The organism is Flavobacterium sp. 2755 (assembly GCF_031455715.1).
In the GTDB taxonomy this organism is placed as follows: Bacteria; Bacteroidota; Bacteroidia; order Flavobacteriales; family Flavobacteriaceae; genus Flavobacterium.
Map to the genome: position 1 here is coordinate 461,374 of NZ_JAVDTG010000002.1, position 115,343 is coordinate 576,716.

The following is a 115,343-nucleotide window of genomic DNA, read 5'->3' on the forward strand; positions in this document are numbered from 1 at the left end:
TCTAATATTTAACACAAACATATTAAAATGTTATAAATATAACAAATATAATTTCAAAAATGATAATTATTTAATTCGTAAATCGAACAAAAAAGTCATTTTTAAGACTGAAATATTTCAAAAACTAAAATGAATATTGAATAGGATGAAGTATTTTTGTTTCAAATTAAAAATCTGGAAAATATGAAAAGAAGAATAGTTTTAACTGGAGCCTTTATAGGAATGTTAGCCATTATTTTTGGTGCTTTTGGAGCCCATTTACTAAAGAAATATCTGGCTGTCGAAGAGTTAAACACTTTTGAAGTTGGGGTTCGTTACCAAATGTACCACGCTCTCTTTTTACTTTTTCTTTCAACCCGAAAAGACATCGCCGAAAAAACGGTAAAAACAATCTATAATCTGGTTGTTGCCGGTGTTGTTCTCTTTAGCGGATCTATTTATTTATTAGCTACTAAAAGTCTTACAATTTTTGATTCTAAGATTATCGTATTCGCAACACCTTTGGGCGGATTCTTATTAATTATTGGCTGGGCGGTATTATTTCTTACTATTTTGAAGAAAAAATCATAAAATCCAGAAAAAAAAATTCTGTGTAAAAATTAATCTTTAATTTTGTCTCATAATTAACATATAACGTTACTTATGTGAATTTTTATTGCTTTTTGTCTGCTTTGATAAAAAATATAACAATTTGCAAACTTGGGCTTTACGCTTAAGAAGAAGTAAAATTATATTTTGTTGCACCAAAAAATAACATACAACACAACATTAAATTTATGGACAATAACACACTTTTCGCGCAATCGATTTCGTTAAAAGAATTAGGAATAGAAAATGCAACGGTTCGTTACCAGTTATCAGCAGATGAACTGCATGCAATAACTGTGCAGTCAGGACAAGGTGTTGAGGCCTCTACAGGTGCTTTGGCAATTAATACAGGTGAATTTACAGGACGTTCTCCACAAGATCGTTTTATTGTAAAAGACAGCATTACAGAAGATAAAGTATGGTGGGGAAATGTAAATATTCCGTTTTCACCAGAAGCTTTTGAGAAATTATATAATAAGGTAACCAAGTTTTTATCAGACAAAGAAGTTTTTGTTCGTGATGCTTACGTGTGTTCAGATCCAAATTACAGATTAAACGTTCGTGTTGTTACCGAAACAGCCTGGTCAAATTTGTTTTGCTACAATATGTTCTTAAGACCAGAAGAGTCTGAACTGGCAAACTTTACTCCAGAATGGACTGTAGTTTGTGCTCCAAGTTTTATGGCAGATCCTGCTGTAGATGGAACACGTCAGTCAAACTTTGCTATTTTAGATTTTACTAAAAAAGTAGCTTTAATTGGCGGGACTGGTTATACAGGAGAAATGAAAAAAGGAATTTTCTCTGCTTTAAACTTCATTTTACCGGTTTTTGAAAATACATTACCAATGCATTGCAGTGCCAATGTTGGTAAAAATGGTGATACAGCCATTTTCTTCGGATTATCCGGAACAGGAAAAACAACTTTATCTGCAGATCCGGAACGTAAATTAATCGGTGACGATGAACACGGATGGACTGGCGAAAATACTGTTTTCAATTTCGAAGGCGGATGTTACGCTAAAGTAATCAACTTAACAGAAGAAAATGAACCGGACATTTACAGAGCAATCAAAAAAGGTGCGCTTTTAGAAAATGTGGTTTTTAAAGCGGGAACTAAAGAAGTGGATTATGATGATGTTTCGATCACTCAAAACACTCGTGTAAGTTACCCAATAACACATATTGACAATATTCAGCCGGGTTCTATTGGTCATAATCCAAAAAACATATTTTTCCTTACAGCAGATTCTTTCGGAATCCTGCCTCCAATTTCAAGATTAACTCCCGGGCAGGCTGCTTACCATTTTATCTCTGGATATACAGCAAAAGTTGCCGGAACTGAGGCTGGAGTTACAGAACCACAACCTAATTTTTCTGCTTGTTTTGGAGCGCCTTTTATGCCTTTACATCCAACAAAATATGCTGAAATGTTAAGCAAAAAAATGAAAGATGCCGATGTAAAAGTTTGGTTAATCAACACTGGTTGGACTGGCGGTGCATACGGAACAGGAAGCCGTATGAAACTAAAATATACTCGTGCGATGATTACAGCTGCATTAAACGGAGAACTGGATAATGTAGAATATAAAAATCACGCCGTATTTGGAATTGCAAAACCACAATCTTGTCCTAACGTTCCAGAGGAAATTTTAAATCCTAGAAATACTTGGGAAGACAAAGATTTATACGATAAAAAAGCGCTGGAATTAGCTCAGAAATTCAAAGCTAATTTTGCCAAATTTGAAGAGTTTGCAAATGCTGAAATCTTAGCAGGCGCACCGATTACAGAATAAAAGGAATTATTTAATTCAAATTAAAAAAGCTGTTCAGTTATGAACAGCTTTTTTTTGTTTCAAGTTTTAAGTTTCAGGTTTCAGGTTTGTGGTTGAGCGAAACGATTGTCAGGCTGAGCGAAGTCGAAGCCCCACAAAGCACTTCGACTTCGCTCAGTGTGACACCGAATTTTAGTCTCGATAAAACCTGAAACTTGAAACCTGAAACAAAAAGAACTATTTTTTCCCTTCATCAATACGTTTCTGGATCAAATCCCATGCATAATAATGAAACGTCATTCCGTTACTCATGGCTACGAAAAGTCCGGTTTTGTATTTTGGACCTAAGTTTACGCTTGTAACATCGGCACCATCGCATTCAATTGTTGACGTTGGAACTTCTGCCAATAAAGTGTGCTTATTTGGATTTCCTTTTGCGCCTTCTCTCGGATAAACCATAAAAGAATTTGCCTGTTGGTTTGAAACTAAAATATATCCTGTAGAATCTGTTTTTTTGTAAATCGCAATTCCTTCGTGGTCTGCTTTGAAATCTTTTTGACCAAAGAAAGCCAATTCTTTATTGTCATTTAAAGCTGGATCAGCTTTGTATTTTCTAATGCCAACTTGTTCGTCGCAATAGTAAACAAAACCTAATTCGTTATCTACTGCAATTGCTTCAATTTCTTTTTTACCGCTGTAAGTTCCAAATTTGCGAACCACTTTTGCAGCAGCAAATTTTCCGTTTCCAGAAAGTTCATACTGCCATAAATAACTTCCTGTTGGCCCCGTTTTTCTTCCCACAATGGCAAAAATCTTCTGATCACTTGGACGTGTGTATAAAGAAACTCCCATCGGATCTCTTTCTGTATCACCTTCAAAAACGGGAATTCCGCCGTTATCAATTGGCTCTAAATCAGGTAAACTGAAAATTCTTATTTTGTTAGTTTCACGTTCTGTCGTAACCGCAATATCTACTTTTTTTCCGTCGATGATTAATCCGTAAGCGATATCAACATTATTTGGACGTTGTAAAACAATTGATTTTTTAAGGATTTTTCCATTCAAATCAAAAGCATACAAACCGCCGTCTGTATCTTTATCTGTTCCCACAATAATACTTTTTGTAGCATCAGCAGGATTAATCCATATTGAAGGATCATCTGTATCGTGAGGCAAAGCCTCGGTAACCGTTGTTGGTTTTACCGCATTTGGTTGAATTGGCGCTAATTTATCGTCTTTACAAGCTGTAAATGAAAGGCTTAAAAATAAAAAAGCAAGTATAGATTTGTTTTTCATTAGGTGTTTTTATTTTAAATGAAATTAGACAGAACGGTAAAGTCCTGTCTAATTTAAGAAATTTATAAATGGATTATTACAAGTCTAATTTCAATCCGAAATTGTAACGGGCCTGGTAATATTCTACTTGTTTCGTATGTGTTTCAATTCCTTGATAGTAACGCAAAGGCTGATTTGTTAAGTTATTAGCTTCTGCAAAAAGACGAAGTTTTGGCGTAATCTTGAAAGCAGCATTGGCATCTAAGAAAAACTGTTTGTCATAATAACTGTCTTTATAAGATTCTGAACCTAATTCATCTAAATAATCAGAGGTGAAATTGGTTGAAATTCTGGCAGAAAAACGTTTGTTTTCCCAAGATAAAGATCCGTTAAACATATGCGGCGTTGTTCCCGGAAGAGTGATATCCTTTCTTTCGTTTCCATCTTCATCGGAAATACCTTTTGCTTTAGATTTTGTGTACGTATAGTTTAAATAAACAGCAAAACCTTTTAAGAATTGACCCGGAAGGAAATCTAACTGACGTTGAAAAGCAACTTCAAATCCGTAAACATCAACGGTATCGCCATTTCGTGATTGCAAAAATGACCAGTTTTCACCTACCGGAATTGGGTTTGTCTGATTAGGGAAATCATTTGCAAATTTTACACTGTCGTACTCATTATCACTATAATTGTAAATGAAATCATTTAATCTTTTGTAGAAAACACCTCCGGAAATTAAACCAACCGATTTGAAATAATTCTCGGCCATGAAATCATAATTGTATGAGTATGTTGCATCAAGATCTGGATTTCCGGCTGTAATTTCTTTATCTGAAGCGATATTGTTTACATAAGGCGCTAATGCATAATAGTTTGGTCTTGCTAAAGCAGTTGTTGCTGCAGCTCTTAAAACTAAATCTTTTGTAGCATTATATTGAAAGGATATGCTCGGCATTAAATTAGTATAAGAGTTTGTAGTGTTGATTTTACTCTCTAATTCTTCTTCATCTAAAACTCGGTTTCCTGTATAATCGATATGAGTGTTCTCTAAACGAAAACCTAAAACCATCGAAAGTTTATCGTTAAAATCCTGATCCCATCTTACATACGCTGCATAAATACTTTCTTTTGCATTATAGTTTACTGCTAAAAATTCTGAAGGATCTGATTCTTTATCAAATAAAGCTGGATTGTTCAGGTCAAGATTTCCTAAGAAATTAGCCGAAGCAAAAGTTCCCGGTATATATTTAGTTCCCGGATTGAAATTTTTTCCATCAAAAGTAGTTGTCGAAATTTCAGATAATAAATCCATTCCGTCATTAACTGGTTCGTAAGTAAAGAAAGTATTATTTCTTTCTTTTTCTTTCAAACGAAGTCTAAGACCAGTTCTTAATCTTCCTTTTTGAGCTGGAATAATAGTAAAAGGAAAACGGATATTAACTTTTGCCCCAAATTCGCTTTCGCTTGTTTCATCTGTATTTTCAGAAACCGAATCAAATTCGAATTGATCCAAAGCTTCACCAGTTGTTGTAACCAATGGGAATTTTAAATCAGAAAAATTTTGAGTCATTTCTAAACCTGTCTGACGGTATTCGATATAACGTTCTCCCGGACGGTATTCTCTTGCTTTTGCATAATTTGCAGACCAGTCTAAATCTAATTTTGAATTTATTAAATGCTCTCCGCGAATAGAATAATTTTGAACTCTTTGATCTTCTAATCTTCTGCTTTTGTTGCGGCTGTTGTCAAGTCCGCCTTTAGTTTCACGTTTTACACGACCTTCAAATCCTGTAATTTGTTCGCCATTATAAATAGGTTCAATATCATCATAAGTCGTTCTAAAACGGTTTTCTCTATCGTCTCTCCAGTTGTAAATCGCATTAGCAAAAATGGTATTGTTTTCGTCAAATTTATAATCTAAAGCAACAGATCCGCTGCGGCGAATACGCTGTACATTATATTTTCTGATTTCTGAAGCCTGTAAATATTCATTTCCAAAATCATCTTTTACCCATTCGTTTTCTACGTTATCAGACCCGTAATCAACATTGTTATACGAACCGCTAAAAACAGCCCCTAATTTATTATCGAAAAAACGATTTCCGTATACAAAACCTGCTGTGTAACTTGCGTGTTCACGTATTGGTAAATAACCTCCCGCAAGAGTTGCAGAAATTCTTTCGCCATTAGGAGTTGCTCTTGTAATTAAGTTTACAGAACCTCCAATAGCATCTGCATCCATATCAGAAGTTAAAGTTTTATTTACTTCAATAGTCGAAATCATATCAGACGGAATTAAGTCCATTTGCACGTTTCTGTTATCTCCTTCTGCAGAAGGAATTCTGTCGCCATTTAAAGTCACAGAATTTAAAGACGGAGCCAAACCTCTAATAATAATATTACGGGCTTCACCTTGGTCATTTTGCATTGTAATACCCGGAACACGTTTTAAAGCGTCTCCAACGTTAGCATCTGGAAAACGGCCCATTTGGTCTGACGAAATTACGTTTCCGATGTTTTTATTGTTTTTTTGCTGATTCAGCGCTTTTGCCTGACCTTTTAAGATATCTCCAACTACAACTTCATTCAGCTCCGTTCCAGAAGTTTTAAGCGCAAAATCTAAAACATTGTTTTTGCCTTGTTCAACAGTAATTTCATGCGTTATAGAAGTATATCCAATATATTTTACTTCAACTTTATAAGTCCCTGCATTAATGTTTAATAATTCAAAACGGCCGTTGTAGTCAGAAATCGTGTATTTGTTTTCTCCAACAATCTGGACCATAGCTCCCGGTAATGGAAGTTTGTCGTCTGCATCCAGCACTTTTCCGGAAATTATCGCTTTTTGTGCATAACCCGAAACGGCTAAAAATAAGAACATTAATAATAAATTGATTTTTTTCATTGTGTGTTTAGTTTGATTCATTGCGAAACTATACTCTTAGTATTACTAAAACCCTTTAAAAAAATTAACATAGTGTTATGATTAGTCAGTTATTCCTTATTCTTATTAATGTTTAACTAACATTTATGTCTCAAATAATTGATTTGCAGCTAAAAACAAATCGATATTTTGAACGTAATTGAAAATTTGGCGTTAAATTTGCTGTATCAATCACAATCAAAAATCATCAATCATGTTAAAACAATTTTTTATCCTTTGTTCCGGTGCCGACCGAGATTTATTAGAAGGATGTTCAGAAGGCGAACAAACCAAATATGTTGGTATTGGTGCCACCGTATTCTTTACCGCAGTAATGGCGTTTTTAGCCAGTGCCTATGCGCTTTTCACCGTTTTTGATTCTATTTATCCCGCTTTAATTTTTGGATTTGTATGGAGTTTATTGATTTTTAATTTAGACCGATTTATCGTTTCTACAATTAAAAAGAGAGACCGCTTTATGGATGAATTTCTGCAGGCGACCCCGCGTATTATGCTGGCGATTATTATTGCTATTGTAATTTCGAAACCATTGGAAATTAAAATTTTCGAAAAAGAAATCAATACCGTTTTATTGAAAGAGAAAAACGAAATGGAATTGGCCAATAAAAAGCAAATTGGAACGTATTTCAAAACAGATTTAGATAAAAATAAGGCTGAAATTGCAGCTTTAAAAGCAGATATAGTAAAGAAAGAAAAAGAAGTAAATGCTCTTTATTCTACTTATATTACAGAAGCTGAAGGAACTGCCGGAACAAAAAAACTAGGAAAAGGCCCGGTTTATAAAGAAAAACGCGAAAAACATGATGCGGCTTTAAAAGAATTTGAAACGCTGAAAAAGACAAACGAAGCTAAAATTGCCGAGAAAGAAAAAGCAGGCAAACAACTTCAAGCAGATTTGGATAAAAAAGTTTCACAGACACAGCCTATTATCGAAGGTTTCGACGGATTAATGGCGCGTATAAATGCGTTAAATAAATTACCGTGGCTTCCGTCATTTTTTATAATGTTGTTGTTTCTGGCAATCGAAACGTCTCCAATTATTGCAAAATTATTAGCTCCAAAAGGGGAATTCGACTTTAAACAAGAAGAAGCCGAAACAGCAATGAAAGCTACTTTGGAACAAAATAAATACCAACGTGAATTATTAATGAAAACGAGTGCAGAAATGCATGATAGAGTTTACGCTGATATTGCCGAAGATAAAGGCTTGTATGATTTACAGCGAAAAAATGCAAAGGAGTTATTAGAATTACAATCGCATAACTTTTTAGACAAACAGAAGGCGACTTTATAAGTCGAAAGTTGGAAAGTCTAAAGTCATAAAGTCAAAGTACAGACTTAAAAAAATAAAGCCAGAAATAGAATTTTTCTATTTCTGGCTTTTTATTATTTAGGAGGAAAAGACTTTATGACTTTGGACTTTCCAACTTTAAGACTTATTACATGTAACTTAAAATCTCTTTTTTGTAAGCATCATATTCTCCTTGCATGATTAAACCATTGTCAAGAAGTTTTTTGTAATTCTGTAATTTATCAAAAAGTTCTTCTTTAGATAATTCGCTTAATTTGCGATCTCCGGTTGAAGGCTGTGCTGGTTGAATTGGTTCAAAAGTTTCAGTATATACTGGCGCTGCTGGTAAAATTTCAGCAAAGTTTGTTACTTCTTCAGTTTCAACTTCTTCAACTTCTTCTGTTTCCTCTTCAAAAACAGGTTCAACAACTTCCTGAACTGGCGTTCCTGCAGAAACTGGATTTTTCAATAAATCCAATTGTTCTTTAGCGTAAGTATAAATTTTTCTAGCCTGAATTTTCGGAATATAATCAATAGAAACAGCTAAATCTGTTTTTGTACCAAATGAAAATTCAGAACCTAAGATATTTTCTTTTACAAAAGTACTTGCAATATCATCCCAAGTATAATCTGTAAAATCCATTGAAAGACCTAAATTTTTAGGTTTACAGATAATGATACGTTTGTTTGTTAATACAATACTATCAGGAAAAACAGTAATTGCAGGCTTTTTTTGCACTGCGATGTATCCAACTTCTTCACCTTTCATCAATAAATCGTTGAGTTTTGAAGTGATTTTTTCAATCGCTTTTGGATCTTGTTCTTCGTTTAGGAATTTTTTAAATTGTTCTTTCATGGTTGTATAAGTTGTAACTAAGTTGCTAAGTTTTTTTTCTTACCGTGCAAATGTAATGCCTAATTTTCTAATTCGATAATTTCATTCTGAATTTTCTTTGTCAAACTTTTGAAAACCAATTCATACGAATGATCTATCAATTCTTTGACAAATTTATCCGGAAGATTTCCATTTAATGCAACCGTATTCCAATGCACTTTACTCATATGAAATCCCGGTTTTATCTCGTCATATTCGGCTCTGAGTTCCTGCGCGCGGTCTGGATCACATTTTAAATTGACCGAAGCCTCATTTTTTTCCCATTGTGATAAGGAAGATAAAGCAAACATTTTGCCGCCTACTTTAAAAACCAAAGTATCTTCATCAAAAGGGAAATGTTCGCTTACGCCTTTTTTTGAAAGACAATATTCGTAAAACGTTTCTAAATTCATATCATTTATTATTTACCAATTTCACCTAAATGTGTGTATTTAAAACCCTTTTCATATTTTAATCCGTAACCAAAAACACGATCCATTGCCGAATGTGAAAATAAAATAATTCCCGCTAATTGAATACTTTCAATACTTAAATAATATCCTAAAGCATAAATTAAAAGTGCAATTCCTTTATGGTGAAAAAGGTTATAAAGAAATGCACCCGTTTTATTTCCAAAAACATATCCAATCATAGATAAATCCGGAGCCAATATTAAAACTAAAAACCACCACCAATCGTAATTTAAACGGTTGAAAAGAAATATTCCCAGAATAAATAAAGCCGTTTCTTCGAGTTTAATAATTGTGTTCATCATACTATTTTTTCCATCATTTTTTCTGGATGATTCAGTTTTGTAAATCCAAATTTCTCGTATAAAAAGTGAGCGTCACTTGTCGCCAATCGCCAAATTTTCACATCTTTTAGAATTGGTTCATTCATCATCGTTTCAATTAAAATCGACGAATATCCTTTTCCGCGATGTTCTTCGGTTATAAAAACATCCATTAAATAAGCAAAAACAACATAATCGGTAATCACGCGCGCAAAGCCAATTTGTTTGTCATTTAAATAAATTCCAAAGCAAATCGAAGCATCAATTGTGGTTTGTACTTCTTCAATAGTTCGTCCCGCTGCCCAATAAATATCTTTTAAAAAATTTTGTATAAACGGAACGTCGAGTTTGGTTTTATCTGTAGAAACGGTTATCATTTTAATTTTAGATTTTAGGTTTTTTGCCACGAATTTCACGAATTTCCACGAATTAATTTTTCACTTCAAGCATATAAAAATTAGTGTAAATTAGTGAAATTCGTGGCAAACTTTTAAATTTTATATAAAATCGGTTTGCTCGGACTTGCATCGTTTTCAAATGAAGCAATTTGCAGGTTTAGTATATAATTTCCATCTTCAATTTCGTCTGGAACATAAATCATTTCGGTAATTGTTGCGTTTAATCTGGCATCAGCATTTAGATTATGCGTGTCTTTTACATTCCAAAACGCTTTATGTGCCAATAATTTACCTTCGTCATGTTCTTTATCAACACTTGGTAAATCAATCAGTAAATGCTGAATTTCGCTTTCGCGGATGAAAATCGCAGCTTCCTCAGACAAATAAGGCGGATTTGTATTCGAATATTTCCTTGATTTTTTTTCCTTTTGATTTGGTATTGTCCTAATAATTAAAGCCTCGTTTGTCACACTGAGCGAAGTCGAAGTGCTCATTGCTTTTTGAACTTGATTTTTAGTTATCACAAAATCATCTCCAATTTTTTCAGGCTCAACCGTAATCAATTTAGCACAAAAGAAAAACTGCTTAAGCGATTGATTAATGCTATAAAAATCATTTGTAATATGCCCTAAACACTCCGTATGTGTTCCATGCCCATGCGGATTGAAGAAGATATTATTAAAATTCGTAGATGATTTTCCTTCCGAAACTTTCCCAATCCAATCTCCAAAAACTACTGGTTCAATAACCGGTTTTTCTATGTACCAGGCAATAGGGTTTTCGTCTGTATTTGTTAAAGGAATAGAGATATCAATAGGTTTTGATAAGTCGATTTCGAAGTTGTTGATTTTGGCTAACACAAGTTTAGGTTTTATGCCGCAAAGACGCTAAGTCACAAAGTTTAATTGATTTGCGCCTTTGTACCTTCGTGGCTAATTTTAGTCTTCCAAATTTAGATAAAATAAATCTGAAGCAATTCCATCCGTTAAAAATTTTCCTTTTGGAGTTGGTTTTAGAATGTTATTTTCGATTGAAAGCAAATCGTCGTTTAAAAATTTCTGAGATTGTTTTTTCAGATAATTCAAATATTCTAGTCCAAATTCATTTTCAATTCTTTCTAGAGAAACGCCCCAAATCGTTCGTAAACCTGTCATAATATATTCATTATAACGATCTGAAGTAGTCAGGATTTCCGTTTCAATAGGAAGTTCATCATTCTGAATCGATTTTAAATACAATGAATTATTAGCAATATTCCAGCCTCTTTTTATGCCGTCATAACTATGCGCCGAAGGCCCAATTCCGATATATTTTTTTCCCAGCCAATAAGCCGAATTGTTTTTGGAGAAATAATTCTCTTTCCCAAAATTGGATAATTCGTAATGAATAAAACCATTTTTTTGAAGCGTTTCAACTAAAATCATAAAATGGTTTGAAGCCGCTTCGTCTTGTGGTTCAGCAATTTTTCCGGTTTGAATTAATTTGCTCAAAGCTGTTTTTGGTTCAACAGTCAAAGCATAACTCGAAATATGCGGAATACCAAAACTCAAAGCCGTTTCGATATTCTGTTTCCACATTTCGTCACTCATTCCCGGAATTCCGTAAATCAAATCAAGCGAAATGTTATCAAAATATTTGGTCGCTTCTTGTAAACACTTTATGGCTTCCGCCGAGTTATGAGCGCGATTCATCATCTTCAAATCTTCTTCATAAAAAGACTGAATACCAATGCTTAATCTATTTATCGGACTTTTAGATAATTCCAAAATTCGTTCGGCAGATAAATCATCGGGATTTGCTTCAAGTGTAATTTCTGGGTTTTCTGAAACGGTATAATTTTTATAAACTTCTGCAATTAAAAAATTGATTTCGTCATTTGATAATACAGAAGGAGTTCCGCCTCCAAAATAAATGGTTTCAATTTCGTTGTCACTTCGAGCGGAGTCGAGAAGCTCAAATTCATTTTTGCGCATGGCAATTTCTTTCGCCAAAGCCAAAACCATTTCGTCTTTCTTTTTCATCGAAGTCGAAAAATGAAAGTCGCAATAATGGCAAGCCTGCTTGCAAAAAGGAATATGGATGTAGATACCGCTCATTTTTTAGTGTTTAGTCTCAGTTTTCGGTCTCAGTTTTCGGTCTCAGTTTGTAGTCTCAGATAAAACTGAAAACTGAGACTGCGACTGCAAACTATTTTTTAACCCGTTCCTCATTTTGTTTTACAAAAGCGTCCCAGCCAGTATAACTTTTTCCAGCCACAATTTTTCCTGAATTAAAGAAATGACAAACCGCAGCCGCCAAACCATCAGTTGAATCCAGGTTTTTTGGTAATTCTTTTAAGCCTAAAAGCTGTTGCAACATTTTGGCAACCTGTTCTTTGCTGGCATTTCCGTTTCCGGTAATCGCCATTTTTATCTTTTTGGGTTCGTATTCTGTAATCGGAATATCTCTTGAAAGTCCCGCGGCCATCGCAACACCTTGTGCGCGACCAAGTTTTAACATCGATTGTACGTTTTTACCAAAGAAAGGCGCTTCAATTGCAATTTCATCTGGATGATGCGTTTCGATTAATTCGATAGTTCTTTCAAAAATGATTTTTAGTTTCTGGTAATGATTGTCGTATTTGGACAATTGCAATTCGTTTAACTGCAAAAATTCCATTTTTTTATTGATAACTTTTATCAATCCAAAACCCATAATTGTGGTTCCGGGGTCAATACCTAATATGATGCGTTCTTTTGTCATTATTTGTTGGGTTACACAAAGTCTCGCTAAGTTACCGCAGAGATTCACCAAGTTTTTATATCTCTGTGTGTCTTTGTGATTTCTTCGTGAATCTTTGTGAAATAGCATTTTCGCAATACTTTTGCTTACTTTTGCGGCATGATTTCAATTCCTCACAAAGCTAAGCAATTCCTTGTTCTTCTAATCAAACTTTTGATTGTAGGTGGCGCATTTTATTTTATTTACCATCAGCTGGCAAATAACGACAAACTAGACTGGCAGAAGTTTATTACTTTGTTTCGAAAAAATCAGTCGGTTTTAGGAATTTCTTTTATTCTGCTTTTAAGTGTTTTGAACCGTTATTTTGAGATTTTAAAATGGCAGAATCTTGCCAAAGTAATTCATGAAATCTCAGGTTATGAAGCGACAAAACAGGTTTTAGCAGCCTTAACCGCCGGAATTTTTACGCCAAACGGAGTAGGAGAGTATGCCGGAAAAGCGTTGTATTATCCAAAAAGTGAAGCCAAAAAAGTAGTTTTCCTGAACTTAATCTGTAACGGAATCCAGATGATTTTGACAGTTATTTTCGGAATATTTGGGTTGATGTATTTCAATGCACAATACAATGTTATTACATCAAAAACGGTTGCGATCTTGTTTGGAGGATTTATTGTGATTTTGATCGTTTTATTTTCTCTTAAAAAGATAAAAATCAAAGGATATTCCATTGAAAAACTGATCCATAAAATCAATGAGATTCCGAAATCAATTCATCAAAAAAATATTCTTTTAGGAGTTTTACGATATTTAGTTTTCTCGCATCAATATTACTTTTTGTTTTTAGCTTTTGATGTCGATTTGCCTTATTTAACTTTAATGGCAGCAGTTACATCGGTATATTTTTTAGCTTCCTCTTTGCCAACATTTCAATTTTTAGATTTTGCAGTAAAAGGAAGCGTAGCCATTTATTTCTTCGGAATTCTAGGAGTAAACGAATGGATTGTAGTTTTTATAAGTACCTTAATGTGGTTTCTTAATGTGGTTTTACCAGTTATTTTAGGAAGTTATTTTGTACTGAATTTCAAAACCAAAAGCGCAGCATGATTTTCGGTTTATTTGAAATATTGATCCTTTATATAATAAGTATCGGTTCGCTTATTTACGGTTTTTTCAAAGTGAAAAACTATCAAAATAAAGGTTTAACTCCAATTACAAGTTTTACAATTATAGTTCCGTTTCGAAATGAAGAAGAAAATCTTCCAAAGCTTTTAAATAGCTTTTCAAACTTAAATTATCCAACAGATTTATTTGAAGTAATTTTAGTTGATGATAGTTCTAAAGAGAAATTTCAAGTTTCAGGTTTCGGGTTTCAGGTTTCAGTAATTGACAATATTCGGGTATCAAATTCTCCAAAAAAAGATGCCATTACAACTGCAATGCAGCACGTAAAAACCAATTGGGTAATTACAACAGATGCTGATTGTATTGTTCCTAAAAACTGGCTTTTGACTTTTGATAACTATATTCAGGAAAATAAAGTTTCAATGCTTGCCGGTGCAGTTTCGTATGAATGCGAGAATTCTTTTCTGCATCATTTTCAGCAATTAGATTTAACCAGTTTGCAAGGCGCAACAATTGGCAGTTTTGGTCTAGGAAAAGGTTTTATGTGCAACGGAGCAAATTTTGCCTACACAAAAACATTGTTTGAAAACTTAAATGGTTTTGATGGAAATGATAAGATTGCCAGCGGAGATGATGTTTTTTTACTGCAAAAAGCCATTGAAAAATTCCCAAATGTAGTTCATTATTTAAAAGCAGAAGAAGCAATCGTAATCACAAAACCAACCGAAAACTGGAAATCTTTATTCTATCAAAGAGTTCGCTGGGCTGCAAAAACAAGTTCCTATAAAAGTACGTTCGGAAAATTTTTAGGGATAATTGTTTTCTTCGGAAATCTAAGTTTTGTGATCGCGTTTTTCTTATTTCTTTTAAGAATTTGGAATTATCCGTTTTTTGTTTTATTTGCTTTTTTAAAGTTCACAACCGACTTTATTCTGCTCTATAAAACCAATCAATTTTTGACCAAAACCAGAATCAAAAGCCTTTTATTAAGTAGTTTGCTTTATCCTTTTTTCAGCTCAATTGTAGCTTTATACAGCTTATTTGGTTCTTACGAATGGAAAGACCGACGCTTTGTAAAATAGTTTAAACCATATAAGTTATTTAAGAGATTTAAGCTAAATCAAATCGAAGTGTTTTGTTTACTCAAAATTTTACACCAAGTTTTTAAATGAACTTATATCACTTATATGGTGAAAAAAAAGCTATTCTTTTGCTTTAATAATCACAGGAAGTGTAAATTGTGTTTTTACAGGAAGACCACGTTTTATAGCCGGATTTACTTTAGGAAAATCAACTAAACGCGCATGCAGAATACTGTCAATTCTAATAGTGTCGTAAGCAACAGAATCTTTTCGAAATTCAGGTTCGAACTTCATTTTTGAGTTAGGAAAAACAGTCACTTTTACTTGTATAGTATCAAGATCAGGATATAAAATGGATAAACTATCAACGTCTAATTTTTCCTGAATAAGTTGTGACATCATATCAAAAAAACACTTTTGACGCAGTTTTTTATCATTAATTGTTTCGCACTCAGCAACAGTAGGATATTCGTCAACCTCTTTCCAATTTATAGATTTTAGTTCCTTTTGCAATAATTCTTTCTCAGAGGGAACCTTCTTCTCAAAATATTGACAAGAATTTAAAAATAGGAAAAGAATAAAAATAGAAAAATGCTTCAAGGCTTTGATGTTGAATTGGATAAAATAAACTGAAGTATAAAAATACGATTATTTTTTTTGAGAACCTTTGTATTCTAAATAATCTTCATACCTTTCTGAAAGCCAATGTTCTTTGTTTTGCGCAGCAACTTCCTTTTGGTCAGGATATAATTTTGCAAGGCGGTCAGAAAAGGTTGCAATTTGAACCGTATAATTGTAAAACTCGGTTTTTGTTAAAAGAATATCCGGATCATTTTTACGAGTAAAAAATTCAAAGAAAAGAGTATCAAATTCTTTCATAGAAAAGTTTAAGATCTTCTTCTTGTTGCTTCTATAAATACTGTCTTGCAGTAATTGGTCGTCGACAGAAAGTTTTTTAGTTTGCGCGCATGTCATATTGATCGAAAAAATCAATGACAACAAAAGGATAAATTGCAAATAAGGGCGCATTTTTAATTTTTATAAAAGTTTGTAAGGGCAAAATTACAAAAATATATGGATTTACTATTATTTACGTTAGGTTTTATATGCATGATTGTGGGTATTTTAGGTAGTTTTTTACCTGTTTTGCCCGGCCTTTCAAGCTGCTGGGTAGGCTTACTGCTGTTGAATTTAACAAAAGCAGTCGAAAATAATTACTGGCTTTTAGGAATCACACTTGTACTCACTATAATCATAACGGTTTTAGATTATATAATTCCGGCAAAAGGCACCAAAAAGTTTGGAGGAAGCTCCTACGGAGTATGGGGAACAAACATTGGATTAATAGTTGGAATCCTGGCTCCAATCCCTTTTGGAGTTATAATTGGGCCATTTGTTGGGGCATTAGTGGGAGAATTAATTTACGACTCAACAAATCATAAACGTGCCTTTAAGGCCGCCACAGGTTCTCTTCTTGGCTTCCTTGCATCGAGTTTTATTAACTTCTTATTCTGCATCATTTATTTCGGAATTTTTCTACATACCACATGGGAATATCGAAACATATTGTTTTAATTATGTAACAAATACTTAGCTTTTTTCTTATTTTTTATTTTTTTTAAGAAAAATTTGAAATTTTTTAAGAAAATATTTCAGTTTGCTTTGATTACGAAAGGGTTATATTTACTGGTATTCAGCGTTTTTTCTGTTAAAGCCGTAACAATCTAACGTGTAAATTCTTCACTTATTTTTTGGATATGTTAAAATATTTTATATTTTTATCCTGATAAACGATAAAAAGCCCCACTTTATCGATTATTTTGAATGAGTATAAATTATTATCTAATAAGTTATGAGTATGACCCCAAACCTACAAATTGAGCTTAGACGTTTTATTTCTTCTAACGTTGTTTCAAAACTAAACAAATTTTATTTTGAAAATGATGCACTCCTGATAAAGGGAATTGATGTTTCGATTGGTACAGTTTTAATGGGTCTCTACAATAAGGCTGAAGAATCAGGTTTTTATAAAGAAGTTGTCTCACTAATTGAAGATAATTCCGGATTTTACCAGGAAGTCGATTTTACTTCAGGCAGAATTTTATCAGTCGACGATTGTTATCGTTTAGAAGGAAATCCACTCTTAAAAGAAATCTTCGCCAATAAAAAAGGCAGAATTTCTGAAATGATTTCAAACGAAGTCGGCATCAAAAGCGAAACTGCCCGCGAAATACTTAACTTCTCAGCACTACTTGTAGTCTCTTATCTTAAAAATAATATACAGTTACTTGACAGTTTAAAATTACTTTTAGAAGAACAAAAAAGAGACATTTTAAACAGCATTCAGCCAGGAATCAAAATTATCTTAGGATTTTCATGTTACGAAACTGTTGAAGACAAAAACCAAAACATCGGAAGATCAATCTTTACACTTTTCGGACATAACTTTTTTAGTTTCTGAATAAAAAAAATCCCATTTTACAAAGTAAAACAGGATTCTAATGTATTTGATATTTAATTTGAAAGTTTAGTTTCTTACGAATTTTTCAAATTAATAACTTCTTGATCTGTCAAAAAGCGCCAGTTTCCTCTAGGAAGATTCTTCTTAGTTAAGCCAGCAAAAGCAACGCGGTCAATACGCAAAACATCATAATCAAAGTGTTCGAAAATAGCACGAACCACTTTTACATTAGATGATTTTAGTTTAAGGCCAACTTCACTTTTTGCTTCTTTTTCAATATAGCTAACTTCTTCAACAAACACACGATGTCCGTCAAGAACTAAGCCTTTACTGATTTTTTCTAAATCCTCAAATTTCAAATTTTTATCTAAAGAAACCTGATAAATTTTAGAAGATTTCTGATTCGGTAACGTAAACTTACGAATCATATCAGTATCATTCGTAAACAATAACAAACCAGTAGTATTCTTGTCCATTCTCCCCACTGCAGCAATTTTTGCATTGGTAGAACCGCGTACTAGTTCCAGAACGTTACGGTATTCCTGACCTTCGTCAAGTGCAGTTGTAAAGTTTTTAGGCTTGTTTAGTAAGATATATTCTTTCTTTTCAGGAGTTAAAACAACGCCGTCAAAGTTTACAACATCATTCAATTTTACTAAATAACCCATTTCAGTAACCGGAACGCCATTTACTTTCACGTTTCCAGACTGAATATATATATCAGCATCACGACGAGAACAAACCCCAGAATTTGAGATGTATTTGTTCAAACGAATTTCGTCAGAAGCCTTTTGTCTCTTTGCCGGCTGATTTTGTTTTCTAATTTTTTCAGCTGCTGCTTCCTGCGCTGCCTTAACTTCAGGTTTCACTTTTTTAGGCCCTTGCGCACGCTTAGCCATAGGAGGTTTTGGCTTGCTTGAGTTTGATCTTGAGCTATTTGGTCTCGATCCGCCTCTTTTATTATTGCCTTCCTTATTGTTCATAAATTCTGTAATTTGTGCAAAGATAGTTTTTTCCTGCTAATAAATCTTAAGTTCAATGTTCTTAGATTGATAGCTTTCAATTTTAAGATGATTTGAAGCAGCACAATAGGCTTTTTTCAAACATGGTTTCCCGCTTTCCGTTTCAATCTTTTATTTTTTAAAGAAAAAAATAAAAGGATTTCCACTTCAATCGGGGCTAGAATTTAAACAATTAGCTTCTTTTAAACATTTGGTTATTACACAAAGCTTCGCAAAGACAGCGGAGATTCACAAAGAGAAAATGCGTGAAATAAAATAACCAGCGAAAACCCGTTCAAGCCGTAAAATCAGTGGGCCATCTAAAATCTAGAAATCAATTGACGTCCATGCCACAAAACACTCGGATTAATTAAAACAATGCAGAAAACTCCCGAAACAATCAAAAATTTCAATACGTTATGCAGTAATAAAAATTGCTCTTTAGAATTCGATCTCCATAAATAAAGCAGGAAAAAAAGCAAAACGAGAAAACACACATAAAAGTAAATATCCATATAACCAACATCATACATATTCACCAAGATATAAACCGGAATTACCGTTAAAAACGTCAAAACCGTAATAATTTGTTTAGAAACCTTTTCGTTATATGTAATTGGAATAGTGTGATAATTATTAGCTAAATCGCCTTTCAGGTTCTCCAAATCCTTTATCATTTCCCGAATCAAAAGCAATAAAAACAAAAACATGGCGTGTGCCGAAATTACCGCAAAATGACTTCTGTGATTTTCGATTTCTTCAAACGAAATAGAATTATAGAAATACAATAAAATCGCAAAAAACGGAATTACAGCCATAAATGCCGCAGTTAAATTCCCTACAATTGGATACTTTTTTATTTTATGTGAGTAAAACCAAATCAGGAAAATATAGGCCGAAAAGAATAAAAAAGCACGCCAGGAAACAATCGAAGCCATTAAAACCGCTAAGAAATTCAAACTGAAATAAACCGTCAGTTTTGTTTTCTGACTCACCAATCGATCCAGCATAGATTTATTAGGTCGATTGATTAAATCTTTCTGACTATCGTAAAAATTATTGATAATATAACCCGAAGCAATCGTAACCGCCGAAGCAAATACAATCAAAAACAAATAAAAGTCCAACAAGATGTCCAGCGCTCTTTTTTCTGGAGCCAAAATAAAAATTGCTGATAAATATTGCGCTAAAACAATAATAGGAATATTGTAACCGCGTACCACAGAAAACAAACTAACAATTTTCATTACTAAAAGTTTGTGCTGTCTGCTTAACATAAATTATTGTGGTGTTGGATTAGATTAAGGGAAGTTAAAGGATATTTTTGAAACCTGAAATTTAGAGTTTGTTTTTTAACAATTCTTTAGAGTCAAAACCTAATTTTCGAATGCAGGCCAAGGCTTCTTTTTGTGTCATGTCAATTTCTTTAATGTCTTTCTTTTCTACAAAACAAACAGAACCACTCCACGGATTTGGTGCATCCGGAATAAAAACAGTAAAGTTGTTCTCATTTATTTGTTCTATCAAAAAGGCAAATTGCCAGCCGGCATCTGTAGGAACTAAAATTACTTTTAAATCTTGTTTCGATTCAAGTCCCATAATATTTTCATTCATGTTTTTCATAAATGAATATCCGGGAACAAAACTTAAAATTCCGTTTTCTAATTTATGAATCAGCTTTTTTGCGCCGGCAGTTCTGGCCAGTAAACCCGCTGTAAAACAAATAAGAATTAAGATTATGGTTCCAACAAGTTCCTGAATTGCAATTCCTAAAACGTGTACTCTCGGCAGGAAATTTACAAGCGGAAGTGTGACTTTTTGAATTATGCCATATCCTTTTTCAAGAATAATAAGCAATACAACTAAAGGTGCTAAAAACAGAATTCCTCCTAAAAAAGTTGCTTTAATTATTTTTAAAATGCTTTTCATAATAAATAACTTTTTAGGATGAATACTTATGAAAATCTACTCAAATAATTTCGGCTTTTAAGAGTTAAAACTGATAAACTACTTCTAATTTATAATCTTTTAAAGAGGCTTTTGCGCGTTCAAGATCTTCAGTGAAGCCAAGAATATAACCGCCTCCGCCAGAACCGCAAAGTTTTAAGTAATAATCGTTCGTGTCAATTCCATTTTGCCAGATTCCGTGAAATTGCTCCGGGATCATTGGTTTGAAATTGTTTAAAACAACTTTTGAAAGTTTTTTAGTATTGGTAAACAAAGACTTCATGTCGCCATGTAAAAAGTTTTCTACACAAGCGTCAGTATATTTTACGAATTGATTTTTAAGCATAGTACGGAAACCTTTATCTTTTAGGTTTTCCATAAAAATGTTAACCATTGGAGCCGTTTCTCCAACAATTCCAGAGTCTAATAAAAATACAGCACCTTTTCCGTCAAAACTTTGAGTCGGAATTCCGGTTGCTTCGATATTATCTTTAGAATTAATTAAAATCGGAATACTCAAATAGCTGTTTAACGGATCTAAACCTGAACTTTTTCCGTGGAAAAAGCTCTCCATTTGAGAAAATATATTTTTTAACTGTAATAGTTTTTCGCGAGTTAAATTCTCTAAAACCGTGATTTTGTTTGTAGCATATTTATCATAAATCGCCGCTACAAGCGCACCGCTGCTTCCAACACCGTATCCTTGCGGAATACTTGAATCGAAATACATTCCGGTTTCAACATCATTTTTAAGAGCAGCTAAATCGAAAGTAACCAATTCCGGCTGTTGTGTCTGCAAAACTTCAAGATAAGCTGCAAAACTTTGTAAACTTTTATTTGATGCAATTGCTTCTGCCGAAGGTTCTTCAGACTTCTTCAACGCACCATTATAAAAATTATAAGGAATAGAAAGTCCTTTAGAGTCGCGGATGATTCCGTATTCTCCAAAGAGTAATATTTTTGAGTAAAATAATGGTCCTTTCATGATTTATTTTATGTCTTTTTTTATTTTATTTGGGTCTTGTCTGGTGTCGAAAACAGTATGAATTCTAACTTCATTTGAACCAAAACTATACAAGAGACTTGATTGCTTTGTTATAACACATTTTCGATATTTTTTATTTATTGATGATTTAGGAAAAACTTCAGGATTCATACTAATTATTGAAATTGCTTTTTCAAATTTCACTAAATATATTTCTTTCGATTTTTTCGACCATCTGGTTTCAATAAAATTTAAAACAGCATCTAAATTCTTTTCAGCTGTTTTTGAAAAATGTACTTTAATATCCACTATTTGTACTTTTTCATCACATCTTCAAAGCTTGTAAATTCTCCTCTTTCAAATTCTAATTCACTTTGAGCAACATCTTCTTTTTGCTCCTTGCTCAAATCATCCCACCAATCTTTTTTCATTTCCGTCAGCATTTTTCCAACTGCTTTAATGATTAATGGATCATTTGTTTCTTCCAGTATTTTTATCACTTTAAGCTTTTCTAATTGAATGTCCATATCAAAAAATTTAACTAAAGATACGGAAAATTATAATGCAATTGATCCGCTCCCAATTTTGTCGCAAATATACTGACGATTCTGACAAAACACAACTAATTTGTCCTGAATAAATTGTAATACTTTTTCGCTAACGTTTTCGGGATAAAGAACATGCACATTTGCACCGGCATCAAGCGTAAAACAAACCGGAATCTGGGTTTCTTGTCTAAATTTCCAGATCGCATTTATGATTTCAAGCGTGTTTGGTTTCATCAAAATAAAATACGGCATCGAAGTCATCATCATTGCATGTAAAGACAACGCTTCACTTTCGACAACTTTAATGAATTCGTCTAAATTTCCGTTTTCAAAAATGGCAATTAATTTATCCAGATTTTCGTGTGCTTGGGCAAAACGTCTTTCGGCATAAGGATGATTGTGCATTAAATCATGTCCAACGGTGCTAGAAACTTGTTTTTCGCCTTTATCAACCAATAAAATTGTGTCCTGATAATTATTGAAATTCTCATGAATCCTGTACGGAAATTCAACTCCAAATAAATCAGTGCTTCCTTCAATATTTGCCTGATTTCCCCAAACCACAACATTTCCTTTTACACTTCGGCAGGCACTTCCTGAACCTAAACGAGCTAAAAACGAAGCTTTTTGGTAAAAGTATTCATCTGTCATTTCCGGATTTAGCAATTTCTCCAAACTCATAAAATTCATTGCCAAAGCCGCCATCCCAGAAGCCGAAGATGCAATTCCTGAACTATGCGGAAATGTATTCTGCGTATCAATCGTAAAATGATAGTCTTTTAAAAATGGCAGATAAACTTCAACTCGTTCTAAAAACTTCTGAATTTTTGGTTTGAAATCTTCTTTCGGTTTTCCTTCAAAAAGTAAATCAAAAGAAAAACCATCATTTGTCACATTGAGCGAAGTCGAAATGCTTTTCTTCGAAAACCCTAATTTTGTAATCGTTTTACAATTATTCAAAGTAAAACTTACCGAAGGGTTTGCCGGAATCTGATTGTCTTTTTTCCCCCAATATTTAACTAATGCAATATTGCTGGGAGCGCTCCATTCAAAGTTTCCGTTTTCGATTATTGAAGTATATGGATTTGGAATAAAATCAGCTGCTGTAAACATGAAATATAAATTTTGGCAAAGATAGTTTTTTCACCATAATAGATAATTTTTTCACCATATAAGTTATGTAAGATATTATAAGCGGACTTCACTAAAATGAACTTATGTCACTTATATGGTTTCCAAATATCTTTTGACTATTTTTGGATACAAAATTTGATAAAATGAACAAGACTGTCAAGATCATAATAGCCTTAATTATTTGTTTAGCAATAGGATATTCTGCAAGTGTGGTAACAAGACCGAGTGTAGAAAGCTGGTATCCAACAATTGCGAAACCCATTTTTAATCCGCCTAATTGGATTTTTATGCCAGTTTGGACTACGCTTTATATTTTTATGGCAATTGCAGCTGCACTTGTTTGGGATAAAATAAAGGAACAAACCGAAAAGGTAAAAACAGCGCTTCTGTTCTTTTTGATCCAATTAACGCTCAATGCAATTTGGTCTTATTTATTCTTCGGATTAAAAAATCCGCTTTTAGCTTTAATAGAAATAATTCTTTTATGGCTGATGATTTACGAAACCTATTTAAAATTCACCAAAATCAATAAAATCTCAGGTTATTTGTTGATTCCGTATTTAGTGTGGGTTGCATTTGCAACGGTTTTAAATGCTAGTATTTGGTGGTTGAATAAATAGAGTTTTGTTTCAGGGTTTCAAGGTTTCAATTTCTTAAATTCTTCATTTTTGGCATACAAAAAATCCATTGTAGCCAAAACATTAGGATGTTCTAAAAGGGTTTTAGATTTTGGATCTGCATCACAAAATTCAAGGAAAAGTTCTTTTTGATCAGGATTAAGTTTTAAATTTTTAGTAAAGAAATCCGGAGGACAATATGCAGTGGCATGTTTTTTAAAACGATCGTCCACTTCATGTTTTTCTTTTGAATATGAACCTCTTAAAGGTATATTCATTTTTGCAGCATATCTTATTCTGCCATCATTTACTCCAGTGTAACGAGTAAGATCGTTTGCAGTTTTGTTGTTGTTTATCTCATTTACTTTTTCAGCATCAAACTCTACTTTTTGGAATTTTATTGCTGTAACTACTACTTCATTAAGCTCTTCGGCTTTAATAATCATATTAACTACAAGATTATTATTCTTTAAATTTTCGGATGTAAGTTTCAACCGTGTAAAGAAATAATCTTTAGAGAAAAAAAGTAAACTATCTTGTTCTTTTGCCAGTATAGAGAATTCTCCCAGCTCATTTGTTCGTGTACTGGTTTTAGCTGTTTTATTTATAACTTCAACTTTATTAAGAGGAGCTTTGTTGGAGAGAACTTTTCCGTGAAGTAATTTTTCTGTTTGAGAAATAGAGAGCTGGTATGTGAAAAAAGAAATCGTGGTAAGTAATTTTACTTTCATCTAGTGGTATTTAGTTGAAAGTAAAATTATTAGAATAGTCTTAATGAAAACTTGTCAAATCTGTAAATTCTTGTTAATAATATTGTTTGATATTTTTAGTGAAAACTTCAAATTCGCCGTTATTAAATAAAACGGGACCATGTCCAAAACAAAGTATTTTTGGTTTTAACGAAGCGAGTTTCTGAATAGATTTTCTATTCATTTCCCGATCTGTTGTAAATAAACCTGGTGGTTCATGAAGCCCAATTTTTGTGGTCAATAAATTCATATTGGTCATAACATCACCAACAATTAAAACGCCGTCTTTTTCCCTAAAAAAAGACAAATGTCCGCTGGAATGACCTGGAGTTTCAATAACGATAAATCCGCCAATTTGATCTCCTTCTTTTAATGTTCTAGAAACAGAATGTCCTTTTCCTGCCCAAAATCGTTTTTGAAATCTCGAAATAATATGATTGGGATTTGGATATTCGAAAATTACATTGCCGTTTTCCGCAGCTGTTTTTTCAGATTCACTGCAAAAAAGTGGAATGTTCAAAGTCTCACAGATTATTTTGCTGCTTCCCTGATGATCAGCGTGTGCATGGGTCAGTGCGTGTTTCGTTATTGATTTGTTCTTTAAAGCTTTTAGAATTGTTCCGCTTGAACTGCGGATTCCGGCATCGATTAAAACATCTTCAATTACATAACAATTAATAGCATTTCTTGGAAACAGAGGGATTTGGTAAACATCTTTAGCAATAGATTTCATTTTCTTGAATTTTATATTGGCAAAGATTTGAATTCAGTTACTCAATTCACTTGATAAATGTTAAGAAATGCTTTGACGAATTCGGCTTAAAGATTCAGGCGTTATTCCAAGAAATGAAGCAATATAAATTAAAGGTGTTCGCTGAATTATTTTGGCTGGAGCCGATTCCAGAAAAGTGAGGTATTTCTCTTTTGCCGGAATCATCTGCAATTTCAAAACACGATCTGCCATACATAAGTAATTTTGTTCAGCAAGAATTCTTCCAACACGTTCCCAATTTGGAATTTCGGAATATAAATACTGCATCTTTTCAAAACTAATAGAAAGGACTTCACAATCTTCAATGCATTGAATATCTTCAAAAGAAACCGCTTGATTTATAAAACTAGAATATGAAGCAATAAAACCTTCATCACAGCTTAAATATGTCGTAATTTCTTTTCCATCTTTTAAGTAATAAACACGAGCCAAACCTTCAACAATAAAAAAGATTTTACTGCTGATTTTTTCCATTTTGGAAAGAAATTCTTTGGCATTAAATTTTTCATATTCAAAACAAGAATCGATCTTTTCGATTTCATTTTCAGAAAAAGAAGCAATTGATAGTATTTGTTTTTTTAATGAAAAATTCATGTCTTTATAAAATTTCAATTAATTCCAAAGCATCGTTAATAACCACTTTTGCACCACTTGTTTTCAATTCTTCTTCAGTTCTGTAGCCCCATGAAACACCAACCGGAAACATATTAGCATTTACAGCCGTCTGCATATCAATATCTGAATCGCCTACAAAAAGAATTTCTTCTGGTTTTAAATTCCAGCTTTTGCTTATTTCCACCGCTTCAAACGGATTTGGTTTTTTAAGTTCTTCTGTGCTTAAACCAACTGCGGTATCAAAATAATCGGGAAATATTTCTGATGCAATTTTTTTAGTCAGTTCATCGGCTTTGTTGGAGAAAACTGCTAGTTTGATATTCTGTGAAGTTAAATTATCTAATAATTTTATAATTCCTTCGTATGGTTTTGTTTTTAGCGTGCAGATTTTTCGGTATTCATTTACCATGCATTCGAAACAAATCTCAATTTGCTCATCTGAATTATTTGTTGCAGGAAGAGCTTTGCTGACCAAATTTCTCAATCCGCTTCCAATAAAATATTGATAGGTCTCGTAAGTATGAGTTGGATAATTTAGACCTTTAAGAACAATGTTCATCGCATCTGAGATGTCTTCTAATGAGTTTACTAAGGTTCCGTCTAAATCAAAAATAATTCCTTTAAATTTCATTCTATTATATATTATTGGCTAAAATAAATCCGCTTGTCCAGGCATTTTGAAAATTAAAACCTCCTGTAATAGCGTCGATATTTACAATTTCTCCAGCAAAATATAGGTTTTCATGAATTTTACTTTCCATGGTTTTAAAGTTGATTTCTTTTAAATCGATTCCACCAGCGGTTACAAATTCTTCTTTAAAAGTGCTTTTTCCATTTACTTTAAATTTAGCTTTTGTAAGCTGCAGTGTTAAATTCTGTAATTGAATTTTAGATAAATCTGCCCATTTGGTTTCTGCATCAATTCCAGAAGCCAAAACCAAACTTTCCCATAAACGGTTCGGAAAGTCAAAAGGAGATTTTTTAGAAACGGCTTTCTTAGCGTGTTCCTGTTTTAAATCTTTCAGGATTTTTTCAGCATCTTCGTAATCCACATCATTTAACCAATTCACAAAAATGGTAAACTGATAATTTTTATCGAATAAAATTCGAGCGCCCCAAGCCGAAAGTTTTAAAATCGCCGGACCGCTCATTCCCCAATGTGTGATTAACAAAGGCCCTGTCGATTCTAGTTTGGTGTCTTTTACGTTTACGGTAACTTTTGCGGCAACGCCTGGCAATTCCTTAATTCGAGAATCTTTAATGTTGAAAGTAAATAGGGAAGGAACGGGGCTTACAATGGCGTGCCCGTGTTGTTGAAGCATTTCCCATATTTTTGGATTGCTTCCGGTTGCCAGAATTAATTTTTCGGCAGCGAAATTGTCGCTTTGCGTATCAATTTTCCAGTGATTTTCTTTTTTGAAAATAGATTGTACGCTTTGACCTGTCAATACTTTTATGCCTAATTTTTCAGTTGCTTTTAGGAAACAATCTATAATAGTTTGAGAAGAATTAGAAACTGGAAACATTCTGCCGTCTTCTTCAATTTTTAATTCTACGCCATGTTTTTCGAACCATTCAATAGTATCTCCGGAACAAAACTGATGAAACGGACCACGAAGTTCTTTTTCTCCGCGTGGATAAAATTTAACCAGCTCGTTGGGTTCGAAACAAGCGTGCGTAACGTTGCAGCGTCCGCCGCCAGAAACGCGGACTTTAGAAAGTACTTCTTTTCCTCTTTCTAAAATGGCTATTTTTAGTTTCGGATTTTTCTCTGCAATATTAATCGCGGTAAAAAAGCCTGCTGCGCCTCCGCCAACGATGATTATGTCGAAATTTTTGATCATATTTTTTTGGGTTGCCACTAATTTCAAGAATTGGCACTAATTTTTTTTATTTGCCACAGATTAAAATGATTTACACAGATTTAAGTATGAATAAATTAATTCGTGAAAATTCGTGGCGAAAGAAAAAATCCTTTTAATCCTAATAATCTGTGGCTAAAAATTTTAAACTTTATATTTTGTCTGGATTATCAGAGATAATTCCATCGACTTTATAACTTTTTACTTTTTGAATATCTTCTTTACTATTTACTGTCCATGGGAAAACTAAGAATCCTTTTTCCTGAATTTGCCGAACATTTTCTTCATTCAATAATTGAAAATCAGGATTAATGGCTTTTGCTTTAATTTTTTCGGCGAAAGCCAGAGCCGCATCAAGATTTTCTTCTGTTAAAACACCAATTGCAATTTTTGGATTTAACTTTGATGTTTCCTCTAGCATATTCCAATCGAAACTTGAAACTATAAAATGATTGTAATTCCAGTTTTTCTCTGAAATATATTCTTCGATAAGAGATACAACTTTACTCGGAGTTCCTAAACCTTTTAATTCTATATTGATGAGACATTTTTTATCAACCAAATCAAAAACTTCGTTTAAAGTTGGGATTTGATATTTTCCGTCAATCAGAAAAGATTTTAATTCAGATATAGAAAAAGTATTTACCAAACCTTTTCTATTAGTGGTTCTGTCTATCGTTTCGTCATGAATTACTATAATATACTCGTCAGAGCTTAAGTGAACGTCGAGTTCAATACCGTCTGAATTTAGGTCTAAGGCTTTTTGGAAAGCTTGTAAAGTATTTTCAGGTTCGTAGGCTTTGGCGCCTCGATGTGCAATTTTGAGCATTTTGCAGTGTTTTTTTCTAACCGCAAAGGTCGCAAAGTTTTAAATCTCTTCTAATAAAACAATATCAAAATCACTGTCAATAATTACTTTACCGTCAATAACTTCAATATTTTGATTCGAGTAAGTGTCTTTTAGTTTCGTTCCGTTTGGGAAGACATCACCAACAGGAAGTTCTTTTCTGCCTTTTGGTAAATCTACTCCCATAACTACTTTGTCTGTATAAACACCCTTTGTGTAGATTCTGGAAAATGTATAAGGCCACGGATTAATTAGTTTGTGAACGCCTGCTCCAACGGCTGGATGATTCCTTCTAAATTGCCCTAATTTCTGCCAATGCAAAAGTGTTTTCTGTGTTTCAGGATTGTTCTGAATATCATCCCAATTCATATTTGAACGTAAAGTTGCATCACCTTGAGTTCCTTCAACAACTAAAGAACGATTAGATTCGTCACCATAATAAACCTGAGACATTCCCGGAGAAAGCAATAATTTGGTTCCCGTCTCAATACCTTTTATTCGGTTAGCATCAAAAGGCTGTCCGTCGTCGTGTGAAGACATATAATTCAAAACCGAATATCCTTTTAAGTCATTGTTCAAAGCATTCGAATATTTAGAAAATAAACCTTCATAATCGTTTTGAGCAGCATTCCATTTAAACTCAAAATTGATCATGCTGTTAAAGCCGTTTTGGAAATAATTTACTTTTCTGTCTCCAAAATCATAATCTTGTCCGCCGCTTATTCCGTAACCGTAAACTTCAGCAATCGTGTAAAATGGATTTTGATCTAAAACTTCAAGCGGATGATGTTTTTTCCAGGTTTCGAATGAATAATCACATTGTGTTTTAAAATCGGCCCAAACGCCTTCTTCGGTATGTTTTACGGTATCGGCGCGATAACCGTCAATTCCGAATTCTGTGATATAATCGGTAAGCCATTTTATGATATAATATTTTGGACTTCTTGGATATCCTGTTCTTTTGAAGAATTCATCCAATGAAGCAATTTCTTTTTCGTAACGACCTTCTTTTTTCCATTTTTCGATTAAAAAAGGAGGCAGTTCTACGTTTTGAGTGCTTTCGGTTTTTACGTCTGGAAGATTTTCTACCAAAGTACACATCGTTGTGTTTTCAAAAGATTTATAATCGCAGACAACGCCGGTTCTTACCCAGTCAGAAGGCCAAACGGGATCTTCGGGAGTTACGGGTCCGGTATGATTAATTACGCCGTCAAGAATTATTCTGATGCCTTTTTCGTGTGCTTTTTTTACCAGTTTTGCCAAATCTTCTTTGGTTCCAAAGTTGGGATCGAGAGCCGTCCAGTCTTTTGCCCAATAACCATGAAAGCCATAACTAAGTCCAGTCCCTTCATCAACACCATCGTGAATCTGTTCTACAATCGGCGTAAGCCAAATGGCATTTATTCCTAGTTTTTCAAAATATCCTGATTCGATTTTTTTGGTAATTCCGATAATGTCGCCTCCTTCAAATCCGCGTAATTTTCCCGGAGTTTTGGTTCGGTTGAAGTTGATATCGTTTGAAGGATTTCCATTGTAAAAACGATCTGTAAGTAAAAAATAAACATTTGCTCCTTCCCAAACGAAAGGTGTTTTCGAAGTATTTTCGTTATTCATTGAAACTGATTTTGAGCCAGAACAACTCATTATTAAGTATACTAAAGATAGAGAAAGGAAAGCGTATTTTTTCATTATTTTAGAATATTTTAGGATGCATTATGGTGAAAAAAATAGCCACAGATTAAAGGATTTAAAAGGATTTTTTTTCGTTTGCCACGAATTGCACAAATTTCCACGAATTATTATATACAAAATAAATTAGTGAAAATTCGGGAAATTCGTGGCGAATAAAATCTGTGTTAATCCATATTATCTGTGGCTAAAATCCTTTGCGTAGACGCACTGCAGTGCGTCTCTACATTATATACTGTGTGTTTAAAATTATTCCAATTCTAAGACCAAAGCTGATTTTGGTTCTAAAGTAATTTCAGAAGCTAAATCAAATGTTTTTCCTGTGATAACATCTTTTCCTGATTTAAAGTTTTTGATGTTTTCTTTAAAACGATTTGTTTTTACAACTTGCTCTTTTGCATTGTTATTGAAAACTACCATTACCGTTTTAGCATCAGTATATCTGAAATAAACATAAGTATTGTTTTCAGGAATGTAATGTGTCATTTTTCCGAAATGAACCGCTTCATTTGATTTTCTCCAAGTGAATAATTTTGAAGTAAAATCAAAATAAGCCGTTTGTTCTGCTGTTCTTCCTTCTTTTGTGAACGCGTTGTTTTTGTCGCCAGCCCATCCGCCTGGGAAATCCTGACGAATATCGGCATCTCCGCCTTTACTTTTATCACCGCCCATTCCAATTTCTGAACCATAATAAACCTGTGGAATTCCGCGAATTGTTGCCAATAAGGTCATTGCTAGTTTGTATTTTGGTAAATCATATTTGAACTTATCGTTCATACGGTCTGTATCATGATTTTCGGCAAAAACCAAAATATTATTGGTGTTTGGATATAAAAAATCCATTGCAAAATTGTTGTAGAATTTAATCAGTCCACTATCCCAGTTTGGTGTATCTTCACTAAAAGCAGAAGTAATCTGGCTTTGAAGCGTAAAATCCATTACACTTGGAAGGTTTGAATTGTAATTTTCGATAGCACCAATTTTACTGTCTTTTTGCCAATAAGCTAAATTCGCCTGATTGTGCATCCAGATTTCGCCCACAATATTAAAATTAGGGTATTCATTTGTAATTGATTTTGCCCAATTTGCCATCGCAGTTTGGTCAGAGTAATTATAAGTATCAACTCTAAATCCGTCAAGATTGGCAAATTCAATCCACCAAATGGCATTTTGAGTTAAGTATTTTGCTACTAGAGGATTTCTTAAATTTAAGTCCGGCATTGAAGGAACAAACCAGCCGTCAACACAAACTTCCTGATCTATTTTTGAAGCGTGAATATCTGTAATTACTTCACGACGGTGATGTGTTTGTGTGAAAGTTTCGAATTGATTGAACCAAGTTTTGGTTGGAATGTCTTTCATCATCCAGTGGGTAATTCCCCAGTGATTGGTGACATAATCCATAACCAGTTTTAGGTTCTTTTTGTGCATTTCTGCCGATAAACGTGCGTAATCGTCGTTTGTTCCGTAACGTGGATCAATTTTATAAACATCAGATTGTCCGTAAGTATGATACGAATGCTGTTTGTCGTTGTCTTCGCATAAAGGCGTACTCCAGATTGTAGTTGCACCAAGAGACGAAATATAATCTAAGTTTTTGATGATTCCTTCGATATCGCCGCCGTGACGTCCGCTTGGATCTTGACGATTTCCTTTTTCAGTTAAAGAAGCATTACTATCGTTTTTCGGATTTCCATTTGCAAAACGATCCGGCATGATTAAGTAAATCAAATCAGAGGCATCGTAACTTTTTCTGTCAGCCGAATTTGCTCTTCTTTCTTTAAGCGAATATTTCTGCGTGAAAGCAACTTTATTGTTGTTCTTGAAAGAGAAAACTAATTCAGAAGCTTTTAGGTTTTCTGTATCAATTGTAACGAAAAGGTAATTTGGGTTTTCTGTTTTTTCTACATTTTTAATTGTCACATTATTTGAAACAGAAGCTTCGTATTGTGCAATATTTTTTCCGTAGAACATAATCTGCAGTTCCGGATTTTTCATTCCTGCGTACCAAAATGGTGGTTCTACTTTTTGGATTTGCGCTTTCGCGGAAGCAGAAAATAATAGAACAAATAGAATTATTTTATAAATCGAATGGTTTGTTTTGAAAGATGTTTTCTTGGTATTCATAGCTTTAAATGTAATTATTCTCATTGTCAGTTCGAGCGGAGTCGAGAACCTTCACAGCATCTCGACTTCGCTCGATGTGACAAAAGATGTTAATTAAAAAAAAGACAAGCAATTTTGGGGAGAATTACTTGTCTTTTCAGGGTGTTATTTGGTTTCAATAACGCTTATTGCATATCCTCCGCCTGGAGCAGATAACTGCGATAATTTTGATTTGCTTGTTACAGCAATTTTCTTAATTGTATAAGCCTGCGGATTAGTTTTGTAATGCGCATCTTTTGCATCAGCATAAATTGTTGCTGTATATTTTTTACCTTTTTCAAGGAAACTGAAATCGATGTTTGAAGTACGTGGAGTTTCTCCGTTTACGTTTCCAATGAACCAGTTGTTTGTTCCTTTTGCTTTACGTGCAACTGTAATAAAATCTCCTGGTTCAGCTTCAATATATTTACTTTCAGACCAATCTACAGCAACATCTTTAATGAATTGGAATGCATCTGGAAAACGGTTGTAGTTATCCGGAGTATCAGCTGCCATTTGTAATGGGCTGTACATCGTAACGTATAAAGCCAATTGATTTGCTAATGTACTGTTTACATGTGATTTGTTGTCAGGATTCATTTTGCTGATATCCATTTCGAAGATTCCCGGAGTGTAATCCATTGGACCACCAATTAAACGTGTAAAAGGCAATACTGTAACGTGATTTGGTTTTGAACCTCCAAAAGCTTGGTATTCTGTTCCTCTTGCTGCTTCATTTCCAATTAAGTTAGGATACGTTCTGCAAATTCCCGTTGGACGAACTGCTTCGTGAGCGTTTACCATAATTTTATAATCTGCCGCTTTTTCGATTGCATATTGATAATGGTTTACAATCCATTGATCGTAATGATTTTCACCGCGAGGTAAAATATCTCCAACGTAACCGCTTTTTACAGCATCATATCCGTTGTCTTTCATGAATTGGTACGCTTTGTCCATATGGCGCTCGTAATTACGAACAGAACCTGAAGTTTCGTGGTGCATGATGATTTTAATTCCTTTAGATTTTGCATATTCGTGCAAACCTTTTACATCAAAATCCGGATAAGGCGTTACGAAATCAAAAACATAATCTTTTGAATGTCCAAACCAGTCTTCCCAGCCTTCGTTCCAACCTTCAACTAAAACAGCATCGAAACCATTTGCAGCAGCAAAATCAATGTATTTTTTTACGTTAGCATTGTTTGCACCGTGCGTTCCGCTTGGTTTTGCTTTTGAGAAATCAGAAACTCCTAATTGAACTGTTGGAAAATCGTTTGTGTATGACCAAGAGCTTTTTCCTGTAATCATTTCCCACCAAACACCAACATATTTTACTGGTTTAATCCAAGAAGTATCATCAATTTTTGATGGATCATTCAAGTTTAATGTCATTTTTGAAGACAAGATTTCAGTCGCATTATCACTTACCATAATCGTTCTCCAAGGCGAATGACTTGGTGCCTGCATATAACCTTTATCTCCTTTTGCATCTGGCGTTAACCAAGATTCGAAAACTAAGTTTTTATCATCTAAATTCAAGTGCATACAAGAATAGTTGATCAAAGCCGCTTCGTGTAAGTTGATATAGATTCCGTCGTTTGTTTTTAACATCAAAGAAGTCTGAACTCCTGTTGGTGAAAAAGATTTTTGAGAAACGTTTGCTGTATATGCTTTTTCAGATAAACCTCTAATTTCAGATAATTTCGATTTTGTATAATCGTATTCCTGAGTATCATAATCTCCCGGAATCCAGAATGCTGTGTGATCTCCGGTCATAGCAAATTGAGATCTTTCTTCTTTAATTACAAAATAAGTAAGATTCTTTTGTGCCGGGAATTCATATCTAAATCCAAGTCCGTCATCAAATAAACGGAAACGAATTACGATTTGTCTGTCTGTTCCTTTTTGATTTAAAGTGACAGCCAATTCATTATAATGATTTCTAATGTTGTCAACTTCTCCCCAAACTGGTTTCCAGGTCTCATCAAAAGTCGAAGTTTTAGTATCAACAACTGTAAAGTCATTCAATAAAGATTTTTTGTCATCTTTAAGTTCAAGACCTAGTTTACTTGTTTTTACAACTTCTTTGTTTTTGTACTTTAAATTGTAAGTTGGAGTTCCGTCGTTTTGAAGAGAAAATTCCATTACGAACTTGCCTTCGGGTGATTTTAATTGCTGTGCTTTTGCAACGGTGCTAAACGCAAACAAAATTAAACTTGCGAAAAATAAGTTTTTCATGTTTTTTAGTTTTTAAGTGTATTGTAATTTAATTTATTTGTACAAATTTACTTGCAATTACAGGATTTCCGTTAACTACAATTGTTAAATCTTGATCGCCGTCTACAGTAAATGTTGTTTCGTTATGATTTACAGCTACTTTTAAAATTTGGTTTCTGAAATTAATTTTAAAAGAATAACCTTTCCATTCTTTTGGAATTTTTGGAGAGAAATGCAATTGATCATTTTTCACTCTCATTCCGCCAAAACCTTCTACAATACTCATCCATGTTCCGGCCATTGACGTGATGTGACAGCCTTCTTCAACTTCTTTATTATAATCGTCCAAATCCAGACGAGAAGTTCTTAAGTAGAAAGTATAAGCCATATCCATTTTGTCTAAAACAGCAGCCTGAATTGAGTGTACGCAAGGCGAAAGTGAACTTTCATGAACGGTAAATGATTCATAAAATTCGAAATTACGTTGTAATTCTTCTCTTGAAAAATGATCTTCGAAGAAATAGAAACATTGTAAAACATCAGCTTGTTTAATATAAGGTGAACGTAAAACGCGATCCCAAGACCATTTTTGGTTTATCGGACGTTGTGAACGATCTAAATCTTTTACCGGAACTAAATCTTTGTCTAAGAAACCGTCTTGCTGCAAATAGATTCCTAACTCTTGCGAAGTTGGGAAATACATATCATTAGCTACTTTTTTCCATTCGTGAATTTCATTTGAAGAAAGGTTTACTTTTTCTAAAACACGTTTGTGATCTGCTGGATATTCCAACGCCACTTTATTGATTTGATCTGCCGCAAAATCAATACACCATTTTGCAATATAATTGGTGTAGAAATTATTGTTGATATTGTTTTCGTATTCGTTTGGCCCTGTAACTCCAAGAATTACATATTGGTTTTTCTCTTTTGAAAAAGATGCTCTTTGGTGCCAGAAACGTGCGATACCAATTAAAACTTCTAAACCTTTTTCTGGTATATAAGAGTAATCGCCAGTGTAACGGTAATAATTGTAAATGGCAAAAGCAATCGCACCATTTCGGTGGATTTCTTCGTGTGTGATTTCCCATTCATTGTGACATTCTTCACCATTCATGGTAACCATTGGGTACAATGCAGCACCGTTTTTGAAACCTAAATTATCTTTAGCATTTTCAATGGCTTTGTCTAATTGGTTGTAACGGTATGTCAATAAATTACGTGCAACTTGCTGATCTTTTGTCGCCATGTAAAAAGGAATACAATAAGCCTCAGTATCCCAATAAGTCGATCCGCCGTATTTTTCTCCAGTAAATCCTTTTGGGCCAATGTTTAAACGAGAATCTTTTCCTGAATAAGTTTGATTTAATTGGAAGATGTTGAAACGAATTCCTTGCTGTGCTTTTACATCGCCTTCAATAGTAATATCTGACATTTCCCAGATTTTTGCCCAAGCTTCAATTTGATTTTGAAGCAAAGCATTATATCCTGAATTTACTGCCGATTTTATTACTTTTTCGGCTGCAGCCAAAGTATTTTCGTGGTTTAAAGAAACCGTATATCCACCAATTTTTTGGATTGATGAGGTTTGTCCTTTTGCAATAATAGTTCCGTAAGTATACTGAACTTTATCTGTTGTTGAATCGATTGTGGATGGCGAAACATGAATATCTTCTCCATTTGCCAAAATCGTATTGTGCATGAAAGTCGTAACTTTAAAATGCGTTTTAAACGTTTGAGCAGTTACAAAAGCCTCGTTTGTTCCTTTTTTTACTTCAAGCGGTTCCCAAAATTTTTCTTCCCAGTTGGCATCTTCATTGGTTACACCTGCGTCAATATAAGGTTTGTAAACGATTTTTGCATCTTTATTTAAAGGTGTAATATCGTATTTAATGATTCCCGCTTCGTCTAAATCTAACGAAAGAAAGCGACGAACGTTAACGGCAATTTCAGTTCCGTTTTTTAGAACAGCTTCAAAAGAACGATTGTACCATCCTTCTTTCATATTCAATTCTCTGCGGAAGTTTCTAACTTCGGTACAATTATTTAAATCAAGATTTTCTTCGTTGATTTCAATGTCAATTCCTATCCAGTTTGGAGCATTAAGTACTTTGGCAAAATATTTCGGATATCCGTTTTTCCACCAGCCCACTTTTGTTTTGTCCGGATAATAAATTCCAGCGATGTAACTTCCCTGAAAAGTTTCTGCTGAATATGTTTCTTCAAAATTGGCACGTTGTCCCATAGCACCGTTCCCGATACTAAAAAGACTTTCAGACGATTTTACTCTCTCGGCATCAAATCCTTCTTCTATAATTGACCAATTGTCAGGTTTTATATAATCTTGGTTCATTTGTTTTTAAAGTGTTTTTCGTGATTGATTGATTTATGATTGATTTATGATTGATTTTACTTTGTGATTAATGATTCGATAAAGTTTTCATCTATTACAGTGAAATCTTTAAAAATGAAATCAGCCTCATGCAAAATTGTTTCCTCACCAATTCCCACACTTACCATTTCTGCAATATTTGCTGCCTGAATTCCGGCAACAGAATCTTCAAATACAATTGAATTTTTTGGATCAATATTTAATAATTGAGCCGCTTTTAAGAAAACTTCAGGATCTGGTTTTGCATTGGTAACGTTATTTCCGTCCACAATAACATCGAAGTAAGAGATGATCCCTGTTTTTTCTAGAATTGGTCTTGCATTTTTACTGGCTGAGCCTAATGCAATTCCTTGGTTTTTATCTTTTAATAATTGCAGCGTTTTAAAAACACCAGGAAGAATCTCGTTTTCATCCATGTCAACTAAATAAGATAGATAATCTTCGTTTTTTTGAATTAACCATTTGTCTTTGTCTTCCTGTGAAGCCTCAACATTTCCTAATCCAAGTATAATATCCAACGAACGAACTCGGCTCACGCCTTTTAAAAGTTCGTTGTCTTCATGCGTAAAATTTATGTTTAGAGATTGTGCAATTTTTTGCCAGGCTAAAAAGTGGTATTTAGCGGTATCAACGATCACTCCATCAAGATCGAAGATGAAAGCTTTTTTATTATTCATGAATTTCAATTTTAGTTCTGCTATTTACTCTAAGTGTAAGTAATCCGGCAAATATCATCGATACACCTCCAATTATTAAGGCGTAAATAGGTTCGTTATGAAAGAATTGTTTAATTACAAATCCTAAGATTGTAGCGGCTACAATTTGTGGTATTACGACAAAAAAGTTGAAAACTCCCATGTAATAACCCATTTTTGCAGCAGGCAAAGCTCCGGAAAGCATAGCGTAAGGCATTGATAAAATACTTGCCCATGCAATACCAACTCCTAACATTGGCAGGATCAGCATTTGTTTATCACCAATAAAATAAATCGAAATTAAACCAACACCTCCAGCGCATAAGGCCAATAAATGTGTTGCTCTAACGCCTACTTTTTTTGCAATAACCGGTAATAAGAAAGCTACGGCCGCAGCGACTCCGTTATAAACCGTAAATAAAACAGAAACCCAGTCGGCAGCATCGTTATATACTTTTGAAGTGGTATCTGTTGTACCAAAAATATGCTGGGTAACGGCTTGAGTTGTGTAAATCCACATGGAGAAAAGCGCAAACCAAGAGAAAAACTGAACCCAGGCTAATTTTTGCATTGTTCTTGGCATATTCAATAAATCGGTCATAATTATGGTAAAACCATTCTGAACTTTTTTAGTTCGTAATTGTGAAGCAATTACAAATAAAGCACCCATAAAAATCAATCCAATAAATAAAATATATAACTCTTTTGCAAGGCTGTTTTCGAAAATTAAAAATGAAATTAATCCTCCGATGGCAGCAAACAAAACGCCTAAAAGGAATTGTTTTTTAGTCGTAACGCCTGATTCAGTTTCAGAATTAGATATATCTTCTGTGTTTTTTTTGCTGTTAGCTTCAAATGCTAGAAGTTCTTCAGGAGTATATTCGGTTGTTTTAAAAACAGTCCATAAAACAGAAAGAAGAAAAATAATTCCACCAATATAGAACGACCATTTTACTGTGTCCGGAATAATTCCTTTAGGAGCAACATTGTTTAAATCAGATAAATTTGCGAAAAGATAAGGTAAAATAGAACCTACAACAGCTCCGGTGCCAATAAAGAAACTCTGCATGACAAAACCTAATGCTCGTTGCTCGTCAGGCAAATTATCGCCTACAAAAGCACGAAAAGGTTCCATTGAAACATTTATCGAAGCATCCATTATCCATAAAGTTCCAGCCGCAATCCATAAAGTAGGAGAGTTTGGCATAACGAATAATGCGATTGAAGATAAAATGGCTCCAATTAAAAAATAAGGTCGACGTCTTCCTAAACGCGTCCAGGTTCTGTCACTGAAATAACCAATAACGGGCTGAATTATTAAACCTGAAACAGGCGCAGCAATCCACAAAATTGGGATGTCATCTATTTTAGCACCAAGGGTTTCAAAAATTCTTGAAGTATTTGCGTTTTGCAGTGCAAAACCAAACTGTATTCCTAAGAAACCGAAACTCATGTTCCAAATTTCCCAGAAACTTAATTTACGCTTTTCCATTATCGTAATTTGTGAAAAATTATACGATAAGCGCTTTGCTTATCAAAACTTACTGTTTTTTCGAAGTAAAAGTAAAAGCTTTGACGGCCGTAAAAGTATAAATTATTTTTAGATATATGCTAACAAAAAAGCCATAAATATTTTTTATGGCTTTAGAAAGTGTTGATTTTAAGAATTTTAGTCAGTAGATTCTCTTTTTATTAAATGTGTTTCTATAACTTCTGTTGTGTAGTTTTCGTTTTCTTCTTCGTCATCATCATGCTCGGCTTCCAGTCTTTCAATAAGCATTTTAGCCGCTTTATTTCCCATTTTTTCTCCACTTTGACTTACGGTTGTGATACTTGGCGTTGAATATTTTGAGATAATCCCGTCAGTAAAAGCAATCACGGCTAAATCTTCGGGAACTTTTAATCCCATTTTAGATGCCGTTTTGATAATTGTTACTGCAAAAAGTTCATTTACAGCAAAAACAGCATCAAAAGCTCTGTCATGTAAAAGCTGACTAATCGTGATTTCGCAGGTATCTACGTCTTCGATTTTTATGATTAAATCTTCGTTGAAGGGGATTCCGTTGTCTAAAAGCGCTTTTTCGTAACCGTCTGTTCTCAATTTTCCAACACTAACATAATCGACTGTAGTTACTAAAGCAATTTTTTTTCTGCCATTATCTATCAAACTTTGAACGGCTTCATAAGCTGCAGCTTTATCATCAATAATAACTTTATCGCATAAAATATCGTTGGTCACGCGGTCGAACATTACAACGGGCATTCCTTGATTGATAACTTCGGTAATGTGGTGAAAGTCGCCTTTAAACTGGGTTTCTTTAGAAAGAGACATGATAAAACCATCGATACTTCCGTTGGCTAACATTTCCATATTCAGGACTTCTTTATCAAAAGAATCATCAGATAAACAAATCACAACGCTGTATCCATTTTCGTTAGCAACCTGCTCAATTCCGTTGATTACAGTAGAGAAAAAATAATGTACAATTTCCGGAATGATAATACCAATACTTTTGGTTTTTCGGTTTTTTAAACTAAGGGCAATATTGTTGGGCTTATAGTTGTAAAACTTTGCAAAAGCCTGCACTTTTAAGCGTGTTTCTTCTCCAATTTCAAGGCTGTTTCTGAGTGATTTTGAGACAGTTGAAATAGAGACGTCGAGTTCCTTTGCAATCTGTTTTAAGGTTATTTTGCGTTTCATGGCGTGAATTGAAAAAAATCTAATTAATAATAAAGGTATCTGAAATTTTTATAATTGGCAATTTTTGACTTAAAAGATTACAAAAAATAGAAAGTTTTCAACACTACCACGTTTTCGTAAACCAATTAAAAATGCCTCTCGTCGACGGTGTTAATAAATTCATAATTTTGAAATTCGAAGTAAAATTAAAAACTTAACTAACAATCACAAACTCAAACTAATTTAAACAAAAAGTATGAAAACAATTTACAAAAAGTTGTTATTTTTATTCCTATTGTTGCCGTTTACAGTGTTAGCTCAAAACACTCTAAGCGGGACTGTTGTCGATAAAGCAACAGGTCAGCCAATACCAGGGGTAAATGTAAATGTACAAGGTGCTCCAAGCGGTGCATCAACAGGATTTGATGGTAATTACCAGCTGTCGAATGTTAAAAGCGGAAACAAAATTGTAGTTTCTTTTATTGGTTACAAAACGCAAACGATTGATTATGCCGGACAAAAAACTCTAAATGTTTCTTTAGAAGAAGATACGAACCAACTTAAAGAAGTTGTAGTACAAGTAGGTTATGGAACTGTTAAGAAAAAAGACGCAACAGGTTCAGTATCTCAAATTTCTGCTAAAGAATTTAACAAAGGTATTAACGTAACTCCAGAAAGTTTAATCAGCGGTCGTATCTCTGGTGTAAACGTAGTGGGGGGCGGAGCTCCTGGAGCGAAAGCTGATATCAGAATTCGTGGAGGATCTTCTTTAAGTGCTTCAAATGAGCCTTTAATTGTTTTAGACGGACTTCCTTTAAGTAATGATGTGCCAAGTGGAGCTACAAGTATTTTATCTACTATTGATCCTAATGATATTGAATCATTTACAGTATTAAAAGATGCATCTGCTGCGGCTATTTATGGATCTCGTGCAGCAAGTGGTGTAATCGTTATTACAACTAAAAAAGGAGCAAAAGGTGGTGTAAAAGTTAATTTTAGTTCTCAGGTTGGTATTAATACAGTTGCAAATCAAGTTGATGTCTTAGATGCTGATCAATTTCGTGCGTTAGTTAACGAAAAAGGTTCTGCTGCTCAAAAATCTTTACTTGGAACAGCAAATACAAATTGGCAGGACGAAATTTTTCATACTGCTTTAACAACAAACAACAATATCTCTGTAAGTGGTGCTTTGTTTAATAAACTGCCTGTTAGATTATCTGTTGGTAATGTTGATAATCCTGGAATCCTAAGAAACACTTCTTTTGAAAGAACTACGACATCGATATCGTTAAATCCTGTTTTATTTGATAATCACTTAAAAATTGACATTAACGGAAACTTATCTTTTGGTAAAAACCAATTTCAAGATGAAGGAGCTGTAATTGGAAGTGCAATAGGATATGATCCAACACAACCAGTTTATGAAGCAGGTTCTCGTTATGGAGGTTACTTTGAATGGTTAGAGCCTACCGGAAATGTGCCGTTATTACCAGCAAGAAATCCTGTGGCAAGATTAAATCAAGATCAAAGAAGAGCTACTTCAACAAGAAAATGGGGTAATGTTAGATTAGACTACAAATTCCATTTCTTCGAAGATTTAAGAGCAGTTGTTGAAGCTGGTATCGACAGATTTGATAGTAACGGAAATACTACAGTAAGTACAGAAAGTATTTTAGGATATCAGCCAAAACCATTTAATGGTCCTGATTATGTAAATTTTGGAAACTATTCTAAATATACAGATATGCTTCAAAATAAAAACTTAAATGCTTACTTTAATTATACTAAGGATTTAGGAAAATTTAAAATTGATGCTACTGGTGGTTATAACTATCAATTATTTCAAAGAGAAAGATATCAATCTGGAGAGTTGAGACAACCAAATCCTAATACAGATGTTAATACAAGTCCTGATATTAATTTACAGTCTTATTTTGGTCGTGTGAATTTAGGATATGATAGTAGATATTTAGTAACTGTAAATTATAGAAGAGACGGTAGTTCTCGTTTTTCTGAGAAATACAGATGGGGCGATTTTGGTGGTGTTGCTTTAGCATGGAATGTTGCAGAAGAATCTTTCTTAAGAGATAACCAAACATTATCAAGTCTTAAATTAAGATTTGGTTATGGAACAACTGGACAGCAAGATATTCTTGCGGCATACGATTACTTAAAAAGAGTAACGCTGGGAACAATTAATACACAGTATATTTTTGGTGGTCAGGTTTATTCTACTGCAAGACCTGAAGGTTACAACGAAAATATAAAATGGGAGGAATTGGCAGAGATGAACTTAGGTGTTGATTTCGGATTCCTTAATGACAGAATTACAGGAACAGTAAACTATTTTGATAAAAAATCTAGTGATTTATTAGCTGATGTAGTAGTGCCTGACGGAGCAAATATTAGAAACTCTGGAACATATAATATTGGTAGTGTAAGAACTAAAGGTATTGAGTTTAATATTCAGTCTGACATTATTAAAAGTGATAACCTGACTTGGAATCTTGCTTTTAATACTACTTATATTGACCAAAAAATTGATAACTTAGGTACAACGGTTCCTGGTTTTCAAGGTTATTTAACAGGAGATAATATCGCAGGTGGATCAGGAAATCAAATACAAGTTAACTCTGTAGGTTATGCTCCAAGATCATTCTTAGTATACGAACAATTATATGATGCAAACAAAAAACCAATCGCAGGTGCTTATGTAGATAGAAATGGTGATGGAAAGATTGATAGTGCAGATCGTTATAGATTCCATAAACCAGCACCAGATTATACTTTTGGTTTGTTCTCTACTTTAAACTACAAAAAGTTTGATTTTACAATGAACTGGAGAGCAAGTTTAGGAAATTATATTTTTGATAACGTAAGTTCTAACTTAGGATATTCTGATGCAGCTTTAAGAAGAGATTCAGATTTATCTAATGTTAGTGCTGATTATCTAAACACAGGTTTTAGATATGAAGATAATGGTACACAACGTTATTTGTCTAACTACTACATAAAAGATGCCTCTTTTATCAAATTAGATAATATTACGCTTGGGTATACTTTCGACAAATCATTAATTAAAACGGCTTCTTTAAGATTTACAGCCGGAGTTCAAAATGTTTTTGTACTTACGAAATATAATGGTTTAGATCCTGAAAGATTTAACGGAATTGACAATAATGTGTATCCAAGAGCTAGAACTTTCTTATTTGGAGTAAATGCAAGTTTCTAGTAGAATATTGAAAAACAAATTTTAAAAACACACAAAATGAAAATATCATTTAAATATATATCTTATTTTTTCCTACTTGTTTTAGGATTGAATATGACGCTTACTTCATGTACGAGCGACTTGGATGTTACTCCGGGAGATGATGATGAATTTTTATCAGAACAATTCTTTCAGGATCCGGCATCATATAAACAAGTTTTAGCAAAATTATATGCAGGCTTGTATGTTGGAGGTAATGATGGTGATGGTCAGCCAGATATTTCTGGAATTGGAGGAGACTTTAGCAGTTACTTGCGTTTGCTTTTCGTAACACAGGAGTTTACAACAGATGAAGCAATTATTGCCTGGGCTGATGGAACTTTACCTACATTAAATTCTCAGACTTGGTCTCCGGCAAATGAATTTTTAGCAGGAACTTATTCAAGAGCATTCTATGAAATCAGTGTTGCCAACGAATTTTTAAGACAAACAACGGAAGAAAAATTAACAGCAAGAGGTGTTGATGCAAATCTAAAAACGCAAATCGCAACATTCAGAGCAGAGGCTCGTTTTTTAAGAGCTTTTTCTTATGTTAATTTAATGGATTTGTTTGGTAATGTGCCAATTACAACAGAGGCTGATCCAGTTGGATTCTTTTACCCAGTACAAAAATCAAGAGCAGAAGTTTTTGCTTTTGTTGAGGCAGAATTAAAAGATTTAGATAATAGTCTTGCTGCTTCTAAAGCAAATGAATACGGAAGAATTGATAAAACAGCGGCTAAATTTTTATTGGCTCAAATTTATTTAAATTCAAAAGTTTATACTGGAGTTGATAAGTTTAATGAAGCAGGTACATTATGTGCTGATATCATCAATAATTCAGGATATACATTTGCAAATGTTCCTTATAGTTATTTGTTTTCTGCAGATAATGATGTAAATGGTGCTCAGTCTGAGGTTATTTTCCCAGTAATCAGTGATGGTAATGCTATTAGAGCTACTGGTGGAGGAATGAGTTTTATTCTTCATGCTTCTATCGGAGGTAGTATGGATGCTTCTTCAAGAGGTATGGATGGTGGATGGCAGGGAATCAGAACCCGTAGAGAGTTTGTAAATCTTTTCCCTGATGAAAGTGCGACTGGAGATAAAAGAGGAACGTTTTATACAAACGGACAATCAAAAGATATTAAAAATGTTGGAACTTTTACAGATGGTTATGCTGTAACAAAATACATTAATAAAAAATCTGATGGTTCTGCAGCTCAAAGAAATGACATTCCTGATACAGATTTTCCAATGTTCAGATTGTCTGATGTGTATTTAATGTATGCTGAGGTTGCTGTGAGAGGAGCTGCATCTGCAAATACAGGAACTGCAGTTGGTTACATTAATCAACTTCGTACAAGAGCGAATGCTGCAAATATTAATGCATCTCAATTAACTCTTGATTTTATTTTGGATGAAAGAGGAAGAGAATTGTTTTGGGAATGTCACAGAAGAACCGATTTAATTCGTTTTGGAAAATTCACAGGCGGATCTAAAATCTGGCAATGGAAAGGCGGTTCTGTTAATGGAATTGCTACCGAGTCTTATAGAGATTTAATGCCAATTCCTTCTAGAGTTATACAAGCTAACCCAACTTTAAAACAAAATCCAGGATACTAACTAACCTTATAAAAATATTAAAAATGAAAAATATACATAAAATTTTAATCGCTTTCATCAGTGTTTTGGCAGTTTCTTGTAACGCAGATGATGTTGAAGACAGACCAGTAATTGAAGCAGCAACAGCGCCAGTTTTATTGACTCCTAAATCTGATTTTACTATTGTGCTTTCTAAAGAAACAGAAAATGAAGTTGCTACAACAGTTGTGTGGAATGATGCAGCATACAGCGGATCATCAACAGTTGTGAACTATACAGTAGAAGTTGCAAAAGCAGGAACAAGCTTTGCAGCACCTGTAACAGTTACAAATACTACTGAAAGATTTGTAGCTTTAACGGTATCTGAATTAAATTCAGCATTAGTTAACGGAGGATTTGTAGAAAAAGAAGCAAACAAAGTTGATATTCGTATTAAAGCTGTTGTAGGAGCTTCTGGACTTCCTCAATATTCTAATGTTTATACTTTTACTGCTACTCCATATCACGTACCATTAGCTAGTTCTCACTGGTTAGTTGGAGCTGCAACTCCAGGAGGATGGACATGGGCTGGTGATGCTGAAACTGAATTCCCATTAGTAGTTGGTACAACAAATGTTTATAAAGTAACTATCGTTCTTAAAAGCGGAGAAGCATTTAGAGAATTCTTAGGAAATAACTTTACAAGCGATGGAAACTGGGATCAAAGTCATAACTACACTTACTATTCAGGCCAAGGATTTACTATCGATCCAGAATTAGTAAATGCAAACGACGGAGACAGTAACTTTAAATATACTGGACCAACAGGATCAAGAGTTCTAACAATTGATAATGGTGCAAAAACTATAACATTAGACTAATTCCTAATGTAGATAAATAAAAGGGCTATCTTCAGATAGCCCTTTTTTAATCATTTACCTAACCGAATTATTATGAAAAAAACTTTACTCTTATTTTTCCTTCTATTGTCTGTGTTTTCATTTGCGCAGATACAGCAGGCGACTTATTCTGTTAGCCCCGCAGCTTTTGAAGAAACTACTTCCATAACTATTACAGTTAACGGGGCAAGTATTAATGAAACTACATGGGGAGTTGCAGATCATTCTCTTTATATGTGGGCATGGGCTTTTGATACAAACGACACCACGCAAAAAGGTACCCCAAACAATGGTTCTTGGGAAGCTTCAAGCGATGCCAGTAAATTTACTTATAATGCAGGGACAGATACTTATACAAAAACAATTGTTCCAACTACATATTACAGCACTACAGGAATTGGAAAAATTGGTTTTTTAATTAAAGCCAAAAACGGAACTGGTGATAAAAAATCACAGGATATTTTAGTTGAAGTAGGATCTTTTCAGGTAAATCTAGCTGCACCAGTTGAAAATAGTTCAACAATTATTGCATCAGGATCTAACTTTACTATTACAGCGACAAACACAAACGGAAACGCAAGCTATTCTTTAAAAGCAAATGGAACCGTTATCAATACAAATACAAGTACAGCGAGCTATTCGTATTCTCACACAAATATTACAGGCAATCAAAGCTATGAATTAAGTGCAACTCAAGGAGCCGTTACAATAATAAAAAAGTTTTCGGTTGTAGTGAATCCTAATACCGTTTCAGCAGCGATGCCGGCAGGATTGGTTGACGGAATTAATTACAATAGTGCAGATGCTACAAAAGCAACTTTGGTTTTAGATGCACCTTTAAAAGATTTTGTTTATGTAGCGGGAAGTTTCAATAACTGGCAGCCAACTTCGGCGTATGCCATGAAAAAAGATCCAACTTCTGGTAAATTTTGGTTAGAATTAACGGGTTTAGTTTCAGGTGTAAATAATACGTACCAATATTGGGTTGTAGATGCTACGCCGCTTGCGAATTCACCTGCAATGGTAAAGACTGCCGATCCATATTCTACTCTGGTTTTATCTCCATATGATGATTCGGGAATTCCTGCATCTTCTTACCCAAATATGCCTGCTTATCCTGCAGGACAGCAATTTGAAGTTACGGTTCTTAAAACAGGACAAACTCCTTATAATTGGCAAGTAACAAACTTTACAAAACCGGCAAAAGAAAAATTAGTAGTTTATGAAGTTTTGGTTCGTGATTTTGATGCGGCTAAAAATTATCAAAGTTTAATAGATAGGATAGATTATTTTAAAAACCTTAAAATAAATGCTATCGAATTAATGCCGGTAATGGAATTTGAAGGCAATGAAAGCTGGGGTTATAATACTTCATTTCATATGGCTTTGGATAAATTTTATGGATCGTCTGATAAACTAAAAGAGTTAATCGATGTATTCCACCAAAACGGAATTGCAGTTATTCTTGACGTAGCGCTAAATCACGCTTTTGGAAGAAATCCAATGGTGAGAATGTGGATGAACGATCCTGATGGAGACGGTTTTGGATCTCCAACGGCTGAAAATCCTTATTTTAATATGGTTGCAAAACATACTTATAGCGTTGGAGAAGATTTTAATCATCAATCGCTTAAAACACAGTATTATGTTAACCGAGTTATCAAGCAATGGATTGAAGAATATAAAATTGACGGTTTCCGTTGGGATTTAACAAAAGGATTTACGCAGGCTTGTACAGCTTCAGATGAATCTTGTACTAATGGTTATCAGCAAGATAGAGTTGATATTCTTAAAAAATATGCTGATTATTCATGGAGTTTAGATGCAACACATTATACCATTTTTGAGCATTTAGGAACTGATACAGAGGAGCAGCAATGGGCAAATTATAGAATTGCAGAAACTCCGAGTAAAGGTATTATGATGTGGGGAAAAATGACAGATCAGTACAATGAATTGTCAATGGGATACACAAGTAATATCACAAGAATGTCAAGTGCAAGTCGTGGTTTTACAGCAAATCGTTTAATGGGTTATGCCGAAAGTCATGATGAAGAAAGACTGATGTATAAGAATATACAATACGGAGCTTCAAATGGCTCATACAATGTAAAAACATTAAATACAGCTTTGTCTAGAATGTCTGCAATTGGAGCGGTTTCATTACTGGTTCCGGGACCAAAAATGATTTGGCATTTTGGAGAATTAGGATGGGAAAAATCTATTTTTACTTGTAATGATGGAACTGTAAACGATGCTTCAGGAACAATAGCTGGAGATTGTAAATTAGATACAAAACCACAGCCGCAATGGGTAAACAATTGGTTAGGAGATACTAATCGTAATAAAATTTACAACGATTGGGCAAAAATGATTACTTTAAAAACTGTAGAGCCGGTATTTTTAGGAACTTCTACAATAACAAATGCTAATTCATCAACAGTAAATATCAAAATTACAAATGCAAGTTTAGCTTCGACACAATTAAAAGATGTTGTGATTTTAGCCAATTTTGCTACTTCTGCGCAAAATGTTGCAACAGGTTTTCCATACACAGGAACGTGGTACAATTTAATGGACAATACTACAATAAATGTTACAGATGTAAATGCTGCAATAAACTTACCAGCAGGAGAATACAGAATTTATGGTAATAAAACGGCAAATCTTGCTATTGAAGATTTTGAAAAAGGAAATGCAGTGAGTTTATATCCAAATCCGGTTTCAAATTACTTTACCTTAAATACTGCTTTTACAAAAGTTCAGGTTTATTCAATTTCGGGACAATTAGTAAAAAGTTTTGCTTCAAATGGAAATGCTGATTTTCAATTTGGCGTAAGTGAATTGCAAACAGGATTATATGTCGTAAAAGCTTCAGATGAAAATAATAAAGTTCAGGTAATGAAGTTTATCAAAAAATAAACACTGAAAATATATCTCTAACAGATTAAAAATTTGGTTTGGTTAGTAATGAGAAAGGGCTGTTCTATTGAAAAATAGACAGCCCTTTTCTGGTTTAGTTGTTTATTGTTTTCGTTTATTTCTTTTTATCGTTGTATTCTCCAATTACGGCAAAATAACCAAAAGTCCCTAAGCCCAAAACAATAAGAGGCGTTAGAATAAAAAGAATAATGATACCAAAAACTAAATCATCTTGCTGGTCTGATAATAATTTAGGTAAGCCAAATTCAAACACGCAAAAGTAAGTGGCTGCAACTGCCAAAATAACCCATAAAACGCCTAAAGTTTGTTTGATTTTGTCCATGTTCTTAAAAATGTTAAAGATGATTAATTTTGTTTTTGTTGTCTATGTAAATCATTCCAATCACAAAGCAGATTGAAGCTATAATAATAGGATACCAAAGTCCGTCAAGATAAAAATCAGTTTTTCCGGCTGCTTTTGCATGCGTTACAAAATAAGTTGAAATTGCCGGCAGCAAACCTCCAAAAATTCCATTCCCTACATGATAAGGAAGTGACATTGAAGTATACCTGATTTTAGTTGGAAACATTTCAACCAAAAACGCAGCAATTGGCCCATAAACCATTGTAACAAATATAACCTGAATGAAAACTAAAAAAATTAATGTCCATTCATCACCAGAATTAATATTTATAGTAACACTACTTTGAGATTTCTGCTTATTACCAAAATCTGTCTTCTTCTCCATATACGTAGTTCCATCAGTATAGGTTTTTGAAAATGTGGTAATTACATCATTATTTTTTGCTGTTTCAGTATTTTGGATTGTTCTTTCTACGATTTCAGTTTTGTAATTAACATCAGTCGTGTTGTACATCATCTTATATATAGGTCTGTAAAACAAAATAGCAAGCAGCATTCCAGACATCATAATATATTTTCGGCCTACTTTATCACTAAGCCATCCAAAAACAATAAAAAACGGAGTGCCTAATAATAATGCAATTCCCAGTAAACTGTCAACCTGTGAAGACTCTACATTCATAACCGTTTTCATGAAACTCATAGCGTAGAATTGCCCAGTGTACCAAACAACACCTTGTCCCATTGTGGCTCCAAACAAAGCCAGCAAAACGAATTTTAGATTATATCTATTACCGAAACTTTCCTTTAACGGATTTGTACTTGTGGTTCCTTCCTTTTTTGCTTTTGCAAAAACAGGCGATTCATCCATATTTTTTCGAATCAAATAAGAAACGCCTACCATAACAATAGAAACCCAAAAAGGAACACGCCATCCCCAGGAATCAAAAGCTTCGCTTGAAAGTATATTTTTAGTAGCCAGAATTACCATTAGAGAAATAAACAGTCCAACGGTTGCTGTGGTTTGAATCCACGAAGTCCAATATCCTTTTTGCCCAACCGGAGCATGCTCTGCAACATAAGTAGCTGCACCGCCATATTCTCCTCCAAGAGCTAAACCTTGTAATAAACGTAAAATCAAAACTAATAAAGGTGCAAGAAAACCAATCGTTTCATAACTCGGAATACATCCTATTAAAAAAGTAGAGCCGCCCATTAATAATAAAGTAGCCATGAAAGTATATTTTCGACCAATAATATCGCCTAATCTTCCAAAGAACAAAGCTCCAAAAGGTCTAACAACAAATCCGGCAGCAAAAGTGGCTAAAGTAGATAAAAACGCAGCGGTGGGATTATCACTCGGGAAAAATTTGGTTGAAATTACAACGGCCAAACTTCCAAAAATATAGAAATCATACCATTCAATCATTGTTCCCATAGAAGAGGCAGAAATTACTTTCCAAATGCCTTTAGTAGAAGTTTTACCCATAAAAAACGCTCTGTGTTTTTAATAATAAATAAAAAGCTAAAATACGATTTCACGAATATAATGGATATTTTTTTATTTAGTTAGTACTTTTTTAACAAAAACAACTTAAAATTTGACTTATAAGATTTAACTGTTTAATTTATATTTGGAATTAATTAAATGAGAGTAAAAGTTTAAAAATTATTATGAAAAAGGAAATAGGGCTGTTAATCGTTTTTTTAATTTTAAGTGCATGTACAACTCGCAAAGAGATAGTTTCTACTAAAAGTGAATGCAGTGTTTCAATTGTTCCTCCAGAAGATTTGGCCTCAAATTATAAAGCATTTTATTCTTCTTCGTATTTCAATATCAATCAGTTTGCAGATTTTGATAAAATAAAAAATGGAATCCTTATGTGTCGTTGGAATGAAGGTTTTAAGGATTCTACTTTTTTGATAGTTGATTTTGATAAAGAATTTAATACTGTCAAAAAAACAAAAAATTCAACGGAGGCGGTAATTCTTTCTTTAGAAGAAAAAAAGAACCTCAAAAATATCTTAGGAATATTGAAAAAAGAGAGTTACTACCAAAATTGTGTAAGTGATCATGGACATGCATCATTATACATATTAGAAATAAGACATAATAATGAAAAGATAGTTCAGTATTATTCTCCTATGAATCATCCCTATGAAATAGTAACAGCAAATGCTAATATTAAATTAGTTCAAGATGTATTTAGTATAATGGATCACTGTTATTATAGAAGATGATCGATGTTTTTTAACCGCAAAGCACACAAAAAAAAACGCAAAGGTTCGCAAAATTTAATTTAAAACTTTGTGAACCTTTGCGTAAATCTTAGCGCACTTTGCGGTTAAACTAAAAACAAAAAACCCGAATATTGCTATTCGGGTTTTGGTGGTACCTCCAGGGATCGAACCAGGGACACATGGATTTTCAGTCCATTGCTCTACCATCTGAGCTAAGGTACCGTGTGGTGCTTATTGCGGGTGCAAAGATAGAATCATTTTTCGTTTATCCAAAACATTTTTTTAAAAAAATCAATTCGTATCTTCGCAAGGGTAAAAAAATAAATATGACTTTAGCGGTTGACGTTGGAAACACTCGAATTAAAGCAGCTGTCTTTGAGGGAAGTACTGTTCTTGAGAATTTTGTTTTTGAGAAAAACGAACTTGAAAAAAAAATTACAAAAATTTTAGAAAAATTTCAAAACTGCTCAGATTTGGTTGTTGCTTCAGTTGGAAATGTCGAAAAACAATCATTTTTAACTTTCGAAAATCAACTCAATATTCACTTTTTTACTCATGAAGATATTTTTCCTTTCACAAATAAATATGCAACGCCAAAAACGTTAGGAATCGACAGAATGATTTTGGCCGCCGGAGCAACTTTACAATTTCCCAAGCAAAATAGATTAGTAATTGATGCCGGAACCTGCATAACCTACGATTTTATCGACGAAAATGATAATTATCTGGGCGGCGCGATTTCTCCCGGACTTCGTTTGCGTTATGAATCTTTGCACAATTTCACGGCCAGACTGCCGTTACTGACTTTAGAAGCGCCAGATTCCTATATAGGAAACTCGACTGCACAAGCCATACATTCGGGAGTTGTCAATGGGTTCGTCTATGAAATTGATGGTTTTATCGATGAATATCGGTCGAACTTTTCAAATTTTATAATAATTTTAACGGGAGGTGATGCAGAATTTTTGGCTAAACGATTAAAAAATACCATATTTGCCAATTCAAATTTCCTTCTGGAAAGTTTGAACCAAACATTTCAATATAAAATCGACAATGATTAAAAAAATTATAATAAGCGCTTGTCTGCTTATCTCGTTCGTTTCATTTGCTCAGCAAGGTACTTCGTCGCCATATTCTTTCTACGGAATTGGAGATACAAGATTTAAAGGAACTCTTGAAAACAGAAGCATGGCAGGAGTTGCGGTTGAACAGGATAGTATTCACCTGAATATTGAAAATCCGGCAAGTTATGCCAGTCTGGGTCAAACTACTTTTTCAGTTGGAGGAACTTTTGGAACTAATACTATAAAAAGCAGCACAGAATCTTCAAAAGCACAAAGATCAACTTTTGATTATTTGGCATTAGGAATTCCTATGGGGAAATTTGGAGCTGGTTTCGGTTTGATTCCATTATCATCAGTTGGTTATAAAATTACAGATTTTAACACCGGAGCAAATGAAGTTAGCAGCCAGCTTGAAGGAAAAGGTGGTGTTAACAGAGTATTCTTTGGTTTAGGATATAAAATTACACCAAAGTGGAATATTGGAGCAGATTTACAGTACAACTTCGGTAAGATCACAACGACAACAATTGAGGCTGTGACTGATGTGCAAAATGCAACCAGAGAAACAAACACATCAGAATTATCGGGTGTGAATTTTAATATTGGTACAATGTATCAAACTAAAATTACAAAAAAGTTAAACGTTTACACTAGTTTAAACTATACTTTTGGAAGTACATTAAATTCAGTTAGTACAAGATTAATTGAGGTTGATGGAGATCCGGATGCAGTAACTGCAGATCCAGTAGATACAAAATTAAAACTTCCAAATAAATTAACTTTCGGAGCGGGTATAGGAGAGGCTAGAAAATGGTTAGTAGGAACTACACTTGCTTTTCAGGGAACAGGACAGCTTGTTAATTATTACAACTCAAGTCCAAATGTTAAATATGAAAAGTATACCAAATACGCAGTAGGAGGTTACTATATTCCAAACTATAGTTCGTTTACAAATTACTTTAGCAGAATTACTTATAGAGCAGGTTTGAAATATGAAAAACTTGGTTTAATAGTGAACAATGAATCAATCAACGATGTTGGTATGTCATTAGGAGCAGGATTCCCAATAACAGGAACTTTTTCAAATGTAAATGTTGGAATTGAGTTTGGAAAAAGAGGAACAACTTCTGCCGGATTGGTTCAGGAAAATTATATGAACTTCAGCGTAGGCTTCTCGTTTAACGACAGATGGTTTGTGAAGAGTAAATTTAACTAAACCTAAATTTACGTGGTTTTTTAACCTCGTCACAATTTATTACATTTGGCAGATGAATTTACCAAAGAGATATATTATAAACGTTGTCACAGTTTTTGCTGTGACACTGTTTTTTGGATGCGAAAGTAATTTTAAAGACGTCCAGAAAATTAACTTCTCAGAATTCGTTCCAGGAAGTGATGCAGATACCGTAAACATTAAATATACAGATTCAGGAAGAATAACAGGCGTTTTGATAAGTCCAAAAATGCTGGATTATTCTAATCTTGACTTTCCTTTTACAGAATTTCCTAAAGGGCTTGATGTTACTTTATACGATAAAAAACAAAAGCGTACTTTTATACGATCAAATTATGCCGTTTCATACAAAACTACCGGTATAATTGATTTGCAGGGAAAAGTTAAAATCACATCAGAAGCAGGTCAGGTTTTGGAAACGGAACAATTGTATTTTGACCAGAAAAATGAGTGGTTTTATACCGAAAGAAAATTTAAGCTTACAGATGCAAAAGGAGTTTCTTACGGACAGGGAATTGATTTTAGCAAAGATTTTAAAGTGATCAATTCACAGCGAATAAGCGGTGAAATTGAATCAAACGATGATAAAATATAAATTATGGGTTACTTAAAATATACACAATACGTTTACATAGCATTTGCAGTTTTCTTTATTTACGATGGTGTAACAAAGCTAAACGAAGGAAATGTAAATTATCCGTTAAGCTTTCTAATTGCCGGAATGGCGGTTTTTATGTTTTTCTTTAGAAGAAGGTTTACCAAGAGGTTTGACGATCGTAACAAAAAACAGTAAAAATGGAGATTAGTATTATAATATTATGTTTAATACTATCAGCTTTTTTCTCAGGAATGGAAATAGCTTTTATTTCCTCAAACAAAATTTATCTTGAAATTGAAAAAAAACAAGATAATTTTCTGTCTCAAATTTTAACCAAACTTACCCAAAATCCTTCAAAATTTATTGCTTCAATGCTTATTGGAAACAATGTGGCACTTGTAGTTTATGGGTTTTATATGGGAGATGTTGTACTTCATTGGATAATTGGTTTTGGATTTCAATTCTCTTATTTGACAACAATTCTGGTTCAGACTTTAATTTCAACTTTTATAGTTTTAATTACGGCTGAATTTTTCCCAAAAGTATTTTTTCAAATTTATGCCAATTCATTAATTAAGGTTTTTGCAGTTCCGGCCTATCTTTTCTATAGACTTTTTTATTATATCTCAACCTTTTTTATCTGGATTTCAGATTTTGTCTTGAAGAAATTTTTCAAGACAGAAGGTGATCAGGTACAATTGTATTTCAGCAAAATAGAATTGGGAAATTATATCACAGAGCAAATGAATTCTGTAGAAGATGATGATGAAGTCGATTCAGAAATACAGATTTTTCAGAATGCATTAGAGTTTTCCGGTGTAAAAGCGCGCGATATTATGACACCGCGTACAGAAATTGTTTCGATAGATTTATTTGAGACAGTTTCAGACCTAAAAGAGCTTTTTATTGAAACAGGATATTCTAAGATCGTTGTAAGTCAAAACTCTCTCGATGATATTGTGGGATATGTGCATTCATTTGATTTATTTAAAAAGCCAAAAACTATAAAATCGGTTTTAATGACCGTTGAATTTGTGCCGCAAACCATTTTAATTAAAGATGCTCTAGATCTTTTAATTAAAAAGCGAAAAAATGTAGCCGTAGTTTTAGATGAATACGGCGGAACTTCGGGAATTATAACTATTGAAGATATAGTTGAAGAACTTTTTGGTGAAATCGAAGATGAACACGATTTAGACGAAGAATTGATTGAACAGGAATTAGGAGAAGGTAAGTATTTGTTTTCGACACGATTAGATGTAGAGTATTTAAACGAAACCTATAAATTGATGATTCCTGAGGAAGATTCTTACGGGACATTAGGAGGATTTATTGTAAATTCGACCAAAGAAATTCCGCAAAAGGGCGAAAAGATTGTTATTGACAGGTATCATTTCGTGATAGAACAGGCGTCAAACAACAAAATTGAATTGGTCAGATTGACAATAAAAGAGTGAATTTTTAAAGAATTAAAAAAAATTGTGTAAAATAAAACGCTAGTTGTATTGTTATTAACTAGATAATTGTATTTTCGCAAACTGAATATAAAATTAACGATAATTAAAATGGCAGTTTTAGCAAAAATTAGACAGCGTTCAGCTCTATTGATAGGTGTTATTGCACTTGCATTATTTGCATTTATAATACAAGATTTATTTACTAGAGGAACATTTGGTCAAAGTTCAAAAGATGTAGGAAGCATCGATGGAAAAGATATTTCATTTGAAGACTTTAGAGTTAAAGTTAGTAATCTTGAAAAAAGTGGTCAAGGAATTACTTCCACTGAAGCTGCAAACAGAGTTTGGGATCAAGAAGTTTCAATCGCGTTATTGTCAACTCAGTTTGATAAATTAGGATTGAGAGTTGGTGAAAAACACTTAATTGAAGTTTTAAAAGCAGATCCGAACATTGGAAAAGCTCCTATGTTTTTAAATGCAGCAGGAATGTTTGATGTTACAAAGTTCAAAGACTATATCAAAACAAACCCTGAAGCGGCTCAATTTATTACTGCAAAAGAAAAAGATGCTGAATTAAACGCAAAATTTCAAATTTACAATACTTTAATAAAATCTGGACTTTATACAACTGCTAGTGAAGGAAAGTTGAAGTATGAAATGGAAGCTAACAAAGTAAACTTTGCTTATGCCGGAGCTTTATATTCTTCTATTAAAGATAGTGAAGTAAAAATTTCTGATTCAGATATCGTAGATTATATGAAGAAAAACGAGAAAAAATTCAAAGCGGATGCAACTCGTGAAATTCAATACGTTTTAGTTGAAGATAAAGCTTCTAAACAAGATGAAGCTGATATTAAAGCTAAGATTACTGCTTTATTAAATGGTAGAGTAGAATACAATGCAAAAACTGGTAAAAACGATACATTGCCAGGTTTTAAAAATGCAACTAATATTGCTGAATTCGTAAACGCAAATTCTGACGTTCCTTACGATTCTACATATGTTCCTAAAAATGCTTTACCAGCAGTAGATGCTGATAAATTATTCAGCTTACCGGCTGGAGCAATTTACGGACCTTATGTTTACGGAAAATATTATGCTATTTCTAAATCTTTAGGATTTAAAGCTGGAGTTAACGCAAAAGCAAGTCATATTCTAATTGCTTACGAAGGATCTCAAACTCCATCTCCAAAAGAAAAAAGAACTAAAGAAGAAGCTAAAGCTAAAGCTGAAGAAATTTTAGCACAAGTTCAGGCTAATCCAGATAGTTTCATGATGCTTGCTTTCACAGCTTCTGATGATTCATCTGCACAACAAGGCGGTGATTTAGGATACTTTGGTCAAGGTCAAATGGTAAAACCATTCAATGATTTTGTATTCAATAATGGTATTGGAAAAATTGGTTTAGTAGAAACTCCTTTTGGTTTCCACATTATTAAAGTTACTGATAAACAAGACGGAATTCGTTTAGCTACAATCGCTCAAAAAATCGAGCCTTCTGAAGCTACTTCTGATAAAGTATTTACATTAGCTACTAAATTCGAAATGGAAGCTGCAGATAAAGATTTTGCTGCTACTGCAAAAGAATTAGGTTTAAAAGTTGCTGCGCCAATTTCTGCAAAAGCTATGGATGAGCAATTTGGACCACTAGGAAACCAAAGAAACATCATTAGATGGGCTTTTGATAAAGAAACAAGTACTGGAGACGTAAAACGTTTTGAAATCGCTAACGTTGGACACGTAATTGCTCAATACAAAAGCGAAAACAAATCAGGTTTAGTTTCTGTTACAATGGCAAGGCCTTACGTAGAGCCAATCTTGAAAAACAAGAAAAAAGCTGAAATCTTAAAAGCTAAATTGACAGGTTCAACTATCGAAGCTATTGCAAAAAGCGCTGGTGTAGCAGTACAACAAGCAACAAACGTAACTCTTGAAAATCCGGTTTTACCTGGTGGAGTTGGTCAAGAGCCAAAAGTAGTAGGAAATGCATTTGCTTTAGCTGCTAACAAAATCTCTGCTCCAATTGAAGGAAACACTGGAGTGTATGTTGTGAAAAACATTAGCACAGTAAAAGCTCCTGCAATTGCAAATCATGCTGAATATGTTGCTAAAGTAAAAGCTCAAAGCGCATCAGATGCAAACAGAATTTTACCAGCGTTGAAAAACAATGCTAAAATTGAAGACAATAGATTACAATTCAATTACTAGTTTCTAGTAAAACAATTCATACAAGAAAACCCGAAATATTCAAATGAATATTTCGGGTTTTCTTTTTATACTATTTTTTCATAACTGTTTTGTAGTAAATACTTTATGTGTTTTTCTTAACTATATGGGAATAATCGAAATATAACTTAAAAAATTTGTGATATTCAAAATATTACAGTTAATTTGTCGGAATTTTTGTTGTAACGAGGTATACTTTATTTACCGAATTGTAAATAAAAACTGAAAGAGAATGATAAACAAATACTTTAAAAATTGGGGCGTTTAATGTTTATGTTTAATCTACTGAGAAGAAAACCTAAAGTTTATTCCAAAATTGAGAATCATATTTTTGGAATAATTACGGAACTTCTAAAAGTGAGCAGTACCGACATCAATGTTGATGAATTAGGAGGTAAGTATTATTTGAGCAATGAAGAACAGCATTTTAAAGTTACTATACTAAGTAACGATTATGTGATCAGGCTTACTAATACTCGCGATTCTGTGGCTGAAAAGTACGATAAGGTTTTTGTTGAAGATGTTTTAAAAGCTGTAAAAGAAGAAAAACATCGCAGAATGGAATTGGTTTATGATTCTATTACGAATAGTATAGAAAAAATGGCCGAACGTCTGCACAACACGCTTATCGAATCGAATGAACAGGAAAACGAAAAAGTTCGACGTCTGGAAGCAGAACATATTAGTGATCAAAAAGTAAATTTTTAATTTAGTTCTTTGATCAAACCATTACTCCTGTAAAATCATTTCATCATACGTTAGTATTGTGTCATAACCTTTTGACGCAAAATATTCTCTTGGATTTTCTTTAGAAATTACCATTACAAAATCACCGCCCCAAGCACCAAGACTCTTAACCGTACCATTAAAATCAGGAAAAGCAATTTCTTTGATCGTTTTTATTTCCATGATATTACTTAAATGAATTTCATGTTTTTCCACCGCATGTGCAAATTCCTTTAGAGATTTAGCATTTAAAATGGCATGTGTTATTTTATTGTTTTCAATAACACTTTTAGCTAAATTTTGCTGTTTGTGCTTATTGTAAGCATGTATTGCTGCTTTGCTGTTTTGTTTTTTATTCAGGTAAACAAAGAAAATGTTTGTTGTAAAGTCTGGATTGAAAGTAACAGGTTCAACAAAATTATTTTCTACTCTGTATAAAATAGGAGTGTTATTTTGTGCGCAGGCAATATCATAACCACTTCCTCCAAAACTGTTTCTAAGCAGCGCAAAAGCATTAATATTCGTCCACTGAGCAATATTGTTAATTAAAGTAGATGACGTCCCTAAACCCCAATTTCTTGGAAAAGTAAGATTCGTTGTTACTTTATATCCTTTTGACTGCTGAATAAATTCTGGATTTAAAACGTATGCTTCGTGAAGTATATTAATTAAGGTTGTTTTTACAGTTTCAATTTCAGAAACAATATTATTTATGACTTCTTCAAATGAAATAGTAGTTTCAAACCAAAGCTTGTTGTCGTAGTCGTAACTTTTCCATTCTATTATTTGGTTTTCGTCATCTTCTACAACTAAATTTTGACCAAATTTTGTTGGTAATGCAAAGGCATCTGCGCCATCTAAAACTAAATATTCTCCAGAGATGAATAGTTTTCCGTTACTATAAAAGGTTGTTGACATACGTATTTTTTAGCCCCGATGGAAACGGCATCCTTTTGTGTCTCGTTTCTTTAACGAGACATAAAAGATATAGTGAACAGCGGGATCAGCTTCTAATTATTTTCTTAAACTTTCAATAAATTCAACTACAGCACTGTGTGAAACTGTGTTTTTCTTAAAATGTGCTTTAATTAAATGACGTTCTGCATCAGTAGCTTCAAATTGATTGATGATATTATTTAGGTGCATTTTCATGTGTCCTTCCTGAATTCCGGTTGTAGTTAAAGAACGTAGTGCAGCAAAGTTTTGCGCTAAACCGGCAACCGCAGTAATTTCCATTAATTCTCTTGCAGAAGGTTTTTCAAGTATCTCTAAACATAATTTTACGAGAGGATGTAAGGAAGTTAATCCGCCCACAGTTCCTAAAGCCAAAGGAATTTCAAGCCAGAAAGTAAAAATCCCGTTTTCGATTTTTGCATGAGATAAACTTGCATATTGTCCGTTTTTTGAAGCATAAGCATGAACTCCGGCCTCTACGGCTCTAAAATCATTTCCTGTTGCTAAAACTACGGCATCAATACCATTCATGATACCTTTATTGTGTGTTACAGCTCTAAAAGGTTCCACTTCGGCAATTTGAACTGCCTGAACAAAACGTTCTGCAAATTCATGAGGATTTGTAATATGTTTTTCAGCTAATTCTTCAATTGGACAGGAAACCTCGGCTCTTACAAGACAATTCGGAACATAATTAGATAAAATACTCATAATTACAGTCAGCGTATCTTCTTCAGAAAATAAATCAGAACTTTGAAATTCTTCTTTTAAAGTCGTTGCAAATTGCTCTAAACACGAATTGATAAAATTCGCTCCCATGCTGTCTTTAGTTTCAAAAGTGGCATGTAGCTGATAGTAATTCTCCAGTAAATTTCGTTTATCCTTTAAGTGAATATCTAAAATTCCGCCGCCGCGTTCCTGCATATTTTTAGTAATGCTTTGCGTTTCAGAAAAGAATTTAGATTTTATTTGCTCAAAAAAGGACTGCAGTTTTTCGGCATCACCATTAAAAGTAAAATGAACCTGGCCAATTTTTTCAGTATCAATTATTGTGGCTTTAAAACCTCCGCGTGTAGCCCAGAATTTTGCGGCCTTTGATGCTGCGGCAACTACAGAACTTTCTTCGATTGCCATTGGGATCGTTTTATACTTTCCGTTAATTAAAAAATTGGGAGCAACCCCAAGCGGAATATATAAATTGGTGATTGTATTTTCAATAAATTCATCATGAAGCTGTTGGAGCTTTTCATCTGAATTCCAGTAATTTCTTATAATACTCAAGGCTTCATCAGGAGCCGAAAAATATTCGTTGGCAATCCAGTTAATTTTTTCTTTTTTGGATAATTTCGAAAATCCGGCAACAGCGTTGTTCATTCTCAATATATTAAATAATAATGTTGCTGCAAAGATACTATTTTAAGAGTTTTGATTGTAATCTATTTCAAACATGGAAGTACGCAATCGTTATTTTTTTTAACATTTAACACTTAAAATGTGTATTATGTTTATTTTTTTCACTAAAATTGGGCTCTTTTTATATTTAAAATAATTCTAATGAATACAAGTAAAATTACTGTAGTACTTTTATTTATAGTTGCATCGGTTTTTGGGCAGCAAAAAATAACGGTCGAAAATATTTATGGTGGTGCATTTCGGGCAAAAGGAATGGACGAATTGCAATCTTTAAAGAATACAAATCAATATACGGTTCTAAATGTTGATCAGGCAAGCCGGACAATGCAGATTGATTTATATGATTTTGCAACACTAAAAAAAGTATCGAACCTTATTGATACTAAAAACCACAAAGAACTCTCAGACGGAATTGACAGCTACACCTTCGATGCCTCAGAAAAAAAGATTTTAATTGCTTGTAATTCAAATCAAATCTTCCGTCACTCTTTTACAGCAGATTATTTTTTATACGATATCGCTTCAAAATCTCTAACCAAACTTGTTGATTTTCAAATTCAGGAGCCAACTTTTTCTCCAGATGGAACTAAGATTGCTTATGCTAGAGAAAACAATTTATATGTTTACGATGTAGCTTCAAAAAAATCAACAGCTGTTACTACTGACGGAAAGAAAAACGCCGTTATTAATGGTATTACGGACTGGGTTTATGAAGAAGAATTTGCTTTTGTTCGTGCATTTGACTGGAGTAAAGACAGTAAAAAATTAGCTTATATTCGTTTTGACGAAAGCCAGGTTCCTGAGTTTTCAATGTCAATCTTCAAAAAAGATTTATATCCAACAATCGAAACGTTTAAATATCCTAAAGCCGGAGAAAAAAATTCTGTAGTTTCATTACACATTTATGATGCAGCAGGAAATGCTTCTAAAAAAGTAGATTTAGGAAATTATAATGATTTCTACATTGCAAGAATGCAATGGACAAACGATAACAATACATTGTCTGCACAGGTTTTAAACCGTCACCAGGATAATCTTGATTTATTATTTATTGACGGAACAACAGCTGCTGCAAAAGTAGTTTTGAATGAAAAAGACAAAGCTTATGTAGATGTTACAGATAATTTAACTTTCTTAAAAGATAACAGTTTTATCTGGACAAGCGAAAAAGACGGTTTCAATCATATTTATGTTTATGATAAAACCGGAAAACTTAAAAATCAGGTTACAAAAGGAAACTGGGAAGTGGTATCTTACTACGGTTTCGACGAAAAAACAAAAACTATTTTCTACCAGTCTACAGAAAATGGTTCTATCAACAGAGATATTTACAGAATTGGTTTAGACGGAAAAAACAAAACCCGTTTAACTACAAAGGTTGGAACAAGCGCTGCAACTTTCAGCCCGAATTTCCAATATTTTATTACCACTTTCTCAAGTAATTTAGTGCCTACAACGTATACTTTAAACGAGGCAAAAACAGGAAAAGAAATTCAGGTTATTGAAAACAATCAGGCTCTTGCTGATAAATTAAAAGCGTATAACCTTCCTGCAAAAGAATTCTTTGTTTTAAAAACAGCAAAAGGAAACGAATTAAACGCATGGATTTTAAAACCAAAAGATTTTGATCCATCTAAAAAATATCCTGTTTTCATGTACCAGTATTCTGGTCCGGGATCTCAGCAGGTAAACAACGATTGGAACAACAGCGATGATTACTGGTTTTTATCTCTTACGCAGCAAGGTTACATTGTAGCTTGTGTTGACGGAAGAGGAACTGGTTTTAAAGGTGCTGATTTCAAAAAAGTAACACAAAAAGAATTAGGGAAATACGAGGTTGAAGATCAAATCGATGCTGCAAAAGTAATTGGAGCATATCCATATGTTGATGCTTCAAGAATTGGAATTTTCGGATGGAGTTATGGAGGTTTCATGTCTTCTAACTGTATTTTTCAAGGAAATGATGTATTTAAAATGGCAATCGCTGTTGCACCGGTTACAAACTGGAGATTTTATGACAGCGTTTACACAGAAAGATACATGCAGACGCCTGAGGAAAATGCAAGCGGATACGATCAAAACTCTCCTATAAACCATGTTGATAAATTAAAAGGTAAGTTTTTATTGATTCACGGTTCTGGTGATGACAACGTTCATGTGCAAAATTCAATGCAAATGATGGAAGCATTAATTCAGGCTAATAAGCAGTTTGAATCTCAAATATATCCAGATAAAAACCACGGTATTTATGGCGGAAAAACGAGAATTCAGTTGTATAACAAAATGACTAATTTTATCAAAGAAAACTTATAATAGAACTTTATCAATTTAAATAAATAGTGAATAGTATGAAAGAAACTCAAGTAAAAACTGCGCATCCAAAAGGGCTTTGGGTATTGTTTGGGACGGAGATGTGGGAGAGATTCAATTTTTATGGAATGCGAGCTTTATTAACTTTATTTCTTGTGAATTCATTATTAATGAAGGAAGAAGAAGCGTCTTTAATTTATGGAGGTTTCCTTGGACTTTGTTACTTAACTCCAATGTTAGGAGGTTTTATTGCCGATCGTTTTTTAGGAAACAGAAATTGTATCCTTTTAGGCGGATTATTAATGGCAATTGGTCAAATGTTATTATTTACCAGTGGAAGTGTTTTTGAATCTAATCTGGAAATGGCAAAAGCTATTATGTACTGCGGATTAGGTGTAATTGTTTTTGGTAACGGATTCTTCAAGCCAAACATTTCTAGTATGGTGGGAAGTTTGTATCCAAAACAAGAAAAAACTAAACTGGATACAGCTTTTACAATTTTCTATATGGGAATTAATATTGGTGCTTTTTTAGGCCAGTCAATTTGCCCTTTATTAGGAGATGTTAAAGATGCTGGAGGAATTAGAGATATTCATGCTTTTAGATGGGGATTCATGGCAGCTTCTGGCGCAATGCTTATCGGAACTATTCTTTTCTATTTCCTGAAAAATAAATATGTGGTTTCTCCGGAAGGAAGACCATTAGGAGGTTTACCTTCTAAAAATGTTGCAGAAGATTTTGAAGAAGGTGAAGCGCAAAAAGCTAATTTTTCTACTAATGCATTGATAATGGCAGGTGTTGCATTTATCGCTTTAGGTTTCTTTTTTCACTATGCGGTAGGTCAAAACTTAATTTACACCTTGATTTATTCAAGTGGATTGGCTTTAGCCGGATTAATTATTTCAGATACATCTTTAACAAAAATTGAAAGAGACAGAATTATTGTAATTTATATCGTTTCGTTTTTTATTATTTTCTTCTGGGCAGCGTTTGAGCAAGCAGGTTCTTCATTGACTTTTATTGCAGATAATCAAACCGACAGACATTTCTTTGGTTACTTAATGCCGCCGTCAATGGTTCAAATTTTCAACGGACTTTTTGTGGTTGTAATGGCGGTTCCTTTCAGTATTCTTTGGGATACTTTAAGAGCAAAAGACAAAGAACCAATTTCACCAGTAAAATTAGCAGCCGGATTAGTAATTATTTCAATTAGTTTCTTCATGATTGCTACTCAGGTTTCATTCATTGGAACTTCAGGATTATTACTTGTAAAATGGTTAATCTTATTATATTTCTTAAATACGTGTGCAGAGTTATGTTTATCTCCAATTGGGTTGTCATTAGTTGGTAAATTATCTCCAAAACGTTTTGCATCACTATTATACGGAGTGTTTTTCTTATCAAACGCATCAGGTTATGCATTAGGAGGAACTTTAGGTTCTATCCTTCCTGCAACTGGTGATAAATTTGCAAAAGCAAAAGAATTAGGAATTGATCTTCAAGCCGTTTTAGACAAAAAAATTACGCCAACTGCAGAGCAATTAGCATTATTAGATAAACATCAAATAAGTGATCACAATCCTATTTTTGCAGGATTTGAAATTCATAATTTATATGAGTTCTTTATGGTATTTGTTGTTCTTACGGGTATCGCTGCAATTGTATTATTTGCTTTGACTCCATTGTTGAAAAAAATGATGCACGGTGTTAGATAAGATGGAAAAAGAAATTACTTTAGAACAGATTCAAAATTTTAAAGGCAAGTACCCAAAACAATTGTGGTACTTGTTTTTAGTTGAAATGTGGGAACGTTTTTGTTTCTACGGAATGAGAGGGGTTTTAGCTTTTTTTATGGTAGACCAATTAGGTTTACTTGAAGGGAAAGCTAATTTACAATACGGAGCCATTCAGGCTTTTGTTTATGCGTTTACTTTTATTGGAGGTATTTTTGCAGATAAAATTCTAGGATTTAAAAAATCACTTCTTTTTGGAGGAATCGTAATGATTTTGGGGAATTTGCTGATTGCAGCTTCTCCGCATGATTTCTTTTATTACGGAATAACACTTTCTATTATCGGAACAGGTTTCTTTAAACCAAACGTTTCTTCAATGGTTGGTGAATTATATCATGAAAATGACGGACGTCGTGACGCAGGTTACGGATTGTTTTACGCGGGAATTAATATTGGCGGAATGCTTGGTGGTGCAATTCCTATTTACTTAGGGAAAAACTATTCATGGAGCCTTTGTTTTCTTTCGGCAGCAATCGTTATGATTATTGGTGTAATTACTTTTCTTTTAACAAAAAAGCATTTAGCACCAATTGGAAATTCTCCATTAGAAAATCAACCGCAAAAAAAACGTAATTTATATGAAATTGCAGTTTACGTTGGTTCTTTTGTTGTTATTCCATTAGTATATATAATGGTTATCAACTCTGACTTTACAGAGTATTTTATGTATACTATGGGAATAGTTGCATTAGGATATTTCACATATGAGTTGATAATGTTAAAGGATGGAAAGCAGCAGCGCAAACTTTTAGCAGCATTTGTATTTATTTTTGGATACTTCATGTTTATGGCAATTTCTGAGCAATCAGGGGGATCATTGTCTTTATTTGCAAAAGATAATCTATCTAACAAGATGTTGTTTTTTCATATTGATCCAAATGTGGTAAATAATAGTATCAACTCATTGTATGTTGTTATTTTTAGTCCATTGCTAGGGTTTTTATGGATGTTTATGGCCAAGCGAAGAATTGAACCAAATACGGTTATTAAGTTTGGTTTGTCATTTGTTTTGCTGGCTGCAGGATTCTTTATTTTTTACTGTGCCAGATTTTTTCTAGCTGCAGACGGATTAAGTTCTCTGGATGTATTTGCTTTAGGATATCTTTTATATACACTTGGAGAATTATGTATTGGCCCAATTGGAATGTCTGTAATTACGAAATTATCGCCTAAACGTTTGTTTGGAATGATGATGGGACTGTGGTTTCTTTCAAGCGCATTTGGACAATTTGCTGCTGGAAAATTAGGAGCTGAAATGTCTGATGCAAATACAGGAACAACATTAATGTCTAAGCTTATCGCTTATACAGATGGATATTATCAACTTGCATTGTATTCGCTTATTGCGGGTATTGCATTAATTGTTTTGACTCCGTTAATTAGAAGGTTAATGCAAGAAGTAAAATAAATAGATTTTTCAATTCATTTTTTATTTAAATTTGCAAAAAAATAACATGTTATGAAAAGAATATTACTAATAGCCTTTTTTATAGTTGGAGCATTTGCAACTCAGGCTCAGGAACTAAAATGGTATACTGATGTTAAAGAAGCAATCACAGTAAGTAATAAGGAACAAAAACCTATGTTGTTGTTCTTTACAGGAAGCGACTGGTGCGGATGGTGTATTCGTTTGCAAAACGAAGTTTTAAAAACTCCGGAATTTAAAAAATGGGCTGCTGATAATGTTGTTTTAGTTGAATTGGATTATCCAAGAGCTGTACCTCAAACGCCAGAGCTTAAAAGCCAAAATAATGAGCTGCAGCAGGCTTTTGGAATCCAGGGATTTCCAACTGTATTTTTTACAAGCGCTCAAACAAAGGACGGAAAAGTTAATTTTACAGGTCTTGGCAGAACAGGATATGTTGCCGGAGGTCCATCGGCTTGGTTAACAGTTGCAGATGGAATTGTTCATCCTAAAAAATCGTAAAGAATTTAAATTTTAAATCAAGATTATATATAAAACTCCTTACAGTAATGTAAGGAGTTTTTTTGTTTAGTAGGAAAAGATTTTCATTTGTTAAGCCTGAATTATTATTTCAATATTTATTTATAAATAAAAAAACATATAATGTAATTTTTGATGTAATTAAATTTGGATAATTAAAATATTGTGTTAATTTCGTCATGCTATACTAACCAAAACCAATATCTAATATGACTAAAAAATTACTTATCCTACTGTTTTTTTTAGGTTCATTTTTCATGCACGCACAAACGCTTGCATGGCGAACAAACATGACTGATGCAATTGCAATTAGTAATGAAGAAAGAAAACCCATGTTAATTTTATTCACTGCCTCAGGTGTACCAGAAAATCTTCAGAACGAAGTATTTAAAACCCCAGACTTTGCCGTTTGGTCGCGTGACAATGTAATTCTTGTAAAATTAGATTTATCAGACGCAACAGCTTCAGATGGAGATAAAGAACAAAACATTAAGTTAAAAAACGCCTTTGGAGTTGATGATCTTCCGCAAGTATGTTATGCGATGGCTTCGATAAGAAAAAACAAAACGACTTTTAGCGCCCTTGGTAAAATTGCATACAAACCGGGTGGTGCAAAAGCATGGATTGCAGAATCAAATAATATTCTGCATCCGAGTGAGTAATAATTTAAATTAAGTTTCTTAGTTTAATTTGTAGAATCCCTTTTCAATTATGTTGAAAAGGGATATTTTTTTTAAACAAGCTAAAATGTAAATTGTACATTTAATATTTTAAGACTATAAATTTTTCGTTTTTTTCAAATAAAGAATCTTAAATAATTAAATTCATTTTAATGCACTTTTTTTGTAACTATTTGTTTTAATGGAGATTGTTGGCAACAGGTTTTGTGTTAATTTAGTTTTATTAACCAGCCAAAAACCAATAAACTATGACCCGAAAACTACTTATCCTGCTATTTTTTTTAGTAACATGTTTTGCTGAATCGCAAAATTTAGAATGGAAAACGAGTGTGGTTGATGCCATTACCTTAAGTAATGAAGAAAGGAAACCACTATTGATTTTTTTTACTGCTGCTAATGCTCCGGAGAATTTACAAAATGAAGTTTTTAAAACCTTAGAATTTGAAAAATGGTCTCGCAGGAACGTTATTTTATTAAAGTTAGACTTATCTGATGCAGCAGTGTCAAATGAAGTTAAAGAGCAGAACATTAAATTAAAAAATGCATTTGGCATTGCCAATCTTCCGGAGGTTTGTTATACAACCGGTTCAATTAGAAATGGTAAAACAGCTTTTAATTTATTAGGGAGACTTCCGTATAATTCAAATGGAGTGAAAGCTTTTATTTCAGACTCTAATTTGATTTTAAATCCAGAATAAAAAAGATCAGTTTAATCTATAAAATCCCTTTTCGGCAGTGGCATGAAAAGGGATATTTTTTTTCTCGCAACTTGATTTCCATATTTTTTGAATTGCATACGCATTTGTTCCATCTGCAATAATAATTTTGGGATGTAATTCGGTTAAAACTCTTTCCATATTTATTTTAGGAGATTGCGTTAAAATCACAATATCAGGCTGGCTTTTATTTTCATAAACTCCGGTGCTGTCAATTATGGAGATTTTCTTCCCATTAAAAAACAAGACATTCCCGATTTGCTGTGATTTATTTAAAACACTAAAATTGCCAACTAAATAAGAATTGAAAGCATTATTTTTTGAGCTTTTGTTTCTGGTTGTATCACTTGTAAAAAGTATAATATTATTGCCGAATCTTTTTGAGATTAAGGTATTCTTCTTTACATTATAAACAATTAACTCTTTTTGATCTGCGGTTTCTTTTTTAGTATAAATGAAAGAAAGCTGTAACAGAATTACTGATACAAATACAACAATAAGTTTGCTGTAACTAGTTTTCTTTGAGCAGATTATTGCACTGATTATTACGAAGTAAAGTGTAACCAAATAATAAAAATTAAAACTGATATCCTGAATAACAAAAGATTCAAATGATGCTACATAATGAATCATTTGGTTTAAAATGAAAATGCTTTTTTCGAAAATGTAAACCAAAATTTCGGGTGGACTTTTAAAGATTGCAAAAATCATAACGATTATTCCGGCAATCATGATGAAAGATAAAACGGGAAGAATTATAATATTGGTAACAAAAAATAATCCCGGAAATTGATGAAAATAATAAAGGCATAAAGGTAAAGTTCCAATTTGTGCAGCAAATGAAACCGTTAAAGAATCCCAGATATAAATTGCGATTTTGTTTTTTGGCGACCAGATTTTCTTTAATATCGGCTGAAGCCAAACAATAAAAAACAACGCTAAATAACTTAACTGAAAACCAACATCAAATAAGAAATAAGGTTCGAAAAGTAATATCAATAAAATAGAAACTAATAGCGTATGATAAATATTTCCGCTTCTGCGAAGATGATTCCCAATGGCTACAAAAGAAAACATTACAACCGAACGTAAAACAGAAGGAGATAAACCAGATATAACCGCAAAGCCAGCCAGCGAAATTAAAATAGAAAATAATTTAATGGCAGAACCTTTTCGGGTATTGGGAATTGGTTTTAGAACAAACATGATAAAAAGCATTATAAAGCCAACATGCAGCCCTGAAACCGAAAGAACATGCGTTGCTCCGGAATATTGATAATCTTTTATAATATCAGCTGAAATTTCCTGCTGTTGTCCCAAAATAAGAGCCAGCGCCACATTCATTTCGTCTTTGCTAAAATGAGCACTTTCCAAATTTTTTAAAATAGTGGCGTGAAGTCGGCCGGAGTAAAACCAAATATCTTTTTTGATGGTTTGGCTGATTTTGATTTCTGATTTTTTGCAATAAACCTGTGCGTAAATCTGTTTGTCGGCTAAGTATTTAGCATAATCAAATTGATTTGGATTTTTACTCGAAGATGTTCTTTGTAAAGTAGTTTTTACTTTAATTATATTTCCAATTATCAACGGATTTTGAGTACTGTCTTTTTGAATATTGACAATAATTTTTCCTGAATAAGTTTTATTTTCAATCGTATTTATAAGGCCAATGTAGCGATCATTATAATCATTGCTTTTTAGTTTTTCGCGTAATGTAAAAGTTATAAATTGAGGTTCTTCAAAAGCTGTTTTGGAATGTGTGTAATTCGATTTATCAAAAGTATCAGTATGGATAAGCAAAACGCAGATTCCTGTGCAAAAAGAAATAAGAGCACTGCTTATTCCGTAGAATTGATTTGTCTTTTTGTTTTTCTTCGAAAGAAAAAAACTAATGCAAAATAAAGCAGAACAAATTCCAAGAGAAATAAATGAAACTTGAATGGAAGGCAGGCAATAATAAGATACCAAAATGCCAAAAAGGAAGCTAATTGTAATTTTAGCTAAAGGAAAATCTAATACTTTCATGGCTTAAAAGTATTAAAAATTTGTAAGAAAATAAATATATTTTTATTTATTCAATCACACGATTTATTTGTTCGAATGAATTTTTATAATAAGCTTCTTTTGTAGATGAAATGATTACACCTTTTGAAGTAGAAGAATGTATAAATTTAATTTCATCTGAATTTACTTCTGTAATAAGACCAACATGATTGATTTGCTTGCTTTTATTCGTTTTAAAGAAAATCAAATCGCCTTTTTTTGCATCATTAAGCGGAATTATTTTTCCAATTTTTGCCTGTTCAAAAGAACTTCTTGGCAGTTTTATATTTTCAGATTCGAAAGTGGTGTAAACCAAACCAGAACAGTCAAAACCACTTTTTGTAGTTCCGCCCGCTTTATATTTAACGCCAATATTATCTGTCGCAGTTTCAATTAAATTTTTTACAACAGATCTATTTTCTTTTTTCGGTTCGTTTTTGCTCACAGCAGTCGAAGTCGATTTACAAGAAACCAACACGATTGATAAAAGAAAGAAAACGAGTATTTTTTTCAAAACAAAAATGTTTAAGATTTTAAATCGGCAACAATAAGTTTGGCTGTTTTTTTGCTTGCGCCAACGCCGCCTAGTTTTTGCTCTAAAATATCATAATTTTTCAGCAGTTTTTCGCGGTGAGAAGGTTCCAATAATTTATTCAATTCTTCTTTGATTCGTTTTGTATTACATTCACTTTGAATCAATTCAGTTACAACTTCCTGATCCATAATTAAATTGACAAGCGAAATATATTTCAAAGTAATAATTCGTTTTGCAATTTGATACGAGATTGCACTTCCTTTATAACAAACTACTTCGGGAACTTTAAAAAGAGCCGTTTCTAAAGTTGCTGTTCCGGATGTAACCAAGGCTGCAGTTGAAGAACGCAATAAATCATACGTTTTATTCGAAACAAAGGCAATGTTTTTATTTTTAATAAATTGCTGATAGAATTCATAATCCTGACTTGGCGCACCGGCAATAACAAATTCATAATCCTGAAAATCATCAACAACACTCAGCATAACACTCAGCATTTTGGTAATTTCCTGTTTACGGCTTCCTGGTAAAACAGCAATAATTGGTTTTTCTCCCAATTTATATTCTTCTCTAAAAGCAGTTTCATTAAAAGCAGGCTGATTTTGAATAGCATCAATTAAAGGATGCCCAACAAAATCTACCGGAAAATGATGTTTATCTTCGTAAAAACTTTTTTCAAAAGGTAAAATCACAAACATTCTGTCAACGTCTTGTTTAATAGCGTTGATTCTGTTTTCTTTCCAAGCCCAAATTTGCGGAGAAATATAATAATGTGTTTTGTAATTCAGTTCTTTAGCCCATTTTGCAATACGCATATTAAAGCCCGGATAATCAATAAAAATTACAACATCGGGTTTGAATTCAGAGATATCTTTTTTGCAGAATTTGATGTTATTTAAAATAGTTTTTAAGTTAAAAATTACTTCAACAAATCCCATAAAAGCCAATTCGCGATAATGTTTTACCAATGTTCCGCCGGCTTTTTGCATTAAATCACCGCCCCAAAATCTGATGTCAGCCTGAGGATCTTCCTCATATAATGCTTTCATTAAATTAGAACCATGTAAATCTCCAGAAGCTTCGCCAGCTATTATGTAATATTTCATATCAACGAATTTTTATTGCAGCACAAAGATAGGATTTAAATAATTATGGTCGAAATTGCTAAAACAATCACGGCTAAAATCACGCCGCGCGCCATCATTTCCTTATTTCTTTTTAGGAGAATTAAAAAAACAGGAAGATCTAAAACAGCGCCAATTGTAATTACTTTTCCTAAATATCCCATTTCTCTAATAGTTTGAATTCCGGCTGGAAGATCGAATTTTGTAAAAAATTTGATAAACAAATAACTTCCAAGAAGCGAAGTAAAAATTCCAACAATAAATCCGATTACGAGTTCTTTTTTATCCATTTAATTTCCAAGTATTAAGTTGCTGCATTGTATGATGTGCCGTTAGATCGAATTGAACAGGAACTACCGAAATATATCCGTTTTCAAGCGCCCATTCGTCAGTATCTTCGCCATTGTCTTCATTGGTAAATTTGCCTGTTAACCAGTAATAATCTTTACCGTAAGGCGTTTGTCTTTTGTCAAATTTCTGGGCGTAATAAGCTTTCGCCTGACGACAGATTTTTATTCCTTTGATTTCTTTTTCGCTCAATTTCGGAAAATTTACATTTAAAACCACTCCGGCCGGAAGTTTATTTTTTAAGGTCTCTAAAGCTATTTTTTTTACGAATGCTTTAGCGGGTTCAAAATCGGCATTCCAGTCAAAATCCAAAAGAGAAAAACCAATCGCCTGAATTCCTTCAATTCCGGCTTCGACAGCGGCGCTCATTGTTCCCGAATAAATCACATTTATAGAAGAATTTGATCCGTGATTAATTCCCGAAACACACAAGTCCGGTTTTCGTTTTAAAATTTCATTAACTGCCAGTTTTACACAGTCTACAGGTGTTCCGGAACAGCTGTATTCTGTAATGGAATCGCCATCTTTAGAAATTTTATCCAGAAATAAAGTATTGTTTATCGTAATGGCGTGTCCCATAGCACTTTGAGGCTTGTCTGGGGCAACCACAATTACATCGCCAATAGTTTCCATAACACTTATTAAAGCTCTGATTCCAGGAGCCAGAATTCCGTCATCATTCGTAACTAATATTAAAGGTTTTTCGTCTTTCATGCTGCATTTTCCATTTTTGATTTATCAAAATAAAAGCTTGTTAGGGCAAATGTAGTAACAGATTTTGGTAGAATACTAACAAATAAATAAAAATTGTAAACTAAATTCCAGAAGACTTTTAAGCATCAAACATTTTTATATCTTTAACAAAAAATTATACTGATCTTGGCATGTTGGCATAGTTTTTACCGTAACTTAGATTAAAAAATTTGATGAATGCTATTATTAAGTTTATGAAAAGAAATTATAAAATACTTATAGCCGTATTATGCTTGTCTTTAACCCTGTTTGCTTTTAAAATAAATGCTGACAAGAATGATGATCCGGACCCAAATAAAGACAAGACATTATTAGAATTACTGGCTTTTGTTATTGAAAAAGGACACTATAGTCCAGCTGAAATAAATGACGAATTTTCGAAAGGTATTTTTAAAGATTATATCGAAGCATTAGACCCTTCGAAGCGATTTTTCCTGCAGTCTGATATTGATGAATTTAAACAATATGAGTTAATGCTGGACGATCAGTTTTTGAATAAAGATTTGACATTTTTCAACTTGACTTATACAAGGCTGATGAAGAGAATGGAAGAAAGCAAAAAACGTTACAAAACAATTTTAGCTCAGCCATTTAACTACACAACAGATGAGACTTTTAATGCAGATTATGAGAAACTTCCGTATGCAAAAAACTTAACGGAAATCAATGAAAGATGGAGAAAACAAATTAAATTATCTACACTTTCATCGCTTGTAACAAAGCAAAAAATTGAAGAAGAGAAAAAGAAAAAAGATCCTTCTTATCAGGAAAAATCTTTTGATGCTTTAGAAAAAGACACACGCGAAAGTTCATTAAAATCTTTAGATGATAATTTTAGCGTAATTAAAGATTTGAATAAAGATTACTGGTTTTCAGTGTATTTGAATTCAATCATGGCTCGTTTTGACCCTCATACAAGTTATTTTGCTCCAGAAGAAAAAGATCGTTTTGATGTAAATATCAGCGGAAAATTAGAAGGAATCGGAGCAAGATTAACAAAGAAAAATGATTTCACTCAAATTGATGAATTAATTTCTGGCGGACCAGCATGGAAAGGAAAACAACTTGAGGCTGGAGATTTAATCCTGAAAGTTGCTCAAGGAAACGAAGAACCTGTTGATGTGGTTGGAATGCGTCTTGATGATGTTGTGAAAAAAATCAAAGGTCATAAAGGAACTGAAGTTAAACTTACCGTTAAAAAAGTGGACGGAAGTATTAAAGTAATTTCAATTATCAGAGATGTTGTTGAAATCGAAGAAACGTACGCAAAATCAAGTATTGTTGAGAAAAACGGATTGAAATACGGTGTTATTTATCTGCCTAAATTTTATATCGATTTTGAAAACAAAGACGGTCGCGATGCCGGAAAAGATATTGCTCTTGAGGTAGAAAGACTGAAAAAAGAAAACATAAACGGTATTGTTCTTGACGTTCGTGATGACGGTGGAGGATCTCTTTCTACAGTGGTTGATATCGCAGGTTTATTTATTGAAGAAGGACCAATTGTTCAGGTAAAATCTGCTGGTAAAAAGAAAGAAGTTTTATACGATAAAGATAAAAAAATAGAGTGGGACGGACCATTAGTAATTATGGTGAACAGTTTCTCTGCTTCGGCTTCTGAAATTTTAGCAGCTGCAATTCAGGATTACAAACGTGGTGTTATCATTGGAAGTAAACAAACTTACGGTAAAGGAACAGTACAAAATGTATTGGATTTGAACCAATTTGTTCGTAATGCAAATTATGGAGATTTAGGAGCTTTAAAAATTACTGGTCAAAAATTCTATAGAATTAACGGAGGTTCAACTCAGCTAGAAGGTGTTCATAGTGACGTGGTTATGCCAGATCGTTATGCTTACTTAAAAATGGGAGAACGCGATATTGACAATGCAATGCCATGGGATAAAATTGACCCGGCAGATTACAGCACTTGGACTTCTAACGAAAACTTTACAAAAGCAATCGAGAAAAGTAAAAACAGAATTTTACAAAATCCTCAATTTAAATTAATTGAAGATAATGCAAAATGGATCGATATTAAGAATAAAGAAAACATATACAGCTTGAACATTAACAGTTTTAAACAAACTCAGGAGCAAGTTGAAAATGAAGGAAAAAAATACAAACCAATTTCTGATTATAAAAACAGTTTAGTGTTTAGATCATTGCCTTATGAAGAGGTTGAAATGAATAATGATGCTACATTAAAAGAAAAAAGAGAAGCTTGGCACCAGGCATTATCTAAAGACGTTTATGTTGAAGAAGCATTAAATGTTTTAGATGATTTACAATCTAAATCTTTAGTAAAAGCTGGTGTTTCTCCTAAAATGAAAAAAGATAAATTGGTAAAATCTTAAAGATTTTAAATGTTTAATTTGTTATTAAAAAACGCTTCTTAAAGTAATTTATGAAGCGTTTTTTAGTTTTAAAAATAAAATAATATTTATGAAAAGTATTTTAGTTTGCGGATTGATTGGTTTAGCATTGCTTTCCTGTAAAAAGGAAAATGAAACTGTTGTTGAAACAGAAATAGCAAAAGCAGAAAATTCATTTGTTTCTGATCAAAGTAATACGGGTTCTTTATATTCGATTGCTTATCAGCCAACTTCGACCACAAATCAAATTGTAACGCATAAATATTATACGCTTTCATACAATGAAAAGTTTGAGCAGGCCGAATGGGTGGCGTATGAATTGAAGAAAGAATACCTGAAAAATGGAAATTACAAACGTCCCTATTTTATAGAAGATCCAAAAGTAACAACAGGTTCTGCAGACTGGAGAAATTATAAAAAATCTGGTTATGATAAAGGCCATCTTTGCCCTGCCGGAGATATGGAATTTAGCGAAGACGCTTATAATGATACTTTTTATACTTCGAATATTTCGCCTCAAAAACATGATTTTAATAGCGGAATCTGGAACAGAATTGAGCAGAAAACACGTTATTGGGCTGGAAAATACAATGATATTTATGTAGTTACCGGTGGAATCCTGAAAGATTCAGATAAAAAAATAGGAACAGAGAAAGTTTCTGTTCCTAAATATTTTTATAAAATTGTTTTAGCTAAATCAGGAAAGGAACATAAAGCCATCGCTTTTTTGGTTCCGAATGAAGACAGCGATAAGCCAATTTATGATTTCGTTGTTCCTATTGAAACTTTAGAAAAAATGACCGGAATTGATTTCTTCCCGAATTTAAAAAACTTAAAAAGCAGTAAGGACTTTTAAATCTGCAATTGTTTCGGTTGGATTTTCGGCTTTAAAAACAAAGCTTCCGGCAACTAAAACATCAGCTCCGGCTTCTACTAATTGTTTTGCATTTTTGTTGGTTACACCGCCGTCAATTTCGATAAGCGTTGATGCATTTTTGCGTGTAATTAAAGCTTTTAGTTTTTTTACTTTATCATAAGTGTTTTCAATAAACGACTGTCCACCAAAACCCGGATTCACACTCATGATACAAACTAAATCAATATCATTAATAACATCTTCTAACAAGTCAATATTAGTATGCGGATTAATAGCAACTCCAGCTTTCATTCCTTCGGCTTTAATAGCTTGTAATGTTCTGTGTAAATGTGTACAAGCTTCGTAATGTACCGTTAAACCATTAGCGCCTAAATCAGCGAAGGTTTTAATATAACGATCCGGATCAATAATCATTAAATGTACATCAATATATTTTTTAGCATGTTTAGAAATCGCTTCTAAAACAGGCATCCCAAAAGAAATATTCGGAACAAAAACTCCATCCATAATATCAATATGAAACCAATCGGCTTCGCTGATGTTAATCATTTCGATATCACGCTGCAGGTTCGCAAAATCGGCAGCAAGAACTGAAGGAGCAATAAGAGTATTTTTCATTGTGTAGTGGTGTGTTTTTTTACAAAGATAAAATTTTTTAACCGTAATCCCGATAGCTGTCAAGAGCAAGGTTTTATGGAAAGTTCTTATAGGTTTAAGATGTTTATATTTTGCTAAATTTATTTTTAATATCGTAAGATTTTGTCATTATTTTAATTAAAATAATAAGAAAGAAATATAGTAAATCTAAAAAAGGAAATAAATAATTCGTATGGGTTTTTTTGTAAATTGCGGCAAATAATCCTACTTGATGAAAATAACTCTACTTTCAATTATTACCTTTTTTTTATCTGCAAATATGCTCTTTAGCCAAAAGGCATTAGACCCTACAGCAGAAGATATTCAACTAGCAAAATCACTTAGAGAAAAATATTCTAAAGATGACGTCGCCGTTTTAGAAAGCAAAGAAAACATTACGTTTGAACTTAACAAAAGCGATGCTAAAGTTGTGGTTAAAAATTCTGTGAGGGAAGTTTTAATGAACATTAATCATAGAGCTGATATTAATAAATATGAGTTTTATGACAGCGAATCTTCGATTGAAAGTTTTATTCTGAAATATAGAAATCAAAAAAATACCGGTTTTGAGGTAAAAGATCAGTTTTACAAAGACAAAGATTTATTTTACAATGATGCCCGTGTAAAGTATATGGACGTAGATTTTCCTGTTCAGGGGTATACTTATATTTATGAGCTTGAAAAAAAGTATAATGATATTAAGTATTTTACGTCTTTGTATTTTAATGATGAGTTTCCGGTTATTAAAAAAGAGATTACCGTTACGGTTCCGGACTGGTTAAATTTAGAATTGAAAGAATTTAATTTTGAGGGAAATACTGTTTCTAAAACTAAAACACGCGATGATAGAAATGGGACTACAATTTATACCTATGTAATGGAAAATGTTGATGCTCTTTATAAAGAGAAAAAAGCACCGGGAAGAAGTTATATTTATCCGCATGTCCTGGTTATAGCCAAATCATTTAAACATAAAGATAAGGAAACTGCGCTTTTTAGTTCGACAGCAGATCTATATAAATGGAATAAAGCCTTGATAGATTCAATGAAAGATGATACAAGCCTGCTTGCCGGTAAAGTAAAAGAATTGACATCTTCGGCAAAAACGGATGAAGAAAAAATCAAAAATATTTATTACTGGGTTCAGGATAATATTAGATATATAGCATTTGAAGACGGAATTGCCGGTTTTAAACCAGATGAAGCGCAAAACGTTTTTGAAAAAAGATATGGGGATTGTAAAGGAATGGCAAACCTTAGTAAACAAATGCTGAAATTGGCAGGATTTGATGCCAGACTTACCTGGATTGGAACTAAACATATTTCGTACGATTATACAACACCTTCTTTAGCGATTAACAATCACATGATCTGCACGTTGTTTTATAAAGGCAAAACCTATTTTATTGACGGTACAGAGAAGTATAATTCTTTTGGAGAAGATGCAGAAAGAATTCAAAATAAGGAAGTAATGATTGAAGATGGAGATAAATTCATCATTAAAAAAGTTCCGGCTTCGGGAAGTGAAGTAAATAAAGAAATTTACAATGCCAAATTAATTGTTGACAATGATAAATTGAGCGGAAGCTGCTCAAAAACCTATTCAGGTGAAAGCAAAACGGAATTTTTAAATATTTTTAATTCTTTTGAAAATAATAAAAAAGGAGAAACTTTAGAAAAATACCTTTCTGGAAATGATAAGAATATTACGGCCAGCAACATTAAAACCTCAGATTTAAAAAACAGAGATTTGAAACTTTCTTTGAATTATGATTTAAACGTTCAAAATAAAGTTTCAAAATTTGATAATGATATTTTTATAGACTTAGCCTACATGGATGAGTATAAAAATTTTGAGTTTAAAGACAGAAAAACAAATTACGAACTAAATTATAAAACAGATTATGAATCGAATGTAGTTTTGGCAATTCCTGATGGATATAAACTGAGTAAATTACCCGAAAATCTAAATGTAAATGAAGAAGATTTCAGTATTCTGATTTCGTTTAAACAAGTTGGTAAAGAGATTGTTTACAAAAAGCAATTTGTGTTTAAAAATGCCGTGGTTAAAACAGCTGATATGGCAAAATGGAATGACTTTAATAAAAACCTTAAAACAATTTATAACCAACAAATAATTTTTACAAAATCATAAAACAGTATGAATAAAACATTACTCATTTTCTTTATTACAATTTGTTTCTCTTCTTATTCACAGGATAAAACCGAAGTAAAAGATTTCTTTTGGGGAAAATCAGATACTTTTAAAACGGTGACCAAAACACCGGATAAATGGAAAAATGAATCGGCAGTTATTATTTATAAATACGAACATTACGACTATCATAATTCTGGTGTAAAAGTAGTGCTTACCAGTGCTTACAGACAAAGAATAAAACTTCAGGATGAGAACTCTGTTAAAGAATTTTCGGAATTCTCGTTTAAAAACAAGTTCTATTCATCAAGAGGATACAGCTATAAACAAGGAACAACATTTTTAGGGGTTAAAATTGTTAAGCCAGACGGAAAAGAAATAGAGGTTGATGTAGATAAAGATGCAAAGGCGGTTGACGACCAGAAAAAAATAGCTATAAATGGCCTTGAAATAGGAGATATTATAGATTATTATTACTATTCTTATGAACCATTTGCCAGTCAAATTCAGAATTTTGACCCTGTTGAAAATACATTAGGAGACGTATATCCTATTATGAGCAGGAAAATGAAATTTTTAGTTGAAGAAGATTTTTATGTTGCTTTTAATACTTATCACGGTGCGCCTGAGTTAAAAGAAGTTGCTTCTGGAAAAAAACATACAAAAGCATATGAATTAACGGCTCATGATATTGAAAAAGAGGAGTTTCCAAGATGGTTTTATCCGTTAGTCGAACTGCCTTGTTATAAATTTCAGGTCTTTTTTGCAAAAAAATCGGGGGATGCTAAACCGTATTATTCCCAAATATTTTTACCTAAACAGAATGAGGCTTTTAAAAAAACAGTCAATAAGGATGATATTTTTGACAATTATGAAAAGGAATTCCGTGCAGTTTTTGATTTAGGAGAAACACTAAAGTTTTTAAAAGGAAAAACTTTTGAAAGTGAGGAAGAAAAAATAAAAGCAGTTTACTTATTTGCCAGACATCAGTATTACACACAATATATTGAATCGGCAGTAATTAAAGAAGCTGATATTTTTAATTCGTATGCGATGTACAAGAACCCTGATTTCTTTTCAAACGAATGGTCTTTTATATACTATTTTATGGCTTATATGAAAGAGTTTAAAATCGATTATAATATTGTATTGGCGACAGCCCGAAATAATGGTTCTCTGGATGAATTGCTGATTAAAAAAAACCTGACTCCGTTATTACGAATCAATACACCAACTCCGTTATATCTTGAATATTGCAACCCTTTTACCACGCCTGGAACAATTGATTATAACCTGGAAAACACAAAAGGTTATATAATGGATTTTGTAAGCAACAGGACGATTGCCAATGTAAAGGAAGTAGATTTGCCGTCGACTACAGTTAAAGATAATGTTACAAAAGTAGTTACGAATGTTTCTATGGATGCTGATTTGTCTAGTTTGAATGTTAAAAGGGCTTCAGAGTTTTATGGACATTTTAAAAGCGACGAACAAAAGGATAAATTGAAGTTTTATGATTATGTAGACGAAGATTATCAAAAATATGGAACGGAAAGAGTTATAGATAAAGTAGGGAGTAAAGGTAAGCGTGAACAATACAACAAAGAGTTTGATGCTTTGAAAAACAAACTAAGAGATATTCAAAAAGAAAACGAGAAAAAATCGCTTTCGGGAGAATTTGATTTTGAGATTGAAAATCCAACAATTAAAATTACAAATACCGGAAGATATGGCGATAATTCTCCAGTTTCATATGAGGAAGAATTTGTCATAAAGAATAATTTTATCAAAAAAGCAGGCGAAAATTATATTGTTGAAATTGGAAAAATGCTGACCAACCAGCTTGAAATTGATAAAAAAGAAGCTGACCGAAAAAACAATGTGTATATGCCATTTCCGAGGGCTTTTGAAAATGAAATTATATTTGAAATTCCTGCAGGATATAAAATTTCAGGGATTGAAAAATTAAATAAAAATGTTCAAAATTCAACTGGAGAATTTAGTAGTACAGCTGTTTTAAAAGGCAATAAACTAATAATTAAAACAGTAAAGAAATATAATAATTACTACGAGCCTAATGCAAATTGGAACAAAATAGTAGACTTTTTAGAAGCGGCTTACCAATTTACTCAGGAAAAAGTCTTGCTTAAAAAATAATAGAATTAACTTTTAGAGTCTTAAAAGTATTTGATGTTGTAAATAAAAAACTCCGGTAATCAGCCGGAGTTTCAATCATCAATCAAAAAACGAACAGTCAATCAAACTGTTGTTTGCGTTACAAAGGTTTCAAGTTTTATGTTTCAAGTTACGTAAAAGTAACCTGAAACTTTAAACCTGAAACAAATATTATTTATCCTAAATAAGTTTTAAGGATTTTACTTCTTGAAGTGTGTTTTAATCTACGGATTGCTTTTTCTTTAATCTGACGAACACGCTCACGAGTTAAGTCGAAAGTTTCTCCAATTTCTTCTAAAGTCATTGGGTGCTGATCGCCAAGACCAAAATACAAACGTACAACATCTGCCTCTCTTGGAGTCAATGTTTCTAACGAACGCTCAATTTCAGTACGTAATGATTCGTGAATTAATTCTCTGTCTGGGTTTGGAGATTCTCCAGAACGTAAAACGTCATAAAGGTTAGAATCTTCACCTTCAACAAGAGGTGCATCCATTGATAAGTGACGACCAGAGTTTTTCATAGACTCTTTTACGTCATTTACGGTCATGTCAAGTTCTTTTGCAATTTCTTCAGCAGAAGGCGGACGCTCATTAGACTGCTCTAATAATGCATACATTTTGTTGATTTTATTGATAGAACCAATTTTGTTTAATGGTAAACGAACAATACGTGATTGTTCTGCAAGAGCCTGAAGGATAGATTGACGAATCCACCATACGGCATAAGAAATGAATTTGAAACCACGAGTTTCATCAAAACGCTGTGCAGCTTTAATAAGACCTAAGTTTCCTTCATTAATTAAATCAGGAAGAGTTAATCCTTGATTTTGATATTGTTTAGCAACCGATACAACGAAACGTAGGTTGGCTTTTGTTAATTTTTCTAAAGCTCTTTGATCACCAGCCTTTATTCTTTGTGCTAATTCTACCTCTTCATCAGCGGTAATTAGGTCAACTTTTCCGATTTCTTGTAGATATTTATCTAACGATGCAGTTTCACGATTGGTTACCTGCTTGGTGATTTTAAGTTGTCTCATGTTATTTGTCTCCTCAATTTTTAAGTGTACAAGTGGTTATACGTATGAAGTATCAAAAAAGTTACAACTATTTAAAAAATATTTTTAAAATTTATAAGAAAGGCCGGTTTGAAGCGATAAACTATAGGGTTTAGACTCTTTATTTTCGTTAAAAGTACTTAAGTAATATTTAAATAATGGATTTAGATCTAATCCCCATTTTTCGGTTAGTTTATAACTTATTCCAATTCCTAAATTATAGGAAATATTAATTCCAGAAATGTTTTTGGCTTTGCCAATATCCTGTTGCGAAACGTTTTCTGATTTTAAGTACAGCTGATTTTTATCTAAAACCAGAAAACTGAATCCGGTAAAAATATCTGCTCCAATCTTAGTGTCATCTTTTTTTACTGCATAAACAAACTCAATTGGAAGTTCATAATAAGATAGTTTTTGTATCAAATCAACTTCATTAGAATTAGCGAAGGTTTCTTTTATATTTATTGAAGATTTTAGTTCAATGTTTTTATAATCGGGAATTAAATTTTCATCTAATCGAGTTGATGTTTTTAAGTTTATTTTTGAAAAACCAGCTCTAAAACCAACTTTGTTGTACATTGTTTTGACATAAATACCATAATGAGACGTAATAGGATGATTTAAGGATAAATCGTTCATTGCCGGGCTTATCATTGAATTGCTGTTTAAAGATCCAAAAATAGCAGGGCCATAGAAAGCAGAAATGGTAATGTCTGGTTCTGTTTCGTTAGTTTGTGTTTGATGCTCTCTTTCTTTATATTCCCTTTTTGGAGTTGTTTTTTTCTTCAAACTAATGCTGTCTTTTTTTATGACGGTATCAATTTTAGTTTCTGTTTTTATTTCAATAACACGTTCGGGAGTTTTTTCAATATCGTTAGAGTTAAGAGTATCTTTTACTGTAACTGTATTTTTAGAAGTTTTGCCCGGATTTGATTTTTTATGACTTTTTTTATTGTCATGTAAAACATGTGGTTTTGCAGCTTTTTTTAAGTGGCCCTTTACCGTTTTATCTTTTTTAATTGCTGCAATAGGCTGTTTTTTAACAGCTGGACGAATAGATTTAGTAGCTTTTGTTTTAATTGGGCTGGAAGTGATTTTTTCTCTTTTAAGAACCACTTTGTATTTTTTTACCACTTCATATTCTTCATATTCAGTTGTTGAACTAACAAGCTTTGTAGACTGCTTAATAAGTTTAACACTTTTGCTTTTAGAAATGGTCGTAATTTCGTCTGTTCCTTTCTTTTGTAGTTTTGGCTCTGCAATTTGTTTTGGGCCTGATTTTACAGTAGAAATTTCTTTATTGGATAAATTTTCTTGTTTGGGCAGTTTTTCCTGAAAATCAAAAGTCAAATAGAATATTGTAGAAAAAAATGCTGCAACGAAAATGCCTGCAACAGACCAGAATAAAACTCTTTTATGTCTCCTGTCGTCAAGATCTTTTTCTATTTTTGACCATACAAAATCACTTGGATTTTTGTCCAAAGCATCTAGTTTGCTTTTGATCGCTTTACCTATTTCAGTTTTATTTTCCATTTTGGTGCTTTGAATAATAAAATGTATTTTTTGATTTAATTTTCTCTTTCAAGATTTGTTTTGCTCTGTGCAAATTTGATTTTGATGTACTTTCGGATATGGACAACATTGATGCTATTTCATGATGCGAATAATCATCCAATTCATATAAATTGAAAACCAATCGGTATTGATGAGGAAGTTCCTGAACAAATGATAAAATCATATCTAACGAAAAGTCGATTTCAATTTCGTTTATAGTGTCATCTTGAGGAAAGTCGTCTTTGATAGCGGTAAGAGAGTAAGACTGTTTATATCTGGTAATCGCCTTATTGATTGTGATTCTTTTAATCCAGCCCTCAAAACTTCCGCTGCCTTTGTAATTTTTGATACAAGTAAAAATTTCAATAAAAGCGTCATGAAGATTATCTTCAGCTTCTGTTTCATTAGGGCAATATTTAAGGCTTAACACAAAAAGAATTTTTTTATATCTATGATATAATTCTTCCTGAGCTTTTCGGTTTTGCTTAATGCAGCCCTTAATGAGTTGGTCTATATTCAACTTTAAATTAGTATTTTGAAATTTTCGATTCTATTGGATTCTAATCTAGAGTATAAAAACAATTAAAAGGTTGCGTGAAAAAATAAAAAAATAAACCCTTGTTTCTAAATTTTGAAACAAGGGCTTTTTATTAAATGAAATCGCTTTTTAATTTAAGTTTGAATCTTTTACTTCAAAAGTCTCTTTTAGAGATACCGGAGTTCCATCTTTTGTAAATCCTTCAAGGTTTATTTCATAAGTACCCGATACATCAGATGTGTAAAAGGAAATTGTTTTTTCAGAACCATTTAGTGACAATTCAGGCTCCCAAAGTAATTGATATCTATAGTCTGGAATCCTGTCATATTTAGTTCTGTCTGTGTAATCTTGATTGAAATAAACAGTCTGGTTTAATGGTCTTTCAATTTGGGTTTTTAAAATATAAGCCCCATTTTCTTTACTGATATAATCATTATTTTTTGTTGTAAAATTTATGATTCCGTTAAAAGCTTTTGGCCCATAAACATATACTCCAGGCACCAAACTGATTTTGTAAACATTGTCCATTTTATAATCAATCAGTTCTTTAACGTTTTGAATTAATAAACCGTCGACCATTACTAAAGCTGGTTCCGAAAAGAATTTCAAATCATAATTAATATCTCTTACATTCAGCGTAAAATCATTATTATCTTCACGATAATAAACTTCCTTCACCACCTCAGTAATAGTTTCTTTTAAAGATGGAAATTTTGTATAATCGCTTAAAACATAATCTTTTTCTAATGGGTGATAGAATGGCTCATTACGACTGCTTTTTTGTACACTGTCTTTTTTAATTGAATAGTAAGCGTTTTCGATTTGATTTGCAACAGATCTTTCTTCAATAGCATTTTTATAATCAGAAGTTAGATTTAGTTCCTTTTTTGATTTTATTTCTGATAAATTATATCCGTTATTCTTATCAATTTCAATTTTAAAATCATTTCTGTTTGTTTCTGCAACCTGAATGACAGCACCAGAATTATTAGGATTTTTGTCTAAAATAAAATTGAACTTACCATTTTGGTCAGTTTTAACAATTTTAAATGCAAAATCTTTACCTGGTATTGAAAGCGCAATATTTTTATCGGCGATTTCCTTTGAATCTTTATTATTTGTAATTGTTCCGGAAATTATTTCGCCCCTAAGTTCAGGTAAAAATAGAATGTTGTCATTTATTTGATTTCTATATTTTGAATTAGATTTTACAAATTCATCGGAACTCATTTGTTTTTGAGAAGGTAAATTGTCAATTCTTTTTATTGAAACAGAAAAACTTCCTTCATTATTAACTTCCTTTAATGGTTTTACTTTAAGTAAAATTTGCTCTCTTTTTTCCGTTATTTTTTTATTTAATTCTAAAGAGAAAGTTTTGTCCTGAGCAGGATTTTCTACTTTTATTTCAGTTTCTGCAACTGGGGTATTGGTTGCCGCAGTTTTAGAATCTTTGATATTGTTAGGATTTTTACCATTTATATATGGGTTTATAATAACAAGGTCGATTTCAGAAATTTTTGAATCGATCTTGTTCTGCATCCAATTGGTATAAGAGATTAATTTATAATTACCCGATTTTATTGTTGTGGGGATAAAAAAATCACCTTGGCCTGTACCATTATCCAGATAGATTTTATTGATAAAGATAATTTTGTTTTCATCATCAATAAGCTCAACATGGGCAATTTTGCTAATGCTGCTTAAATGGTTGTTTACTGGATTTAGACAATAAAACTTACAGTGGAGTGTTTCTCCGGTTATTAACGTCGTATTGCTTAAATGAACAAAAATACTTTCAGAAGTTGATTTACTGATTGTTTCATTTTTGTTAGATGGACTATACTGTGCCATAACTGTATTTACAGCTATTAACATAATTATGCGCGTTATTTTTTTTAATCTATCCAAAATAAAGGTTTAATGTTAGAAGAAAAACTAGTGCAGTCACCACAAGCGGAAGGAACAAATATTATAATTTCCATATTATCACCTAGCTTACCATAATATACTTTTTCTGGTACTTTAGAGTTAACTAAAGCTAATATAGTTGCGCCTGCGCAGCCTTTGGCATCCCAGCAATTTGACAATTCTACTGGTTGACAGTCTGTATAAAATGGCGGGTAAGGATCGGCTATAAATAAATCCCTAAAATTGAAAAAGATTCTTTTTGATGAAACAGAGGATACTTCAAAATAACCAACTATTTTCTCATCCGGATCGTCATTTGATTTTAGATTACCATAATTAAATCCGGGTTGTACCTGTGATAAGAGACTAGTAGAAGTAGAAAGTTTTTTTAATGTACTATAATAAGTATAAGATTCTAAATTTTGGATATATTGACGAACTATAATACTATAACGTTCATTTAAAATTGGGCTTGCAGCATCAATAAAGCGTATTGGCAGGTTAATGCGGTCTTCACTCGAATCAGTTGTACTTAGTAAAATTAAATTATCTGATTTTTTTGTTGTAAAACAAACCCTTGTCTCGCGTTCTCTGGGAACAATAAGATAACTAGGATGAGGCCCCGGACCATTTGGATCTACCATAAGTTTATTAGGTTTCCAGTCAGGAGATACTATTTTATATGTTTCGTCGTATTCATATCTGTAGAATCGTGATTTGCCACTAGGATCAAAATTTGTGACCATTATCTGCACTCCCTTAACGTTGTCTACAGTTACAACCTTTGGTTCGACTTGAATTTCGTTAACAGGAGTTAAAGTTTCAGTTTTAGACGAATATGATTTTCCGTCCTGTGTTGTAATATTTAACTGGTATGATTTTCCCGGAACAGCCTGAAAATCATTTTTTGAAACATATAATCCAGATATATCTTCGTATTCGAATTCGTAACTGTTGTTATCGCTGTCAGTTACGTAAACATTGGCTCCTTTTTCAAAAGAAGGCCCGTTCTCTTCAAGACGATATGATCTCGTGATTTTTATTTCATGCTTTTTTAACTCATTTGTAATATTTGCCTGTACTACCAGTATACTTTCGAATGTGTTAGATTGAAATACGTACTGTTCAGTACAGCTGCTTATAGAAATACAAAAAAGAATTAAAAGTATTTTTTTGTATAAGGGTGCTATATGTCGGATTGTAAATTCCATTTATTTTAAAATTTAATATTATAAGTTATGGTCGGAATAGGCACAGAAAAGATAGAAGTTTTATATGCCTTGATTTCGCCATTTTTAGTAATAAAGAAGATAGAATATGGATTGTTTCTTCCTAAAACATTGTAAATTGAGATATTCCAAAAGCTATGTGATAATTTTTTTATTTTATGATTGCCTTCAATGTTAAATCCAAGATCTAATCGATAATAATCTGGTATTCTAAATTTATTTCTATCGCTGTAGAGTGTATATTCTAAACCATTGTAAACATAAGATCCAATAGGGAAAGTAATAGGTCTTCCTGACTGATAAACAAAATTACTGGATAAACTATATCTTTTTGTGAATTTGTAATTTAAAACAGCACTTACTTCATGTGGTTTGTCAAAGTTTGTTGGAAAATATTTTCCGTTATTTACTATTTCATCACTAAACTGAGAATCCAGTTTTATAAAAGTACGAGAATAAGTGTATCCCAGCCAACCATTAAGTTTTCCGGCATTTTTTTTAAGCAGTAATTCTACCCCATAAGCTTTTCCTTCACCTTGTAAAAGCTGAGTTTCAGTATTTTCATTTAACATCAATTCAGCTCCAACCTTATAATCCAAAAGGTTATTTGATTTTTTGTAATATCCTTCAAGGCTCAGCTCTATATCGTCGTTATCAAGATTTTTATAAAAACCTAATGAATATTGCTGGGCTTTTTGCGGAGCTATATTTAAATCAGATAACTTCCATGCGTCTGTTGGCGATTGTGTAGTATTGCTGGTAAGCAAATGAATATATTGATAAGTTTGGTCGAAACTGGCTTTTACTGAGAAATCATCAGTAAACAAATAACGCATTGCAATTCTTGGTTCAAAACCGCCATAAGTTTTAACTACCTCATTTTTTTTGAAATGCTTCGTTTCTACAACTGTATTATCATTAACCGGTGCATTGTCCTGATAGATTCTTTGTGAAGATTCTCCAAGGGCCGAATAAGATGAATAACGTAAGCCGAAACTAAGTAATATTTTTTCGTTTAAGGTGTAATTGTCAGATATATAAGCGGCAGATTCTAAAGCTTTTTCATCTTCTATTTTTACAGGAATTATTTTTGACTGAGGATCTTTCGGGTTAAGATATCCTGGCGCTACATTGTAAAGTTTGCTTGTAATACCATAATTAAAAGCATGTTTAGAATTAAGAGAATAATTGCCATTAAAAATAAATTGAGATTCATTTAATTTATATCCATAGTCAAAAGAATTTAAGCTGCCATTATCATAATCAATATTAAACTTATATTCACTATTCGTGAATATAAAGTCGGCTTTACTTTTGCTGTTAAAGGCATGATTCCATTTTAATGAAACTAAAGCATTGCTGTATTTATAAACAGAATCAGAAGAAATACTAAAACGGTCTTTGCTATAATACAATGTTGTTTCAATATTATTATTAGTGCTTATTTTGTGATTGTATTTAATAATTCCATCAAAAAAAGCGGCTTCACTATTTTTTAAAGATTCATCTTTGAGCTTTTTTAATATCCATTCAGAGTAAGTTGTTCTTACACCAACCAATAAACTGGCTTTATTTTTAATTATTGGAGCAGAAATACTAAGATTACTTGTTACAGCTCCAATTCCGGCTTCCCCTGAAAGCTTTTCCGGGTTTCCATTTTTTGATGTAATATCAAATACAGAAGACAGCCTGCCTCCAAATCTCGCAGGGATACTTCCTTTATAAATATCTACTTTGCTTGTTGTATAAGGATTGACAGTAGAGAAAAAACCTAAGAAATGTGATGTGTTATATAATACCGCATTATCTAAAAGTATTAAATTTTGATCGTCTTTTCCTCCTCTAACATTAAACCCTGCCGAACCTTCTCCAGTAGTTTTAATTCCGGGTAAAGTTGTAGCAACTCTAAAAATATCTCTTTCACCAAGTACAAGAGGTATATTTTTTATTTTTTCAACATCAATAGTAGATACTCCTGCAATTGCATCTTTAACGTTTTTGTTTGCATTCTTTTTTATGACTACTTCATCCAGTTCATTAACACTTTCATAAAGCTGTATGTCAAGTTTTCCGTCATCATAAACCATGACAGTTTCAGTGTCTTTTCTGTGATTTACTAATTCTACGTCAATATAATTTAAACCAAAGGGTACCGTAATTTTGTAATATCCCTGATCATTAGCAACTGTGCTAATGTTTTTATCACGCACTCTGACAGTAGCATTAGAGAGTGTGTTTTTTGTCTTTTTATTTTTTATGAATCCAGAAAGAGTATATGTTTTTGATTCTCCTCCTTTTTTCTCTTTTCCAATATAAATTATCCCAGAGAAATCATTTTTCTGTTTTATTGTATCATATTGTTGATGAAATATAGGAGCCGCCGACGCTACTGCACCAGTTTGAGATGCGGGTGAAGCCCCAAAATAATTATCGGGAAGCGAACCATGAATGATACTGTTGTTTGTTAGAATTATTTTTTTGCCTGTAATAAAATAATTAAAAGTAGTTTTTTCAAAAAGACTGTCTAATAAATCTTCAACAGTAATGTCGATATAATTTTTGTTAATTATAACAGTTTCGGTAAACCACGCCTCATTGAAATAGAATTTATAACCGGTGGTATTTTCAATTTTTACTAATGCTGTTTTTAAATCATTATTAGCAAATTCAATGGATATTTTTTTGCTTTTTTCCTGACCAAATGATACTGTGTAAAAAGCTAATAAAAATATTGTAAGTATAATTTTTCTCATTTTTTAGTTAGATTCATTAGGAAGAAGACTGTTTATCTCTTTTATTAAATTTTCAATAAAAAGCTTATTATCAGATTCCTCTAACGCAATGTGGGTATTATAATAATTTTTTATCTGGCTCTTAAACTCTGGGAAAATTTTAATGATCTCATTTTTTGAATTTATTTTATAGTAATTGTTTTTAAACTTTAATATAAATTCATTGTTCTCTTTAAATCTATCAGTTGTATTTTGATTAACGCCATCAGAAATTGATTGGGTGTCAATAACCTTTGTTCTGTTTTTATGATGTTTAATATAAAGAATGGTCGATTTTGAAAAAACAATTTCCTGATAATAACCCGTCATATAAAGAGGGCAGGTGGGGTTATTATAATTAATGTTTACAAACCTTTTGTTATAAAGATTAAAAGAGGCTGTTTTTTCTTTGATGACATTAATTCCCAAGTAATCAAATTTACCTACGGGCTTAAAAACTAAAATATCATTGTTTACATCATATTTTAGATCGACATCATAATAAGGCTGGTCCTCAAATACAATGCTTCCGGTGGTATAATTTCCAGATTGATAATAACTATGACTGCCGTCAAGAGTTCTATAATAATTTACATGTCGGGAGCCATTGTAAAAAGGTAAATTGTTCTTTCCGGTGGCATTATCAAACAAGTTGTAAATAGAAGTGTCATTGTTATTTGTTTGGCTATGAATAACATAAATGTTTGATAATAATCCAAATAACACAAGGAAAACGATTTTTTCTTGATAATTTCTCAAAAGATTTTATGGTTTTTAGTGATTTGTTTTGGGGGTATTCAAATTTATTAAAAAAAGGTTATAAACAAAACGTATATCTGTTAAATTGTGATAATTTCTTATTTTTTTAATAACAAAAACCCTAAATCATAATAACGATTTAGGGTTTTTAACGAATAATTTGATCGAATTAGAATTGTGTATTTAAGTTTCAATCGTAGAAATCATCAGTGTTATCAAGGATTTCGTCGAATATTTTTTTTAATGATCTTATATAAATTGGAAATGCAATGGTCAGTAAGATATATTCTAATCTTAAAACGGTAACATCATCTAAAATTCTATACAAGCAGGGAATAATTATGGCTAATGAAACAACAACCCCAACCCACGGATTGTTTTTTATTTTTTTTATAATTGGTAAAAGTTTCATTTCAGGTTGTCTCGTTAATGCTATCTTCATCTATCTCTATTTTGATTTAGGTGGGATAAAAGTAATTTTGATCTCGATCTATAAATGTGAAAATGTCACGAAACGCTTTTTCTCTGTCATGAACGCCATGAATTACTTGTTATGTAGGAATGTTTTCTTTGAAATAAACATAAAAAAATCCTCTATTAAGAGGATTAGTTTTTGAATTTTAGATCTTTACTAAGATAAAATATTCATCTTTTTTATAAAATCTTTGTAAGTATCACTCAGATTTATTTTATGATTTCCTTTTAGGATAATAAGGTTATCTGCCAAAATAATTTCTTCTATTTTATCAGTATTTACAATTGTATTGCGATGTGTTTTTATAAATTTATTTTTGTCTAATAAATCACTGATTTTAGTCAATGAAATTAGAATTACAAATTTTTCTTTCTCGGTTATAATATTGCAGTAACGTTCTTCAACTTCAATGTAAAGAATGTCTTCAAGAGATACTTTTTTTAAAGAATTTTTCTTTTTAATAAATAAAGAATCATTACTTATTACTGTATTTTGTTCTTCGCTAAAAAAGACATTTGTCTGCTCATAAAATTTTTCCACAGCCATTTCTAAGGCATACAAAATTTCAAGTTCATTAAATGGTTTCATTAAAAAGCTGAAAGGCCTTGTGAGTTTTGCCCTTTCAAAAACCTGGCGATCCTGAGAGCTTGTTAAAAATACAAATGGTTTAGACGCATGAGGAATTATATTGATAGATTCTGCAAAAGTTATTCCGTCTGGTTTTCCATCCAAAAAAACATCAATAATAATTATATCAACAGACTTTTCATAAAAAAGTTTTAGTGCTTCTGTATAATTTGTAGCAACTCCGGCAACATTATAGTTGTTGTTCTCTAATACTTTTACGAGTTGATCGCTCTGTTCTAAAATATCTTCTATAATTAAAACATTAATATTGTCCATTTCATTTAGTTTTTGGGAATGTTAATATCATTTTAGTCCCTTTATTGAGTTCGCTTTCTATGTCAAACGTTCCCGAGTTTTTCTGGATCATTTGCTTACATAATTGTAAACCCAAACCAGTTCCTATAATTTCTGAATTGCCTTTTTTAGCTAATAATTCTCCTTCATAAAGCAATTCTTTAATAGTGTTTTCATTCATTCCAATTCCAGTATCCTGAATTATAACCTGACAAAAATCAGAATCTATTTCATTTGCCGAAAAGGTTATTTGTCCGTTTTCTTTAGAAAATTTTATAGCATTGTCTAATAAATTTCTAAATACAATTTTTAGAGAATCAAGATCAACAAACAGAAATATATTTTTTGAAACCGAATTCTCAAACGTAATTGATTTCTCTAATAATAAAGGCTTATAATTATATTCAATTTGCTGTATTACAGAGTGTAAATGGATTGATTCTTTATTAAAATATAATTGTTTTGTTTGCAGCAATGCCCAGTGCAATAAATTGTCAAGTAAACTATAAGTGCCATTTGCAATACCGCTGTTTTGAATAATTAATTGATTTAATTCGTCATAATTTTTCGTTTCCAGGGTGGCTGATAATTTAGAATTACTGGTTTTTAATGCATTTACAGATGAACGTAAATCATGGCTTACAATTGAGAACAATTGGTCTTTTGTGGCGTTTAGCTCATCAAGTTTATTTTTTTGACGTAAGATAGTTTTGCCATTTTTTACTTTTTGTGCGTATAAATAAACTCCGCCGGTTAAAATTAATAACAACCCAATAGAAGAGAAAAATAAGCTGTTACGCTGTGTGTTTTTTAATTTATTTTCTACTTTAAGAACCTTAATTTCTTTTTGTTTCTGTGCTACGGCAAACTTTTTCTCAAAATCAGCAACTGCCCAGATTTTATTTTGATTGCTGAGAGAATCTTTCCATTGCTCACATTCTTTTCTGTATTCTAGAGCTTTTTTGTAGTTTTTTCTATTTTCTTCTACTGCAGCCATGTTTTGAGCCGCATTTTTTTTTGTTTCAAAGTGATTTATAGATTTTGAAAGTGCATAGGCTTTTTCAAAATATGGAATAGCTTGGGCGTCTTTGTATTGCATGTAATACAAATTGGCTATATTCGTATATAAACCAATAAGGGAAAGTAAGTCTTCTTCTTTTTCTTTTAATTTTAGGCTTTTAAAAAAATAACTTTCAGAAATTTTGAAACTGTTAAGATGTAAATAACAAATGCCCAGATTCTCATAGATTATACTTGTTTTGTAATCTTTATTATTAGGGATTGGTGTTTTTTCTGCCTCATTAAAATAGTAGATTGCTTTTTTAAAATCTTTTAATTCCAAGCAAATCTGTCCTAGGTTTTTATTTACAAAAGGATAAAGTTTAAAACTTCGGGATATTAAAAGCATTTCTTTCTGAGCCTGCTTAAAAAGTCTTTTTTTTCTAAAACTGTATCCTCTAAAAAAATGACAATAATTTGCAACCTCTTTATTTTTTGTGATCGATAATACGCGTATAGAATATGTTAAGGTAGAATCCCAATCCTTTTTTATAAAGAATGATTTGGCTTTTTCAAAATCGATTTCTTTTTTAAATCCATTGGTCTTTTCCTCAATTATTATATTTAATGTGCTTGCAGTTGGTTTTACTTGGCAAAAAAATAAGGAGGGAAGACACAGGAAAACTATATTGATAAAAAATTTAATTTTTAACATATTGTAAATTAGGAATTGAAATTATAGAAAAGCAACATCGCTTAATTATTTCAATTAAGCGATGTGAATATTAATTTCTAGTCGCCTACTTGTGTTGTAGTACCTCTTGATGTCTCAGGATCAATATTTCTTAAATATGACATTACAGTAGTAATGTTTTCAACACTTTCAGAAGTATAATCTATTTCAACATACCATACGTCATAAGTATTTGGTGTTTCTTCATCCCAGTCGTAATCAAAATAAACTTCAACAGTATTAACATGTTCTGTTAATGTTCCAACTACTGGGTTTTGTGAATCTTTAGAGTTAATGTATACAGTAGCACAGATTTTTAATGTTTTTACTCCATTGTTGTTGTAAATTTTTGCTGAAGCTAAAGGCGGAACAGGAAAAGTAATGTTCACTGTGTCTGTAAAAGTAAAATCTACTGTGTTAATTCTTGTGATTTGAATGACATTAAAGTCCATAATAAGGTTTTTAGGGTTAATAGTTTTATTTTTGGTGGGTTAAAGATATTTTATTTCTTTAAGAAAATATAGGCATTGTCGTGTTTTTTTTGTTAAATTATTTATTTATTGTCGTTCATCGATAATAAACATAATAATTTGCTTTACAAAAGAGAAAATACTGGTTGAAAGAAATGAATTATGCGGCTTATTATTTTAGAAAAGTAAATCGACCTGCGAATTAATTTTTTCCAGATAATAATCTATTTTTCGAATGGCACGATTAAAGAAAAGGTTTTGTTCTTTAATTCCAGACTGCCCTAAAGCTATTGAGTTAGTAATTTGCTGTTTAAAAAACTGATGTACATTTTCACAGCTGTCTTCATTGTCTGTAATAAAATAGCCCAAGAGCGTGTAAGGCACAAACATAGTTAGTTTTTCTTCAGTTTCTATGAGCATGTTATTGTTTAATAATATCAGTTCATTATAATAAAGGGCAAAGTTGTTATTTGAGTCATTACATTTTGCCTGTATTAAACTTATAATTCGCTTTAAATCTTTACAAAGAGCATTGGCATTTTTTAAATTTAACAATCCGGCTTCATAAAAATAGAGAATCTGCTGTAAGCTGCTGTTTATAGTGGTGTCGTTCCAAATTTCATTTACCGTCGTATTTTCATATGCCTTTTTTAAAGTCTGCATGTATTCGGTAAAAGATTCTTCAATAACAAAGTTTTCAAAAGACACTTTTTTCTGATTCGTATTTAAAAGATTCAGCCAGACAAAGGCTTTAAATTTTGACAAAATCGTTCCGTCCATAAAATAAAACAAAGGAATATCTTTGGCCGAATAATAAAGTTTTGTTTTGGGATTCTTTGTCAATATTTCAACCTGCTGCGCCGATGCTTTAAAATATTGAAGCATATCTTTTAACGATTCAATTTCAATTGTTTTTTCTACAATGACTTTTTCTTTTTGTGAAAATAAATTATCCAGTGAAATATTAAAATGATTGGCCAGTTTGATGGTTTCGTCAATAGAAAATTTACTCTTTTGAGATATCCTTCGATGCGATGCATCATAGCTGATTTCCAGAATAGAAGCAATTTCGTCTATCAAAGAATTTGACTTGGAAATTTTACTCCTAATAGCTTTTAAAAACGATTCCTGATGTTTCATAATTTGCGATAATCGCAAATATAATAAAATACTTTATTGTTTTGCACAAATCGATATGTGATAAATGCAATAAGTTTGTCCTGTAATTTTAAAAAAATGATAATTTATGAAAGCGAAATATTTCAATAAATCTGAAGAAGAAAAACTCTTTTTTACCACATTAAAGGGAAGAGTTCATGAAAAACTTCAGGATAAAACTGTTTTTTACGGAGACACAAAATTTTGGTTTAAAGGACTGTTTTGGACTTTAATTTGTTATTTGTCTTATGTATTTCTTTTTTCAGATTCTCTTGGTAAAATGAACTTTTGGCTGCTGTATGTTGCTTTTCAATTATCCGGATTATTAATAGGGTTTAGTTTTGGACATGATGCATCTCATAACACGGCATTCAAAAATAAAAAAGCAAATTCAGTCCTGCACTTTTTTAGTTTTCTTACCGTTGGAATTGATCCATTGCTTTGGGGATTAAGACATATTCGATCACATCATTTATATGCAAATGTGGAAGGAAGTGATGTTGATATAGATAAAAACCCTTTTTTAAGACTGAGTCCAACGCATCCATGGAAACCTAAGCATAAATATCAAGCATTTTATGCGCCATTTGTTTATATGTTTACTTTACTTCATTCTGTTTTTATGAGTGACTGGGTGTATTTATTTTCAAATGAATATGATTGGATGAAGAGGGGTGTTCCTAAGATTGAGCTTTATTCAAGATTTTTATTATATAAAATACTTTATTTTTCTTTAGTACTAATTATTCCAATTCTGCATGCTGATTTTTCATGGGGCTTTATTGTTTTGGTTTATTTTACAGCCAGCGCTTTTACCTCTATGGTATTTATTATTATGCTTGTTGGGACGCATTTTTTTGATGGTGCAGATTATCCTCAGCCGGAAGGAGAATTTCTTGAACATACTTGGGCCGTTCATCAGCTTCATACAAGCTGTGATTGGAATGCAGATAAAGCTTGGGCAAGGTTTTTAAGCGGAGGATCTAATTGTCACGCAGCACACCATCTTTTTCCTAATATCTGTCATACAAACTATAGCGAGATAAATAATATTATTGAAGAAACAACAAAAGAGTACAAGCAGCCTTATCATCATAAAACATTGTTTGAAATGATGTTTTCACATTTTAAACATTTACATAAAATGGGGAATCCATAATAAGATAATTTTTTAAACTTAAAAACCCCAATTCAACTAAATGAATTGGGGTTTTCTATGAATAAACCTTTAGTAAACTAAGATCTGATTACTCTTTTTTGTCCTCACGTGGAGGTCTTGGAACAAGTGCTTTTTTAGACACTTTTTCTTTTTTAGTTTTAGGGTCAACACCTAAGTATTTCACTTGGAAAACATCTCCCATTTTAACTACATCGGCAACGTTTTCAGTACGTTCCCAAGCAAGCTCAGATACGTGAAGTAATACTTCGTTTCCTGGTGCAGCAGTATATTCAACTACAGCTCCAAAATCAAGCATTTTAATTACTTTTACTTCGTAAGCTTCTCCTAATACTGGTTTGAAAGTGATAGAAGCAATTTTTGCTAATACCGCTTCAATTCCAGCAGGATCTGTACCTAAGATTTCGATAACACCTTGCTCATCTACTTCGTTGATCACAATAGTTGTTCCAGTAGCTTTTTGTAATTCCTGAATTACTTTTCCACCAGGTCCAATTAATGCTCCAATAAAGTTTCCAGGAATAGTTCTTGTAATAATTTTTGGTGCATGCGCTTTTACGTCAGCTCTTGGAGCAGCGATTGTCTCAGTCAATTTTCCTAAAATGTGTAAACGTCCTTCACGTGCCTGCCCTAAAGCCTGCTCCATAATGTCGTAACGTAAACCATCAATTTTGATGTCCATTTGACAAGCTGTGATACCATCAGCAGTTCCAGTTACTTTAAAGTCCATATCTCCTAAGTGATCTTCATCACCTAAAATATCTGACAATACAGCAAATTTCTCACCGTCAGTAATCAATCCCATAGCAATTCCAGAAACTGGTTTTACCATTTGAACTCCAGCATCCATTAAAGCCATTGTTCCAGCACAAACTGTTGCCATAGAAGAAGAACCGTTAGATTCTAAAACCTCAGAAACAACACGAATTGTATAAGGACAATCAGCAGGAATCATATTTTTTAAAGCTCTTTGGGCTAAGTTACCGTGACCAACTTCTCTTCTTGAAGTTCCTCTTAGTGGTTTTGCTTCACCAGTTGAGAAAGGAGGGAAGTTATAGTGTAAGTAGAATTTCTCTTCACCTTGTTCAGATGGAGAATCGATTTGGTTTGCTTCTCTGGAAGTTCCTAAAGTTACAGTTGCCAAAGCCTGAGTTTCTCCACGAGTAAATAAAGATGAACCGTGAACTCTTGGTAAATAATCAGTTTCACACCAAATTGGTCTGATGTCTGTAGTTTTTCTACCATCTAAACGAACACCTAATTCTAATACTACATTACGAACAGCTTCTTTGTTTGTTTTATAGAAATATTTAGAAACTAAATCGCCGTCAGCAGCTAATTCTTCTTCAGTAAATAAAGCTTTAACTTCTTCTTTTACTTCAGCAAATGCAGCACCTCTTTCGTGTTTAGCTGATCCAACTTTTGCAATAGCATAAATTTTATCGTATGCAGCAGCTTTTACTTTTTTGTAAATTTCTTCGTTTTCTTTCTCACCTTCGTAAGTACGAATTTCTTTTTTACCAAAAGCAGCCTGTAAACGTAATTGTGCCTGGATTTGAACTTTAATAGCTTCGTGAGCAAATTTAATTGCTTCAACCATTTCAGCTTCTGAAATTTCTTTCATCTCACCTTCAACCATTGCAACAGAATCCATAGAAGCTCCAATCATCATATCGATGTCAGATTTTTCTAATTCTACTCTGCTTGGGTTGATCACAAATTTTCCGTCGATACGTGCAACACGTACTTCAGAAATTAAGTTATAAAATGGAATATCTGAAACAGCTAACGCTGCAGATGCAGCTAAACCAGCTAAAGCGTCTGGCATAACTTCTTCGTCATGAGACATTAACTGAATCATAACTTGTGTTTCAGCATGGTAATCGTCTGGGAAAAGCGGACGTAAAACACGGTCAACTAATCTCATTGTTAATACTTCGCTGTCGCTTGGACGTGCTTCTCTCTTGAAGAAACCTCCAGGAAAACGACCTGCTGCTGCGAATTTTTCGCGGTAATCTACCGTTAATGGTAAAAAATCAACGCCTGGGTTTGATGTGCGAGCTGAAACTGCTGTTGCTAGAATCATTGTGTCGCCCATTCTTACTACTACAGAACCGTCAGCTTGTTTAGCTAAACGTCCTGTCTCGATTGTGATGCTTCTGCCATCACCTAAATCGATCTTTTCTACAAATAATTGTGGAATCATAAATTTTTTCCTTATTGATTATACAATGGGTTTTAGTTGTGTTGTAGTGTTGTTGTGTAGTTGTTGTAATCTAAAACCCAATGAAAAACCAAACTTTTTTTCTTGTAATATTATGCGTGTAATGTAAAAACAAAAAGAGGCACTTTCGCACCTCTTTTCTATATTGATTATTTTCTGATATTCAATACTTTGATAATCTCACGATATCTGTTAATTTCTTTCTTTTTCAAGTAATCTAACAAAGCTCTTCTTTTACCTACTAATAGTACAAGAGAACGCTCAGTGTTGTAATCGTGACGATTTTTTTTCAAGTGTTCAGTTAAGTGAGAAATTCTGTAAGTGAACAATGCAATTTGACCTTCTGCGCTTCCAGTGTTTGTTGCACCACCGTGTTGTGCGAAAATCTCTTCTTTCTTTTCTTTAGTTAAATACATTCCAATATTATTTAATGATTTTTATGTATGTCAGACAACTTTTGTAAGACGGGTGCAAAATTACATCTTTTTTCCGAAAAAATAAATTTAAACTTTGAAAATTTTAATAATTAATCAAATTCAGGTAAAAATAATCTCTTTTTGCTGATTTTGAACTAGTTTGATTTCAAATTCAGCTATTTGTGATTCGTTTGGAGATTAATTAACAAACTAAAACCTATTTTGATTTCGCAACTTTTTTACCCGTTTGTTTCTCATTTAAGGAAGAGTAAGAAAGTTTTATATTGTTTTCGTCTATGCTTGCTCCGGAAATTAAAACTCCCTGATCATAATTGTCTGTAAATGAAATTTTACGTAAAGCATCATTTCCTGTCCAGACACCTTGTTTTAAACCATTTTTAATAATTCCTTTTTGGGTTACAAACTTATCGGTTTCTTCATATTCTCCATTTCCGTCAACTACAGTTTGATTTTTATTTTCATCCCAAAAATTAAGAATTAAAGTTTGAGCTGTTTTGGTTTTAGGATTCCACGAATTCTGTTTTTCCGATTTTTTACTTTGGTTTTCATACCAATTAATCTCTTTCCCCACTTTATGGTCGTCAGAATAATTTACAACAGATTCTTTTGATCCATTTTTAAAATAACAAATAAACTCTCCGTCCTTTTTTAAAATGTCTCTGTCTAAAGTACAGCCCGTCATTTTTTTTCTTCCGTTTTTGTAAAAATCGGTTACAACATAGCGTGCGCTTTTTTGAGAATAATTAGTAATTACTCTGGTATAAACATAATTTTCGGGAGTAGCTTCACGATTTAATGAGTCAAGGAAAATTTTCTTTGAAACAACATTAATCTGCCCAAATAGATTGACTGAACTTATAAGAAGAAATATGATGAATACATTTTTTTTCATTCAGATCTATTTTTTATACATTAAAAATAGCTCTTCTAGAATAACTTAGCAACTTCTTGGTTAACAAACTCCAAAAATCTTTCGTCAGCTTCTGAAAAAGGATCAATTACGTGACTGTCAATATCAATTTGACCAATGTTTATTCCATTTACAAAAAGTGGAACAACGATTTCTGATTTTACAGTTAAACTGCAGGCAATATAATTGTCTTGTGCTTTTACATCTGGCACAACAAAATTAGCATTACTTTCAGCAACTTGTCCGCAGATTCCTTTTCCAAACGGAATAACAGTATGGTCTGTTTCAGCACCTACATACGGGCCTAAATGAAGTGTTTTGTTTTCGTGATTTGCAAAATAAAAACCAACCCAGTTGTAATATTCTACATTTTCGTTTAATAATTGGCAGACAGCTAATAGTTTTTCGTCTCTAACCTTGTTATTATCAGATACTATAGTGCTTATTTTTGGTTGTAATTCTTGAAATGTCATGATTTGAAAATTTTATACAAAAGTATTTAAAGCTGAACTCAAAAAATACATAAATTTGAAAAAAAAATCTGTTGAAAAAATATCTAGCCCAATTCAAGCCGTTTTTAATTTTTATAGGTACTTTTTTTGCAGCTTATATTGCATTAACGCTATTATATAAATTTTATTTGAACAGTTTTAAAGCTGATGAAGTCGACGGAATTACAAATTTAGTTGGCCGTAATGTTGAGCAGCTGCTTCATGCTTTTAATTTTGATATAAAAGTTGAAAAAAGCTTTTCCAGTTCCTGGTTAGAAGTTTTGTATAACAATCATTACATTGTCAGAATTATTGAAGGGTGTAATGCTGTAAGCGTTATTATCTTATTTATTGCTTTTGTGCTTGCCTTTTCGGGGAAATTTAAAGTTACCTTATATTATATCCTTTTTGGGATTGTGTTTATTTATATTTTAAATATTGCCCGAATCGCTTTATTGACCATTTTATTGTTTCATTTTCCTGAAAAAAATCACCTTTTGCACGGCGTTCTTTTTCCGTTAATTATTTACGGAACCATTTTTATTTTATGGATTATCTGGGTTAATAAATTTTCGAAGTATGCTAAATAAAATCAGAGAAGAAAAAACAAAAATTTTCATTTCGACACTTGTTATTTGCTGTTTTGGATTAATCCGAGCTTTTGAAAGTTCTCTGTTTTATGATCCCTTCTTAGATTATTTTGAAAAGGACTTTAATAATATAAAATTACCAGAAGTCGATTCGTTAAAACTCTTCCTGAACCTTTTGCTTCGGTTTGTTTTAAACACAGCGCTATCACTTATTCTAATTTACACCCTTTTTAGAGATAAAGGAATTTTAATTTTTAGTTCCTTTTTATACGCATTGTTTTCAGTCGTTCTTTTCGCAATGTTTTTTATTATTGTCGAATATTTTCCGGAGAAAAGCTGGCTCTTGTTTTATGTTCGAAGATTTATCATTCAGCCTATATTTGTGCTTTTGTTTATTCCTGCATTTTACTATCAGCTTCAAAATTTAAAAAAATAACATTTCATTTAAATTTTATCTGAGTCTTTTTAAATACTTTTGCAGTATGAGTATAAAAAAGTGCACAGTTTTATTTTTAGCGTTCCTATTGTTGGTTTCCAACGTTGGGTTTGCTTTTGATGTGCATTATTGCGGAGGAAAAATAGCTTCTGTTTCTTTAAATACTTCAGCTTCGGCATCACCAGAGAAAAAATGCTGCGGTGAAAAAGAAAAAAAATCATCTTGCTGCAAGGACAAGGTTGTAAAATTTGAAAAAAAATCAAGCGATGCAACTTTTAAAGTTTTCTTTTTCCAGCTTGCATTTCCGGCTGTAATTCAGGAATACAAACTAATTGCGTTTTTGTCAATTCCAAATTTCAAAAACAATCAAGTTATTTCGTATTATTCAGATGCGAATGCGCCCCCCTTATTCAAATTATACAATCAATACATTTTTTATTCCTGATTTTAATGTTTAGAATCAAGCCTTCTTTACATGGCTTGCAATGAACTGTTTGAATGTTTCTTGTTTTGGAGAAACTCAAAACAGAATTTCTAAATAACATTAAAATCTTTTTTTATGCCAAAAAATATCATGCTTTTTGCGATGTTTTTGCTTTCGGTTTCTGTGTTCTCGCAAGAAAATCTAGAGGAAGTAAAAGTCAAAAAAAAGCAAAAAGGAATTACAAAATCCTATACCGTAACAGCAAACACGTCTTTAATTACGAGTAAAGAACTTTTAAAAGCTGCATGTTGTAATCTTGCCGAAAGCTTTGAGACAAATCCATCCATTGATGTCAATTTTTCTGATGCTTTAACAGGAACGAAACAAATCAAAATGCTGGGTTTAACAAGTCCGTATTTAATGATTACCGAAGAAAATATTCCTTCGGTTCGCGGAGCGTCGCAAGCTTATGGTTTATCATTTACGCCTGGAACCTGGATCGAGAGCGTTCAGATTACCAAAGGTGCCGGAAGTGTTATTAATGGTTACGAAAGTATTTCGGGACAAATAAATACCGAACTTTTAAAGCCATTAAGTGACATTCCTTTTTTCCTGAATGCCTACGGATCAACAGATTCAAGATTTGAATTGAACACCCATTTTAATAAAAAGTTGTCTGATAAATGGGCGACAAGTTTATTTGTTCACGGAAATACGCGTGTTGCAAAAAACGATATGAATGATGACGGTTTTTTAGACAATCCGCTAGGAAAACAAATCAATGTTTTAAACCGATATCAATATTATGATCCCGAAAGTGGTTTGGTAAGTTTTATCAATTTTAGATATATGAATGATAAAAAACAAACTGGAGAGGTTGATTTTGATAAAGACCGAGATCGCGGAACTACAAATCATTGGGGTTCAGAAATCAATACAGAACGTTTTGATGTGTCTACAAAAATAGGTTATGTTTTTAAAGATATGCCATATCAAAGCATCGGGTTTCAAAATGCATTCAACAGTCATAAACAGGATTCGTATTTTGGTTTAAATCAATATGATATTAAGCAGAATAGTTTTTATTCGAATTTAATTTTCAATTCGATCATCAATAATACGAAGCATAAATTTACAACCGGTTTAAATTTTTCATACGATCAATACCAGGAATTTGTAAATGTTACAGATTACAGCCGAATCGACAATTCGGTTGGAGCGTTTTTTGAATATACCTATGATAACACCGATAACTTCAGTATCATTTTAGGAGGAAGAGTTGATAATCATAATCGTTTAGGATTTTTTGCTACGCCAAGACTTCATGTTAGGTACAATCCTTGGAAAAATGGAGTAATTCGTTTTTCTGCCGGAAGAGGAAAACGTTCGGCTAATATTTTTGCAGAGAATCAACAGCTTTTTGCCAGTTCAAGAACATTTTCAATTTTAGATAACAGCGGAAAAATTTATGGATTAAATCCGGAAATTGCATGGAATTATGGAGTGAGTTTTTCGCAGAAATTTAAACTTTTCGGTAAAAATGCCGATGCTGGATTTGACATTTACAGAACCGATTTTCAAAACCAAGCCGTTGTAGATTTAATGCAGAGTCCGCAAGAAGTTTTGTTTTATAATTTAAAAGGAAGTTCTTTTGCGAATAGTATTCAGGTAGAATTTAATTACGAGTTAATTCACAACTTAAATTTAAGAACAGCTTATAAATACTATGACATTCAAACCGATTATTTAAGAGGAACTTTTCAGCGTCCGCTTCAGGCGAAACATCGTTTTCTTGGGAATTTAGAATACGAAACTGTTCTGAATAATGACAAACAATGGAAGTTTGATTATACTTTTAATTGGTCTGGAAAACAACAGCTTCCGTACACAGCGTCAAATCCTGCTGAAGATCAGTTTCCTGATTTCTCGCCTTCGTATGTTGTTATGAATGCTCAGGTTACAAGGGTTTTTTCGTCAGTTTTTGAGGTTTACATTGGAGGAGAAAATATTGGAAATTACAAACAGCAAAAAGCAATTTTAGGAGCGAATGATCCTTTCGGGCCAAATTTTGATGCTTCGGTTGCTTATGCGCCAATTTTTGGGCAGATGTATTATGCCGGATTACGATTTAAAATAAAATAATAAATTTATAACACTAAATAACAGACAATGAAAAATTTGATTTTAATAACAATGATAACTTTTTTAGGATTTTCGGCTCAGGCTCAAACTAAAAAAAATAAGAATTTAAAATATACTGTAGAAGTTAACGGAAACTGCGAACAATGTAAAAAACGTATTGAGAAAGCTGCATTTGGAGTTCCGGGTGTAAAAACCGCTTCTTGGGATATTAGCACGCATCAGCTTACTGTGATTTTAAACGAAGAAAAATCTTCTCCACAAGATTTGAATGTCGCTATTGCAAAAGTGGGACACGATACAAAAGAAGTAAAAGCCACAGATGCCGATTATGAAAATCTTCATTCTTGCTGTAAGTATGAGAGAGAAAAATAATTTTAAAAGCCCGAGTTAATCTTCGGGCTTTTTTATATAGTTAATTTATCTTTAAAATATGGCTTTTAATTGTGGTTAAGGTAAATAATTGTTAATTTCACAAACTTATAAGTATAACCAAATTCGTTTTATGAATAATTTTGAGTGGACCCAGTTACTAAACCCTGAATTCTATATAACTTTAAGTATCGGAGGTTTTGAGATTGGGTTATTTATCGTTCTGTTTATAGTTTTTGCTGAAACAGGACTTTTTGCAGGTTTCTTTCTTCCAGGAGATAGTTTGCTTTTTCTAGCTGGAATTTATAGCCGCGACTTAATTCAAAATGTTGTTTATATTCCGGGAGATTTTATCAATGTATTTTTGCTTTCTACTGCGGTAGCAATTATGGGGGTTTTAGGAAACATGACCGGTTATTGGTTTGGGGCAAAAAGCGGTTATTATTTATTTAAAAAAGAAGATACATTTTGGTTTAAGAAAAAATACCTTTTGCAATCAAAAGATTTTTTTGAAAAATACGGCGGAAAAGCAATTATTTATGCCCGTTTCCTGCCAATCTTTAGAACTTTTGCACCAATTATTGCCGGAATAGTTTCTATGGATAAAAAGAAATTCATGTTTTATAACATCTTAAGTTCTTTCTTATGGTCCTTCATTTTAATCTTTGCCGGACATTATTTGTATGGTGTATTTCTAAAACAAGGAATTGACTTAAAAGAACATATTGAATACATTATCATTATAATTGTTCTAATATCTACATTCCCGGTTTTACTTAAACTTTTGAAGAAAAGGCCAACTGAAAAAATATAATTAAAGAATAAAATAAAAAAGTCCGAAGTTTTAAAAGCTTCGGACTTTTTTTATGTTTTTCAGTATGAGATAGTTTTTAATCAAGAAATATAATGGAAAAAACTTCAGTTGCTAAGGTTTTTTATTAAAATTGTTTTTTATCTGAAGTAGAATAAAAACTCTGAAAATTGTAATAACAATTAACAATTAACAATTAACAATTATAAAATCCTACCACTCATTAACCTTATTAGCATCCATTTTTAAGAAGATAAACAATAAAATAGTGAATCCCCAAAGTCCCGAACCTCCGTAAGAAAAGAAAGGCAGAGGTACACCAATTGTTGGGAAAATCCCAATAACCATGGCAATGTTTACAAAGAAGTGTATGAATAAAATTCCGGCAACGCAATAGCCATAAACCCGACTGAATTTAGTCTTTTGCCTCTCAGCCAAATAAATTACTCTCAGGAATAACCCTGTAAAAAGTAAAATAACAACCAGAGAACCCGTAAATCCCCATTCTTCACCAACAGTTGTAAAAATATAATCCGTATGTTGCTCAGGAACGAATCCTCCTTTAGTTTGAGTTCCTTCCAGAAATCCTTTTCCAATCCATCCTCCAGATCCAATAGCAATTTCAGATTGGTTTGTATTATAACCAATACCTTTCATGTCAACGCTTTTTCCTAAAAGAATATTGAAACGGTCTCTGTGGTGCTGTTTAAATACATTGTCAAATACATAATCAACAGAAAGAACAAATCCAGAGATCAGAGCCAATAAAATAGCACTTAAAAGGAGATTTCTATCAACAGCTCTTCCTTTAAAATGTATAATAATTAGAACGCCCAGCGCAATTAAAATAACTACATAAGGTTCTAAAATAAGCGTTAATACAAATAATAAAATGGTAATAAAACCAGTCCACACATACCAGGACGGCAATCCCTCTCTAAATAAAACAAGAATAAAAACGCTGTAGATTAATGCGCTTCCCGGATCGGGCTGCGGTAAAATAAGCATTACAGGTAAAAATACAATTGCTAACGCCTGCAGCTGCCTGTTTGTTTCTTTAAGGTTAATTTGTGTATCACTTAAATATTTGGCTAATGCCAATGATGTAGCTGCTTTTGCAAACTCTGACGGCTGAAGCGTAAAACTTCCTATAGCATACCAGCATCGCTGACCGGCAATTGTTTTTCCAAAAAGAAACAATCCGGCCAAAGACAATAATGCCACACCAAAAATAATACTAGCGTATTTTTCGTAAAATTTTCCATCAACAAAAAGCACAACAAAAATTAGTGGAATAGTACATCCAATAAAAATTAATTGTTTTTGATACGTTCCATCGGTTGATAATAATGAAGAGGAATAAATATTCAGCCACCCCAATGTTACCAGCGCAATGTAGATAAAGACACTTATCCAGTCAATGTTATTTTTTACACTTTGATTTTTCATTTGAAATAATCTTAATTCTTTTTAGTAGTGTCTATTGTTGTTTTTTTAACTTCTGTTTTTGGAGCAGTTACCGTTTTAGGAACTACAATCTTAGCTTTTAAAACAGAATCTTTTGGTGTTGATTCGATTGCGCTTGCCTCGTTCATTCCGCCTAATTTGGCATATTCAGCCGCTAAACTTTTATTTAAAACACGAACTTCTAAATCAGTTCTTGTGATTTTCTTTCTTAAATATTTTTCGATCATTAAACTGGCAATCGGCCCTGCGACAGTTGCTCCAAAACCTCCATTTTCAATCATAACTGCAATTGCAATTTTCGGATTATCTTTTGGTGCAAAAGCCACAAAAATAGAGTGGTCTTTAAGCTTTTCTCTTTTACCGTTTATTTTAGCGTAATTCTCAGCTGTTCCCGTTTTACCGCAAATATCAATTCCGTTTACTCTAAGTGCGTAAGCCGTACCTTTGTTGTAAACATCGAATAATCCGCTGATAACTGGTGGGAAATATTTTTGATCAATAGTTGTGGTATGCTTTTCTGTAAACTTATGATCAATTTTTTTACCCTCAATTTTTTTAATGATATGAGGCGTATAATAATATCCTTGATTCGCAACTGTTGCCATCATATTTGCTAACTGGATAGGAGTCATTAAAACCTCTCCCTGTCCAATAGCGTTTGATACAATAGTTGAGCTTCGCCAGCCGCCGTTAGGATAGATTTTTTTGTATGTTTTTGATGTTGGAATATTACCTTTTTTACCCGTTGGTAAATCATAACCCATAAATTGCCCTAAACCAAAACTTTTTACGTGATCGCTCCATACATCTACAGCTTTGCCCGGATCTGAATATTTGTTAATCGTTAACATATATGCCTGTCCAAAGTAAGTGTTGCAGGAATTATAAATTCCATTATGCAGTTGATGAGGTCCAAAACCGTGGCATTTCATAAAACGACCACCACCATAACTAAAACCATGGTGACACATAAAAGTAGTCTGCTCGTTGATAACACCTTCTTGCAATGCCACTAAACCTGTTAGAATTTTAAACGGAGAACCCGGAGGATATTCGGCTAAAAGTCCACGGTCATATAAAGGTTTTGCGATAGAATCATGATATAATAGCGTATAGTTTTTAGATCTTTGTCTTCCAACCATAATACCCGGATCATAAGAAGGAGCGGTTACAAGGGCTAATATTTCGCCAGTTTTCGGTTCAATAGCAACAATTCCGCCTCGTTTATTAATCATCAATTCTTCGCCATATTTTTGAATTTCGGCATCAATAGTTAAATTGATGTCTTCTCCGGCAACAGCGATTGTATCATATTTACCTTCTTTATAGGCTCCGATTTCTCGATTATATTTGTCTTTCTGAATATATTTTACGCCTTTTATACCACGTAAAATTTCTTCGTAGCTTTGTTCTACACCTTGTTTTCCAATTAAATCACCACTGTTGTAATACGGATTTTCTGCAATTTGTTTTTCATTTACCTGAGTGATAAAACCAAAAATATTAGCACCGTAATCTACTTCGTAATCACGAAGAGAACGCTTTTGAAAATAGAAACCTTCATACTTTCTAATTTTTTCCTGAAAAGCAGCAAATTCAGTTTTATTTAACTGAGATAAAAATACTGATGGAAGCCTAGGGCTGTAAACTCTGGCCTTTGCAATTCTTTTTTCGTAATCTTCTTTTGTGATATTTAAAAGCGAGCAAAATTCTGTAATATTAAGGTCTTCTTTGATATCACGTGGAATTACCATGATATCATACGAAGCCTGATTGGCAACTAATAACTTGCCATTTCGGTCGTAAATATAACCACGTTCCGGATAGTCATAGACTTTCTTAATCGCATTATTTTCTGATTTCAATTTGAATGAATCATCAACAATTTGCAGATAAAATATCCGAATCACTAGCAAAGATGCTGCAATAATAATTAAAGAGGGCAGCAGAACTTTTCTCATCGTTTATTGGGCTTAATAATATAAATTATTATAATTGAAGTGATTATTGTAAAAATAGAACTAAATAGTGTTCGTAGTAAAATATCGAATATGAACTTAAACTGAAAAGCTTCTAATGTAAATAGTACAATATGATGTAATAAAACAGAAACCAGAATAAATGAAAACCGTTCAGGTGTTAAAGATTCATTCAGTTTAATGGTTTGATATTCATAGCTTAATCCGAATGAAAACTTAAAAATATATGGTCGATAGTAAGCAAGAATCACACAAGCTGTAGCGTGAATTCCACCAGAATTACAAAACATATCCATTACTAATCCTAGTAGAAAGCTGGAAATAATTAATCCCGCTCTGTTACTGTTTACCGGATATAAAATAATGTACAAGATATATGGAAAAGGACTTATGTATCCTAGAAAATTCATGTTGTTAAAAATAACAATCTGAATTGCCAGCAACATAATAAATCGAAAAATATTTACTAACAAAGCGCTACTCATTTTTTTCCTTGCTTTTGTTTTCTAGATTAATAAGCTCTTCTCTGTCCTTACTCTTGATAATGTATACGTGACCTAAGTTTGTCATATCGTTAAAAAGTTTAACTCTTATAACATAAAAACTTGAATTGTCTTTTTTGTATATATTTTCTACAGTACCAATATTAATTCCTTCCGGAAAAATTACAGATTGTCCTCCGGTAACAATAGTATCTCCTTTTCTTACAGAGGCTAATCTAGGAACATCTTCCAGTTGTACAAATCCAGTACTTTTTCCGTCCCAGGTTAAAGAACCAAAGTGATTTGTCTTTTTTAGTTTAGCATTTATCTGTGATTTCATATTCAAAATGCTCACTACAGTTGAGTAATTTGTTGAAGTGTTGTCGATGACTCCAATAATTCCTAAGCTGTTGATAACCCCCATATCTTGTTTAACTCCTTCTTTGCTTCCAGAGTTAAGTGTAATAAAGTTTTCGTGTGTGCTGTAAGAGTTGTGAATTACTTTTGAAACGATAATATCTGCAGGTTTTACTCCTTTAATGCTATCTGGTAATGGTGCTTTTGTTGTGTCTTCTTTATTGAATAAAAGACTTTTTAACCTTGCGTTTTCAAGTACAAGTTCGTCGTTTTCGGTTCTTAAATTCAAATATTCGTTTACATGATTGATTCTTTCATAAACACCTCCGCTCAAAAAATTTGCGGAACTGATTACTCTGCTTCTGTGGTACGAATGCGATTGAATTGTGAGAGTCAACGAAATACCTAAAAGCAGCAAAAACAGCAATCGATTACTGTTTCTTATAATGAAATTAAAAATTTGCTGCATTTCGTGTCTGGTTATTTTGTTTCAGGATATGCTTTAAGGTTTCAAATTTTATTAAGGTCAAATATTAGAAATTTGACCCTAATAAAAGTATATTGATTGTTATTTTTGAATCTTATTTGATTAAGATACTTTTAAATTTTGCGATGTTTTTAAGCGCCATTCCTGTACCGCGAACAACTGCTCTTAACGGATCTTCGGCAATGTAAACTGGTAAATCTGTTTTTTGAGAAATACGTTTGTCAAGACCTCTTAACATAGATCCTCCACCAGCTAAATAAATACCAGTATTGTAAATATCGGCAGCTAACTCAGGTGGAGTTTGAGATAATGTTTCCATTACGGCATCCTCAATACGCTGAATAGATTTGTCTAATGCTTTTGCAATTTCACGGTAAGAAACATCAACTTGTTTTGGTTTCCCTGTAAGTAAGTCTCTACCTTGAACTGACATATCTTCTGGCGGTCCGTCTAAATCTTCGATAGCCGCTCCAATTTGAATTTTAATTTTTTCAGCAGTACTTTCTCCTACGAAAAGGTTATGCTGTGTACGCATGTAATAAACAATATCGTTTGTGAAAACGTCCCCTGCAATTTTTACAGATTTGTCGCAAACAATTCCGCCTAATGCGATAACGGCAATTTCTGTTGTACCACCCCCGATATCAACAATCATGTTTCCTTTTGGCTGCATGATATCGATGCCAATACCAATTGCGGCTGCCATAGGCTCATGAATCAAATAAACTTCTTTTCCGTTTACTCTTTCACAAGATTCTTTTACCGCTCTCATTTCCACCTCCGTAATACCAGAAGGAATACAAACTACCATGCGTAATGCAGGAGTAAACATTCTCTTTTTTAATGCAGGAATACTTTTAATGAACATGTTGATCATTTTTTCCGAAGCATCAAAATCGGCAATTACACCATCTTTCAAAGGCCTTATGGTCTTGATGTTTTCATGCGTTTTACCTTGCATCATGTTGGCTTCCTTACCAACAGCAATGATTTTGCCTGATATTCTATCACGTGCAACGATTGACGGACTATCAATAACAACTTTATCATTATGAATGATTAAAGTGTTTGCGGTACCAAGGTCTATCGCAATATCCTCGGTCATGAAATCAAAAAATCCCATAAGTTTTTTAGGGGTTTAAAATGTTATAAAATAATTTATCGAACAAAGTTAAACAAATTAATGTTTAAAATGACGTGTTCCTGTAAATACCATTGCAAGATTATTTTCATTGCAATAATTTATGCTTAATTCATCTTTTATCGAACCTCCCGGCTGAATTACTGCGGTTATTCCTGCTTTTTTAGCTAATTCTACACAATCCGGAAATGGGAAAAATGCGTCACTTGCCATTGAAGCTCCAGTTAAATCAAATCCAAAAGCTTTTGCCTTGTCAACTGCTTGAACTAAAGCATCAACTCTTGAAGTCTGACCTGTACCAGATGAAATTAATGTTCCGTTTTTTGCAAAAACAATGGTATTTGATTTTGTATTCTTGCAAATTTTTGATGCAAAGATCAAATCTTCGATCTCCTGAGCAGTAGGTTCTGTTATTGTAACGGTTTTTAAATGCTCTTTATTATCTGTAATATTATTTCTGTCCTGAATTAACAAACCATTAAGACATGTTCTAACTTGTCTTGAAGGTAATTCAACTTCATTTTGAACTAAAATAATTCTGTTTTTCTTTTCTTGTAAAACAGTAATCGCTTCATCATCATAACTTGGAGCAATTACAACTTCGCAGAATAATTTATTGATTTCCTGTGCTGTAGCTAAATCAATTTTAGTGTTTGAAATCAAAACACCTCCAAAAGCAGATGTAGGATCACAAGCCAAAGCTGCTAAATAAGCTTCGCTGATGGTTTTTCTTGAAGCTAAACCGCAAGCATTATTATGTTTTAAAATAGCAAATGTTGGCCCGTCAGTTTTAAATTCAGCAATTAAATTAACAGCAGCATCAACATCTAATAAGTTGTTGTAAGATAACTCTTTTCCGTGAACTTTTTTGAACATAGCATCAAAATCTCCAAAGAAAAATCCTTTTTGATGTGGGTTTTCACCGTATCTTAAAACTTGTCCGTTATCAATACTTTCTTTGTAGATCGTTTCATCTGTATTGAAATAGTTAAAAATCGCACCATCATAGTGAGATGAAACGTGAAACGCTTTAGTAGCTAACAATCTTCTGTTTTCAAGAGTTGTAGCGCCATTTTGTTCTGTAATTAAATCTAAAAGTAAGCTGTATTCGTTAACCGAAGCAACAATTACAGTGTCTTTGAAATTTTTTGCACCAGCACGAATTAAAGAAATTCCGCCAATATCAATTTTTTCAATAATATCTTGTTCGCTTGCACCAGAAGCAACTGTTTTTTCAAAAGGATACAAATCAACAATTACTAAATCAATCTGAGGAATATCAAATTCTTTCATTTGCTGAACATCGCTTTCATTATCCTGACGATTTAAAATTCCGCCAAAAATTTTCGGATGTAAAGTTTTTACCCTTCCGCCAAGAATTTCAGGGAAAGAAGTAATGTCTTCAACAGGAACTACCGGAATTCCTAGGTTTTTAATAAAATCTTCTGTTCCTCCAGTTGAGTAAAGTGTTACGTTTTGTTCGTGTAATTTTCTAACGATTGGTTCTAATCCATCTTTCGAAAAAACAGATATTAACGCTGATTGTATTTTTTTAGTTGTGCTCATTGTGTAGTTATGATTTTCAGACTGCAAAAGTAGTTTTTTTATATATTATTTTAAAAGAAATTAATGTAACATTCTCTTAAAAAAATCTACTGATGAGTAAGTTAACTTTTATTAGGTTTTTGTTTTTAAATTATTGAATTTTACTTTATTGAAAAATACTATTATATGCTTCTTTATTTAAGATTATTAAAAGAAAGTCTGAGTTTTGCCATAAATGCTTTGCGAAATAATAAACTGCGTACATTATTGTCACTGCTTGGCGTTACAATTGGTATTTTTTCAATAATTGCCGTCCTGGCCGCAGTTGATTCTTTAGATAAAAAAATCTCTAAAGATTTGAGCAGCTTAGATAAAAATACGATTTATTTAATGAAATATTGTTTTGGACCATCTGAAATTCCACAATGGAAGAGAGAACAGTTTCCAAATGTGAAATACGATGAATATGTAGGATTGAAAAATTCTATGAATAATACAGATCAGGTAGGTTATCAGCTTTTTGTAAATCATGAAACTTTAAAATACGATTCAAAGACTGTTGCCGATGTAAATATCGTTCCGTCTTCATTTGAAATGGTAAATATTGACGGATTAAGTTTTGATAAGGGAAGGTTTTACAATGAATCTGAATCAAACTCCGGAACTGCTGTTATAGTTTTAGGATATGAAATTGCTCAAGGCCTTTTTGGAAGTATGGATCCGCTTGGAAAAAATATTCGTCTTTACGGACAGCGTTTTACTGTTATTGGAGTAATCGCAAAACAAGGAGCAGGATTTTTTGGAGACAGTAACGATACTTCAGTTTATTTACCTGCAAACTTTTTACGCCGAATGTACGGAGACAGCGACGCCATGACTCCGGTTATTGTTTTAAAACCAACAAAAGGTGTTGATATGGACGCTTACAAAGCAGAAGTAGCACAAAAACTTAGAGCCATTCGCGGAATGAAGGCGGGAGAAATGGATAACTTTTTTATAAATGTACTTTCTGGTTTTACTGATTTTATTGACGGTATTTTAGGTCAAATGAATGTAGTGGGATGGATTATCAGCGGTTTTTCTCTTTTAGTCGGTGGTTTCGGAATTGCCAATATTATGTTCGTTTCAGTAAAAGAAAGAACGAATTTAATTGGAATTCAAAAATCATTGGGAGCAAAAAATCGTTTTATATTATTTCAGTTTTTATTTGAAGCCATAATTCTTTCTGTTATTGGCGGAATTATTGGTTTACTGATGGTCTGGGGAATTTCAATTATCTTAACAAAAGCACTTGATTTTGAATTTGTTTTAAGTTTAGGAAATATACTTCTAGGAACCAGTTTAGCAGCATTGATTGGACTGATTTCGGGAATACTTCCAGCAATTTCTGCTGCAAATTTAGATCCTGTTGAAGCAATTCGAACCGGGATGTAAAATATTGTTTTTTGTTTCTATATGATTTTTGAAGATTAGAATTAGTTAGGTTTTTTTGTAAATGAACAATTTAAATCACTAAACGTATGAGCTTTATCTTAAAACATGTTGATACCGTTGAATCTATTTCTAGAAGTGATTTTAAAAAGAACTATTTAGATAAAAGAAAACCTTTAATTATAAAAGGACTGACAAAAGACTGGCCTGCAAGAGACAAATGGTCGACGGATTATTTTAAGCAGATTGCAG

At 32.7% G+C, this 115,343-nt stretch carries 102 protein-coding genes and 1 tRNA gene (1 of these 103 running past the window's edge); 39 read left to right on the forward strand and 64 right to left on the reverse strand.

The genetic code is table 11. From position 1 onward, the window contains the following. The first annotated feature begins 183 nt into the window (after positions 1 to 183). Both J2Y38_RS05775 and pckA read left to right on the forward strand, forming a co-directional pair. Positions 184 to 570: a DUF423 domain-containing protein gene (locus tag J2Y38_RS05775; RefSeq protein WP_309840487.1), complete on the forward strand. Its 387-nt coding sequence runs from the start codon at positions 184 to 186 to the stop codon at positions 568 to 570. Positions 571 to 776: 206 nt separating this feature from the next. Next, positions 777 to 2,381, forward strand: coding sequence for a phosphoenolpyruvate carboxykinase (ATP) (gene pckA, locus J2Y38_RS05780; RefSeq protein WP_073483558.1), 1,605 nt, complete (start codon positions 777 to 779; stop codon positions 2,379 to 2,381). A 216-nt stretch (positions 2,382 to 2,597) separates the two neighbouring features. On the opposite strand, the gene J2Y38_RS05785 is transcribed toward pckA, so the two are convergent. Together J2Y38_RS05785 and J2Y38_RS05790 are read right to left on the reverse strand one after the other, a co-directional pair. Further along, the gene (locus tag J2Y38_RS05785) at positions 2,598 to 3,656 is read right to left on the reverse strand and encodes a phytase (protein WP_309840488.1); all 1,059 of its coding nucleotides are present in this window, start codon (positions 3,654 to 3,656) and stop codon (positions 2,598 to 2,600) included. Positions 3,657 to 3,732: 76 nt separating this feature from the next. Next, positions 3,733 to 6,543, reverse strand: coding sequence for a TonB-dependent receptor (locus tag J2Y38_RS05790; RefSeq protein ID WP_309840489.1), 2,811 nt, complete (start codon positions 6,541 to 6,543; stop codon positions 3,733 to 3,735). Positions 6,544 to 6,775: 232 nt separating this feature from the next. Here J2Y38_RS05790 and J2Y38_RS05795 point away from each other — a divergent pair, with 232 nt between their 5' ends. Beyond that, complete coding sequence (locus J2Y38_RS05795) at positions 6,776 to 7,876, forward strand: DUF4407 domain-containing protein (protein ID WP_309840490.1); 1,101 nt, start codon at positions 6,776 to 6,778, stop codon at positions 7,874 to 7,876. A gap of 145 nt (positions 7,877 to 8,021) precedes the next feature. On the opposite strand, the gene J2Y38_RS05800 is transcribed toward J2Y38_RS05795, so the two are convergent. The 7 genes from J2Y38_RS05800 to ruvC all read right to left on the reverse strand — a co-directional run bounded on the left by J2Y38_RS05800 (position 8,022) and on the right by ruvC (position 12,680). After that, on the reverse strand, positions 8,022 to 8,729 hold the full coding sequence (locus tag J2Y38_RS05800) for a PH domain-containing protein (protein WP_309840492.1): 708 nt from the start codon (positions 8,727 to 8,729) through the stop codon (positions 8,022 to 8,024). A 59-nt stretch (positions 8,730 to 8,788) separates the two neighbouring features. After that, positions 8,789 to 9,160, reverse strand: coding sequence for an MmcQ/YjbR family DNA-binding protein (locus tag J2Y38_RS05805; RefSeq protein WP_256636730.1), 372 nt, complete (start codon positions 9,158 to 9,160; stop codon positions 8,789 to 8,791). An 8-nt stretch (positions 9,161 to 9,168) separates the two neighbouring features. Next, positions 9,169 to 9,519 carry a DUF4260 domain-containing protein gene (locus tag J2Y38_RS05810; protein WP_309840934.1) on the reverse strand — a complete coding sequence of 117 codons (351 nt, stop codon included), beginning with the start codon at positions 9,517 to 9,519 and terminating at the stop codon, positions 9,169 to 9,171. Next, positions 9,519 to 9,917 (reverse strand): GNAT family N-acetyltransferase, encoded by a 399-nt coding sequence (locus J2Y38_RS05815; protein WP_309840495.1) that lies wholly within the window; start codon positions 9,915 to 9,917, stop codon positions 9,519 to 9,521. The genes J2Y38_RS05810 and J2Y38_RS05815 overlap by 1 nt, the downstream gene beginning before the upstream one ends. Positions 9,918 to 10,030: 113 nt before the next feature. Next, positions 10,031 to 10,798: a cyclase family protein gene (locus tag J2Y38_RS05820; RefSeq protein ID WP_309840496.1), complete on the reverse strand. Its 768-nt coding sequence runs from the start codon at positions 10,796 to 10,798 to the stop codon at positions 10,031 to 10,033. Positions 10,799 to 10,876: 78 nt separating this feature from the next. Further along, positions 10,877 to 12,034 carry a radical SAM family heme chaperone HemW gene (gene hemW, locus J2Y38_RS05825; protein WP_309840497.1) on the reverse strand — a complete coding sequence of 386 codons (1,158 nt, stop codon included), beginning with the start codon at positions 12,032 to 12,034 and terminating at the stop codon, positions 10,877 to 10,879. A gap of 91 nt (positions 12,035 to 12,125) precedes the next feature. After that, the gene (gene ruvC / locus J2Y38_RS05830) at positions 12,126 to 12,680 is read right to left on the reverse strand and encodes a crossover junction endodeoxyribonuclease RuvC (protein WP_065449180.1); all 555 of its coding nucleotides are present in this window, start codon (positions 12,678 to 12,680) and stop codon (positions 12,126 to 12,128) included. A 138-nt stretch (positions 12,681 to 12,818) separates the two neighbouring features. Between ruvC and J2Y38_RS05835 the strand changes: the two genes are divergently transcribed. Beyond that, positions 12,819 to 13,763: a lysylphosphatidylglycerol synthase domain-containing protein gene (locus J2Y38_RS05835; protein ID WP_309840502.1), complete on the forward strand. Its 945-nt coding sequence runs from the start codon at positions 12,819 to 12,821 to the stop codon at positions 13,761 to 13,763. Beyond that, positions 13,760 to 14,863 (forward strand): glycosyltransferase, encoded by a 1,104-nt coding sequence (locus J2Y38_RS05840; RefSeq protein WP_309840504.1) that lies wholly within the window; start codon positions 13,760 to 13,762, stop codon positions 14,861 to 14,863. Before J2Y38_RS05835 ends, J2Y38_RS05840 begins: the two co-directional genes overlap by 4 nt. A 120-nt stretch (positions 14,864 to 14,983) precedes the next feature. Here J2Y38_RS05840 and J2Y38_RS05845 read toward each other — a convergent pair whose 3' ends face one another. Together J2Y38_RS05845 and J2Y38_RS05850 are read right to left on the reverse strand one after the other, a co-directional pair. Continuing rightward, positions 14,984 to 15,463 carry a hypothetical protein gene (locus J2Y38_RS05845; RefSeq protein WP_309840506.1) on the reverse strand — a complete coding sequence of 160 codons (480 nt, stop codon included), beginning with the start codon at positions 15,461 to 15,463 and terminating at the stop codon, positions 14,984 to 14,986. A 48-nt stretch (positions 15,464 to 15,511) separates the two neighbouring features. Beyond that, the gene (locus tag J2Y38_RS05850) at positions 15,512 to 15,742 is read right to left on the reverse strand and encodes a hypothetical protein (protein ID WP_309840508.1); all 231 of its coding nucleotides are present in this window, start codon (positions 15,740 to 15,742) and stop codon (positions 15,512 to 15,514) included. Positions 15,743 to 15,937: 195 nt separating this feature from the next. On the opposite strand from J2Y38_RS05850, the gene J2Y38_RS05855 reads away from it, so the two are divergent. After that, complete coding sequence (locus J2Y38_RS05855) at positions 15,938 to 16,438, forward strand: DUF456 domain-containing protein (protein WP_309840509.1); 501 nt, start codon at positions 15,938 to 15,940, stop codon at positions 16,436 to 16,438. Positions 16,439 to 16,721: 283 nt separating this feature from the next. After that, a complete protein-coding gene (locus J2Y38_RS05860) occupies positions 16,722 to 17,324 on the forward strand; it encodes a DUF937 domain-containing protein (protein ID WP_291151471.1) in 603 nt (200 codons plus the stop codon). A gap of 74 nt (positions 17,325 to 17,398) precedes the next feature. Here J2Y38_RS05860 and J2Y38_RS05865 read toward each other — a convergent pair whose 3' ends face one another. The 7 genes from J2Y38_RS05865 to J2Y38_RS05895 form a co-directional block, all read right to left on the reverse strand. After that, positions 17,399 to 18,307, reverse strand: a complete 909-nt coding sequence (locus J2Y38_RS05865) for a pseudouridine synthase (RefSeq protein WP_053469976.1) — start codon at positions 18,305 to 18,307, stop codon at positions 17,399 to 17,401. A 338-nt stretch (positions 18,308 to 18,645) separates the two neighbouring features. Next, on the reverse strand, positions 18,646 to 19,602 hold the full coding sequence (locus J2Y38_RS05870; RefSeq protein ID WP_309840510.1) for a geranylgeranylglycerol-phosphate geranylgeranyltransferase: 957 nt from the start codon (positions 19,600 to 19,602) through the stop codon (positions 18,646 to 18,648). 61 nt (positions 19,603 to 19,663) lie between these two features. Further along, on the reverse strand, positions 19,664 to 20,254 hold the full coding sequence (locus tag J2Y38_RS05875) for a DUF502 domain-containing protein (protein ID WP_309840511.1): 591 nt from the start codon (positions 20,252 to 20,254) through the stop codon (positions 19,664 to 19,666). Positions 20,255 to 20,318: 64 nt separating this feature from the next. Next, on the reverse strand, positions 20,319 to 21,257 hold the full coding sequence (locus J2Y38_RS05880; RefSeq protein ID WP_053469979.1) for a mevalonate kinase: 939 nt from the start codon (positions 21,255 to 21,257) through the stop codon (positions 20,319 to 20,321). A gap of 3 nt (positions 21,258 to 21,260) precedes the next feature. After that, positions 21,261 to 21,566 (reverse strand): type II toxin-antitoxin system RelE/ParE family toxin, encoded by a 306-nt coding sequence (locus tag J2Y38_RS05885; RefSeq protein ID WP_309840512.1) that lies wholly within the window; start codon positions 21,564 to 21,566, stop codon positions 21,261 to 21,263. After that, entirely contained in the window at positions 21,566 to 21,784 is a 219-nt protein-coding gene (locus J2Y38_RS05890; protein WP_053469981.1) for a hypothetical protein, read from the reverse strand. Before J2Y38_RS05890 ends, J2Y38_RS05885 begins: the two co-directional genes overlap by 1 nt. A 30-nt stretch (positions 21,785 to 21,814) precedes the next feature. Next, entirely contained in the window at positions 21,815 to 22,918 is a 1,104-nt protein-coding gene (locus J2Y38_RS05895; RefSeq protein WP_309840513.1) for a diphosphomevalonate decarboxylase, read from the reverse strand. Between the two features lie 164 nt (positions 22,919 to 23,082). Here J2Y38_RS05895 and J2Y38_RS05900 point away from each other — a divergent pair, with 164 nt between their 5' ends. After that, a complete protein-coding gene (locus J2Y38_RS05900; RefSeq protein WP_309840515.1) occupies positions 23,083 to 23,559 on the forward strand; it encodes a TspO/MBR family protein in 477 nt (158 codons plus the stop codon). A 17-nt stretch (positions 23,560 to 23,576) separates the two neighbouring features. Here J2Y38_RS05900 and J2Y38_RS05905 read toward each other — a convergent pair whose 3' ends face one another. The 13 genes from J2Y38_RS05905 to J2Y38_RS05965 form a co-directional block, all read right to left on the reverse strand. Next, entirely contained in the window at positions 23,577 to 24,287 is a 711-nt protein-coding gene (locus J2Y38_RS05905) for a hypothetical protein (RefSeq protein WP_309840517.1), read from the reverse strand. Positions 24,288 to 24,360: 73 nt separating this feature from the next. Continuing rightward, complete coding sequence (locus J2Y38_RS05910; protein WP_309840519.1) at positions 24,361 to 25,038, reverse strand: MBL fold metallo-hydrolase; 678 nt, start codon at positions 25,036 to 25,038, stop codon at positions 24,361 to 24,363. A gap of 60 nt (positions 25,039 to 25,098) precedes the next feature. Next, entirely contained in the window at positions 25,099 to 25,671 is a 573-nt protein-coding gene (locus J2Y38_RS05915; protein WP_309840521.1) for a Crp/Fnr family transcriptional regulator, read from the reverse strand. A 4-nt stretch (positions 25,672 to 25,675) separates the two neighbouring features. Then, positions 25,676 to 26,323 carry an HAD family hydrolase gene (locus J2Y38_RS05920; protein WP_309840523.1) on the reverse strand — a complete coding sequence of 216 codons (648 nt, stop codon included), beginning with the start codon at positions 26,321 to 26,323 and terminating at the stop codon, positions 25,676 to 25,678. 4 nt (positions 26,324 to 26,327) lie between these two features. Then, entirely contained in the window at positions 26,328 to 27,536 is a 1,209-nt protein-coding gene (locus tag J2Y38_RS05925; RefSeq protein ID WP_309840524.1) for an NAD(P)/FAD-dependent oxidoreductase, read from the reverse strand. A gap of 169 nt (positions 27,537 to 27,705) precedes the next feature. Beyond that, positions 27,706 to 28,383 carry a glycerophosphodiester phosphodiesterase family protein gene (locus J2Y38_RS05930; protein WP_309840526.1) on the reverse strand — a complete coding sequence of 226 codons (678 nt, stop codon included), beginning with the start codon at positions 28,381 to 28,383 and terminating at the stop codon, positions 27,706 to 27,708. Positions 28,384 to 28,422: 39 nt separating this feature from the next. Beyond that, a complete protein-coding gene (locus J2Y38_RS05935) occupies positions 28,423 to 30,090 on the reverse strand; it encodes an alpha-amylase family glycosyl hydrolase (RefSeq protein WP_309840528.1) in 1,668 nt (555 codons plus the stop codon). A gap of 249 nt (positions 30,091 to 30,339) precedes the next feature. Continuing rightward, positions 30,340 to 32,217, reverse strand: coding sequence for a glycoside hydrolase family 13 protein (locus J2Y38_RS05940; protein ID WP_309840530.1), 1,878 nt, complete (start codon positions 32,215 to 32,217; stop codon positions 30,340 to 30,342). 144 nt (positions 32,218 to 32,361) lie between these two features. Beyond that, positions 32,362 to 34,476: a glycoside hydrolase family 97 protein gene (locus J2Y38_RS05945; RefSeq protein ID WP_309840531.1), complete on the reverse strand. Its 2,115-nt coding sequence runs from the start codon at positions 34,474 to 34,476 to the stop codon at positions 32,362 to 32,364. Between the two features lie 28 nt (positions 34,477 to 34,504). Continuing rightward, on the reverse strand, positions 34,505 to 36,808 hold the full coding sequence (locus J2Y38_RS05950) for a glycoside hydrolase family 65 protein (protein WP_309840532.1): 2,304 nt from the start codon (positions 36,806 to 36,808) through the stop codon (positions 34,505 to 34,507). 56 nt (positions 36,809 to 36,864) lie between these two features. Continuing rightward, entirely contained in the window at positions 36,865 to 37,524 is a 660-nt protein-coding gene (pgmB, locus tag J2Y38_RS05955; RefSeq protein ID WP_309840533.1) for a beta-phosphoglucomutase, read from the reverse strand. Then, positions 37,517 to 39,034, reverse strand: coding sequence for an MFS transporter (locus J2Y38_RS05960; RefSeq protein WP_309840534.1), 1,518 nt, complete (start codon positions 39,032 to 39,034; stop codon positions 37,517 to 37,519). Before J2Y38_RS05960 ends, pgmB begins: the two co-directional genes overlap by 8 nt. Before the next feature lie 177 nt (positions 39,035 to 39,211). After that, a complete protein-coding gene (locus J2Y38_RS05965) occupies positions 39,212 to 40,243 on the reverse strand; it encodes a LacI family DNA-binding transcriptional regulator (protein WP_053469995.1) in 1,032 nt (343 codons plus the stop codon). Positions 40,244 to 40,478: 235 nt separating this feature from the next. On the opposite strand from J2Y38_RS05965, the gene J2Y38_RS05970 reads away from it, so the two are divergent. The 4 genes from J2Y38_RS05970 (at position 40,479) to J2Y38_RS05985 (ending at position 48,877) form a co-directional block, all read left to right on the forward strand. Continuing rightward, entirely contained in the window at positions 40,479 to 43,454 is a 2,976-nt protein-coding gene (locus tag J2Y38_RS05970; RefSeq protein WP_309840536.1) for a TonB-dependent receptor, read from the forward strand. A 36-nt stretch (positions 43,455 to 43,490) separates the two neighbouring features. Next, positions 43,491 to 45,098, forward strand: coding sequence for a RagB/SusD family nutrient uptake outer membrane protein (locus J2Y38_RS05975; RefSeq protein ID WP_309840538.1), 1,608 nt, complete (start codon positions 43,491 to 43,493; stop codon positions 45,096 to 45,098). Between the two features lie 23 nt (positions 45,099 to 45,121). Next, positions 45,122 to 45,937, forward strand: a complete 816-nt coding sequence (locus J2Y38_RS05980; protein WP_309840539.1) for a SusE domain-containing protein — start codon at positions 45,122 to 45,124, stop codon at positions 45,935 to 45,937. Between the two features lie 72 nt (positions 45,938 to 46,009). After that, positions 46,010 to 48,877 carry an alpha-amylase family glycosyl hydrolase gene (locus tag J2Y38_RS05985; protein ID WP_309840540.1) on the forward strand — a complete coding sequence of 956 codons (2,868 nt, stop codon included), beginning with the start codon at positions 46,010 to 46,012 and terminating at the stop codon, positions 48,875 to 48,877. A 115-nt stretch (positions 48,878 to 48,992) separates the two neighbouring features. On the opposite strand, the gene J2Y38_RS05990 is transcribed toward J2Y38_RS05985, so the two are convergent. Continuing rightward, the gene (locus J2Y38_RS05990; RefSeq protein ID WP_309840541.1) at positions 48,993 to 49,220 is read right to left on the reverse strand and encodes a DUF6814 family protein; all 228 of its coding nucleotides are present in this window, start codon (positions 49,218 to 49,220) and stop codon (positions 48,993 to 48,995) included. A gap of 13 nt (positions 49,221 to 49,233) precedes the next feature. Beyond that, the gene (locus tag J2Y38_RS05995; RefSeq protein ID WP_309840542.1) at positions 49,234 to 50,730 is read right to left on the reverse strand and encodes an MFS transporter; all 1,497 of its coding nucleotides are present in this window, start codon (positions 50,728 to 50,730) and stop codon (positions 49,234 to 49,236) included. 185 nt (positions 50,731 to 50,915) lie between these two features. On the opposite strand from J2Y38_RS05995, the gene J2Y38_RS06000 reads away from it, so the two are divergent. Beyond that, positions 50,916 to 51,482 carry a hypothetical protein gene (locus J2Y38_RS06000; RefSeq protein WP_309840543.1) on the forward strand — a complete coding sequence of 189 codons (567 nt, stop codon included), beginning with the start codon at positions 50,916 to 50,918 and terminating at the stop codon, positions 51,480 to 51,482. 146 nt (positions 51,483 to 51,628) lie between these two features. On the opposite strand, the gene J2Y38_RS06005 is transcribed toward J2Y38_RS06000, so the two are convergent. After that, positions 51,629 to 51,704, reverse strand: a tRNA-Phe gene (locus J2Y38_RS06005). A 104-nt stretch (positions 51,705 to 51,808) separates the two neighbouring features. On the opposite strand from J2Y38_RS06005, the gene J2Y38_RS06010 reads away from it, so the two are divergent. The 7 genes from J2Y38_RS06010 to J2Y38_RS06040 all read left to right on the forward strand — a co-directional run bounded on the left by J2Y38_RS06010 (position 51,809) and on the right by J2Y38_RS06040 (position 58,769). Then, positions 51,809 to 52,543 carry a type III pantothenate kinase gene (locus J2Y38_RS06010; protein ID WP_309840545.1) on the forward strand — a complete coding sequence of 245 codons (735 nt, stop codon included), beginning with the start codon at positions 51,809 to 51,811 and terminating at the stop codon, positions 52,541 to 52,543. After that, positions 52,536 to 53,762: a hypothetical protein gene (locus tag J2Y38_RS06015; protein ID WP_309840547.1), complete on the forward strand. Its 1,227-nt coding sequence runs from the start codon at positions 52,536 to 52,538 to the stop codon at positions 53,760 to 53,762. Before J2Y38_RS06010 ends, J2Y38_RS06015 begins: the two co-directional genes overlap by 8 nt. Before the next feature lie 52 nt (positions 53,763 to 53,814). Then, the gene (gene lptC / locus J2Y38_RS06020; protein WP_056207599.1) at positions 53,815 to 54,375 is read left to right on the forward strand and encodes an LPS export ABC transporter periplasmic protein LptC; all 561 of its coding nucleotides are present in this window, start codon (positions 53,815 to 53,817) and stop codon (positions 54,373 to 54,375) included. Positions 54,376 to 54,378: 3 nt separating this feature from the next. Next, positions 54,379 to 54,573 carry a hypothetical protein gene (locus tag J2Y38_RS06025; RefSeq protein ID WP_073483479.1) on the forward strand — a complete coding sequence of 65 codons (195 nt, stop codon included), beginning with the start codon at positions 54,379 to 54,381 and terminating at the stop codon, positions 54,571 to 54,573. Positions 54,574 to 54,575: 2 nt separating this feature from the next. Beyond that, positions 54,576 to 55,835, forward strand: a complete 1,260-nt coding sequence (locus tag J2Y38_RS06030) for a hemolysin family protein (protein ID WP_309840552.1) — start codon at positions 54,576 to 54,578, stop codon at positions 55,833 to 55,835. Positions 55,836 to 55,943: 108 nt separating this feature from the next. Next, positions 55,944 to 58,043 (forward strand): peptidylprolyl isomerase, encoded by a 2,100-nt coding sequence (locus J2Y38_RS06035; protein WP_309840554.1) that lies wholly within the window; start codon positions 55,944 to 55,946, stop codon positions 58,041 to 58,043. 291 nt (positions 58,044 to 58,334) lie between these two features. Beyond that, the gene (locus J2Y38_RS06040; protein WP_309840556.1) at positions 58,335 to 58,769 is read left to right on the forward strand and encodes a hypothetical protein; all 435 of its coding nucleotides are present in this window, start codon (positions 58,335 to 58,337) and stop codon (positions 58,767 to 58,769) included. A gap of 21 nt (positions 58,770 to 58,790) precedes the next feature. Here J2Y38_RS06040 and J2Y38_RS06045 read toward each other — a convergent pair whose 3' ends face one another. Together J2Y38_RS06045 and J2Y38_RS06050 are read right to left on the reverse strand one after the other, a co-directional pair. Beyond that, entirely contained in the window at positions 58,791 to 59,705 is a 915-nt protein-coding gene (locus tag J2Y38_RS06045) for a GYDIA family GHMP kinase (protein ID WP_309840558.1), read from the reverse strand. Between the two features lie 96 nt (positions 59,706 to 59,801). After that, a complete protein-coding gene (locus J2Y38_RS06050; protein WP_309840560.1) occupies positions 59,802 to 61,115 on the reverse strand; it encodes a hydroxymethylglutaryl-CoA reductase, degradative in 1,314 nt (437 codons plus the stop codon). A 180-nt stretch (positions 61,116 to 61,295) separates the two neighbouring features. Here J2Y38_RS06050 and J2Y38_RS06055 point away from each other — a divergent pair, with 180 nt between their 5' ends. From J2Y38_RS06055 to J2Y38_RS06080, 6 genes are all read left to right on the forward strand, one after another. Then, positions 61,296 to 63,467 carry a S9 family peptidase gene (locus J2Y38_RS06055; RefSeq protein WP_309840561.1) on the forward strand — a complete coding sequence of 724 codons (2,172 nt, stop codon included), beginning with the start codon at positions 61,296 to 61,298 and terminating at the stop codon, positions 63,465 to 63,467. Positions 63,468 to 63,502: 35 nt separating this feature from the next. After that, positions 63,503 to 65,179: a peptide MFS transporter gene (locus tag J2Y38_RS06060; RefSeq protein WP_309840563.1), complete on the forward strand. Its 1,677-nt coding sequence runs from the start codon at positions 63,503 to 63,505 to the stop codon at positions 65,177 to 65,179. 1 nt (position 65,180) lies between these two features. Beyond that, positions 65,181 to 66,665 (forward strand): peptide MFS transporter, encoded by a 1,485-nt coding sequence (locus tag J2Y38_RS06065; protein WP_309840565.1) that lies wholly within the window; start codon positions 65,181 to 65,183, stop codon positions 66,663 to 66,665. A gap of 51 nt (positions 66,666 to 66,716) precedes the next feature. Next, positions 66,717 to 67,184 (forward strand): thioredoxin family protein, encoded by a 468-nt coding sequence (locus J2Y38_RS06070; RefSeq protein WP_053470014.1) that lies wholly within the window; start codon positions 66,717 to 66,719, stop codon positions 67,182 to 67,184. Positions 67,185 to 67,411: 227 nt separating this feature from the next. Continuing rightward, entirely contained in the window at positions 67,412 to 67,864 is a 453-nt protein-coding gene (locus J2Y38_RS06075; RefSeq protein ID WP_053470015.1) for a hypothetical protein, read from the forward strand. Between the two features lie 266 nt (positions 67,865 to 68,130). Then, complete coding sequence (locus J2Y38_RS06080; RefSeq protein ID WP_309840570.1) at positions 68,131 to 68,580, forward strand: thioredoxin family protein; 450 nt, start codon at positions 68,131 to 68,133, stop codon at positions 68,578 to 68,580. Positions 68,581 to 68,586: 6 nt separating this feature from the next. Here the strand turns inward: J2Y38_RS06080 and J2Y38_RS06085 are convergent, their stop codons facing one another. Genes J2Y38_RS06085 through surE form a run of 5 tightly spaced genes read right to left on the reverse strand, consistent with a single transcriptional unit; the run spans position 68,587 to position 73,362 of the window. Further along, positions 68,587 to 70,623, reverse strand: coding sequence for a ComEC/Rec2 family competence protein (locus J2Y38_RS06085; RefSeq protein WP_309840572.1), 2,037 nt, complete (start codon positions 70,621 to 70,623; stop codon positions 68,587 to 68,589). A 46-nt stretch (positions 70,624 to 70,669) separates the two neighbouring features. Next, a complete protein-coding gene (locus J2Y38_RS06090; protein ID WP_309840575.1) occupies positions 70,670 to 71,155 on the reverse strand; it encodes a C40 family peptidase in 486 nt (161 codons plus the stop codon). An 11-nt stretch (positions 71,156 to 71,166) separates the two neighbouring features. Next, a complete protein-coding gene (lpxB, locus tag J2Y38_RS06095; protein WP_309840577.1) occupies positions 71,167 to 72,282 on the reverse strand; it encodes a lipid-A-disaccharide synthase in 1,116 nt (371 codons plus the stop codon). A gap of 35 nt (positions 72,283 to 72,317) precedes the next feature. After that, positions 72,318 to 72,590 (reverse strand): hypothetical protein, encoded by a 273-nt coding sequence (locus J2Y38_RS06100; RefSeq protein ID WP_056207642.1) that lies wholly within the window; start codon positions 72,588 to 72,590, stop codon positions 72,318 to 72,320. After that, on the reverse strand, positions 72,583 to 73,362 hold the full coding sequence (gene surE / locus J2Y38_RS06105; protein WP_256636767.1) for a 5'/3'-nucleotidase SurE: 780 nt from the start codon (positions 73,360 to 73,362) through the stop codon (positions 72,583 to 72,585). Before surE ends, J2Y38_RS06100 begins: the two co-directional genes overlap by 8 nt. A gap of 212 nt (positions 73,363 to 73,574) precedes the next feature. Here surE and J2Y38_RS06110 point away from each other — a divergent pair, with 212 nt between their 5' ends. Next, positions 73,575 to 75,758: a carboxy terminal-processing peptidase gene (locus J2Y38_RS06110; protein WP_309840581.1), complete on the forward strand. Its 2,184-nt coding sequence runs from the start codon at positions 73,575 to 73,577 to the stop codon at positions 75,756 to 75,758. 88 nt (positions 75,759 to 75,846) lie between these two features. Beyond that, on the forward strand, positions 75,847 to 76,632 hold the full coding sequence (locus tag J2Y38_RS06115; RefSeq protein ID WP_309840583.1) for a DNA/RNA non-specific endonuclease: 786 nt from the start codon (positions 75,847 to 75,849) through the stop codon (positions 76,630 to 76,632). On the opposite strand, the gene rpe is transcribed toward J2Y38_RS06115, so the two are convergent. Next, positions 76,609 to 77,271 carry a ribulose-phosphate 3-epimerase gene (gene rpe / locus J2Y38_RS06120; RefSeq protein WP_309840585.1) on the reverse strand — a complete coding sequence of 221 codons (663 nt, stop codon included), beginning with the start codon at positions 77,269 to 77,271 and terminating at the stop codon, positions 76,609 to 76,611. The two genes, J2Y38_RS06115 and rpe, sit on opposite strands and share 24 nt — an antisense overlap. Positions 77,272 to 77,521: 250 nt before the next feature. On the opposite strand from rpe, the gene J2Y38_RS06125 reads away from it, so the two are divergent. Both J2Y38_RS06125 and J2Y38_RS06130 read left to right on the forward strand, forming a co-directional pair. Then, positions 77,522 to 79,444 (forward strand): transglutaminase domain-containing protein, encoded by a 1,923-nt coding sequence (locus J2Y38_RS06125; RefSeq protein ID WP_309840587.1) that lies wholly within the window; start codon positions 77,522 to 77,524, stop codon positions 79,442 to 79,444. Positions 79,445 to 79,450: 6 nt separating this feature from the next. Further along, positions 79,451 to 81,601 (forward strand): hypothetical protein, encoded by a 2,151-nt coding sequence (locus J2Y38_RS06130; RefSeq protein ID WP_309840589.1) that lies wholly within the window; start codon positions 79,451 to 79,453, stop codon positions 81,599 to 81,601. A gap of 193 nt (positions 81,602 to 81,794) precedes the next feature. Here J2Y38_RS06130 and J2Y38_RS06135 read toward each other — a convergent pair whose 3' ends face one another. The 12 genes from J2Y38_RS06135 to J2Y38_RS06190 all read right to left on the reverse strand — a co-directional run bounded on the left by J2Y38_RS06135 (position 81,795) and on the right by J2Y38_RS06190 (position 96,113). After that, complete coding sequence (locus J2Y38_RS06135) at positions 81,795 to 82,658, reverse strand: RNA polymerase sigma factor RpoD/SigA (protein ID WP_007804760.1); 864 nt, start codon at positions 82,656 to 82,658, stop codon at positions 81,795 to 81,797. An 84-nt stretch (positions 82,659 to 82,742) separates the two neighbouring features. Further along, complete coding sequence (locus tag J2Y38_RS06140; RefSeq protein ID WP_309840615.1) at positions 82,743 to 84,209, reverse strand: hypothetical protein; 1,467 nt, start codon at positions 84,207 to 84,209, stop codon at positions 82,743 to 82,745. Next, entirely contained in the window at positions 84,199 to 84,750 is a 552-nt protein-coding gene (locus J2Y38_RS06145; protein ID WP_309840617.1) for a sigma-70 family RNA polymerase sigma factor, read from the reverse strand. Before J2Y38_RS06145 ends, J2Y38_RS06140 begins: the two co-directional genes overlap by 11 nt. Positions 84,751 to 84,897: 147 nt before the next feature. Further along, the gene (locus J2Y38_RS06150) at positions 84,898 to 86,643 is read right to left on the reverse strand and encodes a hypothetical protein (protein ID WP_309840619.1); all 1,746 of its coding nucleotides are present in this window, start codon (positions 86,641 to 86,643) and stop codon (positions 84,898 to 84,900) included. Between the two features lie 20 nt (positions 86,644 to 86,663). Further along, positions 86,664 to 87,887, reverse strand: a complete 1,224-nt coding sequence (locus J2Y38_RS06155; protein ID WP_309840620.1) for a DUF4249 domain-containing protein — start codon at positions 87,885 to 87,887, stop codon at positions 86,664 to 86,666. A gap of 5 nt (positions 87,888 to 87,892) precedes the next feature. Further along, positions 87,893 to 90,658: a TonB-dependent receptor domain-containing protein gene (locus J2Y38_RS06160; RefSeq protein ID WP_309840622.1), complete on the reverse strand. Its 2,766-nt coding sequence runs from the start codon at positions 90,656 to 90,658 to the stop codon at positions 87,893 to 87,895. Positions 90,659 to 90,661: 3 nt separating this feature from the next. Beyond that, positions 90,662 to 91,435 (reverse strand): hypothetical protein, encoded by a 774-nt coding sequence (locus tag J2Y38_RS06165; RefSeq protein ID WP_309840624.1) that lies wholly within the window; start codon positions 91,433 to 91,435, stop codon positions 90,662 to 90,664. A gap of 190 nt (positions 91,436 to 91,625) precedes the next feature. Further along, positions 91,626 to 91,877 carry a hypothetical protein gene (locus J2Y38_RS06170; protein ID WP_309840626.1) on the reverse strand — a complete coding sequence of 84 codons (252 nt, stop codon included), beginning with the start codon at positions 91,875 to 91,877 and terminating at the stop codon, positions 91,626 to 91,628. A 189-nt stretch (positions 91,878 to 92,066) separates the two neighbouring features. Further along, positions 92,067 to 92,813, reverse strand: a complete 747-nt coding sequence (locus J2Y38_RS06175; RefSeq protein WP_309840627.1) for a response regulator transcription factor — start codon at positions 92,811 to 92,813, stop codon at positions 92,067 to 92,069. Between the two features lies 1 nt (position 92,814). Continuing rightward, the gene (locus J2Y38_RS06180; RefSeq protein ID WP_309840629.1) at positions 92,815 to 94,239 is read right to left on the reverse strand and encodes an ATP-binding protein; all 1,425 of its coding nucleotides are present in this window, start codon (positions 94,237 to 94,239) and stop codon (positions 92,815 to 92,817) included. A 383-nt stretch (positions 94,240 to 94,622) separates the two neighbouring features. After that, positions 94,623 to 95,015 (reverse strand): hypothetical protein, encoded by a 393-nt coding sequence (locus J2Y38_RS06185; protein ID WP_309840631.1) that lies wholly within the window; start codon positions 95,013 to 95,015, stop codon positions 94,623 to 94,625. Positions 95,016 to 95,210: 195 nt separating this feature from the next. Then, positions 95,211 to 96,113, reverse strand: coding sequence for a hypothetical protein (locus J2Y38_RS06190; protein ID WP_309840633.1), 903 nt, complete (start codon positions 96,111 to 96,113; stop codon positions 95,211 to 95,213). Positions 96,114 to 96,279: 166 nt separating this feature from the next. On the opposite strand from J2Y38_RS06190, the gene J2Y38_RS06195 reads away from it, so the two are divergent. Further along, the gene (locus tag J2Y38_RS06195) at positions 96,280 to 97,350 is read left to right on the forward strand and encodes a fatty acid desaturase (protein WP_309840635.1); all 1,071 of its coding nucleotides are present in this window, start codon (positions 96,280 to 96,282) and stop codon (positions 97,348 to 97,350) included. A gap of 88 nt (positions 97,351 to 97,438) precedes the next feature. On the opposite strand, the gene J2Y38_RS06200 is transcribed toward J2Y38_RS06195, so the two are convergent. The 4 genes from J2Y38_RS06200 to J2Y38_RS06215 all read right to left on the reverse strand — a co-directional run bounded on the left by J2Y38_RS06200 (position 97,439) and on the right by J2Y38_RS06215 (position 101,412). Continuing rightward, positions 97,439 to 99,574 carry a polyribonucleotide nucleotidyltransferase gene (locus tag J2Y38_RS06200; RefSeq protein ID WP_309840636.1) on the reverse strand — a complete coding sequence of 712 codons (2,136 nt, stop codon included), beginning with the start codon at positions 99,572 to 99,574 and terminating at the stop codon, positions 97,439 to 97,441. 167 nt (positions 99,575 to 99,741) lie between these two features. Then, positions 99,742 to 100,008, reverse strand: a complete 267-nt coding sequence (rpsO, locus tag J2Y38_RS06205; protein WP_007804772.1) for a 30S ribosomal protein S15 — start codon at positions 100,006 to 100,008, stop codon at positions 99,742 to 99,744. Positions 100,009 to 100,225: 217 nt separating this feature from the next. After that, positions 100,226 to 100,921, reverse strand: coding sequence for a hypothetical protein (locus tag J2Y38_RS06210; protein WP_309840638.1), 696 nt, complete (start codon positions 100,919 to 100,921; stop codon positions 100,226 to 100,228). Positions 100,922 to 100,956: 35 nt separating this feature from the next. Then, positions 100,957 to 101,412, reverse strand: a complete 456-nt coding sequence (locus J2Y38_RS06215) for a GAF domain-containing protein (protein WP_309840640.1) — start codon at positions 101,410 to 101,412, stop codon at positions 100,957 to 100,959. A 71-nt stretch (positions 101,413 to 101,483) separates the two neighbouring features. Between J2Y38_RS06215 and xrtF the strand changes: the two genes are divergently transcribed. The 6 genes from xrtF (at position 101,484) to J2Y38_RS06245 (ending at position 106,205) form a co-directional block, all read left to right on the forward strand. Next, the gene (gene xrtF / locus J2Y38_RS06220; RefSeq protein ID WP_309840641.1) at positions 101,484 to 102,020 is read left to right on the forward strand and encodes an exosortase family protein XrtF; all 537 of its coding nucleotides are present in this window, start codon (positions 101,484 to 101,486) and stop codon (positions 102,018 to 102,020) included. Then, a complete protein-coding gene (locus J2Y38_RS06225) occupies positions 102,010 to 102,456 on the forward strand; it encodes an exosortase F system-associated membrane protein (RefSeq protein ID WP_309840643.1) in 447 nt (148 codons plus the stop codon). The genes xrtF and J2Y38_RS06225 overlap by 11 nt, the downstream gene beginning before the upstream one ends. Before the next feature lie 46 nt (positions 102,457 to 102,502). After that, positions 102,503 to 102,901 carry an HYC_CC_PP family protein gene (locus J2Y38_RS06230; protein ID WP_309840645.1) on the forward strand — a complete coding sequence of 133 codons (399 nt, stop codon included), beginning with the start codon at positions 102,503 to 102,505 and terminating at the stop codon, positions 102,899 to 102,901. A gap of 114 nt (positions 102,902 to 103,015) precedes the next feature. After that, positions 103,016 to 105,022 carry a TonB-dependent receptor plug domain-containing protein gene (locus tag J2Y38_RS06235; protein ID WP_309840647.1) on the forward strand — a complete coding sequence of 669 codons (2,007 nt, stop codon included), beginning with the start codon at positions 103,016 to 103,018 and terminating at the stop codon, positions 105,020 to 105,022. A gap of 27 nt (positions 105,023 to 105,049) precedes the next feature. Beyond that, the gene (locus J2Y38_RS06240; RefSeq protein ID WP_309840649.1) at positions 105,050 to 105,394 is read left to right on the forward strand and encodes a heavy-metal-associated domain-containing protein; all 345 of its coding nucleotides are present in this window, start codon (positions 105,050 to 105,052) and stop codon (positions 105,392 to 105,394) included. 130 nt (positions 105,395 to 105,524) lie between these two features. Then, the gene (locus tag J2Y38_RS06245; RefSeq protein ID WP_056207725.1) at positions 105,525 to 106,205 is read left to right on the forward strand and encodes a DedA family protein; all 681 of its coding nucleotides are present in this window, start codon (positions 105,525 to 105,527) and stop codon (positions 106,203 to 106,205) included. A gap of 210 nt (positions 106,206 to 106,415) precedes the next feature. Here the strand turns inward: J2Y38_RS06245 and rodA are convergent, their stop codons facing one another. From rodA to purH, 6 genes are all read right to left on the reverse strand, one after another. Then, positions 106,416 to 107,651 carry a rod shape-determining protein RodA gene (rodA, locus tag J2Y38_RS06250; protein WP_309840651.1) on the reverse strand — a complete coding sequence of 412 codons (1,236 nt, stop codon included), beginning with the start codon at positions 107,649 to 107,651 and terminating at the stop codon, positions 106,416 to 106,418. Positions 107,652 to 107,662: 11 nt separating this feature from the next. After that, positions 107,663 to 109,630, reverse strand: coding sequence for a penicillin-binding protein 2 (gene mrdA / locus J2Y38_RS06255; protein WP_309840653.1), 1,968 nt, complete (start codon positions 109,628 to 109,630; stop codon positions 107,663 to 107,665). Continuing rightward, a complete protein-coding gene (locus tag J2Y38_RS06260; RefSeq protein WP_073483397.1) occupies positions 109,627 to 110,133 on the reverse strand; it encodes a rod shape-determining protein MreD in 507 nt (168 codons plus the stop codon). The genes mrdA and J2Y38_RS06260 overlap by 4 nt, the downstream gene beginning before the upstream one ends. After that, positions 110,126 to 110,956, reverse strand: coding sequence for a rod shape-determining protein MreC (gene mreC / locus J2Y38_RS06265; RefSeq protein ID WP_291151676.1), 831 nt, complete (start codon positions 110,954 to 110,956; stop codon positions 110,126 to 110,128). Before mreC ends, J2Y38_RS06260 begins: the two co-directional genes overlap by 8 nt. A gap of 112 nt (positions 110,957 to 111,068) precedes the next feature. Then, a complete protein-coding gene (locus J2Y38_RS06270) occupies positions 111,069 to 112,097 on the reverse strand; it encodes a rod shape-determining protein (RefSeq protein WP_007804822.1) in 1,029 nt (342 codons plus the stop codon). Positions 112,098 to 112,154: 57 nt separating this feature from the next. Continuing rightward, the gene (gene purH / locus J2Y38_RS06275; RefSeq protein WP_180856446.1) at positions 112,155 to 113,681 is read right to left on the reverse strand and encodes a bifunctional phosphoribosylaminoimidazolecarboxamide formyltransferase/IMP cyclohydrolase; all 1,527 of its coding nucleotides are present in this window, start codon (positions 113,679 to 113,681) and stop codon (positions 112,155 to 112,157) included. A gap of 165 nt (positions 113,682 to 113,846) precedes the next feature. Between purH and J2Y38_RS06280 the strand changes: the two genes are divergently transcribed. Both J2Y38_RS06280 and J2Y38_RS06285 read left to right on the forward strand, forming a co-directional pair. Next, positions 113,847 to 115,094, forward strand: a complete 1,248-nt coding sequence (locus J2Y38_RS06280) for an ABC transporter permease (RefSeq protein WP_309840660.1) — start codon at positions 113,847 to 113,849, stop codon at positions 115,092 to 115,094. Positions 115,095 to 115,180: 86 nt separating this feature from the next. Then, positions 115,181 to 115,343, forward strand: partial view of a cupin-like domain-containing protein gene (locus J2Y38_RS06285; RefSeq protein ID WP_309840662.1) — the beginning only. 725 nt of this gene lie beyond the right edge of the window; only the first 163 of its 888 coding nucleotides appear in the window; the start codon lies at positions 115,181 to 115,183; its stop codon lies beyond the right edge, outside the window.

Excerpts from the sequence above, each read along its gene's own strand:
- J2Y38_RS05775 (WP_309840487.1), top strand. The coding sequence starts at position 184 with ATGAAAAGAAGAATAGTTTTAACTGGAGCCTTTATAGGAATGTTAGCC.
- pckA (WP_073483558.1), top strand. The coding sequence starts at position 777 with ATGGACAATAACACACTTTTCGCGCAATCGATTTCGTTAAAAGAATTA.
- J2Y38_RS05785 (WP_309840488.1), bottom strand. The coding sequence starts at position 3,656 with ATGAAAAACAAATCTATACTTGCTTTTTTATTTTTAAGCCTTTCATTT.
- J2Y38_RS05790 (WP_309840489.1), bottom strand. The coding sequence starts at position 6,543 with ATGAAAAAAATCAATTTATTATTAATGTTCTTATTTTTAGCCGTTTCG.
- J2Y38_RS05795 (WP_309840490.1), top strand. The coding sequence starts at position 6,776 with ATGTTAAAACAATTTTTTATCCTTTGTTCCGGTGCCGACCGAGATTTA.
- J2Y38_RS05800 (WP_309840492.1), bottom strand. The coding sequence starts at position 8,729 with ATGAAAGAACAATTTAAAAAATTCCTAAACGAAGAACAAGATCCAAAA.
- J2Y38_RS05805 (WP_256636730.1), bottom strand. The coding sequence starts at position 9,160 with ATGAATTTAGAAACGTTTTACGAATATTGTCTTTCAAAAAAAGGCGTA.
- J2Y38_RS05810 (WP_309840934.1), bottom strand. The coding sequence starts at position 9,519 with ATGAACACAATTATTAAACTCGAAGAAACGGCTTTATTTATTCTGGGA.
- J2Y38_RS05815 (WP_309840495.1), bottom strand. The coding sequence starts at position 9,917 with ATGATAACCGTTTCTACAGATAAAACCAAACTCGACGTTCCGTTTATA.
- hemW (WP_309840497.1), bottom strand. The coding sequence starts at position 12,034 with ATGAGCGGTATCTACATCCATATTCCTTTTTGCAAGCAGGCTTGCCAT.
- ruvC (WP_065449180.1), bottom strand. The coding sequence starts at position 12,680 with ATGACAAAAGAACGCATCATATTAGGTATTGACCCCGGAACCACAATT.
- J2Y38_RS05835 (WP_309840502.1), top strand. The coding sequence starts at position 12,819 with ATGATTTCAATTCCTCACAAAGCTAAGCAATTCCTTGTTCTTCTAATC.
- J2Y38_RS05840 (WP_309840504.1), top strand. The coding sequence starts at position 13,760 with ATGATTTTCGGTTTATTTGAAATATTGATCCTTTATATAATAAGTATC.
- J2Y38_RS05850 (WP_309840508.1), bottom strand. The coding sequence starts at position 15,742 with ATGAAAGAATTTGATACTCTTTTCTTTGAATTTTTTACTCGTAAAAAT.
- J2Y38_RS05855 (WP_309840509.1), top strand. The coding sequence starts at position 15,938 with ATGGATTTACTATTATTTACGTTAGGTTTTATATGCATGATTGTGGGT.
- J2Y38_RS05860 (WP_291151471.1), top strand. The coding sequence starts at position 16,722 with ATGACCCCAAACCTACAAATTGAGCTTAGACGTTTTATTTCTTCTAAC.
- J2Y38_RS05865 (WP_053469976.1), bottom strand. The coding sequence starts at position 18,307 with ATGAACAATAAGGAAGGCAATAATAAAAGAGGCGGATCGAGACCAAAT.
- J2Y38_RS05870 (WP_309840510.1), bottom strand. The coding sequence starts at position 19,602 with ATGTTAAGCAGACAGCACAAACTTTTAGTAATGAAAATTGTTAGTTTG.
- J2Y38_RS05875 (WP_309840511.1), bottom strand. The coding sequence starts at position 20,254 with ATGAAAAGCATTTTAAAAATAATTAAAGCAACTTTTTTAGGAGGAATT.
- J2Y38_RS05880 (WP_053469979.1), bottom strand. The coding sequence starts at position 21,257 with ATGAAAGGACCATTATTTTACTCAAAAATATTACTCTTTGGAGAATAC.
- J2Y38_RS05890 (WP_053469981.1), bottom strand. The coding sequence starts at position 21,784 with ATGGACATTCAATTAGAAAAGCTTAAAGTGATAAAAATACTGGAAGAA.
- J2Y38_RS05895 (WP_309840513.1), bottom strand. The coding sequence starts at position 22,918 with ATGTTTACAGCAGCTGATTTTATTCCAAATCCATATACTTCAATAATC.
- J2Y38_RS05900 (WP_309840515.1), top strand. The coding sequence starts at position 23,083 with ATGAACAAGACTGTCAAGATCATAATAGCCTTAATTATTTGTTTAGCA.
- J2Y38_RS05905 (WP_309840517.1), bottom strand. The coding sequence starts at position 24,287 with ATGAAAGTAAAATTACTTACCACGATTTCTTTTTTCACATACCAGCTC.
- J2Y38_RS05910 (WP_309840519.1), bottom strand. The coding sequence starts at position 25,038 with ATGAAATCTATTGCTAAAGATGTTTACCAAATCCCTCTGTTTCCAAGA.
- J2Y38_RS05915 (WP_309840521.1), bottom strand. The coding sequence starts at position 25,671 with ATGAATTTTTCATTAAAAAAACAAATACTATCAATTGCTTCTTTTTCT.
- J2Y38_RS05920 (WP_309840523.1), bottom strand. The coding sequence starts at position 26,323 with ATGAAATTTAAAGGAATTATTTTTGATTTAGACGGAACCTTAGTAAAC.
- J2Y38_RS05925 (WP_309840524.1), bottom strand. The coding sequence starts at position 27,536 with ATGATCAAAAATTTCGACATAATCATCGTTGGCGGAGGCGCAGCAGGC.
- J2Y38_RS05930 (WP_309840526.1), bottom strand. The coding sequence starts at position 28,383 with ATGCTCAAAATTGCACATCGAGGCGCCAAAGCCTACGAACCTGAAAAT.
- J2Y38_RS05935 (WP_309840528.1), bottom strand. The coding sequence starts at position 30,090 with ATGAAAAAATACGCTTTCCTTTCTCTATCTTTAGTATACTTAATAATG.
- J2Y38_RS05940 (WP_309840530.1), bottom strand. The coding sequence starts at position 32,217 with ATGAATACCAAGAAAACATCTTTCAAAACAAACCATTCGATTTATAAA.
- J2Y38_RS05945 (WP_309840531.1), bottom strand. The coding sequence starts at position 34,476 with ATGAAAAACTTATTTTTCGCAAGTTTAATTTTGTTTGCGTTTAGCACC.
- J2Y38_RS05950 (WP_309840532.1), bottom strand. The coding sequence starts at position 36,808 with ATGAACCAAGATTATATAAAACCTGACAATTGGTCAATTATAGAAGAA.
- pgmB (WP_309840533.1), bottom strand. The coding sequence starts at position 37,524 with ATGAATAATAAAAAAGCTTTCATCTTCGATCTTGATGGAGTGATCGTT.
- J2Y38_RS05960 (WP_309840534.1), bottom strand. The coding sequence starts at position 39,034 with ATGGAAAAGCGTAAATTAAGTTTCTGGGAAATTTGGAACATGAGTTTC.
- J2Y38_RS05965 (WP_053469995.1), bottom strand. The coding sequence starts at position 40,243 with ATGAAACGCAAAATAACCTTAAAACAGATTGCAAAGGAACTCGACGTC.
- J2Y38_RS05970 (WP_309840536.1), top strand. The coding sequence starts at position 40,479 with ATGAAAACAATTTACAAAAAGTTGTTATTTTTATTCCTATTGTTGCCG.
- J2Y38_RS05975 (WP_309840538.1), top strand. The coding sequence starts at position 43,491 with ATGAAAATATCATTTAAATATATATCTTATTTTTTCCTACTTGTTTTA.
- J2Y38_RS05980 (WP_309840539.1), top strand. The coding sequence starts at position 45,122 with ATGAAAAATATACATAAAATTTTAATCGCTTTCATCAGTGTTTTGGCA.
- J2Y38_RS05985 (WP_309840540.1), top strand. The coding sequence starts at position 46,010 with ATGAAAAAAACTTTACTCTTATTTTTCCTTCTATTGTCTGTGTTTTCA.
- J2Y38_RS05990 (WP_309840541.1), bottom strand. The coding sequence starts at position 49,220 with ATGGACAAAATCAAACAAACTTTAGGCGTTTTATGGGTTATTTTGGCA.
- J2Y38_RS05995 (WP_309840542.1), bottom strand. The coding sequence starts at position 50,730 with ATGGGTAAAACTTCTACTAAAGGCATTTGGAAAGTAATTTCTGCCTCT.
- J2Y38_RS06000 (WP_309840543.1), top strand. The coding sequence starts at position 50,916 with ATGAAAAAGGAAATAGGGCTGTTAATCGTTTTTTTAATTTTAAGTGCA.
- J2Y38_RS06010 (WP_309840545.1), top strand. The coding sequence starts at position 51,809 with ATGACTTTAGCGGTTGACGTTGGAAACACTCGAATTAAAGCAGCTGTC.
- J2Y38_RS06015 (WP_309840547.1), top strand. The coding sequence starts at position 52,536 with ATGATTAAAAAAATTATAATAAGCGCTTGTCTGCTTATCTCGTTCGTT.
- lptC (WP_056207599.1), top strand. The coding sequence starts at position 53,815 with ATGAATTTACCAAAGAGATATATTATAAACGTTGTCACAGTTTTTGCT.
- J2Y38_RS06025 (WP_073483479.1), top strand. The coding sequence starts at position 54,379 with ATGGGTTACTTAAAATATACACAATACGTTTACATAGCATTTGCAGTT.
- J2Y38_RS06030 (WP_309840552.1), top strand. The coding sequence starts at position 54,576 with ATGGAGATTAGTATTATAATATTATGTTTAATACTATCAGCTTTTTTC.
- J2Y38_RS06035 (WP_309840554.1), top strand. The coding sequence starts at position 55,944 with ATGGCAGTTTTAGCAAAAATTAGACAGCGTTCAGCTCTATTGATAGGT.
- J2Y38_RS06040 (WP_309840556.1), top strand. The coding sequence starts at position 58,335 with ATGTTTAATCTACTGAGAAGAAAACCTAAAGTTTATTCCAAAATTGAG.
- J2Y38_RS06045 (WP_309840558.1), bottom strand. The coding sequence starts at position 59,705 with ATGTCAACAACCTTTTATAGTAACGGAAAACTATTCATCTCTGGAGAA.
- J2Y38_RS06050 (WP_309840560.1), bottom strand. The coding sequence starts at position 61,115 with ATGAACAACGCTGTTGCCGGATTTTCGAAATTATCCAAAAAAGAAAAA.
- J2Y38_RS06055 (WP_309840561.1), top strand. The coding sequence starts at position 61,296 with ATGAATACAAGTAAAATTACTGTAGTACTTTTATTTATAGTTGCATCG.
- J2Y38_RS06060 (WP_309840563.1), top strand. The coding sequence starts at position 63,503 with ATGAAAGAAACTCAAGTAAAAACTGCGCATCCAAAAGGGCTTTGGGTA.
- J2Y38_RS06065 (WP_309840565.1), top strand. The coding sequence starts at position 65,181 with ATGGAAAAAGAAATTACTTTAGAACAGATTCAAAATTTTAAAGGCAAG.
- J2Y38_RS06070 (WP_053470014.1), top strand. The coding sequence starts at position 66,717 with ATGAAAAGAATATTACTAATAGCCTTTTTTATAGTTGGAGCATTTGCA.
- J2Y38_RS06075 (WP_053470015.1), top strand. The coding sequence starts at position 67,412 with ATGACTAAAAAATTACTTATCCTACTGTTTTTTTTAGGTTCATTTTTC.
- J2Y38_RS06080 (WP_309840570.1), top strand. The coding sequence starts at position 68,131 with ATGACCCGAAAACTACTTATCCTGCTATTTTTTTTAGTAACATGTTTT.
- J2Y38_RS06085 (WP_309840572.1), bottom strand. The coding sequence starts at position 70,623 with ATGAAAGTATTAGATTTTCCTTTAGCTAAAATTACAATTAGCTTCCTT.
- lpxB (WP_309840577.1), bottom strand. The coding sequence starts at position 72,282 with ATGAAATATTACATAATAGCTGGCGAAGCTTCTGGAGATTTACATGGT.
- J2Y38_RS06100 (WP_056207642.1), bottom strand. The coding sequence starts at position 72,590 with ATGGATAAAAAAGAACTCGTAATCGGATTTATTGTTGGAATTTTTACT.
- surE (WP_256636767.1), bottom strand. The coding sequence starts at position 73,362 with ATGAAAGACGAAAAACCTTTAATATTAGTTACGAATGATGACGGAATT.
- J2Y38_RS06110 (WP_309840581.1), top strand. The coding sequence starts at position 73,575 with ATGAATGCTATTATTAAGTTTATGAAAAGAAATTATAAAATACTTATA.
- J2Y38_RS06115 (WP_309840583.1), top strand. The coding sequence starts at position 75,847 with ATGAAAAGTATTTTAGTTTGCGGATTGATTGGTTTAGCATTGCTTTCC.
- rpe (WP_309840585.1), bottom strand. The coding sequence starts at position 77,271 with ATGAAAAATACTCTTATTGCTCCTTCAGTTCTTGCTGCCGATTTTGCG.
- J2Y38_RS06125 (WP_309840587.1), top strand. The coding sequence starts at position 77,522 with ATGAAAATAACTCTACTTTCAATTATTACCTTTTTTTTATCTGCAAAT.
- J2Y38_RS06130 (WP_309840589.1), top strand. The coding sequence starts at position 79,451 with ATGAATAAAACATTACTCATTTTCTTTATTACAATTTGTTTCTCTTCT.
- J2Y38_RS06135 (WP_007804760.1), bottom strand. The coding sequence starts at position 82,658 with ATGAGACAACTTAAAATCACCAAGCAGGTAACCAATCGTGAAACTGCA.
- J2Y38_RS06140 (WP_309840615.1), bottom strand. The coding sequence starts at position 84,209 with ATGGAAAATAAAACTGAAATAGGTAAAGCGATCAAAAGCAAACTAGAT.
- J2Y38_RS06150 (WP_309840619.1), bottom strand. The coding sequence starts at position 86,643 with ATGTTAATAGCTGTAAATACAGTTATGGCACAGTATAGTCCATCTAAC.
- J2Y38_RS06155 (WP_309840620.1), bottom strand. The coding sequence starts at position 87,887 with ATGGAATTTACAATCCGACATATAGCACCCTTATACAAAAAAATACTT.
- J2Y38_RS06160 (WP_309840622.1), bottom strand. The coding sequence starts at position 90,658 with ATGAGAAAAATTATACTTACAATATTTTTATTAGCTTTTTACACAGTA.
- J2Y38_RS06170 (WP_309840626.1), bottom strand. The coding sequence starts at position 91,877 with ATGAAGATAGCATTAACGAGACAACCTGAAATGAAACTTTTACCAATT.
- J2Y38_RS06175 (WP_309840627.1), bottom strand. The coding sequence starts at position 92,813 with ATGGACAATATTAATGTTTTAATTATAGAAGATATTTTAGAACAGAGC.
- J2Y38_RS06180 (WP_309840629.1), bottom strand. The coding sequence starts at position 94,239 with ATGCTTTTAATATCCCGAAGTTTTAAACTTTATCCTTTTGTAAATAAA.
- J2Y38_RS06185 (WP_309840631.1), bottom strand. The coding sequence starts at position 95,015 with ATGGACTTTAATGTCATTCAAATCACAAGAATTAACACAGTAGATTTT.
- J2Y38_RS06195 (WP_309840635.1), top strand. The coding sequence starts at position 96,280 with ATGAAAGCGAAATATTTCAATAAATCTGAAGAAGAAAAACTCTTTTTT.
- J2Y38_RS06200 (WP_309840636.1), bottom strand. The coding sequence starts at position 99,574 with ATGATTCCACAATTATTTGTAGAAAAGATCGATTTAGGTGATGGCAGA.
- rpsO (WP_007804772.1), bottom strand. The coding sequence starts at position 100,008 with ATGTATTTAACTAAAGAAAAGAAAGAAGAGATTTTCGCACAACACGGT.
- J2Y38_RS06210 (WP_309840638.1), bottom strand. The coding sequence starts at position 100,921 with ATGAAAAAAAATGTATTCATCATATTTCTTCTTATAAGTTCAGTCAAT.
- J2Y38_RS06215 (WP_309840640.1), bottom strand. The coding sequence starts at position 101,412 with ATGACATTTCAAGAATTACAACCAAAAATAAGCACTATAGTATCTGAT.
- J2Y38_RS06225 (WP_309840643.1), top strand. The coding sequence starts at position 102,010 with ATGCTAAATAAAATCAGAGAAGAAAAAACAAAAATTTTCATTTCGACA.
- J2Y38_RS06230 (WP_309840645.1), top strand. The coding sequence starts at position 102,503 with ATGAGTATAAAAAAGTGCACAGTTTTATTTTTAGCGTTCCTATTGTTG.
- J2Y38_RS06235 (WP_309840647.1), top strand. The coding sequence starts at position 103,016 with ATGCCAAAAAATATCATGCTTTTTGCGATGTTTTTGCTTTCGGTTTCT.
- J2Y38_RS06240 (WP_309840649.1), top strand. The coding sequence starts at position 105,050 with ATGAAAAATTTGATTTTAATAACAATGATAACTTTTTTAGGATTTTCG.
- J2Y38_RS06245 (WP_056207725.1), top strand. The coding sequence starts at position 105,525 with ATGAATAATTTTGAGTGGACCCAGTTACTAAACCCTGAATTCTATATA.
- rodA (WP_309840651.1), bottom strand. The coding sequence starts at position 107,651 with ATGAAAAATCAAAGTGTAAAAAATAACATTGACTGGATAAGTGTCTTT.
- mrdA (WP_309840653.1), bottom strand. The coding sequence starts at position 109,630 with ATGAGAAAAGTTCTGCTGCCCTCTTTAATTATTATTGCAGCATCTTTG.
- J2Y38_RS06260 (WP_073483397.1), bottom strand. The coding sequence starts at position 110,133 with ATGAGTAGCGCTTTGTTAGTAAATATTTTTCGATTTATTATGTTGCTG.
- mreC (WP_291151676.1), bottom strand. The coding sequence starts at position 110,956 with ATGCAGCAAATTTTTAATTTCATTATAAGAAACAGTAATCGATTGCTG.
- J2Y38_RS06270 (WP_007804822.1), bottom strand. The coding sequence starts at position 112,097 with ATGGGATTTTTTGATTTCATGACCGAGGATATTGCGATAGACCTTGGT.
- purH (WP_180856446.1), bottom strand. The coding sequence starts at position 113,681 with ATGAGCACAACTAAAAAAATACAATCAGCGTTAATATCTGTTTTTTCG.
- J2Y38_RS06280 (WP_309840660.1), top strand. The coding sequence starts at position 113,847 with ATGCTTCTTTATTTAAGATTATTAAAAGAAAGTCTGAGTTTTGCCATA.